Here is a 107,258-nt window from a genome sequence, read left to right as displayed (position 1 = left end):
TCCGTCGGCAGCGGCAGCGGCCATTCTTGCCGGTGACATCGACGTGTTCCCGATGTTCCAGGCGCCTGAGCTGATCAGCCGCTTCAAGAGCGACGACAAGTTGCAGGTTGAAGTGGGCGATACGGCGGGCAAGGTCATCCTGTCGTTGAACAATGCCAAGGCGCCGTTCGACAATGTGAAGGTGCGTCAGGCGCTGGCCTATGCCATCGACAGCAAGGCGCTGATCGAAGGCACCTATTCCGGTTTCGGCACGCCGATCGGTTCGCATTATTCGCCGGTCGATCCGGGCTATGTCGATCTCTCGCAGACCTATCCTTATGATCCGGCCAAGGCGAAGCAACTGCTGGAAGAAGCTGGCGTACCAGAGGGCACGTCGATCACCATCACGCTGCCGCCACCGGCCTATGCGCGGCGTGGCGGCGAGATCATTGCGGCGATGCTGGCCGAGGTCGGCATTCAGGTCAATCTCGTGCCGATCGAGTTTGCGCAGTGGCTGGATCAGGTGTTCAAGCGGTCGGATTTCGACGCGACGATCATCGCCCATACCGAAGCGCGCGATCTCGATATCTATGCCCGCGACAAGTACTACTTCAACTACAATAACCCGGATTATAAGGCGCTCTACAAGTCTTATGCCGAGGCTGGCAGCGACGAGGAACAGCTGGAACTCGTCAAGAAGTTGCAGGAAAAGCTGGCCGCCGACGAGCCGAATGTCTTCCTCTATGCGCTGCCGAAAATCGGCGTCTGGAATAAGAACGTCAAGGGTCTGTGGAAGAACATGCCGATCCCGGCTGACGATCTGACCCAGGCTTACTGGGCCGAATAAAAACCTCCGCCCCGGCGCTTTGGCAACGGGGCGGATATCATAACGAATGCCGTGCGCCCCATAAAGATAAGGGGAGGGCGTATGGTGAGTTGGAATGTGGAAAGCGGATATCCGTCTTTTCAAGGAGGTCGTTTTGCTGGCTTATATATCCGGGCGTTTGGTCTCGCTCTTGCTGACGACGCTTGCGGCTTCCGTCATCGTCTTTCTGTTGATGCAGGTGCTGCCGGGCGACCCGGCAGCGGTCATCCTCGGCATCAATGCGCAGCCTGAAACGCTGGCCGCGCTCCATACGCAGCTCGGCCTCGACCAGCCGATCTGGTGGCGCTATCTCACATGGATCGGCGGTTTTCTTAAAGGCGATTTCGGCACGAGCTATACCTATTCCGTTCCGATCAGCGAACTGCTCGGACCGCGCATCATGGTCACGCTGCCGCTGGCTCTTTTGTCGATGGTTCTGTCGGTCGCGGTTGCCATTCCGGTCGGCGTCTATGCGGCTTCGAAGCGCGGCAAGACTGGTGATGTGCTGTCCATGGGGGTGGCGCAGGTCGGCGTCGCCATCCCGAATTTCTGGCTCGGCCTGCTCCTGATCCTGCTGTTCGCCTTGCAGCTCGGCTGGTTTCCGGCCTCGGGCTTCGCGGGTTGGGAAGGCGGTTTCTGGAACGGCATCCGCTCGCTGTTTCTGCCAGCACTGGCGCTGGCGCTGCCGCTTGCCGCCATTCTGGCCCGCGTGACGCGCTCCGCCGTCATCGAAACGCTGGGTGAGGATTTCGTGCGCACCGCGCGTGCCAAGGGCCTGACGCGCAAGTCCGCGCTCTGGCGTCATGCGGTGCCCAATGCACTGATCCCGGTCGTGACCATCATCGGCCTGCAATTTTCCTTTCTGCTGGCGGGAACCATCATCATCGAAAACGTCTTCAATTTGCCCGGCCTTGGAAGGCTGGTGTTTCAGGCCATCGCGCAGCGCGATCTCGTCACCGTGCAGTCGCTGGTGACGCTGCTTGCCGCTTCCGTGATCGCGGTCAATTTCATCGTCGATCTTGTCTATGGCTTCATCGATCCGCGCCTTTCGACGGGAGGCAGCCGATGAGCGACACGCAAATTCTGCCGAAGCCCGGCATTTTCCGAACGGTGCTTTTGAGCCGCAGCCTGACCATCGGGACGCTGATTACGGTTATCCTCGTTGCGATGGCGCTCATCTCCTTTTTCTGGACGCCCTATTCGCCGACGGCGATGAATTTTCGCGACAAGTTGCAGGGGCCGAGCCTCAATCATCTGTTCGGCACGGATAATTTCGGTCGCGACGTGTTTTCCATGATCATGGTCGGCGCGCGCAATTCCATCGCCGTGTCGATCATTGCCGTGCTTGTCGGTGCCGGGATCGGCATTCCGCTGGGCGCTTTCGCGGCGGCACGCGGCGGCATGGTGGACGGTTTCGTCATGCGCATGACCGATCTGGCTTTCGCCTTTCCCGCGCTGCTTACTGCCGTCATCATCACGGCGGTCTTCGGTCCCGGTGCGGTGAATGCGATGATCGCCATCGGCATTTTCAACATTCCGGTGTTTGCCCGTGTCACGCGCGGCGCGTCGCTGGGGCTGTGGAAACGCGAATATGTGCAGGCGGCCCGTTGCGCAGGGCGTGGCGATGTATCGATCACGCTTTTGCATGTGCTGCCCAATATCAATCATGTGCTGATCGTACAGGCGACGATCCAGTTCGCGCTCGCCATCGTTGCCGAGGCGGGCCTTTCCTATGTCGGTCTTGGCACCCAGCCGCCGATGCCAAGCTGGGGCAAGATGCTCAACGACGCACAGACCTTTATTTATGACGCGCCATGGCTCGCCATTTTCCCCGGCCTCGCCATCACGTTTGCCGTGCTGGGCCTCAACATGCTGGGTGACGGATTGCGCGATGTGCTCGACCCGCGCGTGCGGAGGCAGAGATGACAGCACCCCTTCTTGAAATGGACAATATGTCCGTCGAGCTGCCCTTCGGCACTCGTTCCGCAGATATTGTCTCCGGCATCACGCTGACGCTGAACCGTGGCGAACGCCTCGGTGTCGTTGGTGAATCCGGCAGCGGCAAGTCGATCACCGCGCTTGCCGCCATGGGCCTGCTGCCGGAACGGATGCGTGTGCGCGGCACGTTGCGCTTCGACGGTCAGGACCTTGCCGCCACGCCAGAAGCGGAACTGTGCAAAATGCGCGGACGGCGCATGGCGATGATCTTTCAGGAGCCGATGACGGCGCTCAATCCGGTCAAATCCATCGGCGCGCAGATTGCCGAAGGCCGCCGTCTGCATTTGGGCGAAAGCTGTGCGGATGCGGAGCGTAAAGCACGCGAATTGCTCGACCGTGTTGGCCTGCCTGCGCCGCGCTTCAATCTCGATCTTTATCCGCACCAGCTTTCAGGCGGACAGCGCCAGCGCGTGATGATCGCCATGGCGATCGCCTGCGAGCCGGACCTGCTGATCGCCGATGAGCCGACCACTGCACTTGATGTGACGGTGCAGGCGCAGATCCTTGATCTGATGGATGAACTGATCGACGAAACCGGCACGGCGCTGATGCTGATTACCCACGATCTCGGTGTGGTTTCGGAAATGACCGACCGGATAGCCGTCATGTATGCGGGCCGCATCGTCGAGACCGGACGCACGCAAGCCGTGTTTCAACGCATGGCGCATCCCTATGCACGCGGGCTGTTTGCAGCCTCGCCGCATGGCGCCGCCCTTGTGCGCAGTCACGCGACGGGCAAACGCCAGCGCCTTGCCGCCATTCCCGGCGTGGTGCCCGATCCGCTGACGCGTCCGCCTCATTGCACCTTCGCCGATCGTTGCGCCTTTGTGCAGGATGATTGCCGAAAGGCAATACCGGGTCTCGATTTCATCGCCGAGAATGACGGCATCGTGCATCGTGCCGCCTGCCTGCACCCGCGTGAAGGCGAGGTGGTTTCATGAGCCAGATGATTTTGCAGGTGCGCGAGGTGGTGCGCGAATATCAGCTTCCGCGCGCGTCTTTCTTTTCGAGGCCGGGGTCCTTGCGTGTTCTGCATGGCGTCAATGTCGAGATCGAAGCAGGACAAAGCCTTGGCATCGTTGGCGAAAGCGGTTCCGGCAAATCCACGCTGGCCCGCGCCGTGATGGGGCTGGAACGTCCGCAGTCGGGTCAGATTCTCGTCAACGGGCAGGATATTTACGCTCTCGACCGCGCTGGTCTGCGCGAGGCGCGCAAAGGCTTTCAGGCGATTTTTCAGGACCCCTATGGCTCGCTCGATCCGCGCCATACGGTGAAGCGGATTATTTCCGAGCCGATTGTGTCGCTTGAAAGCGGTACGAGCGCCAAAGATCGCGACGACCGTGTGGCGGAAGTGCTGGAAGCGGTCGGCCTGCCCAAAGCATCGGCGGAAAAATATCCGCATGAGTTTTCCGGCGGGCAGCGCCAGCGCATAGCCATTGCCCGCGCTTTGATCACCAGACCGGCGCTGATCGTGGCCGACGAGCCGGTCTCCGCGCTCGACGTTTCCATTCAGGCGCAGGTGTTGAATCTGATGATGGATTTGCAGGAAAAGTTCGGCCTTTCCTATCTCTTCATCAGCCATGATCTCGGTGTGGTGCGCGCAATTACCGACCGTGTTGCCGTGATCTATCGTGGCAATATCGTCGAGCAGGGACCGACCAATGCGGTGTTCGACAATCCGCAACATGACTACACGCGGGCGCTGGTCGATGCCGTGCCAAAACCTTTTTCCGGTCGCCGCAAGCGCGTGCGGCGATCCGATTCCACACTGAAATTGCCTGAGTGATTTGAGGAAATATCCAATGTCGAATCTTGCCGATTTGTCAGCCGTTGAACTCGTGTCCGCCTATCAGGCGAAGTCGCTTTCGCCGGTCGAAGTCACGGAAGCCGTCATCACCCGCATCGAAGCCTATGAGCCGAAGCTGAACGCGCTTTGGGCCTATGACCCGGATGCTGCGAGGGCGGCGGCCAGAGCTTCCGAAGCGCGCTGGGCGAAGGGTGAACCGGCAGGCCCCATTGATGGTGTGCCGCTGACGATCAAGGAAAACATAGCGACCGAGGGAACAGCGGTTCCGCTTGGCTGCGCGGCGCTGCCGCTGAAGCCTGCCGCCGCTGATGCCCCACCTGCGGCCCGTACCCGTGAGGCTGGCGGCGTGCTGCTCGCCAAGACGACCATGCCCGATCTCGGCATGTTGTCGTCGGGCCTGTCTAGCTTCCACAAACTGGCGCGCAATCCATGGGACCTCGGCACCAATCCGGGCGGTTCAAGCGCCGGTGCAGGCAGTGCCGGTGCCGCTGGTTATGGTCCCTTGCATATCGGCACCGATATTGGCGGCTCTATCCGCCTGCCGGCTGGCTGGTGCGGTCTCGTTGGATTGAAGCCGTCCTTCGGGCGTATTCCGATTGATCCGGCATTTCTCGGACGTGTTGCCGGTCCGATGACCCGCACGGTTGCCGACAGCGCGCTTTACATGTCGGTGCTGTCGCGTCCGGACCGTCGCGACGCCATGAGCCTGCCTTATCAGGACATTGACTGGATGGACCTTGATATCGACGTCAAGGGCCTGAAAATCGGTCTCTGGCTCGATGCCGGTTTCGGCGAGCCGACCGGCGATGAAACCCGAGCCGCGGTGGAAGCAGCCGCGAAAGCTTTCGCCGATGCGGGCGCGATCATCGAGCCGGTTGCGCCGTTCCTCAATCGCACCATGATCGACGGTCTCGACCGCTTCTGGCGCGCGCGCTCCTGGGCCGATGTGAAGAAGATGACGCCGGAAAACCGCGCGAAAATCCTGCCTTACATCTATCAGTGGACCGAAACCGCCGAAGGCTTGAACGGCGAGGAGGTCTATTCCGGCTTCGCGCAGATCGACGCAATGCGCCATGCGGCGCTCGCCGCGTCCAAGGATTTCGACTTCATCATCTCGCCGACTGCTCCAATGCCGACCTATCCGGCGGAATGGGCATCGCCGATCAACGATCCGCAGCGTCCGTTCGAACACATTGCCTTTACAGTCGCCATGAACATGTCGGAACAACCGGCGATCTCGATCAATTGCGGCTATACATTGACGGGCCTGCCGATCGGCCTGCAGATTTTCGGCCAGCGTTTCGATGATCTGGGCGTGTTGCGGATGGCAAAGGCTTATGAAGATATGCGGCCAGCGCAGAAGCCTTGGCCGGTTTTCTAGATTCCGCCTCTGGCTGCCTGCAAATGGCGTCGCTCTGTGCTTCCGGTGCTCATGTACATTAAGTACACTCCGCTCCGGTTCTCGAGCCCCACCATTTTCGGCTACCCATAGACGGAATCATCCGCGTCGCAAGAAAAAGGCCGCGAACGCGGCCTTTTCTATTTACCGGGCCTGAGCGGCGCGCGTTCCTTGTAGCGGTCCACGGCGGTGAGCTTCTGGATCAGCGGCTCGGCGTCGCGCCAGCCGTAAATTTCGGTGCGCAGATAGTCGAGTTCGGCATCGAGTTCGTCTTCGCCGATTTCCGTCCACCAGGATTTTGGGCGACCGTCGCTACCGTCTGACCAGCGATAGCGGCGCTCCTTCAGCTTGTCCTTCATTTCGAAGGGGCTGTTTTCGGCATAGATGCGCAGGCGCGATTTCTGGCTGGCTTGCAGCAGTTCGGCAAAGGGCGTCATATCGCCCGACTGTTCCTTCAGTACTGCGAGCAGCGCCTGACAATCATCCTCGGCGCGGTGCCCATTATGGAAATACCCGCTCTGGCCGATCAGATAGCCAAGCTTGGTGCCTTCGAAACCGCGTGCGGTCCAGTCGATTTCCTTGACAGAACAGGCCCACGGCTTGTTGGCGAAGACCGGTGAGAACCGCTCCAGAAACGGACGGTCGAAACCGGCATTATGCGCGATGATCAGATCGGCATCGGCGATCAATGCTTCCAGCTCCGCCAGCGGGATCGTCTGCCCCTTCACCATCTCATCGGTGATGTTGGTGATACGGGTAATGTCTGCCGGGATCGGCTTTGATGGTTCCTGCAAAGCGCCGAAGGTGGCGCAGACATCGCCAATCGAGCCGTCATCGGCGTAGCAGAAGGCGACGGCGCCGATTTCGATGATTTCTTCCTGCGCGGCATTCAGTCCGGTCGTTTCCGTATCCACGACAACGCCAAGGCGAGGGAAGGCCATTCTGTCGGCATCAGGCACCACAGGCAGAGGATCGAGCCGTTGCAAAATGCGATAACGCCCGCTGTCGTTCAGCTGACGCACCATTTCCGCCTCGTTCAAGGCAGGTGCTTTGCCGATGTCGCGCTTCGGTTTCGCGCGGGCAGGACGCAGCTCCGCCCGTTCTTCCCCAGCCTTCGCAGCGGGAGTAAAAAGGTCGAACTGGTGGCGCATCGAAATTCTCCAAACAGAGCGTCACCGGCCAGATTGAGGCCGGACCCGCTCGAATAGCATGGGCACAGGATGACATTTAGCCTTTTCCAGACCAAGCCTTCATTCGCATTAGTAACAGGTAATAATGGCCGGAAATGGCTTCAAGCGCATGCTGTTTGACTTTCGCGATCAATAACTGGGGATAAACATTATGCGCCTATTTAAGAATAGAATTCAGCTTTTGCGTGGAGGTCATTGTTTGCAATTTTATATTAGCGCTTCCTTTATTTAAATAAGTGAATATTTTATTCTGTAACTATTAATTGTGCTACAAAAGTTAATTTGACTCATATGTGCAATTGCACTTCCAGATGGGCACCACTACTTGTTGAATTATAATTCAATCGATTTTTGGTTCGGCTTCTCGTGAAAATTGTTCCCTCTTTGCTGATCATGCTGTTTGCGGTCGCGATGTCGAGTCTATGGGTGCTCGACAGGCGGCGGACGCATATGCTGCTGTTCGGCCTGAGCTTTGCAGCATTTTCGCTGGGGCATTTCGTACAGATTTCACCGTTTCTGCCCAATCTGCGCCATACATTCCTTTTGGCAATCTTGCTGCAATTTGCGGCTGGCTGGCTGTTCTGTCAGGCGGTAATGGTGCGGCTTGGGCGCGGCTTTCCGCCGAGAACCGCGTCGCTGATCACCATTTCGACGCTGGCGGTCGTCGGCCTCCTTGCATGGTATGGCGCGATCTACAGCTATCTGGTCGTTGCTGCCAATATCGGCCTTGGAACGCTGGCCGCTCTTTTGTGTGTGTATGCCCGGCGTGTGCCGGGCGACCGGTGGGTGGAATCTGCGCTGCGTCTGGTGCTGGTGCTGCTGGCGGCGCATTTCTTCCTGCGCAGTGTCTTCACGATCATCATGCTCGATGATGTGTTGAGTTCCAGGCAATTGCTGTCCTTGCCTTATTGGTCATGGGTGACGGTGGCTGCGTCGATGGGCGGCGTGCTGCTCGGCCTGTTCATTCTGACGGTGGCCGCGCTCGATATCATCGACAAATTGCGCAATGAACGCGATGCCGATCCGTTGACGGGCCTTCTCAACCGGCGTGGCATGGAACAATGCGCAAAGCGCGCGCTGGCGCAGGCTCCGCTGGACGCGACCCATGCGGTCATCATTGCCGATATCGATCATTTCAAGGCGATCAACGACCAGTTGGGCCATGCGACCGGTGACCGGGTGCTGGTCGAGTTTGCACATCTGCTGCAGTCGCTGGTCGGAAAGGACGCGCTTGTCAGTCGTGTCGGCGGCGAGGAATTCGTTCTGCTGGTCGCGGGCAGCGCCCAATATTGCGAACGCTTCGCCAAGCGACTTTGCAACCGGGTTGCCCGTCATGACTTTGCGGCGCTGCCCAGTGGTCGTCATGTGACATGCAGTTTCGGTGTCGCCATGCTGCGTCGCGACGAAACCTTATGGCAAACGGTGTCCCGGGCCGATCTTGCCTTGATGCGCGGCAAGCATCGCGGGCGCAATCGCACGGTGACCGAGGGCAAGGAATTCCCCGAAATTTCGGACGATACGCCGCCCCCTTATCGCCTGACGGGTTGATGCGGCGTTCCTCTCGGCGAGAGGAATTATCAGACGGACGCCGTTCGTAAAGACTTTGGTTACCATAATTCGCCATGCTGGAAGCGACCATTGCGGTCACTGCTTTGCTTCGGCCACTGCTTTGCCATGTCCTGTTCGCTTTTTTGCCGAACTGCCATGCGAGGCGAGGGCCCGAAAGTGGGGCCGCGAAGTCGAATTCCAGTCGGGTTAGTATCATGGCGTGTGTGACAGAAGTGTATGGCTATGCGGCTCCGCGTAGCAGCCGTATCAGCGTTCCGTTCAGTTTGCGCGGTTTTGCGCGCTTGACGGCTTTTGCCGTTACAGGGCTTTTCGCCGGTGGCTGGATGCTGACCACGCTCGGCGCGCTTGAAACGGTCATCCCGGCATTTGCACCTGTCGCGCCGGTCATGCGGCGCGCGCCCGGGGCCATGCCGCAGGCGCTCGCCCTTGTCGATCAGACCCGAACGCCATCGCACAAGATGCGCGAGAGCTTCATCAAGGCCTATACGGCGGATGGCGCCTATTCCAATCTCGACTGGCGCCGTAACAAGGTGACAGACGACCACCCAATCATTGCCGATATCGGTCCGGATTCGGTCATCGAACCAAAATCCGTAGACGTCGCATCGGTGGTCGAACCGCGCGCCGACCGGGTTAAACTGCCCGAGCCGGTTGCAGTTGCTTCAGCCGCCACGGCCATGGATAAAACGGGCGACACGGCGGCGAAACCCGCCACAGCAGCGGCTGTCGCGCTTGGCTACGCCAGCGCGCCGCAAACGCCTGCCGCTCTTGTCGCGCTGGCCCAGATCCAACCGCAGAACCCGTCCGGTATTTTGCCTCTGTCGCAGGCCGAAGAAGCCGATGCAGAGGGAAGCGCCACGCCCAATCTGCCGGTCGGCAAGGCGATACCGTTGCCGCAATCCGCGCCTGACCAGAAAACGAACATGGCGGCTGACGACGATACCGATAGCGATATGTTCGTGCCGGATGATGTGCCTTTGCCGGGTGCCAAGCCTGCGCTGCGCGCCTCGCGCATGCGTCCGAAGACGCAGCTTGCCTACGCGCCCGAAAGCGGCCTGACGGACAGTCCTGAGCCGGGCCTCTTCAGCCCATTGCTCAATCAGGCTGCGCGCAGCCGCGTGGCGATCTACGATATTTCTGCTGCAACCGTCTATTTGCCGAGCGGGGAAAAGCTCGAAGCCCATTCCGGCATCGGTCGCATGCGTGACAACCCCAGCTATGTGAACCAGAAGAACCGCGGCCCGACGCCGCCGCACAGCTACAATCTGCGCATGCGCGAGGCGCTGTTCCACGGCGTTGAAGCGATCCGCCTGACGCCCGCTGACGGCAACAACCGCTACAATCGTGACGGGCTTCTGGCGCATACATTCATGCTGGGACGCAACGGCGATTCCAATGGCTGCGTGGTGTTCCGGGATTATCCGCGCTTCCTGCGCGCCTTCAAACGCGGCGAGTTCAACAAGCTGGTCGTGGTGCCCCGCATGTCGTCATCCAAGCCGGCGCGCATTGCGTCGCTTTTCTGATCGAAACAGATCTGCGCAAAGAATTTCCGGCATCGGCTGACTACACGAAAAATTGCCCCCAACAATATTGCAGGGGCAGCGGGAACTGATAGACATCCCGCGTTGCAATTCTTCGGAGACATCTTTCAGTGAAGCTCTATTACAAAGCCGGTGCCTGCTCGCTCGCACCGCATATCGTTCTCAGCGAAACCGGCCTGCCTTACACGTTTGAAGCCGTGGACCTGAAAACCAAGGTCACCGCCAGCGGCGCCGATTTTCTGGCGGTCAATCCGCGTGGCGCGGTTCCGGCGCTGGAGATCGAGCCGGGCGTGGTGATCACCCAGAACGCCGCTATCCTGCAATATATCGGCGATCATTCGGATGTCGCAGCGTTCAAACCTGCCTATGGTACGATGGAACGCGCACGCTTGCAGGAAGCACTCGGCTTCTGCGGCGATCTGCATTCGGCCTTCGGCGGCTTGTTTGCACCGAACCTGACGGAAGACGCCAAGGCAGGCGTTCTTGCCAATATCGCGCGCCGCATGGGCCAGTTTGAAGCCATGCTGGTGGATGATCGTAGCTATTGGCTGGGCGAAGAACTGACCCAGGCTGACGTTTATGCGTCGGTCGTCCTTGGCTGGGGCTTTGTGATGCAGGTCGATCTCAGCGCCTATCCGAAGGCGCTCGCCCTGCGTGAACGCGTCATGGCGCGTCCTGCAGCGCAGAAAGCGCTGAAGGAAGAAGGTCTGATCTGATCCTTCGCAGCCGGAGCCGTTATGGCTCCGGCTGTTCTGCTTCTATTGCTACGCTTTTCGCTCAAGGCTTTGAGCCCTCGCATCGACCGGCTGCTTATTGCCCGGCCTGCAAAAGCCATTCTTTTCATTGCGATTTTCTGGATGTGTCGGCCTCCCTTTGCGCATGCTTGGGGAGGTATGTTTTTTGCTATTTGGAGCGCAGTTAATTTCCGATTTTATAATTATAAAATGTATAAATTTCTAATTTATTATTTATATAATCGTAATATTGAATATATAAGTGCAATTTCATTAAATATATGAGCATAAAATTGCGATTTATTATAAATATAAGCGTATTCTGCGTTGTACGAATCTTCAACATTAGATATGGATTTGGTATGATCTGTAAGTATTCTGCATTTTATTTGCGGAATTGCTAAATTTATTTGTTGGATTATTCGCCATGGGCCGGGGGGCTGTAGGGGCGCATTTAGGGGCAATGATGTCGGTCATTTCAAAAGATCTGGTGCGGGTGCTGGGCTCAACAGCCGTGGCTCTCATTCTGACGAGCACAGTGGCTGCGGCGACGAGCGTTGTGGTAAACGGCGCAGCCTACCGTTATGCCGGGGGCAGTACGGCTAACCTGGACGGCTCGGGCGCGACCTATGAAGTGGCGACGACCAATAATGGGCGCGCATGGGGCGTGCTTGTCTCGACCGCAGCCGGATCAGCTTCGACGCTGAACGTGTCGAACATCAACGTCATCACTTCGGGACCGAAAGCACATGGCATTCAGGTCGGTGCGAAGGGAAGCAACGCGAATGGCATGGATCATTCGCTCATTCATCTGCTCGGCGGGGTAGCTGTCACAGCTGACGGCGTCGGTTCCTATGGATTGCATGCGATTGATGGCGGCACGATTGACGGCTCAGTTCAGATCACGACGACGGGCGCCAGCGGCTTTGGCGCGTTCGCAGAAAGCTGGTCGACGATAAATCTATCGCACTCGGCAATCAACACGTCCGGCCAGAAGGCATTCGGCCTTATCGCAAATAATGACATGGGCACTGTCGCCGGGCAGATTTCCGGCGATGCACTCAGCATCACGACCGCTGGAGCCAATGCATCCGGCGCTTATGTCGATGGCGGCGGTCAGGTTCTGCTGACACACAGCAATATTACGACAAGCGGCGCTACTGCGCACGGCGTCGAAGCCTTGTCGGGTGGCGCCGTCACGTTGAACGGCGGTTCGATCACCACTTCGGGCAGCAACGCAAGGGGCATTCAGGTCGACAATGCGACGGTCATCGCCAATGATGTGGCAATCGTGACCAACAACGCGGCCCGCTTTTCCGAAGGCGTCCAGTCGCACAACAATGCGAGCGTGACGCTCAACGGCGGTTCAATCACGACCCATGGTCTGCGCAATTACGGTCTGCTTGCCAGCAATGGCGGCTCGATTACGTCAAGCGCTGATATCACGACCTTAGGCAACAATGCCCATGCCGTGCAGGCGGGCGCATTCGGCACCAACCACCCGGGTTACGCTTATGACGGAACCACGTCCGGCACGGTCTCTCTGACTGGCGGCACCATCCGCACCGAGGCCAGCAGTTTCGCTGTCGGCCTGCATACCGTCGATGAGGGGCTGATCGATGCCGAGAATATCGCCGTCGAAACCGTTGGCGCATCGAGCTTTGGCGCCTTCGCCGAATCCGCTTCCACGATCAGGCTTTCCGCTTCAACCATCCAGACGACCGGCGATCAGGCCCATGGGCTTCTGGCCAATAATGATCAGGGAACGGTAGGCGGCTCGATTTCGGCCACCAGTACGCAGATTGTGACTTCCGGTGCTGGTGCTGCCGGGGCCTTGGCGCAGGCGGGCGGTTCGATTTCGCTGATGGGTGGCAGTGTCACCGCACAGGGCGAGGCAGCGTCCGCTCTGGCTATTTCAGGCTCGGGCACGATCGTCGCCGAAGGCGCGGTTCTTAAAACTGCGCAGGGACCGACAATTGGCGTTGTTCTGGCCAGCGCTGACGATGTAGCGCAAATTCGCCTCCGCAGTGGAACCGTTGCGACAGAGAATAATGGCGTCTTGTTGCAGGTGGATCGTTCCAATGGAGCGGGTTCCGGCGGCATTGTCGATATCGAACTCGATGCAGGCTCCGTCAGCACGGGCGATATTATCGACACGCAGGCTAAAACCGGGGCAGGAAACACCGTTCTGACTCTGCAGAATGGCGCAGACTGGAAGGGCCAAATTCAGGGGATCACGCATATCGAGGCGAAACGCGGCAGCAGTCTGGTTTTCGCGGGGCAATCGGTGATCGAAGGAAACCTTTCCGGCGTCCAGAGCAATTTCGATTTTGGGGATGAAGGCGATTTCATCGGCGGCAATGTCCTGCTTGCGGAGGGCTCTGCAACCCGTGGCGGCACGATTGCGATACCGATTACCGTGAGTGGCGATGTCAGTGTCGATCCTACATCCACTCTTGGCGGCAACTGGCATATAGCCGGAGGTCTGGCCAGCTCAGGCACGATCACGCCCGGCAATTCCGTCGGCATCGTGTCGGTCGATGGCGACCTGACGCTGGCATCGTCTTCGGTCTATGCGGCGGAAATCGACGCGCAGGGCGGATCTGATCTGATCAAGGTGGGCGGAACCGCCAATCTGGCGGGTGCGGTGACCGTATCTACGCTCGGTGGCTATCAGCTGAACCGGCCTTACACGATCCTGACCGCAGGCAATCTTGCAGGCACGACATTCAGCAGCGTTTCCTGGACCGGATCGACTGATTTCATCGCGCCAAGCCTCAGCTATGATGCGAATAATGTTCTCCTGACCATCGGGCGCAATGCAGTTTCGCTTGCAAGTGTTGCGCAGACAGACAATCAGCGGGCTGTCGCTGGTGCAATCGACAGTCTGAGGCTGGGCAATCCGGTTGCGAATTCTGTCGCCTTTCTGGGTGCTGCGGGGGCAAGGCAGGCTTTCGACCAACTGTCCGGTGATGGATATGCGTCCACTAAGACAGGCTTGATCGAGACATCGCATTTGGCGGCGGATGCGATAAACAATCGCTTGCGCTCGGCATTTGCCAGTGTCGGAGCGAAGGACGTTCCGGCACTTTCTTATGCGAAAACAAAAGAACCGTCCCGTGCGTCTGCCGCAATTGATGCGGTCAGCGATGGCGCATCCCTGGGGCAATATGGGTTCTGGGCGACAGGCTTCGGCTCCTGGGTTGAGCAGGATGGAGATGCCAATGCTGCCGGTGTCTCTACGTCGACAGGAGGCTTCATCTCCGGTCTCGATGTTGGGCTGGGAGAGGGCTGGCGCCTTGGTTTCGCGGGCGGTTACAGCCGGGCGGATATCGATCTCAAGGAGCGACATGCGGCTGCGACGAGTGACAATTGGCATCTCGGCATCTATGGCGGCAACCAGTGGGGCCCGCTGGGACTGCGCGCCGGGCTGATCCAGACATGGCATAGCCTCGATGCATCGCGGTCGGTTGCATTTACCGGTCTCTCCAACTCGCTGGAGGCCGATTATGATGCGCGCACGCTCCAAGCTTTCGGCGAGGTCGGATATCGGATCGACACGACCGCCGCATCCTTCGAACCGTTCGCCAATCTCGCGCATATCAGATTGCGCACGGACGCTTTCACAGAAACGGGTGGCGCTGCGGCATTGAATGTCGAAAGCGAAACGACCAACACGACCTTTACGACTCTCGGCCTGCGGGCGGAGGCTCCACTGTTGCTTGGATCAACATCCGTTAATCTGAAGGGTTCGCTCGGCTGGCGCCATGCCTATGGCGACATCATACCGGCCTCAACGCAGGCCTTCGCGGGCGGTGATGCCTTCAGTGTGGCAGGTGCGCCGATTGCCAAGGATACGGCTTTGCTGGAAGCAGGGCTTGATTTCGATGTGACGCGGGCCTCGACGCTCGGTCTCAGCTATATCGGCCAGTATGGCAGCGGTGCCAGGCAAAACGGGTTCAAGGCCTCGTTCAATATTAAGTTCTGACCTGGCCCGGTCTGCAACATGACGTAGTAAAGCCAAACTCACGTGCGGTTCCCAGCTTATCGAGCGGGAGCCGCACGGGCGACTGACAGCGGATGTAACGCGTATTTCGGTTCCCCAAGTGAGAAAGCCTGCGCTATTTCAGGGGCTGTACCTTATATGTCAGGCTGCCCGGCGTCACTTCCTCGATCTTGATGGTAAGATCACGGATCTCAATACTTGACTGGGCGACAGGGAATTCCATTGTCTGCCCGCTCGCTGGGTGCTGCAGGTCGTGGCCGGAATAGCCGCGAATTTCGAACTGCATTTTGTCTTTTCGATCCCTATGAACAGGATGTCGTAAATAGTGCCGCTTTCATTGGCGTCATAATCCTGAGCGCGAGGAAGGTCGGTTCCTTTGCTATAGGCGCGCGGCGGTACGATTGGGTCGCCGGACAGGATGAATTGCGTCCGGCCGAAGCCGTCCGTTGCGGGTGCTGGCTGTTCGTCGACGTTTTCGGTTTGCGCTACGACAGCTCCGTCCGCCGCTTGCGCAATGCTCTCAGTCGCGGAACTGTAAAAGCCGAAGGACAAGCAGGCGAGGCCTGTCAAAATCGCTCGTCTCACAAGATGCATTCGGTTTTCCGACTCCGTTTGAGCCCCATCACGTTGTTTCATGTCACGCTCTGCCATTTTTGCCACGAGCATTCCAGCTGAAAAGCATCCCAATTTCACATGAAACAAGCCGCCTGCGCATCGTCGCGAATGGGCGGCAAGCGCCATACATGGTTCGGTGATGGCGACCTGAACGTGATAGCGAAGAAGGGGGGATAATACTGGCGGAGAGAGAGGGATTCGAACCCTCGATACGGTTTCCCGTATACACGCGTTCCAGGCGTGCGCCTTCAACCACTCGGCCACCTCTCCGTCTGCCTTGCTGTCGGGGAAAACCGCGTTAACGGCGAAATCTGACTGCAAACGAGATACCGCATTTCGTCTGGCGCTGGTTATTCGCCAACATGCGGTAGCGGCGCGCAATATAGCCAGAATACGCATATGTTCAATAGCTCTTTGCAAGTTTTTGCGCCAAATCGGCAGGAGTTATGCTGGTAGTCTCAATCCTCTCATAACTAACTGTTTTTAAATGATAAATTTATGTGTATAATTTAGAGGCACAATGGCTCGAGGCGTAATGGCTTCCTTCCGTGAGGATTTGGCGGTATGAAAAGGCCAGGTCAACGACGTCGGGATGTGCCCGACGCGCTTGAATATGTGCCTGAATGTCTGGGGCAGGGAATCGTGATCCGGTTTGTGTTGCGTAGTTTCGCGGTTGTTTTTCTGGCATTGGCGGTGATCTTCGCCATTCTCGATGGCGCCCGTTCGGTCGGCGCGTCGAAGCTGGTGGCCAAACCGCTGCTTTCCATGTGGTCGCGTAACGCGCCGGAAACGCTGGCCGATGCAGAAACGCTCGTGACGCACTATATAGGAGCTACATTCTGGAACACGGTCTGTGTTCCTTTGCTCGGGCAGCCGGGATGGCTCTTCTTCGGCGTGCTCGCTTTGTTGTTCTATGTGATCGGTCATCGGCGCGGACGCCCCCTGGGGCGCTTCACGGCCTGACAGTCAATCCCACTACAGGGCCACAGGAGGTAGAAATCTATGAGTTTCCTCGACAGCTATCGCAAGAAAGTACAGATGCCCTCCACGGATGAGGCTTTGCCGGGCCGCGCAACAGCCATTCCTACATCCGCGACGCATTTCGTCTCCGGCCATCCGTTGAAAGGCCCATGGCCTGACGGCCTCAAGCAGATCATGTTCGGGATGGGCTGCTTCTGGGGCGCGGAACGGCTGTTTTGGCAGGTGCCGGGCGTCTATGTGACGGCGGCAGGCTATGCGGGCGGCATCACGCCAAACCCGACCTATGAAGAAACCTGCACCGGATTGACCGGCCATGCCGAAGTGGTGCTGGTGGTCTATGATCCGAAAGTCGTGAGCCTTGATGAGCTGCTGACCCTGTTCTGGGAAGAGCATGATCCGACGCAGGGCATGCGACAGGGCAATGATATCGGCACGACCTATCGGTCGGTGATCTACACTTTCGATGACGCGGATCGGGCGGCGGTTGAAAAAAGCCGTGATGCTTATGCAAAGGCGCTGGCAGCGCGCGGTCTGGGCCCGATCACCACGCAAATCGAAGATGCGCCGGTGTTCTACTATGCCGAGGATTATCACCAGCAATATCTGGCGAAGAATCCGAACGGATATTGTGGCCTGCGCGGCACTGGCGTGAGCTGCCCAATTCCGCTGGCACAGTAAAACGGTCTCAAAAAAAATCGCGCGATCCTATCGCGCGATTTTCTTGTTCAGGATCAGCATGTCGGCATAGTCGCCGTCGAGCTGTTCGTAATCCTCCCAGCCGATCTGCCGGTAGAGGTCAGGCTTGTTCGTATAAAGAAAGGCCTCGCCGTGACCAAGCTCTGCCGCGGCCTTCTCGATGGCCCGGACAAGGCTCTTGGCGATGCCCCGACCACGATAGGCGGGCGAAACGAAAACGCTCGCCACCCATGGCTTCAAATGGGGATGCGTCTCCAGATCATTGTCGATCAGCAGTGCAAATCCGGCCAGTTCTCCATCTGATAGCGCTGCGCGCGCGATCTGCCCATCGTTGGTTCGCACGAGATCGTGGAAGCCGGCGATGGTCTGTTCCAGCGTTCCGCCGTTGAATTCGCCCCATTCGCCAAAGTTCCATGTCGCGCAGGCAGCTATGAGGTCGGGGCGGTCGGCGAGGTCGATTATCTGATGCATGATCTTACCAATGCGGAGGTTTGGTGACCGGCACGTCAGGCGCGGTCTGTTCTTCCAGTTCCAGAAAACGGTCGGTCAAAGCGCTGAGCTTCTTGGAAAGCTGGTCGATGAGCTTCCACTGCTCGGCCAGCACGGACGACAGTTCGTCGATGGTCTTTTCCTGTTCGGCGACGCGAATTTCGAGCTCGGTCAGGCGTTGGTCCGCAGTCATGGTCGGTTCCGTTTCGATAAGAATCTCAAGCGCGCATCCTATCAGAGAAACAGGTTACTGCGTGAGGATGAGCGCGCCATTTGCTACTTCATAATGGCGCAGGCGCTTGAGAAAACTCATGCCGAGCAGAATGCCGGACAGCGCTTCGTCGCGCAGCACGATCACTTCGACATTTTCCACGCGAATGCGTCCGATTTCCACGCTGTTGAGCATAGCGCGCGCTGCCGATGTTTCGCCATTGGCGGTTGAAACGCGATAGCGGAAATCGTCGGGCCGCAGCGAAAGCCCAATGCGTCGGGCGGTGCTGGCATTGATCGCAACCGAGCTTGCCCCTGTATCGATCATCCCGCGCAGGTTCTGGCCATTGAAGCGGATATCGGTGATGAAATGCCCGCGACTGTCCGGCGCAATCTGCGCACGGCGTCCGCTATAGGCGGATGGGTTCTGTTGGGATGATGGGGAGGGTTTTGCCGTCGCGGCTTGCTCGACCGTTGCCGACTGGAATTTCTCGAAGAGAACCGGAAAGGCCGTGGCCAATCCCGCCAGCATCAGAACAATAAAGAAAATCCGCGCCATGCTCACCCCGTTCTGAAGGCAAAGTATCCGGCGCGGATTACTGTCTGGTTACGTTTTAGTCTATTTCGTGCCGTACATGCGGTCGCCCGCGTCGCCGAGGCCCGGAACGATATAGCCCTTTTCGTCAAGGCGCTCATCGATGGAAGCGGTGTAGACATCCACATCCGGATGCGCCTTGGTGAAGCGTTCGATGCCTTCGGGTGCGGCCAGCAGGCACAGGAAGCGGATATTGGTCGCGCCGCGTTCCTTCAGCTTGTCGATGGCGGCAATGGCCGAATTGGCGGTAGCGAGCATCGGATCGACCACGATAATGAGGCGATTGACGATATCTTCCGGCGCTTTGAAGTAATATTCGACCGGCTGCAGCGTGTCGTGATCGCGATAGAGGCCGATATGGGCGACGCGGGCTGCGGGCACCAGATCGAGCATACCTTCCAGAAGGCCATTGCCCGCGCGCAGGATCGAAGCGAAGACCAGCTTCTTGCCTTCGAGGATCGGCGCTTCCATCGGCATAAGCGGGGTCTCGATCTCCATGGTGGTGAGTTCGAGATCGCGCGTCACTTCGTAGCAAAGCAGAAGCGAGATTTCTTTCAGAAGCCGCCGGAAGCTGGCCGTGGAAGTCTCGCGCTTGCGCATGATGGTAAGCTTGTGCTGGACAAGCGGATGGCTGACGACTGTAACGCCCATGATCTTTCCACTTTTTCTTCTTATCGTTTTGAACTTTAGCGGCAGATTGCGCCGGAGAAAACGCGTGGCAAGCGCACACGCACAGTTTTATGTCTCTTTGGCCATTTTTCAACGCCAACGCAAGCTGCGATCACAAAAGGGGTAGTGGGAAAACGTCTGTGCTTGTATCGTCCGGCACAAGCTTTATATGCATAACCGAAATTGTTTTCGTCAGACTATTCAAAAAGCAGGATGAGCTATGAGCCAGCAAAACGGCAATGCGGACCGCGTGGGCGCACAAGGTGGCATGGAACACTCGTTCGGCTTCAAGTCGGTGGACGAAAACGAAAAGCAAACCCTGGTCAATGACGTTTTCCACAAGGTCGCCAACAAATACGACGTGATGAACGATCTCATGTCGGCAGGCATGCACCGCGTCTGGAAAGATGCGATGATCGCCTGGCTGGCGCCGTCGAAGCGTCCGGGCTGGACCTCGCTCGACGTGGCTGGCGGCACCGGCGATATCGCCTTTCGCATTGTCGAGGCTTCGGGCCGTCAGGCGCATGTGACCATTCTCGACATCAATGGCTCGATGCTGGGTGTCGGTCGTGAGCGCGCGATCAAGAAGGGCCTTGCCGAAAATCTTGAATTCGTTGAAGCCAATGCCGAGGAACTGCCTTTCGAGAATAACAGTTTCGACGCCTATACGATTGCCTTTGGCATTCGCAACGTACCCCATATCGACAAGGCGCTGTCAGAAGCCTATCGCGTGCTGAAGCCGGGCGGGCGTTTTCTGTGCCTCGAATTTTCCGAGGTCGAATTGCCGATCCTCGACAAGGTCTATGACCAGTGGTCGTTCCAGGCCATACCGCGCATCGGCAAGATGATTACCGGCGATGCTGATTCCTACAGCTATCTGGTCGAATCGATCCGCAAATTCCCCAAGCAGCAGGATTTCGCCGCCATGATCGAGACCGCCGGTTTCGAGCGTGTGAGCTATCGCAATTTCACCGGTGGCATTGCGGCGCTTCATTCGGGCTGGAAGCTGTGATTGTGCCTGTCATGAATTCGGGCTGGGGCGCTGGGGCGGGCATTATCGCATGAGTAATCTTTCCGCCGCTTTCCGGTTGGCGCGGGCCGGATGGATTTTGACACGCGAAGGCGTGATCAGTGCGCTGCCGGTCGAAGGATTGTCCGGTCTTCCGGCTTTCGGCCACAAGATTGCAGGCATGCTGGCGCGTCCGCGCGCGCGGCACATGCAGCGCTCCGAGCGCATGTCGCGGGCGATGAACAAGCTTGGCCCATCCTATGTGAAGCTTGGCCAGTTTCTGGCCACACGCCCGGATATTGTCGGGCGCGATGTGGCTGCCGATCTGGAGCTTTTGCAGGATCGTCTCGATTATTTTCCGCAAGCCGACGCGATTGCCGGTATCGAAGGTTCGCTCGGTCGCAAGATCGACGATCTTTACCTGCATTTCGACGCGCCGATAGCGGCGGCCTCGATGGCGCAGGTGCATCCTGCCGAAGTCATGAGAGACGGCAAGCCGAAGAAGGTTGCGGTCAAGGTTATCCGCCCCGGCGTTCGCCAGCGTTTCGCCCGCGATCTCGAAGGCTTTTATATGGTCGCGCGCATGCAGGAGCGCCATGTGCCCTTCACGCGCCGCCTGCGTCCGGTACAGGTGGTCGAGACATTGCAGCAGACCACCCGCATCGAGATGGATCTGCGACTGGAAGCGGCAGCGCTTTCCGAAATTGCCGAAAACATCAAGGGCGATGAAGGTTTCCGCGTTCCGCAGGTGGACTGGGAACGGACCGGTCGCGATGTGCTGACGCTCGAATGGATCGACGGCACCAAGATGTCGGATGTTTCGGCGCTGGCCGCTGCGGGCTTCGATCTGAAGAAGCTTGCCGAAACGCTGATCCAGTCTTTCCTGCGCCACACGCTGCGCGACGGCTTTTTCCATGCTGACATGCATCCCGGCAATCTGTTTGTCGATCCGCAGGGCATCATCGTCGCGGTCGATTTCGGCATCACCGGACGGCTCAACAAACAGCAGCGGCGCTTCCTGGCAGAAATTCTCTATGGCTTTATTACACGCGATTATATGCGCGTGGCGGAAGTGCATTTCGAAGCAGGCTACGTGCCGCATACGCACGACGTGGCGAGTTTTGCGCAGGCCATTCGCGCCATTGGCGAGCCGATCCACGGCCAGCCGGCGGAAACCATTTCGATGGCCAAGCTTTTGACGCTGCTGTTCGAAGTGACCGAGCTTTTCGACATGGAGACCCGGCCCGAGCTTCTGATGCTCCAGAAAACCATGGTTGTGGTTGAAGGTGTGTCGCGCACGCTCGATCCGCATTTCAACATGTGGAAAGCAGCGGAACCGGTTGTCGGTGACTGGATTCGCAAAAATCTCGGGCCGCAGGGCATGTTGCTCGATGCGAAGGACAGCGCTTATTCCCTGCTGCATTTTACCCGCAAAACGCCGGAGCTGGTGGCGCGTGTGGAGCGCGTTTCGGTTGCGCTGGACGATATGGCCACCAATGGCTTGCGCTTCGATGCAGCCACGGCGGAAGCCATCGGTCGCGCCGAAGCCAAGCATTCGCGTTGGGGCCGCATCGCGCAAATAGTGATTGCAATTGCGCTCGCTGCGATCGCGATTAAGTATGTTTTGGGTTGAACAGGAACCGTTTTCTTTGGGCTTGACCTTGCGGAATATTTCTTCAGGGGCAAGGTTGCTGATCGTCAAGCGAACCTTTAAAAGCATCAGCTTCCTTTTTAAAATCTAGACTGACGACGGGTATGAACTTTTTGTACATGCTGCAATAATCCGCCTGAAACCTCAAAGCTGTGCGCCGACCGGCGTCGCTACCGAATATATAGAAGAATGCCGTTATTGGCAGAGTTCTAGCTTCAGCTTCGGTCCAGTTGCTCATGATTAGTTCATTCCAATATGGAGATTTAGTCTCCTTTTGGACATTGATTGATGCTTCGAACCCTTCCTTTTTGTCTGCAATAAAAGAGCAGCTTTCTCGAAGTTGTGGCTGGGGCTCTCGATTTTTTAGGTATTTCTGGATGAATTCATCGGATGTAGCGACGGAGACTTTTGGACACGAGGCGAAGTCGTTTTCCTTGTAATCAGTGCCAGAGAGCCCGCATCCGTGTGAAGACGATGGATGGAAATCGGTGTTTACTGTATCTGCGTCGAAAGGATAAAGACAATAGTAATCGAGCACCGATGAGTTAAACTGATCGTATATGAAGCCAGCCGGGTTATACAGCTTTGAGGTAGGTATATCATATCTCAAATAAGAGAAGGATACGGCTTTTCGTGGATCGTTTTGAGATGGAATCCATACGTGAGTCTCCTGCGCCTCCTGTCCGTGGACCATGACACCTGAGCATTTAATGGCGGATTCTTTAAGAAAATTTGCGGCCGCCTCGCAAATTTCTACTTGCCCATAGTATAGTTTGTTGAGTAATTCTACAGAACTATTTAAACTAATGGGGATAGTGTTGGGAATAGCATCATTAGTTGCTGTGAATAGAGTCACTAAAATAAAGTATATTTTGATAACTCTCATATTTTTTCTCCTTGATGCTAGAGATTTTAGCTAATAAAATCACGCAGTCACCTGACATATAAAGCAGCGCGATCTCACGCACTTTGACAGTGTGTATAAAGACGATTCTTGGTGACTGAGTACGTGAAGTATGATTTCATTGATTGCACTTGCAATAAGCCGGTGCAATCAAATGGCCAGTATCACTATTCGCAATCTCGACAATGCCGCCAAAGAAAAGCTGCGTGTGCGCGCCGCGCGCAATGGGCGTTCCATGGAAGAGGAAGCGCGGCTTCTTCTGACCGCGCTGGAAGAACCCGCGCAGGTTACGCCGCCTCAGTCCGGTGCGATCACAGGCGCGTCACTCACTGGCAAGCGCGTTCTGCTGATTATCGCTGGCGGTATTGCCGCTTATAAGACGCCCGACCTGATCCGTCGTTTGCGTGAGCGCGGTGCACAGGTTCGCCCATTGATGACGGCTGCCGCACAGCAATTCGTGACACCGCTGACCATTGGCGCGGTTTCCACCGACCATGTCTTCACCGATCTGTTCGCCCGAGAGGATGAGCAGGATGTCGGGCATATCCGACTGGCGCGCGATGCCGATCTGATCGTGGTTGCGCCAGCAACCGCCGATCTGATGGCCAAGATGGCGAATGGTCTGGCCGACGATTTGGCCAGCGCCGTTCTGCTGGCGCGCAAGGTTCCGGTTCTGATTGCGCCTGCCATGAACCCGGCCATGTGGGACAATCCGGCGACCCGGCGCAATCGTCTGACACTGGAAAAAGACGGCGTGCATTTCATCGGCCCCGAGAAGGGCGAGATGGCCGAGAGCGGCGAGGCGGGAACGGGCCGTATGAGCGAGCCGCTCGCCATCGTCGCGGCAGTGGAAACGCTGCTCGCACCGCGTGCACGACCACTGGCTGGAAAATCCATCGTCATGACCTCCGGCCCGACGCATGAGCCGATTGATCCGGTGCGCTATATCGCCAACCGCTCGTCGGGCAAGCAGGGCCATGCCATCGCCGCCGCTTTGGCGCGGCTGGGTGCAACGGTGCATCTGGTGTCTGGTCCGGTCACCATTCCCGATCCCGAAGGCGTTAACGTCATTCATGTCGAGACGGCGCGTGAAATGCAGGCGGCTGTGGAGCGGCATCTGCCCGCCGACGCGGCGATCATGGTGGCTGCTGTCGCCGATTGGCGCACGGCCAATGAAGCGGGACAGAAGATCAAGAAAAAGCCCGGCGAAAGCGCTCCGACGCTCGCCATGGTCGAGAACCCCGACATTCTGGCCGGTGTCGGCCATAGCGAAAAGCGCCCGGGTCTCGTGGTCGGCTTTGCGGCGGAAACGCAGGACGTGGCAGACAATGCGCGAGCCAAGCTTGAGAAAAAGGGCGCGGATTGGATCGTCGCCAACGATGTGTCCTATGGCTCGGATGGCAGCAGCGTCATGGGCGGCGACCATAACCGCGTACGAATTCTAAGCCGCTCCGGCATCGAGGACTGGCCGGAAATGAGCAAAAACGAGGTGGCCGAAAAGCTGGCGGAAAAGATTGCGCAACGCTTGTTGGAAAAGGAGCACTGACGCTTAGAAGAACTCGTCCAGTAAGCGGTAATAGGCGATCTTTGCTTCGTCGATGGCTTCTGCGCTATAAAGGTCGAGGAAAGGCTTCACCCATTCGTTGCCAAGATTATAGCGGATGCTCCAGCAGGCGAGTCCCAGATCCTGATGACGGTCTGCAAGGCCGAGCCTGCCGCAGTCGATAAAGCCGGTGAATGTGCCGTCGCTGGCCATGAAATTGGGCAGGCAGGCGTCGCCATGGGTGACCACAACATCTTCCTGCGACGGTTTCAGGCGGTGCAGTTCGGAGAACAGGCCTTCCGCGGTGCGGCCTTCACGCTCGGTATCGAAATCATCTTCATCGACCGCGCCCGCTTCAACGCGCTTGCGTGCATCTTTAATGCGATGTTCCAACCGGTGGTCGAATGGACAGGCGGCAGGGTTAACGCTGTGCAGCGCCTTCAAGGCTGTAGCGAGAATGGAGACGATGCGGTCAGGCGTAAGAGTGCCGACAGACGAAGCGAGATTCGATCCGGCAAGGCGCGTCATCAGGAGAAAATGGCGGTCGGCCATCCTCTCGTAAGCGACGACGCTGGGGCAGGGCAGCCCTTGGGCTGAAAGCCATTCAAGCCGGGCGCGCTCATCGGCCAGTTCGCTGACCGTGCTTGCCGGTTCGATTTTCAGAACAAGCGGTTCGTGCGCATCATGATCGAGCAGCAGGACATTGGCGCTCGAGCGGCCAAGCTCATCCTGCTGGCTGCTATAACCTGCAAGCCGATGCAGCAAGGCATCAGGCAAATCGAGAGCAGCCAGAACAGGATCGGTCATAGCAACTTACCGCATCATGCCTTGTCGCGGACCTGATAGTCCTTGATGGTTGCGAAACGGATATCCTTCCAGCGCTCGGCCTCGTAATTGAGCGAGAAGCCGTTCTGCGCCAGGAAAACCGGATCATTGTCGAGGTCATGCGCGATATCGGCGCGATGCGAGGTGATGAAGCGCTGCAATTCAGCCGGGTCGTCGGCGGAAATCCACCGGCAGACCGAGAAGCGCGACATTTCAAAGCCGACCGGAAGCGAATATTCCACTTTCAAACGTTCGGTCAGAACGTCGATCTGGAGCGCGCCGACGACACCGACAATGGCCGGAGAGCCGTCATCGGGCACGAAAAGCTGCACGACGCCTTCTTCGGCCATCTGCTGTAACGCTTCGCGCAGCTTCTTGGCCTTCATCGCATCGTCCAGACGCACGCGGCGCAGGATTTCCGGTGCGAAGTTCGGTACGCCACGGAACAGGATATCCTCACCCTCGGTCAGCGTATCGCCGATGCGCAGCGTGCCGTGGTTCGGTATGCCGACCACATCGCCCGCAAAGGCTTCGTCGGCGATCTGGCGCGAACGCGCGAAGAAGAATTGCGGTGCAGACAGGCTCATCTGTTTGCCGGTGCGCACCAGCTTGGCCTTCATGCCGCGCGACAGTTTTCCGGAGCAAACGCGCAGGAAGGCGATGCGGTCGCGGTGGTTCGGGTCCATATTGGCCTGAATCTTGAACACGAAGCCGGTCATCTTGTCTTCGGTGGAACCGACCATGCGCGTGTCGGCCTGCTGGTCGCGGGGCGCGGGGCCGAAATCGCAGAAGGCTTCGATCAGATCGCGCACGCCGTAATTCTTCAGCGCGGAGCCGAAATAAACCGGCGTCATATGGCCTTCGCGGAAGGAAGCGAGGTCGAACGGACGGCAAACGCCCCGTGCCAGTTCGATATTTTCCAGCCAGGCTTCGCGTTCGTTCTCAGGCAGCAAAGCGGCTGCGACTTCCGGGCCGCTGACCTTGGTTGGCTGCTCTTCATTATCCTGACGACGCATCGTGTCGTTATGCAGGTCGAAAGTGCCTGCAAAGCTCTTGCCCGAGCCGATAGGCCAGGTGATCGGCGCCGTGTCGAGCGCCAGCTTTTCTTCGATCTCGTCCAGGATTTCGAGTGGATCGCGTGCTTCGCGGTCCATCTTGTTGACGAAGGTGACGATCGGAATATCGCGCATGCGGCAGACTTCGAACAGTTTCAGCGTGCGCGGCTCGATACCCTTGGCGGCGTCGATGACCATGACGGCGCTGTCGACGGCTGTCAGCGTGCGGTAGGTGTCGTCTGCGAAGTCTTCGTGGCCCGGCGTATCGAGCAGGTTGAAGATGCAGTCCTTGTATTCGAAGGTCATCACCGAGGTGACGACCGAAATGCCACGGTCGCGTTCGATGTTCATCCAGTCCGAACGGGTCTGGATACGGTCCTTCTTGGCCTTCACTTCACCGGCAAGCTGGATGGCGCCGCCAAACAGCAGCAGCTTTTCGGTCAGCGTGGTCTTACCGGCGTCCGGGTGCGCGATGATCGCGAATGTGCGGCGCTTGGAAACGGGATTGTCAGCAGGCATGAAGAAACTCGTGATGGCGAAATGTTGGGCCGCGCAAAGGCGCGCCGCGAAGATGTTGCGCTGCATCTAGCAGTCATTGGGCAAAATCTCAACAAGCGCCGTGCCGCTCATCGGGCCTGAAATGAAAAAGCGGCGCTGAACACGCCGCTTTAAGGAAAATGCTGCGCTTGATTAGCGGCTTTTGATGCCGAGGCCGAAGGCGATGTAGGTCCAGCCCTGGAAAATCAGATCGATGGCCAGGAAAAGGCCAAGGATGAACAGGCTGTTGACCGGCCATTGGATGGCGATGATGAGGCCGAGCAGCGCGGTTATGACACCACCGGCCACGATCCAGCCCCAGCCCGATGCCGGTTTCGACTTGAAGCCCATCCAGACGCGGAAAAGGCCGGAGCCGAGAAGGGCAGCCGCCAGCAGGAATGTCAGGACGCCTGCCGCCAATATGGGATTGATGAAGGTGACGACACCCGCCGCAGCATAAAGCAGGCCGCTCAGGAGCCAGAAGAAAAACCGCCCCCACGTTTTCACGCCGAAAGCATGGATGATTTCGATCACACCAGCGATCAGCATCATCATGCCGACATAGTAGACCGAAACAACTGTGGCCAGCACCAGATTGCCGAAGGCGATGCCGCCCAGAATGAGAAGCGCCACGCCCAGCGCGACGAACCAGCCCCACTTGGACGTCAGCTCTGTCGGCAGCACGGGATTGTCGAAATCTTTGTTCGTCGTTGCCATCGAATAACCCTCTTGTCCCTCGAATTGTCGTGACCCAATTTTCGTAACCCACGCAACAATATAAGGCAGATGGAGCTTTTGACCAGCTTTGGCTGCGTGAGGCCGCCGCGCCAGCCTTTTGCGCGCTTGAACCGACGACCGAGACCGGGAAAAACGGCGATATCTCTTTGTTTTTGCGCATAAACTAATTCGCTGCAGTTGTACTTTTTTGGCCCGTTGGGCTCTATCTCTTTGCCGTTACACCTGTTTTAATCTCTATCGGCTACATATTTCTGGAACTTGACGCGGGGGCGCTGCCGGTTTCCCGGTACTCAATTGTTGTTGGAAAAGTCTGTTCGATGTTCGATCTGATTTCCCATTACTGGCCGCATATTCTGGCTGTTCTGTCGATCGTGCTCGGCGCAATAGCCGCCATTCATGCGACCATGACCAAGGACGAGGTGCGCACTGCACTCGGCTGGGTCGGCGTGATCGTGCTGTCGCCCATCGTGGGGGCGGTGGTCTATGCCATAGCGGGCGTCAACCGGATCAGGCGCTCGACGCTCACGCAGCAGCGCGCGCTGGGGCATATTGCGCTTTATCACCTCTCGCATTTCGACACGACCAACGACCTCGTGCGCGCCGCATTCGGGCGGCAGTTCGGCGCGATGAAAATTTTGGGCGACGCCGTCAGCCTTTATGATTTCACCAGCGGCAATCGCATTGAAATGCTGGAAACCGGCGACGAAGCCTATGCGGCCATGCTGGAAGCCATCGGTAAGGCAGAGCGCAGCATCTTGCTGGAAACCTATATTTTTGACCGTGACGCCATTGGCATCCGGTTTGCCGAGGCGCTGGGCGAGGCCGTCAAGCGCGGCGTGGAAGTGCGGGTGCTGATCGATGCGGTTGGCGCACGTTATTCCATCCCGAGCATTGTCAGCCTGCTCAAGGAAAATGGCGTGACAGTGGATGTCTTCAACGGCAACATCATCATCGGCCTGCGCCTACCTTATGCCAATTTACGCACCCACCGCAAAATCCTCGTCGTCGACGGGCGATATGGCTTTACCGGCGGCATGAATATCCGTGCCGGTTTTGTGCGGGCGATTGCTGGCGATGCGGTGGCCATCGACACGCATTTCCGGCTGGAAGGACCGGCCATTGCCGACCTTTTTCACATCGCATCCGAGGACTGGCGATTTGCAACGGGTGAATTGCTGACCGGCGACGCCTGGCGCATTGCCCCGCCGGAAAATCCGCCCGGCACCGGCACGTTGGTGCGTGTGGTCGGCTCCGGTCCCGACAAGAATGTGGAAACCAACCATCGCATGATGATGGGCGCTTTCTCGATAGCCGAGCAGCATATCCTCATCATGTCGCCCTATCTGTTGCCCGACCGCGAACTGATCAGCGCGCTGGTCACGGCGGCGCGGCGGGGCGTGTCGGTGGATATCGTCGTGCCGGGGGTCAATAATCTCAAACTGGTGGACCGCGCCATGCGCGCCCAGTTCGACCAGCTTTTGAAGGATGGCTGCCGCATCTGGCGTGCAGGCGGCGCGTTCAACCATTCCAAGCTGATGACCATCGATGGCGCATGGTCCTATGTCGGTTCCTCGAATATCGATCCGCGCTCGCTGCGGCTCAACTTCGAGATCGATCTGGAAATTCTGGATCGCGATGTGGCGCGTCAGGTGGAAGAGCGGATCGGGAAGGTCATCGAGGAGAGCCGTCAGGTCAATCTGACAGGTCTCAACAACCGCCCGTTTCTGGTGCGTCTCATCGACCGGATTATCTGGCTCGGTTCGCCTTATCTATGAGCCGGTCCTGCTTGCGGGTATCTCCGGATAGAGATTGTGCAGAAGATCTATTTATTTTCACGCATTTCCAGACGCAAAACCGTTTCACACTTTTGCTGGAAATGCTCTATCGCCGTCTTCAGGTCGAGATGCGCCTTGATCGGCAGATGGTCGGAGGCCATACGCGCCAGCGGCGTGTTGTGAACTTCCACCGAGGTCACGAGATTATGCGGCGCGCCCATCACGCGGTCGAGCGCGAAGACCGGGAAGCGTGACGGAAAACTCGGCACTGCCGTCGCCACATGGTTGAAGGTCGGCATCAGCGCGGCCAGCGAAGAGCGCTTGCCGATACGCCATTCATTCAGATCGCCGATCAACAGCGTCGGCAGCGTGTCGGCTTCCTGCAAGGCGGTGAGAATGCTTTCCGCTTGTTGCTCGCGGGAGCGTTTCAGGAGGCCCAGATGCGCGGCAATGACGCGCAGCGGACCGGCGGGAAATTCCAGATCGGCGACGAGCGCGCCGCGCGGCTCCACGCCGGGCAGTTTCAGCTGCTGCACATTGCGCACAATGCCTTCGCGGAACAAAAGCACATTGCCGTGCCAGCCATGCCCCTTGGGCATCGTTGCATTGATGGGGACAGGAATGAGGCCGTGGCGGCGCTCCAGAAGGCCGAGGTCGAGCAGACCGGACCGCTCACCGAAACGCTTGTCGGCTTCCTGCAACGCTATAACATCCGCGTCGATTTCGCTGATCACGTCGGCGGTGCGCTGCGGATTGAACTGTTTGTCGATGCCGATGCATTTGTGAACATTATAGGATGCAATGACAATATCACCGCCAGTGATATTGGCGTTGAGAGGCCTGAAGCCCGGCCTGTTGCGGATCGCCGTCAGGATCGACTTCGATATCCGGTTTGCTTCCTTTTTCTTCTGCACCCTTTTCACCCGTAAGGTCGTCAGTTCAAGATGAATATTTCAAATTTATACTCTTCTATATAGATAGTTTGCTATGCGATTTGAACAGAGCCGCCACGCACAATTGAGTGTTTGGGGCGAAAGTTCAGCGGGCAATGAAGCGAACCAGCCAGTCGGTCAGGCCGCGATAGGGCGGCTTGATGAGATCGCTCGGGGCGGGCGCATATTTCGTCAATATAGGCATGACCTTGGAAAAGGTCAGGAAGCCGTCATAACCGTGATACTGGCCCATGCCGCTGGCCCCCACGCCGCCGAAGGGCAGGTTGCTGCAGGCAAAATGATACAGCGTATCGTTGATGCAGACCCCGCCAGCGACCACATGGGCGAGGATGGTCTCGATCTCTGCGGTGTTCTCGCTGAAGCAATAAAGCGCCAGCGGGCGGTCATGGCCCAGCACATAGGCAATGGCGTCATCGGTCGAGCGATAGCTGATGACAGGCAGCAGCGGTCCGAAAATCTCTTCCGCCATGGCGCTGGTCACTTGCGGCTCAAGAATGAGCGTCGGCGTCATCAGGCGCGTTTCGGTGGAGGGCGCGAGCAGCTCGACGATGCCCTCGCTTTTGTCCTTCGCATCGGCCAGCAGGCCGGATAACCGCTGCAACTGCGCATCGTTGATGATGGTGGTGCGGTCCTGACCGGCGGATGCGCCGCCATAGCGGGCCAGCATTTCGGCTTTGAGCAAGGCAATGAATTCATCGCGCTTGCTGTGGTGGATCAGCAAATAATCCGGCGCGATACAGGTTTGCCCGGCATTGAAAAACTTGCCGTTTGCGATGGCGCGCGCCGCCCGCACCAGATTGGCGTTTTCGCTGATGATGGCGGGAGATTTGCCGCCAAGTTCCAGCGTTACCGGCGTCAGATTGGCAGCTGCCGCTGCCATGATCTTGCGCCCCACGGCGGTGGAGCCGGTGAAGAACAGATGGTCGAAAGGCAGGCTGGCAAAGCGGGCGGAAAGCGCTGCATCGCCTTGCACCACGGCAACGCGATTGTCCGGAAAGACCGTGCTGATGAGCTTTTGCAGGAAGGCTGCCGTCTGTGGCGTGTGTTCAGATGGTTTGAGCAGGACATGGTTGCCTGCCGCAATGGCCGCCACCAGCGGCGCGAGCGCCAGATTGACCGGATAGTTCCACGGCGCGATGACGCCCACGACACCCAGCGGCACGAAGCGGACTTCGGCTTTCGCGGGCCATAATTTCCAGCCCGCCTTGCGGCGCTTTGGCTTCATCCAGCTCTTGAGATGGTGCAGCGCGTCATCGATTTCGGCAAAAACCACGCTGGCTTCGCCAAGCAGGGTTTCATGGGCAGAGCGGTTTCCGAAATCGGCGCTGATCGCCTTCGCCATATCGTCGAGCTGTGCGGCCAGGCCAGCACGCAGGCGCTTGAGGTCATCGATGCGTTGCTCATAGGGCGGGCGATGATCCAGCCATGCCTGACGCAGACGTGCGAAAACCGCGTCGAGATCATCGCTCATGGGTGAAATCCTCGGTCGAGCGGGCGAACAGGAATTGCGCCACATAATAGGTGGCGAGCACCCATAGCCCGCTCAGCGGAATATCGAAGCGGAACCGGTCATAGGCGAGAAGCGTGTCGCTGACCATGAAGAACAAGCCGCCCCATGCCGCGAGCCAGGCGGCGTAATGTTGTGGTGTTTCTGGTTCGGTGCCGCTTGCGCGGCTGAAAGCCTGCGCGGCCATCAGACCCAATGCGGCGGCATAGATGATGACGGGGATTTTCATGGTCCCCGGCAGGGCCGTCCAAAGACCGGTGATCAGCGCAACTGCCGCAAACGCGAAGACGACGAAGGCGCCCTTGTTCTGCGCAAAGCGGCTATGGCGCGACAGGGCGTAAATATAGGCGCAATGGGTGATGAGAAAGCAGATCAGCCCAGCCATGAAATAATCACCCGGCAGCATCAGGAAAAAATCGCCAAGCGCTGCGAGGGCAAGGCCGAAAGCCACGGCAAGGCCATAGGATTTCGAGCGCGGCTTGCCGGAACAGAGCACCGCCGCCAGCAGAAGCAGCGTTGCGGTCGGCTTGGTGAGATAATGCAGCCAGCGCCAGAACGAAGTTTCGCCAGGATAGCTCAGCAGACTGCCTGCGATGGCGCAGACCGCGCAAAACAGGAAAAGACCATAGAGCGTCCGATTCCGCCCGAATTCCAGCAGGCCTTTATGCCGCATCTCAACTCCCCCGTTTATGATGCCGGTTTTTTATTCTTGTGTTGCCGCCGCTTCGCGCCGCCTTTTGCGACCCATGCGCTCGGCCCGGGTGGAAAGCTCCGTATTGCCCTCGAGATCGGTTTGCAGGATCAAGCCTTCCTGCTTCAGCCACCGGATAATCTCGCCGAATGCGCGGTCGTAATCGGGCTGTTCCATGGCGAACCTCTTGACCATTCTACCGGGACGGGCGATACCAATTTTATTGCTAACTAATTGTTTTTACGCATATCAAACACAAAACCATTTCACACTTTTGCTGGAAATGCGTTCCGTTGCAAGGCGGAAAATGTCAGCGTCATGAACGCTTCAAATCTTGCCGCTATCAGATAGGCTTCCTGTTTCTGACCCGACCAAGGTGCGTTTGATGAAGTCTCCGCTTTTTGTTGCAGCATTTTGCGCCGCTGTTTCCCTGACGTCAGCGGCTTTCGCGCAGGATTTCAAAAAGCCAGTGCTGCTGGGCGAGATCGTGCTGCCAACCGGCCTGCAAATTAAAGGCGTTGAGTTCGGCGGCGTATCCGGCCTCGACTATGATGCGGCGCAGGATATCTATTACGCCATTTCCGACGACCGTTCCGAGAAGGCTCCCGCGCGGTTCTATACGCTCAGGATCGTCGCCGACGAAAAGGGACTGCACAGCGTCGATATCCTTTCTACCGTCACGCTGTTGAATGCCGATGGCAAGCCGTTTGCGAACAAGGATGTCGATCCGGAATCCATTCGCTATCATGCGGGCACCGGCACGCTGTTCTGGACCAGCGAGGGCGACCGCAACGGCAAACCGGCCGTGCGGGAATCGCGCATCGATGGCAGTCTGATCCGTGAGTTTGCCTTGCCCGATTATTACATCCCGAATGGCGACGGCACACGCGGTATTCGCAATAACCTGTCCTTTGAAAGCCTGACCTTTTCGCCGGATGGCAAGACGCTGCTCGTCGGGCTGGAAAATGCGCTGCTTCAGGATGGTGACAAGGCAACGCTGGAAAAAGGCAGTCGCGCCCGCATACTCGCCTTCGATATTCTGTCCGGCGGGGTGAAGGCGGAATATGCCTATGATACCGGGCCGATCTTCACCAAGGCGACCAAACTGCCCTATTGGAACGACAACGGCATGTCGGAATTTCTCGCCTGGGGCGACGATCTGTTGACGGTCGAGCGCTCTTACGCGCATGGCGTGGGCAATGAGATTAATTTCTACCGCGCGCGCTTTGCCGGTGCGACGGACGTGAGCGGCATGGCGACGCTCAAGGATGTTTCGCTAACGCCGATGGCCAGGGAAGCTGTGCTGCGGCTGGGCGAAGGTGATTTCGGCCTAGACATCGATAATATCGAGTCGGTCAGTTGGGGGCCGACAATCGGCGGACATAAAACGGTGGTCATCGCTTCCGATAATAATTTCAACCCGGAACAGTTTACTCAGTTTGTGATGTTTCAGCTTAATGCAGAAGCAAATTGAACGCAGGTTCAAGTATAAATGAATTAAGTAAACATGGTAATTCTTCTAAATAAATCCTCGTCGGTCAGATATGGGTTTATACAGCCGTAAGATGTTCAAAACATTGTGTTTTGTCAGAATTACAATCCGGTAGCGAAAAAGTGACATCAGATTGTCGTCAAATCGATTATATATTCCAGCTTCGCTTTTCATATTCACCATTCATGAGGGAATACATGCTGTCACAAGCCAAGGTAGACCAACTCGGAATCACGATCGATGTGTATCAGAAAGCGGCGAAGCAGTGGGTTGCTTCCGGCATTTATGAAGGCCACCACATCGTCGTCGAAAACCAGACACAGGGTACCGCCGTCAGCGCATGGCGTGACCGGGCGCTTTCCGTTTCGGATAGCGGCACCGCATAATTTTTTTTGAGTTCGTTAGCAGGGTGGCCAAACGGATCGTTTGCCGCCAATTTCTTTTCAAAGCCGGGCTGTTACGGTCGATTTTCAGATGACTGCAACAGCCGTTACAATCAAATTTCTCGGGGCTACCCCCCGCGTTCCTCGAAACCTTCGGCATTACCTTCGTCCACCTTGTGACGCAGATATTGCTTAAGCCGGTTGATATCGTCGCTCTGCCAGTTTTCTGCGCCGGTGATGTCACGCCAGGCTTCCAGATAATGCTCCGGGGCATAGACATGTCCATGCCCCATGGGCGCGCTGTCGGCAAATGCCATGTCGACCACCAGTTGCAGCGCGGTCACGATCGGATACCAGCGTAAATCGGCTGATACATCGGGACCGCGCGGCTCTTTCATCCAGTCCGGCTCGCGATAGAACATGCTGCTGTTGAAGAACACGATGGCATCGCTGGCATATTGCAGATAGATCGTGCGCATCACGCCCCATTCGTTGCCATTGCCGGGCGCTTCGCCATTCTGGTTCATGAAGCGCACGAAGGCGCCGTCGCGCACCACCGGCAGCCATTCCGGCGTATCGGGATTGCGGCTGCGCGTCAGCGAACGCCACAGCGCGCTGGGGAAGGGCGGGCCGCTCCACAGGGCGCCGTTCAGGGGCGCATCCAGTATTTCAAACAGCGATACCGAGCTTTGCGAATTGAAAGCGCCGAGGCTCAGACCATGCAGATAAATCTTCGGTCGTTTGTCGGCAGGCAGGCTTTTCCAGTAATCATAGACCGTTTCGAACAGCGCGCGCGCCGACTCCGCGCCATATTCCGGCTGAAACAGCAGCGATAGCGGGCTGTTCAGATAGGAATATTGCACGGCGATGCTGGCCACGTCGCCGTCGCGCAGATATTCCAGCCCGATCATGGCGGAGGGATCGACCCAGCCCGTACCGGTCGGCACGATGATCACCAGCGCAGAGCGGTCAAAGCCGCCCTGCCGCTTGAGTTCCTCCAGCGCCTGTCTGGCCCTTTCCTCTGGCGTACGACTGACATTGAGCCCGGCATAAACGCGGATCGGGTCCATGGCCGCGCGCCCGGTAAAGGCGGAAATCTCGGCGGCGGTGGGCGCTGAGGCGATATATTCACGTCCGGCACGGCCAAGATCCTCCCAGCGGATCAGCGAGGCGGCGCTGCCTGTCTTGCCGGGGGAGGAGGGTTGCACTCGGTCCGGCTCCATCAGGGCGTCATAGCGCTTGAAGGACGCATCGAGCGATTTGAACGCCGTATTGATCAGCACGCCGTTGGCGACGGTCCAGATCAGAAAAGCCGTCACCGAGGCCGCAATGACGTTTGCAACGCGCCTTGGCATGATGCGGCGCATCTTCGACGAGATATAGCGCCCAATGCGAATGAGAATGCGGGCAATGACCAGCAGCACCAGAAAGACAGCGATGGCAATCGCGGTCAGGGTTGCGGGATAGGCGGAGGGCACCGGCGGCATGTCCATCGCGGTGCGGATCGAATTTTGCCAGCCAGCGGATGAGCGAAGGGCGATCAGCGCCACGGCGAGGCAGACAATGCCGACGCCGATTTTCAGGATGGCGCGTTTGCGGCCCTTGATCTCCGGCAGTTCGAGATAGCGCCACAGCGCGCCGAAAAGCACGCCGATGCCATAGCCGATGGCGAAGACCAGCCCACACAGCGCGCCCTGAATGACATAGGTTCGGGGAATGAGGCTCGGCGTCAGCGCCGCTGCAAAGAACAATGTGCCGAACGCCAGTCCCGTGGCGCTGAAGGAACTGGTGGCGCGAAAGAGGGCGAGGACTAAGGCGCGCATCGACACTTGCTCCAACGGAATTGCTTAGTCTTTGGATATAGTTCGCACAGGACGGAGTAAAGGCCGTTAGCAGGATTGCCGGTCGCACGGCAATCTCCGCGAGACAAATCAACTGAGCAGGATTACCAATTGCAGGGGGCTGCTTTGCGGCGGTCCTTCGTTCTTCATGGTCAGGGTGTCCGCGATTATGTCCAGGCTTTTCAGAAGCTAAAGGTCGCGGGGACGTGACGCTGCGCGCTTGCTAACGCCCCGACCGCCAAGGATCATGAAGTGGACCGCCACGCGGTGGTCCACTGTTCTTTATGGCCGGGGGGCCTGTCGCGTATAAAACAGGTTCACCGAACCAAAGGCTGCGGGGGCCATCACACAGTTGGCTTTTCCACTCCCCGGTCACCAAGGATCACGCGCAGGCTCAGCGCTTGCTTCCTGCGCAAAACTGCTGCTGAATATTACTTCATTCTAAAACAGAGATATCGTATGGTTGCTGTGGTTAGCCAGCCATCGATTTCGCTTGTTTAACAGTGCGTTGCGATCATCCGGCACAAGCCTGTCGCGTGACAGATTTTGCGTGTGACAAGCTGTCAAAAATCCTCTACGCCTAAGGGTGGACCGCTACGCGGCGGTCTGGGGTGTCGCAACCTCTACTGATTGGCTGGTGTCGCCAAAAGATGCCGAACCTTCGTTCTTTATGATCGGGGTGCCTGTTGCTATGTACAGGTTCACCCGAGCTAAAGGCGCAGGGCCGTATCAGTACGGTTGCGAACACCCCGATCACCAGAGATCGAAGGGCACAACGCGGGGGCGTACCGCGAGAGTGCACCGGGGTGGAGGCCGATCGTGACGAAAATGCTCAGTTTCTATGCAATCACCGATGACAAGATGACGGAATGGGATGACGTGTTCTTTGTGGACTTGGCAGACGCCGAAGCTGCAATACAGAGGACACTGAAAGAAGTCGAAGAACAGCTCGTCTTCTGGCCCCGTCCTATACGATGTCCTACGGTGCTTTACCTTGAGCGGGTCAGCGTTCCGTTCACCGAGGAAACGCTGTTTGCCTTGCTGAATGACAAGGGGCCGCCCAGCGTTTTTGCAGAGCGGGAAGTCCTCAACATGTATTACACGAACGGAGAAACTTGGCTGGGGTCGGGCTTCTGTTCGTAAATTGAATCAGCAGGAGCGCCAGTCGGTCCTGCTGTTTTCCTGCCAGCCGCATTTGTGCAGCAGCGGCGTGTCGTCGGTGAAGCTCGGCCAGCCGACGCACAGATAAAGGCTGAAACGCCAGTTTGCCGGCACGGCGAAAAGCCTTTCCATGGCCAGCGGATCGAGTATCGACACCATGCCGACACCAAGGCCCAGCGACCGGGCGGCGAGGTTGAGGTTTTGCACGGCCATCGCCGTGCTTTGCTCCAGCGTGGAAGCCATCGACTGTCGCCCGAGGCCGTGCCCTTCCGCCGGATCCGTTTCCGTGAAAATGGCGAGCTGCAACGGGGCGATGGCAAGCCCCTCCAGTTTCAGGTCACGATAGGCCTCGGCGCGTGCGCCGTCGTAAATCTGTGCTGCTTTGCGGTTGGCCTGCCTGAAGGCATCGTGGACCGCCTGCCGCTTCTCAAGGCTTTCTACGGCGAAGACGCGCCAGGGCCGCGCATTGCCGACAGAGGGTGCATAATCCATCGCCTGCCGCAGCGTTTGAACCATCGCTCCGTCTATCGGATCGCTGCGAAAATGACGAACATCCCGCCGCCATTTCAGAAGCTCGAAAAAGGTGTCGCGATCAGCGTCGGTGAATTGCATATCTGTCTTCCTGAAGCTCAGGCCGGGGTTTGGACGCTTGGGAATGCGACGGGCCCAGAAAGCAAAAAAGCCCGCTTGCGCGGGCTTTTTGGGATGCTTCTGGACCTTGGTAGTGGTCCGAAGACTTGGAAATGGTGCCCAGAAGAGGACTCGAACCTCCACGCCCTTGCGAGCGCCAGCACCTGAAGCTGGTGCGTCTACCAATTCCGCCATCTGGGCGACGAGGACCCATCTAAGGGGTCGGCTTGCCTCTGTCAATCGCGTTTTCGAAATAATGTCAGCTTTTTTTCAAGCTGTCCGTTTTCCATGTTGAAAACGCTATCGGGCGCGGTGTCGCGCCCGATAAATTTGCCGCCAACTGCATGTCAGGCTTCCAGAATTTCCTTCGAGGCCACAGTCGAATCAGCATTGAGCCGGTAAATGATCGGCACGCCGGTATTCAGTTCCTGCTTGAGAATCTGTTCCGGGGTCAGTCCGTCGAGCGCCATGATGAGCGCGCGCAGCGAATTGCCGTGCGCGGCGACCAGAACGCTTTCACCGCGCAGCACATGCGGCTGGATCTGATGCAGATAATAAGGCCAGACGCGCGCGCCCGTATCCTTCAGGCTTTCGCCGCCCGGAGGAGGCACGTCATAGGAACGGCGCCAGACATGAACCTGCTCTTCGCCCCACTTGGCGCGGGCATCGTCCTTGTTGAGACCGGACAGATCGCCATAGTCGCGCTCGTTCAGCGCCTGATCGCGGATCGTTTCAAGGCCGGACTGGCCCAGCTCATCCAGAATGTGCTGGCAGGTGGTCTGCGCGCGGGTCAGCACTGACGTATAGGCGATATCGAATTTGAGACCTGCGGCCTTGAGGCGCTGGCCAGCGGCCTTGGCTTCGGCATGGCCCTGTTCGGTCAGGCCCGGATCGCGCCAGCCGGTGAAAAGATTCTTCAGGTTCCATTCGCTTTGGCCATGGCGAACCAGGACGAGAGTACGAGACATAGGCAAGGCTCCGTTGGTGGGTAAATCAAAGCGCATCCCGAAAAGTGTGAAACGGTTTTCGGAAAAGATGCGCGTTCAAACAAAATAGTAGAGCGCCGATCTGATGCAATCAGATCGAAACGCGCTCTAGTCACTCAGCCCGAGCACGTCGAGCATGGAATAGAGGCCGGGCTTTTTGCCATAAGCCCAGAGTGCGGCCTTGACGGCGCCGCGTGCAAAGATGGTGCGGTCTTCGGCATGGTGCGACAGCACAATGCGTTCGCCGGGGCCAGCGAGAATCACCGAATGGTCGCCGATCACCGAGCCGCCGCGCAGCGTGGCGAAGCCGATGGTGCCTTCCGTGCGCGGGCCGGTATAGCCGTCACGCGCCCGCACGCTGTTGTCTTCAAGGCTGATGCCGCGGCCTTCGGCGGCCGCTTGGCCAAGAAGCAGGGCAGTGCCGCTTGGTGCATCCACCTTGTGCTTGTGGTGCATTTCGAGAACTTCGATGTCGAAATCTTCCGGTCCCAGCGCCTTTGCGGCCTTCTGCACCATGACGGAAAGCAGATTGACGCCAAGGCTCATATTGCCCGACTTGACGATGGTTGCATGGCGGGCGGCGGCGCGGAATTTCTCGTCGTCTTCTGCCGAGCATCCCGTGGTGCCGATGACATGGACGATGCGGGCCTGTGCCGCGAGCCCGGCAAAGGCCACGCTCGCGGCAGGGCTGGTGAAGTCGAGTACCCCTTGCGCCTGGGCAAAGACCGGCAGCGGATCGTCGGTAATCTTCACGCCAAGCGCGCCGACACCGGCCACTTCACCGGCATCCTTGCCGATCAGCGGCGAGCCGGGGCGCTCGATAGCGCCCGCAAGCTTTGCGCCGTCTATCGACTGGATCGTCCGGATAAGGGTTTGGCCCATGCGGCCACCGGCGCCGACGACGACGAGGCCCATTTCGCTGTTTCGGCTATCCGGTTCACCGGTCATTTTGTCCTCCTGTGCCCGCAGGCACATCATCCGCAGTCAGTTCTTCGATTGTCGGTTCGGTCATACTGTCGGCGCTGCCGCTCTGCAATTGATAGAAGCGGGCATAGACGCCGTTCGGTATGGCGATCAGCTGTTCATGACGGCCTTCTTCCACCACGCGCCCCGCTTCCATGACCACGATACGGTCGGCATTGACGACCGTGGACAGGCGATGGGCGATGACGATGGTGGTGCGGCCCTTCATGATCGTTTCCAGCGCCTGCTGGACGCGCTTTTCCGATTCGTTGTCGAGTGCGGATGTTGCTTCATCGAGCAGCAGCACCGGCGCCTTGCGCACGATGGCGCGCGCAATCGAAATGCGCTGCCGCTGGCCGCCGGAAAGCGTTGCGCCGTTTTCGCCAATCGGTGTGTCGTAGCCCTGCGGCTGTTGCAGGATGAAATCATGCGCATGGGCAAGCTTGGCCGCCTTGACGATTTCATCATCGGTCGCATCCGGGCGTCCATAGCGGATATTGTCGGCAATGGTGCCTTCGAACAGATAGGGCTGTTGCGAGACATAGGCCACGGCGTGGCGCAGCGAGCGCTTGGTGACCTTGGAAATATCCTGCCCGTCGAACAGGATCGTTCCCTTGTCGAGATCGTAGAACCGCTGCACGAGATTGATGAGCGTTGACTTGCCCGCACCCGATGCGCCGATGATCGCCGTGGTTTGCCCTGCCTTGGCGGTGAAGCTGACACCATGCAGAACCGGCGCAAGCTCGCTATAGGAGAAATGCAGGTTTTCGAACTGGATTTCGCCGGGGCCGGGGTTCAGCGGCACCGCATCGGCGGCATCGCGCTGGTGCGGCTTGATATCCAGCACTTCATAGATCATGCGGGCATTGACCAGCGCCTTTTCCAGCCCGACCTGAAGGCGGGCAAGACGGCGGGCCGGGTCATAGGCCAGCAACATGGCGGTGATGAAGGCAAAGGTTGCGCCGGGCGGCTGTTGTTCGAGGATGGCGCGATAGCCGCTATAGGCCAGAACGCCGGATACGGCGATACCAGCCAGTATTTCGGAAATCGGTGTGGTGCGTTCGGACACCTTGGCGATCTTGTTGCTGCGTCCTTCCGACAGGTCGATCAGATTGCCGATCTTCGCGCGCAGCTGATCTTCCATCGTGAAAGCCTTCACGACGGCAATGCCCTGCACGGATTCCTGCATGGCGCCGAGAAGATGCGAATTGAGGTGCACCAGATCGCGCGTCACCGAGCGGATGCGGCGCGAAATATAGGCGACCGCCAGAATGAGCGGTGGGCCGATCAGGAAGATCGCAACCGACAGCATCGGGTCCATATAGAACATCATCGCGATCAGGCCGATCAGCGAGATGAAATCGCGCGCAATCGACGAAATCGTCATGTTCAGAAGGTCGCGGATGCCGGACACATTCTGGTTGATCTGCGCCGCCAGATGGCCGGAGCGGGTGTCGTTATAGAAGTCGAGACCGAGCTTCATCAGATGGTCGAAGATGCGCTTTTGATAGCGCGCGACCAGATTATTGCCGATCTTGGCAAGCTCGACGGCCTGCACATAGCCAGACAGACCGCGCAGGATGAAGATCGCCAGAAGCGTGCCACAGATGACCCAGATCAGCGGCAGGTTCTGCTCATAGAAGATCTTGTCGATCATCGGCTTCATCATATAGGCAAGCGCGGCGTTCGATCCGCCGACGATCAAAGATGCGATGATGGCGATGATATAGTTTTTCTTATATTCACCGATGTTTTCCGACATCATGCGCCGGATTACGCGGGTCGCTTCGCCCGTGTCGATTTTCTTCTTTTTCTTTTTGAATAGGCTCACGTGCAAAAGCGCTTCATTCCTGAGCTCGGTATGTCCGAGACTGCCGTTGAAAATGCGTTGGTATTAAAACCAAAAACGCGGCGGTGAAAAGGCCGAAAGCCAATTCCCCGACGCGTTTCTATAGCTTTAAGTCGCGTAATTATCCATCCCTGCTATCTGATCCAAAAGTCGCCATGGCGGTCTGCAAATGGCAATTTCTGCGCTTACCTAGGCTCACGTACCTAAAAGTACGCTCCGCTCCGGTTCTCGAAATCACCATTTTCGCCACGGCCTGCCGCTTTTTGATTCAGACACCCTGATCCTCTTGCTGGCAGAACTTAGCCGATGCGCCAGCGCCGCCCGTCCGTCGAGACTTCGAAGCGCGATGGTGCGCAGGCGAAAGCCGACAAGCCGCTCAGCGCCGCCAGCGGATAGGTGATCACGCGGACCGGAATGTCGTGCATGATAGCCTGATGCGGCGCCTTGTCTTCAAAGGCCGCGCGGAAACCGCCAGCCCGCAAGGCTGGAATAATGCGCTGCGGAATGCCGCCCGACAGGTAAACGCCGCCATGCGCCATGAAGACAAGCGCCATGTCGCCCGCCACACGGCCAAGATAGGTCGCAAACAGGTCGAGCGTTTCGCTGGCTTGCGCATTGCTACCATCGAGACCGGCAGAGGTGATGTCGGCGGGCGTTTCCAGCGTCGGTGTCACACCGTCGGCGGTGCAGATTGCCACATAGAGATTGTGCAGGCCGCGTCCGCTCAAAATCTGCTCGGCGGAAACGCGCCCGTCGATCTGCTCAATATGCGGGAAAATCTGATAGTCGCGTTCGCTGCGCGGGCCGACATCGACATGGCCGCCTTCACCCGGAACCGGCACCCAGGCCTTGCGGGTGCGCACCAGACCGGCCACACCGAGGCCAGTGCCCGGTCCGAGTACGACGCGGGTTGCAACCACCTCGTCGGGCTTGCCGCCGATCTGTTCCATATGGTGACCTTCGAGCGACACCACGGCCAGCGCCTGCGCCTCGAAATCGTTGAGCACGGTCACATCCTTGAAGCCGAGATTGGCGATCAGCTTCTTCGGGCGCACAACCCAATCGCAATTGGTGAGGTCGATTTCATCGCCTTCGACGGGCCCGGCAATGGCCAGAATGACCGAGCGCGGCTGCAGCGACGTCTGGTCGAGAATAGCCGTCTGAATGGCTTCATCGATGGTCGCATAATCCGCCGTCTGAAGAACCGGAAATTCCTTCGGGTCGGAGTTAGCATCGACAAGGATCGCAAAGCGGGCATTGGTGCCGCCGATATCGCCGACAAGGACTGGAAACTGAAAACTCTGTTCGGCGTCGATCATGGCCTGCATTCTCTCTCCCTGTCGTTTCTTGTGGCCCTTGGGAGCTTACCAAAGGCTGTTATTTCTTCGCTCGTATCAGTCCAAAGCCTTGATCAGCTTTTCCGCCGTGGCCGGGTTCAACGCCATCGGAATGTCGTAGACGCTGCCAAGCCGCGTCAGCGCCTTGACATCCACATCATGCGGAAGCGGCGACAGCGGGTCGATGAAGAAGATCAGCACTTCAACGGTGCCTTCGGCTATCATCGCGCCGATCTGCTGATCGCCGCCGAGCGGGCCGCTTTTGACGCGCTGGATCGTCAGCGAAGGGCAGGCTTCAAGGATCAGCCCGCCGGTCGTGCCCGTGGCGACGATATCGAAACGCGACAGCGCCTTTTCATGCGCGCGCGCAAAGGCGACCATGTCGTCTTTCTTCAAATCGTGGGCGATCAATGCGATGCGCAGGCGCTCTGTCATGAAGTTGATAACCTTGTCATCTGGCTCTAAATCGTTTTAAACCTATAGCTGAGCCATAGGTCGGTGAAAAGAGGGCTTAGAGAAAATGCCCCGCCGTCAAGCGTCGGGGCATGATAGTTGTTTACTGCACCCCATAGGTCACTTCGGCGACCGAATTGGGAGCCGGACCATCCAGCACAGCGGCACATGCCTTTGGAAGATCGGATACCATGACGGGGCGGGGCTTCTTCGGCGGTTCCTTCGATGGCTTGGCTGGCTTCCACGGCTCATCTGTAAACCACCATGCAAGTGACTTGTCGCAACCGTCGCCAGCGGCCACCTTGGGCTGCGACTTGCATTGCGGCGAGCCGGGCTGGCAGGTCAGGCGCACATGGAAATGGTAGAAGTGCCCCCAATAGGGGCGAACCTTGCCAAGCCAGCTTCGGTCGCCGGTCACCGTATCGCAAAGCTGCTTCTTGATGCCGGGATGCACGAAGATGCGTTCGACTTCCGGATAGCTCGCGGCATGTTTGATCAGCGCCGTGCGGGCAGGGGTCCATTTCTTTTGATCGACGTAAAGCGAATCCCCTTTCAGCATCGACACAGCGGAAACGCTTTCGCGTTCCGCATCGGTGAAGCGCTTCTTAGGCATCGGCGTCAGCCAGATATCGGCGTCGAGGCCGACCTGATGCGAGGCATGACCCGTCAGCATCGGGCCGCCGCGCGGCTGCGAAATATCGCCGACAAGCAGTCCCGGCCAGCCATCCTTGGCAGCATCGCGGGAGAGTTTTTCCAGAAGACCGATCATACGCGGATGGCCCCAGCGGCGATTGCGTGACAGGCGCATCACCTGCCAGTTCGGGCCGTCTGTCGGCAGCGCGACAGCGCCCGCAAGGCAGCCCTTGGCATAAAAGCCGATCGATTGTGGCGATTGCGCCAGCACGGGCAGCTTTTCCGCACCGAATGCCTGCTTGGCGGGCCTATCATCCGCCATGGCCACGGGCACGAAATCGGGCGCGATCATCGCCGCCAACGAGGCGACGAGGACAAATTTCTTCAGTTTGTTTGCGATCATGGGGCAATTCCATGGTTTGCCAAAGGGTGCTGCGATTGCGAATCAAACAGCGAAACTGCGGGCATTATGCTGTGTGAAATGCTGGCCAGCAATGCCGGTCGGCGGTTTGTGACAACCGACCGGCTTTTCGATCAGCTCCGTTGCAACCTTGCAAGCATGGTCAGGACCACAAGGGGCATGACGGTGCAGAACGCGATCAGCGGCCATGCCGTGTCGCCGGGCAGCAAAATGACGAGGACCGTTCCCGCCAGACTGACCATCAGGCTCTGTATGCAGAAGTAAAGCGCGACAGCCATGCCCGCACTGTCGTCAAAGGCCGCCAAAGCGCCGTTTGCTGTCATGGATGCTGTCAAAACAATGCCGATGGCCGCCAGCCACATCGGCGCTATCAGGCTGGCGAAGGATGGCTGCAGCAGCTGTTCCGTGAGGAGCAAAGCCAGCGCGCTGGCAAGGAGCACGACCATGCCCAGCGCCACGCTTTTGCGCACACCCCATTTCCGCGTGTGACGCGACAGGAGGCGCGTGGCGGCAATCATGACAAGGGCAACGCTTGCAAATGCCAGGCTGAATTCCGTTTCTCCGTAGCCGCCTCTTTCGATCAGAATGCGCGGCGCGGTGGAGAAGAAAACGAAGAAGGTGCCCATCGCGGTGCCGAAACCCAGCGTGTAGGTCCAGAACGGGAAATCCTTCAATATTTTCAAGGTATTTGTATTGTTCGCGCCAGTGCATTCAGGGCGCGTTTCGGGCCAGTGGCGGTAGGCCCGTCCTGTTGCGATAAGGCCAAGTAGACCGAGTGTCGTGAAGATCGCGCGCCAGCCGAAACCGCTGGCGATCAGTGCACCAGCGATTGGGCCAATCGCCGGAACGAAGGACAGCATGGCACTGAAAAGGCCGTAGATCGTCGCGCCTTCCGGGCGGTTGGCATAGACGTCGCGCACCGTGGCAAAAGTTGCGACAAGTGCTGCCGACGCGCCGACAGACTGGGTGAACCGCAAGGCGACGAAAAGCGTGGCGCTATCGGTCGCTGCCAGCGCGAAGGAAGAAAGCGCAAAGACGACCCCGCCGCCAAGCAGCACCGGCTTGCGCCCGATGCGGTCCGACAATGGGCCGAAGATGAGTTGCCCGACGCACAGCATCACCATGTAGAGACTGAGTGTCAGTTGCACCATGGAAGGCGTCGTTTGCAGAATTGCGGGTATGGAGGGCACCACCGGCAGGTAGATATCCATGGCCAGCGAGGCAAGAATGTCGAAGGGAGCCATCAGCGCAAGCGCGAATGGCAAGGTGAAGCTCCAGGATGGAGTTTTCTGAGGATCAAATGGCATGACAAAGCATCCGCTCGAAGACAATCGGGCGGCAATCTGCCTGCAATGGAAGAAATTGGTCCGGGACAGATGCCGCAACAGGTTGGAAAAGCTGTTGCGGCTTATTTATCTGCTGACTTGCTGTTACCCATCGTTCTTGTCCCGGTTTGAAATTTGTATCAGCGCTTTTACCCGAAGGTGCGCGCGCATGCAATCAGCGCCAGTTTTCGTCGCGCCACATGGCCGAAAAGGCGGTTCTGTAGTCGGGATAAGCGAAGGAATAGCCCAGCGCTTCAATACGCTTATTGGAGACGCGCTTGTTCTCACCATAGAAGGAGCGCGCCATCGGTGTCAGTTCTGCTTCTTCGAACGCCACTTCCGGCGGCGGCGTGACGCCCATCAGCTCCGCTGCATAGGCAACGACATCCTGCGGCGGCGATGGCTCATTGTCGGTAATGTTGAAAATACCGCCCGTATCGGTGCCCGCGAGAAAGCGCAAAGCGCCCGCAATGTCTTCCACATGGATGCGGTTGAAAACCTGATCCTGCTTGACGAGACGTCGCGCCGTGCCGCGCTCCAGATTGACGAAAGCATTGCGACCGGGACCGTAAATGCCCGACAGCCGCAGAATAGCCAGCGGCGTTCCATGCCGCTCGCTCAATTCTGTCCAGGCCTGCTCCGCCTCGACGCGTTCTAGGCTGCGGCGCGAAACCGGCTTGCAGGGTGTGGTTTCATCCACCCAAGCGCCCTTGTGATCGCCATAAACGCCGACGGTGGAGAGATAGCCGATCCAGCGAATCGTATTGTCTGGGCGGCGCAGCGCTTCTTCGACCCATGCGAGCGTCGGGTCGCCCGCTTCGCCGGGCGCAACCGAGACCACCACATGGGTTGCCTTGGCAAGCCGTTCCAGAAGGTCGGGCGAGGGCGTTTCACCATCGAACAAGACCGGCGCAATGCCGGATTTCTCAAGGATCGGGAATTTCTGTTCATGACGGGTGGTTCCGTCGATGCGCTCTATTTCTCCCGTCATCCGCTTGGCAAAGGCTTGCGCCGAATATCCGGCCCCGAACAGGAAAATGCGCATATCAGACTGTCTCCGTATTCCACTCTTCCTGCACCGTAGCATCCTCCTCCGTGGAGGCCAGACGTTTTTGCAAGGCATCGACATGGCCCGGCTCGGCCAGTTGCTTCAAGGCCCAGACTGCCGCCCCGCGTACGACAGGTGCGGCATCGCCAAGCAGCGCTTCGATCTGTGGCAAAAGCGTTGTATCGCCGGAATTGCCCGCCGCGATCAGCACATTGCGGATGAAGCGGTCGCGCCCGATCCGCTTGACCGGCGAGCCGGAAAAAAGCGCGCGAAACGCCGGATCGTCGAGCGCCAGCAGGTCGCTGAGACGGGGCGCTTTCAGATCGTCGCGCGCCTTCAGCTTCATTTCGCTGGTTGCCTGCGCAAATTTGTTCCACGGGCAGACCGAAAGGCAGTCGTCGCAACCATAGATGCGGTTGCCCATCACCTTGCGGAACTCCGCCGGAATAGGCCCCTTGTTCTCGATGGTGAGATAGGAAATGCAGCGGCCTGCATTGATGCGATAGGGTGCTGGAAAGGCCCTGGTCGGGCAGGCGTCGAGACAAGCGCGGCAGGAGCCGCAATGATCCCGGTCTGGCTCATCTGGCGGGATTTCCGCCGTGGTGAAGATCGAGCCGAGAAACAGCCATGACCCCAGTTCGCGGCTGACCAGATTGGTGTGCTTGCCCTGCCAGCCAAGGCCTGCGGCTTCCGCCAGCGGCTTTTCCATGACGGGCGCAGTATCGACGAAGACTTTGACGTCCTGCCCGGCCCGCGCGGCGAAGCGGCTTGCCACATGCTTCAGCTTGCCCTTGATGATGTCGTGATAATCGCGGTTCTGCGCATAGACCGATATGGCCGCACGATCTTTCTGGTCGAGGATAGCCAGCGGGTCGGTGTCCGGCCCGTAATTCATGGCCAGCATCATGATGGAACGGACTTCGGGCCACAGCACGCCGGGATTGGCGCGGCGCTCTTCGGTCTCTTCCATCCAGAGCATATCCGCGTGATGGCCGTCGGCAATATATTGCCGCAGGCGTTCAGGCGCCTGCGGGATAGCAGCGGGCGTGGTGAAGGCGACGGCGTCGAACCCCACGGCTTTGGCTTCTTCGATGAGGAAGCGCTTCAGTTTTTCTGTTTTCGAATTAGAAGTCGAGATCGCCATAATGGGCCACCGGGGCAAGCCCGCGCACGCGATCAGACAGAAGCGGGCGGAAAGCGGGACGCGACTTCATGCGCGCATACCAGTCGCGCGCCGCGCGCGTTTCGCCCCATTCGATTTCGCCGAGATAATCCAGCACGGAAACTGCCGCTGCCGCCGCCATATCGGCATAGCTTGGATGCGCGCCTGCCAGCCAGTCGCGGGTTGCGGCCAGCCAGTCGATATATTTCATATGCTGGCGGATATTGGTGCGGGCTGCGCGGATCGCGGTCGAATCCGGTGCGCTGCCGCCCATTTCAGCCGCCATCTGCAATTTATAAACGCGCTCGCGGGTGATGTGGCGCGTGACTTCGTTTTCGAATTTCAGCAGGAACCAGTCTACCAGACGGCGCACTTCGGCGCGCTCCATCGGGCTTTCCGGCAGAAGGCGACGGTTGCGCTTCAATGCGCCGCGTGTCTCATCGAGATATTCGGCAATCACCGTTGCGCCCACGACCGGCAGGTCGTTTTCCGCCAGCAGCACCGGTAAAGTGGCGGCAGGGTTCAGCGCCAGGAATTCCTTGCGGCGCGACCACGGCCTTTCCTCGATCAGTTCCGCTTCCACGCCATATTCGCCGAGGATAAGCCGCACATAACGCGAGCCTGAAGACATGGGATGATGAAACAGCGTAAGCATGATCGACGCGGTACTCTCGACTGACACAGCTTGAATTGAACGTCCGGAGATTGGCATGGCGTTTGCGCATGCAGCAGGCTATTTCTGCTGCCAAGCGATTCGGCGCCGCCTCAACGGAATATAAAGTCTATAAGACCTATGTTTGCGGGAGACAAGCAATCGCTGGACGTGCTCGTTTTCACCTCAACACCCGCAATCGCGGGCCAGTTCAGATGCCTCCATTGTGCTCATCATTCTAAGGTACTGACTTCATGGATATTTTTAATCTGCTGGAAGCCGCGTTTCTCGGTCTGATCGAAGGTTTGACCGAATTTATCCCGGTTTCCTCCACGGGGCATTTGTTGCTGGTCGGGCATTTTCTGGGCTTTGAATCCACAGGAAAGACGTTCGAGGTGCTGATCCAGCTCGGCGCTATTCTAGCCATTCTGACCGTTTATTCGGCGAAATTGCTCAAGCTTCTGGCGGATTTTCCGCGGGACGCGCGCACGCGGCGTTTTGTTTTCGGTATCCTGATCGCCTTCCTGCCCGCCGCTGTCATTGGCGCGCTGGCGCATGGCTTCATCAAAAGTGTGCTTTTCGAAACGCCGATGCTGGTCTGCATCATGCTGATCCTCGGCGGTCTGATCCTTCTCTGGGTAGATCAGCTCAATTTGCGCCCGCGCTATCATGATGTGATGGATTATCCGCTGCCGATGTGTCTCGCCATCGGTTTTATCCAGTGCCTCGCCATGATCCCCGGCGTATCGCGTTCGGGTTCCACGATTGTCGGCTCGCTGCTGCTCGGCGCCGACAAGCGCTCGGCTGCTGAATTCTCGTTCTTCCTCGCCATGCCCACCATGGCCGGTGCCTTCGCCTATGATCTTTACAAGAGCCGCGACATGCTCACGGTCAATGATGGCGCGTTGATCGGCGTCGGCTTTGTGATGGCCTTCATTTCGGGCGTGTTCGTCGTGCGCTACCTGCTCGATTATGTCTCGCGTCACGGTTTCAAGCTCTTCGCCTGGTGGCGTCTGATTGTCGGTTCGGCGGGGCTAGCTGCCCTTCTGATCTGGGGGTAAAACACAGACAGGGCGCAGAATTCTGCGCCCCGTTTTTGTCCGGTTAGGAGCCCGCATTAGGATTCGGTGCAGGGGTGGTGATATAGCATTTTTCAAATTCCCAGAATCCTTCGCCCCAATGATCGATCACGCATTTAAAGTGGCAGTAAGGGGCTAGAGGAGTACGCAGCATACAAGCTGAGCTTGCCTGAATTCCGGAAATAAGCACGCCGAAAGACAGCATAGAAACGGTAACAAATTTATTCATATAAAATATACTTTCAAAAATAAATTAACTTACATCCTCATATTGAATCGAAAATTCCATTCTGAAAATCGCAATATTTTGCAGAAATAATTTATATAAAGACCGAGTTGTTGCGAAACTCGCATAAAAAAAGCCGCCGGTATTTATACGGCGGCATTTTTTCATGAATGATTTTGGTCGGACTGGTTAGCCGACTTCTCTCACGCAAAACCGGTCTTGGTATACTGACCGGCCACGCGATAGCGCCAGAGATAGGCGGGCAGAATGGCGTCGACGCCTTCCGGGGTAATGCCCATGCCCTGCAATGTACGACCTTCCTTGATGGCGGCTTGCGAAACCACATTGTCGGATTTCAACAGCCGTATCTGATCCTTGGTGATCGGCGGATTCGGCAGCACGCTGAGAACGGTCGCCTGAAGACCGGCGGCCCACCATGGCAGCGAAATGAGAACGCGTTTGCGGTCGATGACGCGCAGCATGTCCTTCATCCAGTTCTTGAACGGTTGCACATCCGGGCCGCCGAGTTCGTAGATGCCGCCCGGCATCAGCTTGCCATCGACAGCACGCGCAACGGCTTCCGCCACATCGCCGACATAGACCGGCTGGAGCTTCGTTTCACCACCACCTATGACCGGCAGGAAGGGCGAGAAGCGCGCCATATTGGCGAAGCGGTTGAAGAAGCGGTCTTCGTGACCGAAAATGATCGAGGGACGCAGGATAACGCTTTCCGGCAGCACGGAAAGCACGGCGTTTTCGCCTTCAGCCTTGGTGCGCGCATAGTCCGAAGCCGAGTTTACATCGGCAGCGAGCGACGAAATGTGGGTCATCGGAATACCGGCGGCCTTGGCGGCTTCGGCGATGTTCTTCGCGCCCAGCACCTGAACCGTGTTGAAACGCTGGCGACCGCCTTCCGCCAGAATGCCGACGAGGTTCACGACATGGTCGGAACCCTTGACGACCAGATCGACCGAAGCGCGATGGCGGACATTGGCCTGCGCCATCTGGATCTGCCCGACATTGCCGAGCGGCGCCATGTAATAAGCCACTTCGGGCTTGCGCACGGCAACGCGCACACGATAGCCACGCTTGGTGAGACTTGCTACGACCGCGCGTCCGACAAAGCCGGAGCCGCCGAAAACGGTGACCAGTTTCGGCCTGTTGTGGACTTCGTTCGGTTCGGTCTTCATCCTAAACTCCTGCATGAAAGCCAGTTGCGCCGCTTGTGAGCAGCAGCCGCAATGTGTCTGTATTGCCGGTGATTTATCGCCTTTTTGCCACAAGGCAAAGGGGACTTGTTGTCACGATCATGATAGCAGGGCTTTTTCCCGCAATTAAAGCGCAATAGAGCTTTGAGATTCCGCTGCTTGCTGTTAAATCGCGCGCATGAGCACACCACTTGACCATATTCGCAATTTTTCGATCGTCGCCCATATCGATCATGGCAAATCGACGCTGGCCGACCGCCTCATTCAGTTGACGGGCGGTCTGGATACGCGCGAGATGAAGGATCAGGTTCTCGACTCGATGGATATCGAGCGCGAGCGCGGCATCACCATCAAGGCGCAGACCGTTCGTCTCAGCTATAAGGCGAAGAACGGCGAAGATTATGTGCTGAACCTGATCGACACCCCCGGACATGTCGACTTCGCCTATGAAGTCTCGCGTTCGCTGGCGGCATGCGAGGGTTCGCTTCTGGTGGTCGACGCTTCCCAGGGCGTGGAAGCGCAGACACTGGCCAATGTCTACCAGGCCATCGACAACAACCATGAAATCGTGGTCGTGCTAAACAAGATCGATCTGCCCGCTGCCGAGCCTGAGCGCGTCAAGGAGCAGATCGAGGAAGTCATCGGCATCGATGCGTCGCAGGCCGTGCATATTTCCGCCAAGACCGGCCTCGGCATCGAAGATGTGCTGGAAGCCATTGTCACCCAGCTTCCAGCGCCGAACGAAGGCGATCGCAATGCGCCGCTCAAGGCGATGCTGGTCGACAGCTGGTACGATTCCTATCTCGGCGTCATCGTTCTGGTGCGCGTCATCGACGGCGTGCTGAAAAAGGGCCAGACCATCCGCATGATGGGCACGGGCGCGAAATATCCGGTGGAACGCACCGGTGTCTTCACGCCGAAAATGGTGCAGATGGACGAACTTGGCCCCGGCGAGCTTGGCTTCATCACCGCTTCCATCAAGGAAGTGGCCGATACGCGCGTCGGCGATACGATCACCGAGGATCGCCGCCCGACCGAGAAAATGCTGCCCGGCTTCAAGCCTGCGCAGCCGGTGGTGTTCTGCGGCCTGTTCCCGGTCGATGCGGCGGATTTCGAAGATCTGCGCGGCGCCATGGGCAAGCTGCGCCTCAACGATGCTTCGTTCTCGTTCGAAATGGAAACCTCTGCAGCGCTCGGTTTCGGCTTCCGTTGCGGTTTCCTCGGCCTGTTGCATCTCGAAATCATTCAGGAACGTCTTGAGCGCGAGTTCAATCTCGACCTCATCACGACCGCGCCTTCGGTTGTCTATCGGCTGAACATGATCGACGGGTCGCAGAAGGAATTGCACAACCCCGCCGACATGCCGGATGTGGTGAAAATTTCGGCCATCGAAGAGCCGTGGATCAAGGCAACCATCATGACACCGGATGATTATCTCGGCGCGATCATGAAGCTCTGTCAGGAACGCCGCGGCATTCAGGTGGACCTCACCTATGTCGGCCCGCGCGCCATGATCACCTACGAACTGCCGCTCAATGAAGTGGTGTTCGATTTCTACGACCGCTTGAAGTCGATCTCGAAGGGTTATGCTTCGTTCGACTATAATCTCTCGGAATATCGCGAGGGCGATCTGGTCAAGATGTCGATCCTCGTCAACGAAGAGCCGGTCGATGCGCTGTCGATGCTGGTGCACCGTTCGGCTGCGGAAAAGCGTGGCCGCGCGCTTTGCGAGAAGCTGAAAGAGCTGATCCCGCAGCACATGTTCAAGATTCCGATCCAGGCTGCGATTGGCGGCCGCATCGTGGCGCGTGAGACCATCTCGGCGCTGCGCAAGGACGTGACGGCCAAGTGCTACGGCGGCGACGTGACGCGTAAGCGCAAACTTCTGGAAAAGCAGAAGGAAGGCAAGAAGCGCATGCGCCAGTTCGGCAAGGTCGAAATCCCGCAGGAGGCCTTCATTCAGGCGCTCAAGATGGGCGATGATTGATTTTTTCCCTATCACAAACAGGGACGAGTTTGCTGAATGTTGTTTTAGATTGGGCGCTTCTGGCGCCTTTTCTTTTGAGCTGTGATGATGCCAATCTCGTCCTCATCCTGAGGAGCCTCCTGAACTTGTGAAGGAGGCGTCTCGAAGGACGAGGGCGACAGCGCTCCCCCTCAGCCCTTCGAGACGGTTCCCTTCGCTTCGCTCAGGGTACCTCCTCAGGATGAGGGGGGAGGGAGCGTGACATAGCTTCATCTTCGCTTTGACAGTTCCGGCAAGCCCTCATAATCCAGCGCAATTAATGCTTCTTTCTTTGCCCGTGACCAACCTTTGATCTGTTGTTCGCGTGCAATGGCGTCCAAGATCCGGTCATAGGTTTCCGTGAAAACAAGCTCGACGGGCCTCCGCTTCTTTGTGTACCCGTCATAAATACCCTCATTATGCTCCCATAACCGAGCTTCGATGTGCTGCTTGGTGAGCCCGGTATAATAAGATCCATCCGCGCAACGCAGAATGTAGATTGTTACTTCCATGACTTGCCCCCGCGCGTCTTGGGAAGCTAAATGTTGCTGCAAATTTGACTGTCGAACAAGCCACAGCGACCGGCTACAGGATCGCTCGCGCTCGGAAAGTTGAAATCAATGTCTGTAAATCCCCGCGTCTCCATCACCTACTGCACCCAATGCAATTGGCTGTTGCGCGCTGCTTGGATGGCGCAGGAGCTGTTGCAGACTTTCGGGCAGGATCTGGCGGAAGTCGCATTGCGTCCGGGCACTGGCGGGGTTTTTGAAATCCGGGTGCTGATGCCCGATGGCAACGAGGAACTCATCTGGGAACGCAAGCGCGATGGTGGCTTTCCGCAAGCCAAGGTTCTGAAACAGCGCGTGCGCGATCTCGTCTGGCCGGAACGCGATCTCGGTCATTCAGATCGGCCAGTTAATTCGTGAGGGGATTTTTACCCGATCCTTCGATGAACTCAGGATGAGGTGTCGCTTTGCTCCGCACCTCAGGATGAGGGCGGCGGCGGCACCTCTATTGTAAGCTTCCCTCGTCCTTCGAGACGGTGCTTCGCACCTCCTCAGGATGAGGGAAAACACGGTCAGTCCTCATCCACCACGCGCAGGCGCATTTGGGTGGGCGCGCTTTCCGCTGGTCTCGCTTGGGGCCGTGGCGTTTCCTCGGCTGGCTTTTCGCCGAATTCCAGCGCTTCGATCTTCGCGCCGCGCCGGGTAACCTTGTTGGACGACACCAGAATATCGTCAATATCCTTGTTGGCCTGCACAAAGTGGGTTTGCAACTTGCGCACACGCTCGTCCAAACGGCCAACATCTTCCATCAGGCGGATCACTTCGCCCTGAATGACATGCGCCTGTTCGCGCATGCGGGCGTCTTTCAGGATGGCCTGAATAACCTGAATGGACAGCATCAGCAGCGATGGCGAGACGATCACGATCCGCGCCCGGTGCGCACGCTGGATAAGCGCTTCGAAATGCTCGTGAATATCGGCAAAGATCGACTCTGACGGCACAAACAGAAACGCCGTGTCCTGCGTTTCGCCGGTAATCAGATATTTGTCGGAAACATCCTTGATATGGATTTCCATGTCACGGCGGAACTGCGCGACGGCAGCTTTGCGGGCGTCCGGATGTTCCGTTTCGCGCATGGCGTTCCATGCTTCGAGCGGGAATTTGGCGTCGATCACCAGCGACGGCGCTTTATTGGGCATGCGCACGAGGCAATCGGGGCGGGTGCCGTTGGACAGCGTCGCCTGAAATTCATAAGCGCCTTGCGGCAGGCCGTCAGCGATGATCGCTTCCATGCGTGACTGGCCGAATGCGCCGCGCGTTTGCTTGTTGGCGAGGATTGCCTGCAATTGCACCACTTGTCCGGCGAGCGACTGGATGTTGTTCTGCGCCGTGTCGATCACGGCCAGACGCTCCTGCAACTTGGCAAGATTTTCATGGGTCGAGCGCGTCTGCTCGGTCATGGTCTGGCCGATGCGATGCGTCATGCCATCGAGCCTTTCGCGGATCGACTGGTTCAATTCCGCCTGCCGCGAGCCGAAAACCTCCGCCATGGTCTGCATGCGGCCCTGCATCTCAGCCTGTGCTTTGAGAATCTCCGCCATGCGATATTCGGCATCGCGGGCGCGGTCTTCGGCCTGCGCTTCGGCAACGGCGCGCAGGCGTGCAGAGCGCGACGCCGTGATCAGGAAAATGACGAGGCAAAGCACGAGCACCACGATGCCAGCCAGAAGAATATCTCCCAGCGTGAGCGATGTGGCACCAAGCTGCAAAAGCGGCTCATTCAGGAGGTTCTGGTTTTCCATGCGACAAGCTTAGCTGATTCGTACTGCCTTGAAGAGATCAAAACGAGAACATTTTGCAAAGCACAATTGACGATTCTGTCTCAAGCGATTACGTGAAGCGCATGTCAGTAAAACCGCTTGTCATCCTTCCCGATCCTGTGTTGCGCCTGGTTTCCAAGCCAGTGGAGCGCTTTGACGATCAGCTGCGCAAATTTGCCGGCGATATGTTCGACACCATGTATGACGCGCCGGGCATCGGCCTTGCCGCCATTCAGGTGGGCGAGCCGATCCGTATGCTCGTCATCGACCTTGCCAAGGAAGGCGAGGAAAAAGCGCCGCATGTCTTCATCAATCCCGAGATTGTCGGTGTGACGGATGAAGTCAGCACCTATGAAGAAGGCTGCCTGTCCATTCCGGATTATTATGCGGAAGTGGAACGGCCAGCCGCCATTCAGGTCAAATATTTCGATGCCGATGGCAAGCCACATGCGATGGAAGCCGATGGGCTGATGGCCACCTGCCTGCAGCACGAGATCGATCATCTCAATGGCGTGCTTTTCATTGATCATATTTCAAAGCTGAAGCGCGATATGGTCATCAAAAAATTCAAGAAGCTCGCCAGCCAGCGGGCGTCGAAGAAGGTTCTTTAATGCGTATCGTCTTCATGGGCACGCCGGATTTTTCCGTGCCGATCCTGACCGCTATTATCGGGCAGAGCTATGATGTGGTCGCGGTCTATTCGCAGCCACCGCGTCCGGCAGGGCGCAGAGGGCTGGAGCTGACCAAGTCGCCTGTCCATGAAAAGGCCGAGCAGTTCGGCATTCCCGTCTTCACGCCGAAGAGCCTCAAGGGCGCGGAAGAACAGGACGTCTTTGCGAGCCTTGAAGCCGATGTCGCCATCGTTGTGGCCTATGGGCTGTTGCTGCCGAAGGCCATTCTCGATGCGCCGCGGCTCGGCTGCTATAACGGCCATGCCTCGCTTCTGCCGCGCTGGCGCGGTGCAGCGCCCATCCAGCGGGCCATCATGTCGGGCGATAGCGAAACCGGCATGATGATCATGAAGATGGACGAGGGGCTCGATACGGGCCCGGTCGCCATGGCCGAAAAGGTGGCGATCACGCCGGATATGACGGCGGGCGAATTGCATGATCGCCTGAGCATGATCGGCGCCGATCTGATGGTGCGGGCGCTGGGCGCGCTTGAACGCGAAAGTCTGGCGCTACAGCCACAGGCCGAAGAGGGCGTCACCTATGCCGCCAAGATCGACAAGGCAGAAGCGCGCATTGACTGGTCGAAGTCGGCGCAGGATGTTCACAATGCCATTCGCGGCCTTGCACCTTTTCCCGGTGCGTGGTGCGAGATGGAAATCAACGGTGCTGTCGAGCGGGTCAAACTTCAGCGTTCGACGCTGGCCGAAGGTTCCGGTGCGCCGGGTACGGTGCTGGACGACCGGCTGACAATTGCCTGTGGCGAGGGCGCGGTGCGGCTCGTCACTTTGCAGCGCTCGGGCGGCAAGTCTTTGCCTGCGCAGGAATTCCTGCGCGGCGCGACGGTTACGAAGGTTTTGTAGGCCCGTGCCGCGCTACAGACTTCTGGTCGAATATGACGGCACGCCCTATGCGGGCTGGCAGCGTCAGGAAAACGGCCACACGGTTCAGGGTGCTATCGAGCAGGCGTTCAAGAAATTCTGCGGTGAAGATCTGGCGCTAAGTGCTGCGGGCCGCACCGATGCAGGCGTTCACGCGACGGCGCAGGTTGCGCATGTTGATCTCACGAAGGATTGGGGCGCGGGCAAGGTGCGCGATGCGGTCAATGCGCATCTGGTCATGGCCAATGAGCGCGTAAGCATCCTCAATGTCGAGAAGACGACCGACAGTTTCGATGCGCGTTTTTCGGCGCAGGGACGACATTATCTCTATCGCTTCCACAATCGTCGTGCCCCGCTGGCCGTCGATTATCAGCGCGCCTGGTGGGTGCAAAAACGCCTCGACCACGAGGCGATGCATGAAGCAGCGCAGCTGCTTCTGGGCGAGCATGATTTCACCACCTTTCGCGCTACGCAATGTCAGGCCAAAAGCCCGGTCAAGACGCTTGATCGGCTCGACATCACACGCCATGGCGAGATCATCGAAATGCGCGTTTCGGCGCGCTCTTTCCTGCATAATCAGGTGCGATCCTTCGCAGGCAGCCTGATGGAAGTGGGCGTCGGTCGCTGGACGGCGGATGATTTGCAGGCGGCGCTTGAAGCAAGAGACCGCAAGGCTTGCGGACAGGTCGCGCCACCTTACGGTCTCTATCTGATCGGCGTCGATTACGCTTTTCCGTTTTAGGGGCGTTACGTACAAATAGTATTGATATTCGAAGAGTATTAATTGAAGTAGAAATCAATCTCGGCTGAGAAAATACCGTCATCGACAATTATGCCATTTTTGCCAGAAGGAGTGATAAATCCGTCGGCGCTAAACTGCCAATTAAATGTAAGGTTCGGATCTGGTATCCCACCCGTATCAGCTAAAATGACGCCGATATTCTTTATTTCTACATTTTCGTCTGGTGGCAAATCCGCGTAGTTTCTGGTCGATGGATCAAATTTTACTATCATTTGGTTTACAGCGTGGTCCAATGTTATCGTGCTTTTTATTGCAGTGTGCTTTGTTCCCAAGAAGAATACGTCATATATATACGGACGAGTTGAAGTAAGTACTATTCCAGCCAGCAAGAGTTCACCAGGTTGTACGACTGCGCGATTCCCTTCAGAAATCTGCCCATTTCCTTCATCATCATACAAACACGAAATGAACCAGGAGCCACTATCTGGATCCCAAGTCAAAGTTGGTGCCAGCATGGTCATGCTATCATAAGCTCTAAGTTCGATTCCTAAACGTAATTCAGACTTGTTTTGTGATTGGGTCGGGACAGATGGAACGATCCAGGATGCTTGGTACCATTGAACGCGAGCGAACTGGTCAGAATACTGGCCGATATCTGAAAAAGCGTAGTAACTACCCACAGTTTTGTGATGCATTTTATATACCTTAAAAATATAATTTTGAATTTTATCAACTGCAAAATACTATAAATACTTTAAAAAAGAACTGTTTTATCTAACAGTTTATCTATACTGACTTTTAATAAGCGTGCGGGTCGAAACCGATGCCGAAAATCTGCTGAAGCAGCACGGTAAGGAACAGCGACCCGAAGAAGACGCAGGCGAAGAATGGCGCGACAAACGCGTGCTGGCGTTGTAGCGCCACATGGGTCAGCCGATAGCTCAGCACAATCGAAGCGCCGAACATGATCAGCGCGAACAGCGTCGCCACATCGAAGCGCCCGGGAAAAAACAGCTGTAACAGCGTGATCGGCGCAAAGACCCAAGCCAGCAACGCGCTGCCCCAGTTGGTGGCGATCACATAGGCTGCATAGCGTTTGACGATACCGATCCGCTTGGCCAGCATGCCGATGATGGCCAGTGGTACCACCCACGCCGCCACATCGACGAAGGCGGCCCGCAGCACGATGGCAAAGCGGATGCCCGCTTCCTCGCGTCCGGCGGTGAGGTCGGCGGCATAGGCCACCCAGCTGGCAAAAAGCGGCGGCAGAGCCACCGCTATTGCGAAAAACGAAGACCAGAACCCCTCGGCGGTTATATCGAGATAATCGAGACCGTCGCGGCGACCGAGCATCATTTTCCAGACGCCCCGAAAATATCTGAAAATATCGTCCAGGCTCGGCATGAAGAACCTTATTTACCCAAAGAAGTCAGCGATGAAGCGCTCATAAATCTGTGTCAGTCCTTCGAGGTCGGCAAGGGCCACACGTTCATCGACCATATGCATGGTCTGGCCCACAAGGCCGAACTCCACCACCGGGCAATAATCTTTGATGAAGCGCGCATCGGACGTGCCGCCGGACGTCGACAGTTCCGGTCGCTTGCCAGTCACGGCCTCGACGGAAGCAGTCAGCGTGCTGATCAGCTTTTCATCGCGGGTCAGGAACACATGGCTCGGGCTTTCGCGCCATGTCAGTTCATAGCTGATCGGCGTGTCGCGGCCCGGACGCAGGCGATTGTTGCGCGCTGCCTGTGCGAGGCGCGCGCTGATCTCGGCCTGCAGGCTTTCTGCGGTCCATGTGTCGTTGAAACGGATATTGAACGAAGCCGTTGCCTTGTTCGGAATGACATTGGTGGCCTTGTTGCCAACATCAATGGTGGTGACTTCCAGATTGCTGGCCTGAAAATCCGCCGTGCCCTCATCGAAGGCTGGGTAAAGCAGGCTGTCCACCAGCGTGGTGATGCCGCGCACCGGATTTTCCGCCAGATGCGGATAGGCCGCATGGCCCTGCACGCCCTGAACGGTGATCGTGCCGGAAAGCGAACCGCGACGACCGATCTTGATCATATCGCCAAGCGTGTTGGGATTGGTCGGTTCGCCGACGATGGATGCGTCCCAGCTTTCGCCGCGTTGCTTTGCCCAGTCGAGCAGTTTCACCGTTCCATTGACCGCCGGGCCTTCTTCGTCACCGGTGATCAGGAAGGAGACGCTGCCCTTGAGGTTGCCGTGCTTTTCGATATGGCGTGCCACAGCGGCAACGAAACAGGCAACGCCGCCTTTCATGTCTACAGCGCCGCGCCCATACATGATGCCGTCTTCGATGGCGGCTGAGAAGGGCGGGTGCTTCCAGTCGCTTTCATCGCCGGGCGGCACCACATCCGTATGACCGGCAAACATCAGATGCGGTCCGTTGCCGGATTTGCGCGCATAGAGATTTTCGATGTCGGGCGTGCCCTCTTCGCTGAAGACGGGGCGTTCGACGGAAAAGCCCAATGGCTTCAGCATCGCTTCGAGCGCCGTCAGCGCGCCGCCTTCGGCAGGCGTTACGGATGGGCAGCGGATCAGGGCGGCAAGATTTTCGGCGGGATTGACTGAAAGGCTCATGATGTCGGCTTCTTACTCAAGAATCGTCTGTTGTGTGAGACTAGATCGGGATGCGTCCGGATGGAACCACAAACCTTGGCTCTGACCATGGCAGAAAACTCACTCTTCACGCGCTTTTCCAACCTGGTTGCAATTCGGGAACGAAATTTCCTTGACCGGATGGCCCCTGTCATCGTTAGTTAAAAAAGAGTTGATAACGAGACCCGGGAAACGGGCCGGTCAGCGGGAACTTTTTCAAAATGGGAAACTGTGTATGCGTTTAATCACCACAACTGTAGCAGGCATGATGGCGCTCTTCGGAGCAACGATGGTTCCAGCCAAGGCTGCACAGTGGAGTGAAGCGGGCGGACTAACAAGCATCCCTTACGGACACAAAGACTATTGCGGGCGCAATCCACGCGATTGCCGCAGCCATAGTGTATTGCCGCCGATGCAGCTGACACCGCAGCGCCTGAAACTTTTGCAAAGCGTAAGCAGCTCCGTCAATCACCGTATCAAGCCGGTTTCCGATCAGGATAATTACGGCAAGCGCGACTACTGGACCATGCCGGTCAACGGCAAGGGTGATTGCGAGGATTATGTTCTGATGAAGCGCGCGCAGCTGATGGCGCGCGGCATCAGTGCCTCGCAGCTTCTGATTACCATGGTGCAGGGTAGCGAGGCGCATATCGTGCTGACCGCCCGCACCGATCATGGCGATTATATTCTCGACAATATGCGTGATGAGGTTCTGCCGCTCGAGAAGACGTCCTATCGTTATATCAAGATGCAGTCGCCTTCCAATTCCGGCCAGTGGGTTTCCATCGCCGGACGGTCGGTTGCCGTTGCCAATAATTGAACGTTGCCGGAGAGCTCGCTGAGCCTCTCGCAATTAGAGCCGTCGCTGAAGCCGCATCTTTGATGCGGCTTTTTGTTTGCGGGGTTTGCGGTGGATCGAGGCGTCTTTTTACCGGACCCGTTGAAGATTGGGAGCATTCGCACGAACCGGTCTGATGCGGCAGGATAAGGCCTTGCTCCATTAAAAATTGCTCATTGTTCACGTTTATTATACAATAAGCTCAAACACACTGTTCGAGATTGGTGAACAAATTAAGGGCTGTAACACGGCCGTGATGGAGAAATCGTAATCAATCATTTTGTTTTTAATTATTTTTTTTGTATTAATTGCAACGATTGTGGCAGGCGATGTGCACAAATCTGTGAAGTTTTTAAAATTTTCGTGACTGGAACTTTTCCCCATTGTTACCCATTTGGGATGTATCGGAACGACGAATTCATACGCCGCTCCATTTTGTTAGGAGATAGAAAATGAAGAAGCTTGTTCTTACCACTGCTGCCCTTGCCCTGAGTGCCGGTGCTGCTTTCGCTGAAAACCCACGCGTAGGCGAACCTGAAAATCTCTATGCAAATGACCGTACCCCGGTCGCATCGCAGTCCGTTGATTATACCGCGCCCGCAGCGATCAGCGCTCCGGTTTATCGCGATGGTTCTGCCAATCGTTTTGGCGATGCGAACCAGGGCTAATGGCTCTCCGGAGCTATAGCCTGCCCGGTTCTGATGGAGCGGGATATTTCCAAACACCCGCTTTGCATGTCGTCCCAAAGGTGTCGCCGGTGCAGGTTTTGAAGATCTGCCGGACACCGGAAGGGAAAGCCGCGAAGGCTTAGTCCAACTTGAAAGTCCCTGTTGCCTGAAACAAGGCTTCGAACGGCCAGATGCCGATGATGGGACAACATGATGCGAAGGAATAGGAAAATGAAAAAACTCGCTCTTGCCGCCCTTGCTGTCGCTCTAAGCGCTGGTGCAGCCTATGCCGAAAATCCTTATGTCGGCATGCCGGAGTCCCAGGTTATACAGGAGAAGGCCTTCAAGACCCCGAATACGGGTCCGCTCTTCGGCACGAAGGGTGATGTCGATTACACCGCAACGGCGACCATTCGCCAGTCGACCCCGGTTTATCATGATGGTTCGGCCAACCGCTTCGGTGATGCTTCGCCTTCCAGTTATGAAAATTAATGCCCTGGTAGCTTAGCAATCTCCCCGGAGGATGGCTGCGAGGCCTCCCCGGACCACGGCCCGGACCAGAGGCTTTGCGCCATCCGAAGGGGCGACCCATCTTGAAGCGCAAATGCTCGAATGAAAAAGGCGAAGCGCCAGCTTCGCCTTTTTTATAGGTGATGGCGAATTATAAGAAACTTCTTATTGTTCATATTTATAATACAATGTTCAATGCGCAAGGTTTGGGCTGTCGAGGGTGCTTCACAGAAGTGTGATCGCATAGTTCTTTTATAAATATATAAAATAGTTAGATAATTTTTTGCGTCAGGAATTTCAGCAACAAATTTCTAGCATTTCTCAGTTACCAATATCGCATTTTTGTGACTGGAATTTCTTCTAATTGTGTCTCATTTGGGCGACAGCGGAGTGATTGCGGGAAGCGCTGCGCTCTTTTGAACTGTCCCTGTCAGCCTGCGAAGGGCTGCGGCTGAATGCCGGTAACGGGACAAATTGTAAGGAGTACGAGTATGAAGAAACTAGTCTTTGCTTCCCTCGCTGTCGCTTTTAGCGCGGGGGCTGCTTATGCGGAAAACCCGTATGTGGGAATGCCGCAAGACCATATTGCTCAGGAGAAGGCTTTCAAAGCGCCTTCTGCCGGACCAGTTTTCGGCATCGGTCGCAATGTTGATAACACTGCAACGGCGACCATCCGCCGTGGATCGTCAACTCAAAGAGACGGTTCAGCCAATCGGTTCGGAGATGCTTCTCCGTCCAGCCATCGCAAATAAGCTGGCCGATGATCTTGGAGCGTTGCGGCCAAATTACAAAGGCTGCACGATAATGAAAAAGGCGAAGCACGAGCTTCGCCTTTTTGCTTTGTATTAGTCGCGCATCAGTCGCGCAGCAATTCATTGATCGAGGTCTTCGAGCGGGTCTTTTCATCGACGCGCTTGACGATCACGGCGCAATAGAGGCTGGGGCCCCAGTTTTCACCGGGTACGTTCTTGCCGGGCATGGTGCCGGCGACGACGACCGAATAAGGCGGGACTTCGCCATAGAAGACTTCGCCTGTGGCGCGATCGACGATCTTGGTCGATTTGCCGATGAAGACGCCCATGCCGAGCACCGAGCCTTCACGCACGATGCAGCCTTCCACGACTTCCGAACGTGCGCCGATGAAGCAATTGTCTTCGATGATGGTCGGTCCGGCCTGCATCGGTTCCAGAACGCCGCCAATGCCGACGCCGCCGGAGAGATGCACATTCTTGCCGATCTGCGCACAGGAGCCGACGGTTGCCCAGGTGTCGACCATGGTGCCTTCATCGACATAAGCGCCGAGATTGACGAAAGATGGCATCAGGATGGCGTTCGGCGCTATATAGGCCGAGTGGCGTACGATGCAGTTCGGCACGGCGCGGAAACCGGCCTTTTCGAATTCATTCGCAGTCCAGCCGTCGAACTTGGACGGCACCTTGTCCCACCAGGATGACTGGCCGGGGCCGCCCTTGATGACTTCCATCGGATTGAGACGGAAGGAGAGCAATACTGCTTTCTTCAGCCATTGGTTGACTTGCCAGTTGCCGTCCGCCTGTTTTTCTGCGACACGGGCCTCGCCGCGATCGAGCAGGATAAGCGACTGTTCAACGGCATCGCGGATTTCGCCACGGGTTGCCGTGCTGATACCGTCGCGCTCGTCAAAAGCCTTGTCGATGGTCTTTTCGAGGGAGGCGAGGTCTGGCTTGGTCATGGGGTGCAGTCTCCGTGAATGGGCAGCGGATGGCAAGCCGGTAGGTGATCCGGCCGATTGTCATGAAAGTGATTAAGCGAAGGCGCCAAATGGGTCAATCATGATCACGGCGCAATTGCGCGCTCTTGATCTCATTCTCGAACAATGTCCGACATGTTTGAGACAGATTAAACATTTGGCCTGAGAATGAGTTTGGTAACAGGTTTTAAGGAGCAGGTGAGAAGCATGAACCCGATGGAGAAGTCTGGCTGGACGCCTTTCCCGAATTCCGAGGAAGCGATCAAGCAGGCAAAAACCGTACCGCAAACGCCCCAGACGGAAGCGCCTGCCTATCGCCTTGCTTTCACGGACGACGATTTTTTGACGCGCCGTGACCTGCGCCCGGTGCGCCTGCAACTTGAACTGCTCAAGCCGGAGCTGATCCTTGCCGACCGCGGCATCAAATCGACGGTGGTGATGTTCGGCGGCGCGCGCATCCCAGAGCCGGGCGGCGAGGCATGGGCGGCGAAGAACGAGGTGCAGAAGAAGAATCTCGAAGCCAATTCTCATTATTACGAGGAAGCGCGTAAATTCGCGCGGATTTGCTCAGAATATTCGGCCACGACCTATTATCGCGAATTCATCGTGGTGACGGGCGGCGGACCGGGCGTGATGGAAGCAGGCAATCGCGGTGCCGCCGATGTCGGTGCACCGACCATCGGCCTCAATATCGTGCTGCCGCATGAACAGGCGCCGAACCCCTATGTGACGCCGGAGCTATGCTTCAACTTCCATTATTTCGCGATCCGCAAGATGCATTTCCTGATGCGCGCAAAGGCGATCTGCGTGTTTCCGGGCGGTTTCGGCACAATGGACGAGTTGTTTGAAGCGATGACGCTGATCCAGACCAACCGTATGGAGCGCATGCCGCTGATCCTGTTCGGCAAGGAGTTCTGGACCAAGGCGATCAATATCGAATTTCTGGCCGAGCAGGGTACAATCTCGCCCGCCGATATCGAGCTTCTGAATTTCGTCGAAACGGCGGATGAAGCCTGGGATCAGATCAAGGATTTTTACAAGCTCTGATCGAAGGTTAGACAGAGTTTTAAGGCAAATAGAAGGCCCGATCTGTTTTCAGGTTGGGCCTTTTTGTAATGAAAGAATGCTGCCGTAGATGTGTATATTATTTAAAAGTAATTATAAATAATTATAAATAATAATCATATGTTCTAATATGGAACAATTGATATTGCCGGAGTTAAAAATAAATTTATAATAAAAATACATGGTTTTGTGAGGGGTATCATGTATTCTAATATTATAATTAAAGGATCTATTCCCGTAACATATCCTATTTGTATTTAAGAGGTCGCAATGGAAGCGATCCTTAAGAATGTTTCCGGGTTGCTGCTCGGGATGATGGTCTTTGTTTGCCCGGCGCATGCCGCTGATGTGAAACAATCGGGTCTGCCGCTTGATTTCGGTGCGCTTGCTGGCGATGCCTTCGCCACTGCCGTGTCTGCGAATGGGGCGGTCATAGCGGGCAGGGCGCAGACATCCGGTGGCATTTCGGCGGTATCGTGGGCCGGGGGGATCGCCACGCCGACCGTCCTTTCTGTGACGGGCGGCAGCAATTCCGTCGTCAATGCCGTCTCGGCGGATGGCACATTCATTATCGGGCGGGCGACGATTGGCGCTGCGCAACACGCTGTGTCGTGGGCGGATGGCGCGACAATGGCCACCGACCTTGGAACGCTGGGGGGCGATTTTTCAGATGCTGTTGCCTTGTCCGCTGACGGCAGCATCATTATCGGCAATTCCACAAAGTCGGATGGCAAGAACCGGGCAGTGAAGTGGACGAACGGTGCAACATCTCCAGTCGATCTTGGAACGCTCAACAACAACACATCCTTTGCCAAGGCCGTTTCCGCCGATGGTTTGGTGATTGTCGGTTATGCGGAATATGCGCCCAATGTTTCTCATGCCGTGTCCTGGATGAACGGGGCGCTGACGCCGACCGATTTGGGAACGCTTGGTGGTGCAACGTCGACCGCAAATGTTGTATCCGCGAACGGGCGCGTCATTGCAGGGCAGTCGGAGACGAGCAACGGAGAACTCCACGCCGCGACTTGGACTGACGGTGCCTTGTCGCCGTCTGATCTCGGCACGCTTGGCGGCTACTATTCTGATGTTCTCACCCTGTCAGCTGACGGTTCCGTGCTTGCGGGCGTATCCAACAATGAGTTCGGCGAATTCCGTGCGGTATCCTGGCGGACCGGCGCGACCACGCCGACCGATCTTGGCACGCTCGGCGGGTATTCATCCGACGTTGCGTCTATCTCGGCTGACGGTTCAATCATCGTCGGGTCTTCGACCACAAGGGAGGGCAATTCCCACGCGGTTTACTGGGCGAATGGCGCCACCGTACCAACCGATCTCGGCACACTTGGCGGTGTGTCGTCGACGGCCATGGCCATGTCGGCTGATGGCACGGTCGTGGTGGGCACCTCGACGCTGGCATCCGGAGTGTCGCATGCGGCAGTCTGGAAACTGCTGATTTCGTCTCCGCCAGTGACGACACCGAAGCCCGATCCCGACCCGGGCGAGACAGGGCCGCCGCCTGTTACCGGAACGCCAAGACCGGGGCCCGGTTCGGGCGGAACCGAGCCTGAAACCCCAGGGTCGGAAACCGGGTCCGGTTCTCAGCCGGGATCGCCACCCGATGGGCAAAATCCTCCGCCACCTGTTACCGAAACGCCTGCACCGGCGCCCGGTTCGGGCGGAACAGAACCGCAGGTCCCGGGGACAGAAACCGGGTCGCCGCCGATACAATCGGTCGCCGTTGATGTGACCAACACGGCGAAAACTGTTGCTGCGCTGGCCGGGGATACATTTTCGGTGATGGAATCGCAGCGTGGAAAACTGGGGCGCTTGCAACGCTCTTGCGACGTCGCAAAGGCGGGGGAGAGCTGCTACTCGCTGTCAGCGGATATCGGGCGTTCGGGCGAGACCACCGATGCGCTTGACTGGATTTCCATGGCGCATGCCTTTACCGATAATTTTCTGGCGGGCATCACCGTGGCGCATTCTTTTTGGCGCGATATGCCGGATAGTTTCGACCGGGATAATGACAATATTGGCGGCGGTTTCTATGCCCGCTGGCGTGCGCCGACGACGACGGGCCACTGGTATCTGCAAGGTTCGGTTGCCGCCAGTCGCTACGATGTCGAGCGCACGCGGCAGATGCTGGATTATACCGAGGCTGGCATGGGCGAGAGCACGATCAAAGGCTGGGGTGCGTCGCTGGAAGCCGGGCGCTCGCATGAACTCTCCAGCGGTGCCGTCTTCGGCTATTATGCCGGACTGCGTTACAGCGATCTGAAGATGGACGGTTATACGGAAACCAACGCTTATTTCCCGTTCACCTATTCGGCTGTGAAGTCGCGCCGCACTGCGGTCTATCTCGGGGCAAACTATGCCATGCCGTTAAGCGACAAGGTGCGGTGGCTGATCAATGCAGAGATCGAACAAGACATCGCGCATGATGATCTGAGCGTGACGGCAAGTGCCGATTATATCGGGGCGCTCAGCTTCGATGCGGATGTGGCGCATACGCGTGGCAGCCTGTCGACCACTTTATCCTATGCGTTCAGCGAGGTTTTGAGTGTGGGCGTGACGCCTTATCTCGCGCGCACCGTAAACCGGGATATGGCCTATGGTGCGAGCATCGATGTTACAGGCAGATTCTAACCGGGAGGCAGGGGCTATGCTTCCGCCTGTTCCGGAACGGGAGACCGGGCGTCCTCCTCTCCCTGATAGGGGCGAGGGCGATGAACCAGCGTAACCAGCACCACCGAGATGATCATCAGAAGATACCATGAGCCGAGCTTGCCGAGCGAAACCGGCACCCAGCCATTGTGCTGGTTGGGGTAGAGCCAGGCCTTCGACCATGTGCCGATATTTTCCGCAAACCAGATGAACAGCGAGGTCAGCAGGAAGGCGACGAGCAGAGGCATTTTGTGCCGAAAACGAAACACGCGATAATGCATGCTGGTGCGCCAGAACAAGGCGAATGTCAGCGCAAACAGCGGCCAGCGAATATCCCAGATGAAATGATGGGCGAAGAAATTGACGTAGATCGCGGCTGCCAGCACCAGCGTTGTCCAGAGCGGCGGATAATGGTTCAGTCTGATATCGAAGATACGGTTGATGCGCGCCATATAGGAGCCGACCGCCGCATACATGAAGCCTGAAAACAGCGGTACGCCGCCAATACGGAAGAAGTTTTCTTCAGGATAGACCCATGAACCCGCATGGGTCTTGAACACTTCCATCGCCGTGCCGACAACGTGGAAAATCAGGATGACCTTGGCTTCCTCCCACGCCTCCAGCTTGAAGACGAGCATGGCAAGCTGGATGGCGACAGCGGAAAGGAACAGAAAGTCATAGCGGGTGACGATATTGGCGATACCGCCGATGCCGCTTTCCGGCCAAAGCCAGCGGGTGAGGATGATAAGGCCGAGCATGGCACCGCCGAACAGGCATGCCCATGCCTGTTTCAGCCCGAAGACCAGAAATTCGATCAGCCCATCGGTCAGGCGATTGCGCGGCAGCCGGTCGAGGACGCGGTGGGCCGCCGCATCGATTGATTTTTCGAGGCCGGTAAAATGCCTATCTGCCTGCAATAATTTGTTCCAGAAATTGGGTCAGGTTATCCGTCACATAATCGACCTGATCGGTAAATTCCGGGTCGCTTTCCCATATTTCCGAGAAGGTCGGCTCAAAATTATTCGGCACCACCAGGACGGTTTTCATGCCAAGCGCTTTCGGCACGACGAGATTGCGTGCCAGATCTTCAAACATCACGGCCTTGCTGGCATCGATGCCGAAAGCGCCGAGGAAGCGGTCATAGGTGACGCGTTCGGGTTTTGGCATCAGCCCGGCAGCAACAATGTCGAAGATATCGTCGAAATTATCCAGAATGCCGAGCTGGCGTGCAGCGCGTTCGGCGTGGCCGCGATCGCCATTGGTGAAGATGAAGCGACGGCCCGGCAGCGACTTGATCGCTTCGCCGAGCGCCGGATCGGGCTTCAGCCAGCTATAGTCGATATCGTGAACCTTTTGCAGAAAGTCGTCCGGGTCGATCTGGTGGCATTCCATCAGGCCTTTCAGCGTGGTGCCATAGTCGAGATAGAACTGTTTCTGGATGCGGCGAGCTTCCTCGCGTGGCAATTGCAGCAGGTTTTCGACATAGCTCGTCATCTTCACGTCGATCTGCGAGAATAGATTGGCGGCGTGGGGATAGAGCGTGTTGTCGAGGTCGAACACCCAGTCAGTGACGTGCTCAAAGGCTGGGGTGAAGGCCGAAGGATTGGAACTATTGGTCATGGGTCTTTATGGCACGATGAGCGTGCCGGCACCATGTTCGGTGAAGAGTTCCAGCAGGACGGAATGCGGCGTCTTGCCATTCAGGATGACAACACCTTCCACGCCACGGCGGATTGCTTCGATGCAGGTTTCGACCTTCGGGATCATGCCGCCGGAAATCGTGCCGTCCTTGATGAGCGCCTGCGCATCGGCAACGGAGAGTTCCTTGATCAGCTTCTTGTCCTTGTCCAGCACGCCGGGAACGTCGGTCAGGAACAGAAGACGGGTTGCGGCCAGCGCGCCTGCGATAGCGCCTGCAAAAGTGTCGGCATTGATGTTGTAGGTGTGGCCGTCACGGCCCGGAGCGACCGGTGCGATGACCGGGATCATCTCGGAACGCGCCAGAAGGTCGAGCAGGGTGCGGTCGACTTCCGCCGGCTCGCCAACAAAGCCCAGATCAAGCACCTTTTCGATGTTGGAATCGGGGTCGATAACGGTCTTGTGCGCCTTCTGCGCGAAGACCATGTTACCGTCCTTGCCGCACAGGCCGATGGCCCATTCGCCTTCGGCATTGATCAGAGCGACGATTTCCTTGTTGATGGAACCGGCCAGAACCATTTCCACCACTTCGACGGTCTTTTCGTCGGTGACGCGCAGGCCGCCCTCAAAACGGGATTCGATGCCAAGCTTGGTCAGCATGGCCTGAATCTGCGGGCCGCCGCCATGCACCACAATCGGGTTGATGCCCGATTGCTTCAAAAGCGCAATATCGCGGGCAAAGGCCTTGCCGAGCTCCGGATTGCCCATGGCGTGGCCGCCATATTTCACGACGACATGCTTGTTCTCGTAGCGCTGCATATAGGGCAGGGCGGCGGAGAGGAGTTGTGCTTGCATTTCGGGATTATCAAGGGTCGTCATCGCGGGCTCCATGGCTGGCGACAGGGCAGAAGAGGCAGGCTTTTCTAGACCGGTTTTGATTCAAATGGAATCCGCGAAAACGGTCTCGCTGCTTATTTTTCACGAATAGTTTGCTGGAAACGGCTTCTTATGTATGTGCCTATGTTCTATGCAAAATATGATTTTATAGTTTCACGGTTCCATGAAGAAAGTTGTTTCGATGCGCCGGTTTATTTTGACCGTTGTGGGGTCACTCCTTGCCCTCAATGCCGCCCAGAATATTGCGATGGCGGCATCCTCCACGCAAACCGTGGTCTTTGTTAGACACGGCGAAAAGCCGGAAAACGGGTTGGGCCAGTTGAACTGCCGTGGCCTGAATCGCGCGCTGAAACTGCCCGCGATCATCGCAAAACAGTTCGGCAAACCGGCTGCGATTTTCGCGCCCAATCCGTCGGAGGAGAAGGACGACAAGGGCGGAACCTATGCCTATGTGCGTCCGCTCGCCACGGTCGAACCGACCGCGATATCGCTTGGCCTGCCGGTGGATACGCGCTTCGGTTTCGAAGATATCGACAAGCTGGAAGAAGCGCTGGAAGCGCCTGCCTATCGCAATGCAACTGTTCTGGTTGGCTGGGAGCATAAGCAGATCGTCAAGCTGGTGCGCGACATCGTCAAGGAGAACGGTGGCGACAAGCATAGCGTGCCCAAATGGTCGGGCGACGATTTCGACAGTATTTATGTGCTGCGCATTACCCGCGACGGGGCAAAGACCGACGTGCAGTTCGAGCGCCGCAATCAGGGACTGAACGACCTGCCGGAAACCTGTCCTCTCTGAGGACAGGTCAGGCTGAAATCATGACTCTTTGATCACCAGAGCCACAGCTGCACGCAAATCGTCGAGGCCGAGGCCCTTTTCCGACGAGGTGGCGATAATGCCCGGAAAGCAGGCTGCACGACGGAAGGTGAGCTTGTGCGTATCCGCCATCAGGCGCGGCACGCCTGCCGGTTTGATCTTGTCGATCTTGGTCAGCACAATCTGATAGGACACGGCGGCCTTGTCGAGAAGGTCAAGCACTTCGGCGTCGTTCTTCTTAATGCCGTGGCGCGCATCGATCAGCACATAGACGCGCTTCAGTGTGGTACGTCCGCGCAGATAGTCGAAAACGAGTCGCGTCCAGGCATCGACATGGGCTTTTGGCGCTTCGGCAAAACCGTAGCCCGGCATATCCACGAGGGCGAGCGGCGGCAGGTCGCCGTTTTCGCCGGAATAACCGTCCGGCACGAAATAGTTCAGTTCCTGCGTGCGGCCCGGCGTATTGGACGTGCGCGCAAGGCCCTTCTTGTTGACCAGAGCATTGATCAGCGATGACTTGCCGACATTGGAGCGTCCCGCAAAGGCGATCTCCACCGGACCTTCCGGCGGCAGGAATTGCATCGACGGCACGCCACGGATGAAGATCCATGACTTCTTGAACAGCGCACGGCCTTGCTCGACCAGTGCCGCCTGCGCCGCGCGGGTCGCATCTGCCGCTGCCTGAGCCGCATTGATTGCCGCCTGCTTCTTATCCTGCTCGCTCAATGTTCTTATCCTGGTCGCTTTATTCTGTCAGTGACACGCATCAATGGTATGGGCCGCATTGTCAACATGACGGCATAAAAAACCCCGCCTAAGCGGGGTTTTTCAGATTTTACTTTTTGGCCTCTTTCGGCTTTCGCTTGAAGAGGTCCCTCAGATTGTCCCAAAGCTCGATCTTGACGCCCTGACGCTTCATGATGATGCCCTGCTGGGTGATCGAGAGCAGGTTGTTCCATGCCCAGTAGATCACGAGACCAGCCGGGAACGAAGCCAGCATGAAGGTGAAGATAATCGGCATCCAGGTGAAGATCGCAGCCTGCGTCGGGTCTGGCGGCGTCGGGTTCATGCGCATCTGCAGGAACATTGTGATGCCCATCAGCAGCGGCCAGACGCCGATCATCAGGAAGTGCGGTACTGCGAAAGGCAGAAGGCCGAACAGGTTGAAGAGCGATGTCGGATCGGGCGCTGCAAGATCCTGAATCCAGCCAAAGAACGGCGCATGGCGCATTTCGATGGTGACGTAGAGAACCTTATACAAGGCGAAGAACACCGGAATCTGCACCAGCACCGGCCAGCAGCCTGCAAGCGGATTGATCTTCTCTTCCTTGTAGAGCCGCATCATTTCCTGCTGCTGCTTCATCTTGTCGTCCGCGTATTTCTCGCGGATTTCCGTCATCTTCGGCTGAACCAGCTTCATGCGCGCCATCGACTTGTACGACTTGTTGGCGAGCGGGAAGAACAGGCCCTTGAGCAGAACGGTGACAACCAGAATGGCGACGCCGAAATTGCCCGAGAACTTGTAGATCCAGTCGATGAGGTAGAACATCGGCTTGGTGATGAAGTAGAACCAGCCCCAGTCGATCAGCAGTTCGAACTGCTTGATGCTGAGCTGCTTTTCGTAAGCCTGAATCTGCGTGACGACCTTTGCACCGGCGAAGACCTGGTTCTTCAGCGAATGCGACTGGCCGGCCTCAATGGTCATCGGCGCGCCGAGGAAATCGGTCTGGTAGCGCGGGCGATCATTGGTGAAGTGCGAGAAGCGGCCGGTGAACTTTTCGTCCTGCGGCGGTACGAGCGTTGCAGCCCAATACTTGTCGGTGATGCCGAGCCAGCCGCCCATGACGTCCTTGAACGAGATGTCCTTGTCGTCTTCGACCTTGGAATATTTGATTTCCTGTAGGCCGTCCTGACCCATAACGCCGATCAGGCCTTCATGCAGAACATAGGTAGCGCTGGCATGTTCCGGCTGGTTGAAGCGGGTTACGCGGCCATAAGAGGCCAGCGAAATCGGTGCGCCGGTATTGTTTGTGATCGTGTCGTCAACGGAGAACATATAGGCGTCGTCAACCGAGATGACGCGCTTGAAGGTGATGTTCTTCTCGTTGGTATAGCTCAGCGTGACCGGCGTGGATGGAGTCAGCTTGTTGTTGCCTTCCACGGACCAGACCGTGTTCGGACCCGGAACCGGGCCGGTCGTGTCATTGCCGGTGAAGCCGAGCTCAACGAAATAGCCCTGCTTCAGCGCCGATGGCGCGAGCAGTTCGATATTCGGAGAATTGTTGTCGACGGTTTCGTGATAATTTTTGAGGAAGAGATCGTCGAGACGCGCGCCGGTCAGGTTGATCGAACCGCGCAGCGAAGGCGTGTCGATCTGAACGCGCTCAGTCTGAGCGATTGCGGCTTCGCGGGTCAGCGTGCCGCCTGCGGCTGCCACATCACCATGGCCGGGAATTGTGCCCGAAGCGGCTGGCGCCTGTGGCGTATCGCCCGCACCGTTGCCTGCCTGGCCACCCTGGGCTGCCTGCTGGGCCTGCCGCTGCTGCTCCTCAATGCGTGCCTGCTCCCGCTGGGCTTCCGTTTTCGGACCCAGATAAAACACTTGCCACAGCGTCAGTATGAGGATGGACAGGGCAATGGTGATGAAGAAATTGCGTTTATTTTCCATTGACGGGTCCTGATTCCGGTCTTTCCGTTCGGCGTTTCCCTTCGCCTTTCCGCTCGCCCTTCGCCTTGATGCGGCGGGTGAGTTCATCGGTCAGTCGCGAAAAGGGCGCAGTGAGAGCTTGCTCGCGCGCTACGATCACATAGTCGGTCGAAGGCGCCATGTCACGCCCTGCGTGACAACGTACCGCTTCTCTCAGCCTGCGGCGGATGCGATTTCGTATCACGGCGTTGCCGTTCTTCTTGGTGACGGTGAAGCCGGCGCGGGGCTTGTCGCCAATTTTGGCGGCTGCCGATTCCTCTTCCGTCCGCACGCGGACTTCGAGAAGAAACAGCGGGCCACGCCGCTTTTCACCGTTCCTTAAAGCCAAAAACTCCGCTCTCTTACGAAGGCGGAGTATTTGTTTCGGCTTTTTCATGTCTTTGTTCACCGCGCTTGGCCCTGCTGTTATTCAGGCTCTGGCGGCCTGCAAATGGCTGCTTTCTGCGCTTCCGGTGCTCATGTACCTTAAAGTACACTCCGCTCCGGTTCTCGCAAGCCGCCATTTTCGTCTCGCCATAGCCAGAATCTCAACAGGCCCGGATTGCGCGGGCAAAGATTAAGCGGAAAGCCGCTTACGGCCGCGCGAACGGCGAGCGGCGAGAACCTTGCGGCCGCCGGTGGTAGCCATGCGTGCACGGAAACCGTGACGACGCTTGCGGACGATCTTGGATGGCTGATAAGTGCGCTTCATTTTTTTAATACCGCGGTGTGCGGCCCTTCTTAATTCTGTTTTTCAGTGGAACATGATCTGGTCCGAGACCGGTTACCCTTATTCGGGATCATGCTCTATTGAACAGGAGCTGGTTCTTTTCCCTGCGGCGGACAGCATAAACCATCCGTAGACCCGCGCGGGCGAACGTGACGCGGCTTATAGGGGGAGGGGCCTCAAGAGTCAATCCGCAGATGCGATCAAAGCTGTGCTTCGATAGAAGCTTTGTCGATGATCGACCAGACCCCTTTAATCAGTCCCTTCTCGAAGGTGTAAAAGACGTTTTCGGCGAAGCTGATCCTGCGGCCATTGACCGGCAAGCCGAGAAAGACGCCAACGGGCGTGCAATCGAAAGCCAGACGGGCTGCGACTGTCGGTGGTTCGCAGACCAGCAGGTCTATACTGAATTGGAGATCGGGGATCGCCTTGAAATCCTGCTCCAGCATGGCGCGATAGCCCGCCAGTCCGAAAGCTCTGCCATTATGCGAGACCGCCTGATGGACAAAGTGGCCGAGATTTTCCCAGTCCTGTCCGTTCAGGCAGGCGATGTAATCGCGGTAGATGTCGGCAAGCGGCTTCTCCATGGTCGGTCCTCCTGTTTTCGAATTTAAGCGATCACGCATGGCAACGCCATTGCCAAACGGCACTTGGGCTTCCATAAGAGAGCGCACATTTTTTCCAATGCGGAACACTTTCCGCAGCAGCATTCAGAGGAGTTCACCATGAGCATCCGTCGCATCGGAGTTGGTCCACGCATGAGCCAGGCCGTGGTCCACGGCAACACCGTTTATCTCGCCGGTCAGGTGGGTGAGCCCGGCGCCAGCGTGACCGATCAGACCAAGGCCGTTCTGGCCGAAGTGGACCGCCTGCTCAAGGAAGCCGGTTCGGACAAGTCGAAGATTCTTCAGGCGATCATCTGGCTCGCCGACATGAAGGATTTCGCCGAAATGAACGCTGTCTGGGATGCCTGGGTCGATCCGGCCAACACGCCAGCTCGTGCAACCGGTGAAGCAGCCCTTGCAACGCCGGACTACAAGGTCGAAATCATCATCACCGCTGCGATCTGATCCCAGCGCGAATGCTTGAGAAAGCCCCGCTGCGAAGCGGGGTTTTTTATTCGCGGATGCGTTGCGAAAAACCGTCGCGTCCGCCTGCCTGCGCTTTTGCGTCGATGGATGCGCGCTGGCGTACGTCTTCCAGTGAGCCGCCATTCTCGATCCAGCCATTGTCGAAAAGATAGCCGGGCAGATAGCCTGACAGCAGAATGCGATAGTCGAACGGGAATGTTGGATCGAGCAGCCGCGCCATGTCGAAGATCATGGTCGTGCAGTTGGTGGTCAGCGTGTTGTAGAATTCCGCCTTTGCGGCCAGCTGGTTGCCGCGCTCGACATAGGACAGGAACAATTGTCTGGCCGGGCCGGGCGGCAGTTTTACCTGATAGCGGTAGACGTCTTCCTTGCGGATATTGGTGCGCAGATAGATGATGTCCCGTTCCTCGGCGGCGATCATCGCCAGCTCGAATTCTCGGAAAAAGCCGCCAATAGACGAGAAGACCTCATGATGCTCGCGGCGGATTTCGCCGGAGAAGACCACATGACGCCCATCCGCAAAGCCGAATGAAAGCAGCGTGTGAGCGATGGCCGGGCTCGACCAGTAGGACAGGTAGATATCAACCGAAGTGATCTTGCTGAGATCGTAGGTTTCGTCTTTCCAATTTTCGGTAAAGTCTTCCGTCGTGCGCCATTCGAAATCGCGAACATTGGTGAGCGTGACGATATCGCCATCCACCTTGCCGGTAACGATGCGCGCGACGTCCGGCGCCCACATGCGGTCGAGGGAAGGGCGGATGGTCGTCCACCAGCCGAGGATGATGAGCGCGAGGAGGCAGAAGAACAGCCGTTTGCGCCAGCAGGAGAAGCGCCTTTCCCCGGCTATGGTCCAGAGGGTGAAGAGCAACCACAGCGCGATGATCGCCTGGCGAACAACGCTGCCGAAGGGCAACTGATACCACATCGCCAAACTCGCCCAGATCGCAAAGATAAGAGCGAAAAGGATGAAGATAAACTTGCCTGCGATGCGAACGGGCGCCGATTTCAAAATAGACGTCATGGGCCTCAGTGCTCGCCAGTTGTGGTAATCAATGTGGAATTGGCGGCGATACTGACATGATTTGCGGCGCAATGTCATTGCTTATCCAAAAAATGGATAAATTTAGTTCAGTACATTGGAATCTGTAAAAAGAAGCTCTTCTATTAGCCGTTACTTCTTTAAGGCGACAGCCTCTCCACGCGGGCGCGGCGCGGATGTCTTTCGATTGCGCCTGTAGGGACGCACCAGCCGCCACAGCAGCAGCGCTGCGACGATAGCGGCATAGATGATCGGCTCTGCGGGCCAGCTTTTCACGGATAGGATGAAATGGATCGCACCGCCTGCAATGGCGACATAGACGAGCTTGTGCAGGCTGGTCCAGCGGCGTCCGAGCCGACGGATCGACCAGTTGTTGGATGTCAGCGCCAAAGGCACCAGCAGCACGAGACTGATCATGCCGATGGTGATGAAAGGGCGGCGGAGAATATCGGCGACGATAACCGGAAAATTCAGCGCCTGATCGAGCACCATATAGGTCGCGAAATGCATAAGCGCATAATAGAAGGCGAGAAGACCGAGCGCCCGGCGATAGCGCAGCAGGCTGATGCCGGTCAGGTCGCGGATCGGGGTGACGAGCAATGTCAGGATCAGCAAGCGCAGCGCCCAGAGACCGAGCGTATGTTCGAACGTCTTGACCGGATCGGCGCCAAGGCCGCCGGTCGCGCCGAGATAGAAGGTCCAGACAGCCGGAACAAACCCCGCCGCATACAGCAACCAGACCTTCCAGCCATCAGTCTGGCGACGCGTCGGCTTTTTCGCGCCCCCTTCGGTTGCACCCATTCTCTCGGCTGCCATGTCAGTAATTCGCCTTCAGGTCCATGCCGGTATAAAGCGACGCGACTTCGTCCGCATAGCCGTTGAAGGGCAGGGTCGGGCGGCGGCTGGAAGCGAAGAAACTGTCCTCACCGATGCGCCGTTCTGTCGCCTGGCTCCAGCGGGGATGATCGACCGCCGGGTTCACATTGGCATAGAAACCATATTCATTGGCGGCCTGCTGCTGCCACGAGGTGGGCGGCTGCTTCTCGACAAAGGAGATACGGGTAATGGCCTTGATGCCTTTGAAACCATATTTCCACGGCACTACGAGCCGGATCGGCGCGCCATTGGCGTTGGGAAGCGTCTCGCCGTATAGGCCGACCGCCAGGATGGTCAGCGGATGCCGGGCTTCGTCCAGTCGCAACCCTTCGACATAGGGCCAGTCCAGCACCTGAAACAGCCCCTTCTGGCCGGGCATTTCCTCCGGGCGCACGACACCGGTGAAGGCGATATATTTGGCAGAGCCGAGCGGCTCCACCTGTGACAGCAGGCTTGCCAGCGGAAAGCCGATCCACGGGATTACCATCGACCACGCCTCGACACAGCGCATACGATAGATGCGCTCTTCCAGCGGCATCTTGTCGATCAACTCGCGCATGTCGAATTCTTTCGGCTGCTTCACCAGCCCATCGATGGTCAGCTTCCAGGGCAGCGGCTTGTAATCGCTGGAATTGGCGGCGGGGTCACTCTTGTCGGTGCCGAATTCATAGAAATTATTGTAGCTGGTGACATCGGCCTTCGGGGTCAGCTTTTCATCGACCTTATAGGCGGATGCGACAGCCTTGAGCGGATCTGCAAATGCCGACGACGCAAAGCCTGCGGTAGCAAGCGCGCCGAGGCCCGCCATAAACTGCCGGCGATGCAGATAGAGGTTCTTCGGTGTCACGGCATCATAAGTGAGACGGGCATGCGAAAGGCGGCTGAATTTAAAGCTGCTCATGGGCGTTGATCTCTTTCTCCCGCATAATAGCTGATTTTCTCGCCAAACACGTCAAAAGCAAGGAGTTTTCATCGCTTCGGTGTGGCTCACGCTTTAGTGATGGCGAATAAGCCTCACAATGAAGATGTAACAGAATTGTAACAGGTCGTAATTTTTCGTGCATTTCGCCACATTCCTGCTAAATCTCTGCTGTTAAGAGAGTTCCATTCGCCGCGAAGGCCGTGCTCAATCGCCTTGTTGAGGGGCCACTTTCAAACCTTCGTTAACGTCTCGTTGGCTATGTAGAGATCATGGTAAAGAAGATGTTTATTGCCGCTTTGGCGGCTGCGCTTATGGTATCGACCGGCTCGGCTTTTGCTGAGGGGCAGCCTGTGGCTGTTTCCACGAAAGGTCAGGGCAAGGCACTGAGCGGTATTGCCGCTTCAATGAAAGAAGAAGAAGGCGCCCCGAAGCTCGGTGAAGGCGTCACCATGCGCGAGAAGAAGATGGATACGGAAATTACGCCGGAACAGAATTTCTCCCGCAGCAGGCAGTTCATCCACCGCTTCTATACGCCGGAAAAAGCATCCAACGAACTGGTTATCCTGCTGCACGGTTCGGGCGGCAATGAAACCAGCCTTGTTCCTCTGGCGTCGAAAATCTGGCCGCGCGCCACGCTGCTCGGCATTCGCGGTCGTGTCATGCAGGACGGCGGCACGCGCTGGTACAAGCGCATCACGCCGGTCAAGTTCGACCAGAAGGATATCAAGCTCGAAGCCAATGCTTTCGTGACGTTCCTGACGCGGCTTGCCGACGACAAGGACCTCGATCTTACGCACGCGACTTTCGTGGGCTATTCGAACGGCGCCAATCTCCTGGCGGCAACCATGATGCTGCATCCTGATCTGGTGAAACGTGCCGTGCTGATGCGCTCGATGCCGGTGCTGGACAATGCGCCGGTTGCCAATCTGAGCAAGACGCGCGTGCTGACGATCACCGGCGAGGAAGACAAGCTCTACTCACCCTTTGCGCCCGCGCTTTCCGCGCTTCTGCGCTCCAGCGGCGCGCGCGTCGATGCGCGCACGATTGATGCCGATCACATGCTCGGCGACAAGGATGCCGCCGCAATCAGCCAGTGGGTCGCGTCGCTCGGACCAGACGGTGCGCCTGCGGTGTCGATGAGGAGACCGTGAGTTAGGGGAGTAGGCGAATAAGGGAATAGGGGAGTATGTTGGGCGAGAAGCGCCTGACACTCTTTTAAAATCTATTCCCCTACTGCCTTACTCCCTTATTCCCCTAATCCCTTAAAGAGACGACGCCACAATCCCCCACTTCCGAACCGAAAGCGAGGCGGTGGCCCTGATCGTCCCAGCCCATGCTGGAGATGGCGCCCTTGCCGGGGCGGCGCAGCAGAACTTCCTTTTGATCGGCAAAACGAACCAGCATGATCATGCCGTCATTATAACCAATGGCGACGATATCCTCGACCGGATGGCAGGCAACCGCCGTTACCATGCTGTCGCCGCGCAGGCCAAGCTCAAGCGGGGCCTTACCCATCGGGCCGTCCTTGCCCGCAAAAGGCCAGACGATGGCCGCAGGCGCGCCGGATGTTGCAAGCCACTTGGCCTTCACGCTCCACGACCAGTCCTTCACCTTTGCCGGATAGCCGGTCATGCGCATGTGCTTGGCGTCTTCCAGACGCCAGCCATGCAAGGCATTTTCCTGCATCGAGGTGATGAGAAAGCGGCCATCGGGCGAGAAAATGACGCCGATATGCGCGCCTTTCCATTCCAGTTCGACGGGCTTGGCGGCGGTGCCGGTCCAGATTAGAGTCGCCCCGTTGTAGCGGGCAATCGCAAGCCGCTGGCCCTTCGGCGCAAAGGCAATGCCTTCGACGCTGCGTTCCTGCGTGTATTCCTGCACTTTGCCGTCAGAGTTGCGCACCCATGCCGAACGGCCCGATGCAAAGCCGACCGTACCGCCGGGACCGGCTGCAACAGCCGTCATCCATTTGCGCGGGACCTTGGCGAGTTCGGTCACCGTGCCGCTGGCATCGGTGCGGCAGACGCGACCGTCTTCGCCGCCGGTGATGAGCGACTTGCCGTCAACGGCAACCACAGCGCTCAACAGTCCGTCATGGGCCGTCGAACTCTGGTTGCCGTTATCCAGCCGATGGATCGTCCCATCGGCCATGGCAAAGAAAGGAACGTCGCCGATGAAGCGCGCATGAAGACAATGACCTTCGAGGTCAAACGGGGCAACTGTAGGCATCAGTGTCCAGTATTTCTTATTTGACTTGGCAGTTTTCGAAACCGGCTTTCAATTCAGCCGGGTCGAGTTCGCGTCCGATGAAGACAAGACGGCTTTCCCGCTTTTCTTCCGGCTTCCATGCGCGCTGGTGATCGCCTTCGATGATCATGTGAACGCCCTGAACCACATAGCGGTCAGGATCTTCCTTGAAAGCGATGATGCCCTTGAGGCGCAGAATGTTCGGCCCCTGCGTCTGGGTGATGTTCTGAATCCACGGGAAGAATTTCGCCGGATCGATATCACCGGCCCGCAGCGAAACAGACTTAACCGTCACATCGTGGATCGGCGAGGCATGATCGTGGTGGTGATGATCGTGGTCACAGTCCGGGCCGCAGACATGATCGTGGTCATGGTGATGATGATCATGGTCGTGATCATGCGCATGGTGGTGGTGCCCGTGGTGGTCATGATGATGGTGGTCATGCCCGTGATCGTGGTCGCAATCCGGACCACAGACATGATCGGGATGATCATGGTCGAGGAAATGCGGATCGTTTTCCAAAACGCGCTTCAGGTCGAAGGCGCCACGGTCCAGAACGCGCTCAAGCGGGATCGAGGCGCGCTCGGTGCGATGGATGATGGCGTGCGGGTTGATGGCGCGAACCGTTGCTTCGATGGTGGCCAGTTCCTGCGGCGTCACCAGATCGGTCTTGTTGATCAGCACCACATCGGCAAAGGCAATCTGGTCTTCAGCTTCGCGGCTGTCCTTGAGGCGCAGCGGCAGATGCTTGGCATCCACGAGGGCGACAACGGCGTCGAGGCCAGTCTTGGCGCGCACATCGTCATCCATGAAGAAAGTCTGCGCGACCGGAACCGGATCGGCAAGGCCGGTGGTTTCCACGACGATGGCGTCGAAACGGCCCGGACGGCGCATCAGACCTTCCACCACGCGGATCAGGTCGCCGCGCACGGTGCAGCAGATGCAGCCATTGTTCATTTCGTAGATTTCTTCATCCGACTCGACGATCAGGTCGTTGTCGATGCCGATCTCGCCGAATTCATTGACGATAACGGCATAACGCTTGCCGTGATTCTCAGTCAGAATGCGGTTGAGAAGGGTGGTTTTTCCCGAGCCCAGATAGCCGGTCAGAACGGTAACGGGAATGCGGCCAGCTTCAGTGGTCGCCTCTGCTGTGGTTTGGGCTTCAGCCTGGCTCATGATCATGCCTCTAGACGTTGCGGCCCCGGATCGGTCGGTGCGCAAAGGCGCATGCCGGGACTTCGGATCGGACATTTCATATAAGGGAACGACGACAGTAATGCCATATGCAATGCTATATTATTACATATGCCCCTTCACATTCGCGCCATCGGTATGAACCCTAGGATTTGAACCGCACCAGATCGAAGCGATGGACATCGCGCAGCAGTTCGACAAAGCCGGATACGGCATTGGCGATCAGCTTTTCGCCTGCTTCCGCCGTTGCTGCGGCAGCGTTGCCTGCAACGCCTTCCGGGTTGAGATCGTGCATCTTCCAGCCAAATGCGTGCGGACCATAGGCGCGCAGGAACTTGAATTCCTCGGCGTAGCGTGACTGGGCGTTGCTGAAATTGCGTGCTTTCGACATATCCACCAGATCGGGCCGCAGCGCCAGCATCACCGAGGTTTCGATAAAGCCGCCATGAATATCGAGCGCCTTTTCTTCCGGCGTGATCAGGCCGTCCGGCAGGCCGAAGCGGGTCCAGCTGGTCGCGACTGCGAGCATGCCGAGCCGGACGCGCAATTCGGTCGCCACGATGGTCATCAATGGCGAGTTGCCGCCATGGGCGTTCAGCATCACCAGCTTGCGGATGCCGCCCGCATGCAGGTTTTCGCCGATGCCGATCCACTGGTTGACCGCTTCCGAAAAGGCGAGGCTCTGTGTGCCTTCGGTATCCATGTGTTCGATGGAATAGCCGACCGGCTGCACCGGCAGGAAATTGACGTTCAGACCAGCCGGTATCGCCTCGCCAACCCGCGCGGCAATGCCTTCCGCGATGATCGTGTCCGTCTCGAACGGCAGGTGAGGGCCATGCTGTTCGTGTGCGCCAAGGGGCAGGACGACAATCATATCGCTGTTCTGATCGCGCAGTTCCGTCATATTTTCCTCACTGTTTTTTCTGGTGGTCGAACCTAACGTCGGTTCGCCGGGGGGGCAACCCAAGCGGTAAAAACACCGCCCCTCACTTCAGCGAAATGTTTTTAACCTTGTTGTTTCATAAGTCGGACAATATTTTACGCTATAAACATCTCCGGCAATGTCGATCGAGCGACAGAATGAAGTCGCAACAAAGGGTGAGGTGGCGATGAACAAGGACAATAAAGCGGTTGTACTTTATCGGCTGCAATCCGTGGCGCGTCTTTCAAGAACAGTTCTGGCCACACGGCTTCTGGAACAGGGACTTTATGCCGGACAGGATGCGGTCATGCTGCAACTGGCCGCTGAAGACGGTCTCACACCCGGCGTGCTTGCGCAGCGGCTTGGCGTGCGCCCGCCAACCATCACCAAGACGATTGCCCGCCTGCAAGGGCAGGGTTTCGTTGCCAAGCGTGCATCCGATACCGACCAGCGCCAGTCGCATGTTTATCTGACGCAGGCGGGACTTGAGACGATCAAGGCCATCGAGAAATCCATTCGCAAGACCGACAAGGACATGCTGAAGGGCCTCGACAAGAAAGAGCGCAAGACGTTCCTGAAAATGCTGGGTCGTATGGAAGGCAATCTGGCGCTGCGCGGTCTGTCGCGTGTGGCGGAAGAACCGTCCGCCGATGCCATTGACGACGACGAAGCTGAATAAGCGGCGGCGGTTTCAGCTTGATGCCAAAAATACTTTCAATTCAATAATTGCAATGGCATAACCGTTTTAATGATGACGCCCTTGTGACATGTGACGCGGGGCTTTCGTAGCATGGACCGTTGGGGGAGGCGACTTGGCCCAGAAAATCAAGCTTTCGACCATCGCTGATGCGCTGGGTGTTTCGACGGCTACCGTTTCGCTTGCGCTGCGCGACAGTCCGCTTGTTGCCGACCAGACCCGTGAGAAGATCAAGGAACATGCCCGCGCCATCGGTTATATCTACAACCGCAGGGCAGCGAGCCTGCGCACGTCGCGGTCGGGGATTGTCGGTGTCGTGGTGCACGACATCATGAACCCGTTTTTCGCGGAAATTCTGAAATCCATCGAATCGGAACTCGACCGGTCCCGCCAGACCTTCATTTTGTCCAACCATTACGACCAGCTGGAAAAGCAGCGCACCTTCATGGACACGCTTTTGCAGCTTGGCGCCGACGGGGTGATCATGTCGCCCGCCATCGGTACGCCGCCGGAAGATATCCAGATCGCCGAGGATAACGGCCTGCCGGTCGTATTTATCGCGCGCAGCGTCGAGGGCGTGCATGCGCCCGTGTTTCGGGGCGACGATGCTTATGGCGTCGGCCTTGCCACCAATCACCTGATTTCGCTTGGTCACAAGCGCATCGCAATGATCGGCGGCACTGACCAGACCTCGACCGGTCGCGACCGTTATCGCGGTTATGTTCAGGCGATGGAGAAGGCCGGGCTTGAAGTGCGCGACGACTGGCGCATCGCGGGTCCGCGCACCAAACAGGGCGGGTTTGAAGTCGCGCCGCAGTTCCTTGCCTTGAAGGACAAGCCGACGGCTGCCGTGTGCTGGAACGACCTGACCGCAATCGGCCTGATGAATGGCATCGCGCGCGCCGGGCTTGTGCCGGGCGACGACATATCGGTCACCGGCTATGACGATCTGGAAGAGGCGGCGATTGCAACGCCTGCGCTTACGACCGTCTGGAACGGCCAGCGCGAGGTCGGACGCCGCGCCGCCCGCGCTTTGCTCGATCAGCTGAACGGTGTCGAGGTTGCCTCGACGCAGGAACTCATCAAGCCGGAACTGCATATAAGGCAATCGACGTCCAAGCCCAAACAGCCCTGATTTCCACGCTCCGGGTCCGGTTCAAGCTGACCGGCTACCGGTCTCCCACGAACTGCGAAATGCCCAGAGGAATATTGTCATGACCAAGCGCGACGCAACCGTTCTGGTGCTCGGTAACTTCAACGATTATGCCGTCGAACGCCTGTCGGGTGAGTTTTCGGTACGCCGCATCCCGCGCGGCGACGCGGCGCTCGTTGATGCGGCCTGGGCTGGCGATGTGCAGGGCATTGCCAGCATGTCCACCGTGGATGCCGCGCTCATCGACGCTTTGCCCAATCTGAAGATCATCGGCAATTTCGGCGTCGGTTATGATGCCGTCGATGCCAAACATGCCGCCACCCGCAACGTGATGGTCACCAACACGCCGGACGTACTGACCGACGAAGTGGCCGACACGGCGCTCGGCCTTTTGATCGATACGGTGCGCGAATTGTCGAAGTCGCAGGAATTCCTGCGTGCGGGCCGCTGGGAAAAGGAAGGCCGCTATCCGCTGTCGAAGCTTTCGCTGCGCGGACGCAAGGTCGGCATTTTCGGCCTTGGCCGTATCGGCAAGGCGGTCGCCCATCGTGTGGAAGCGTTTGGCCTGCCGGTTTCCTACCATAACCGCCGCAAGGCGGAAGGTGTCGCTTACGATTATTATCCAAGCCTGCTTGAGCTGGCCAAGGCGGTCGACACGCTTATTCTGGTTGCGCCGGGTGGTGCGGAAACGGCCAAGGCGGTCAATGCTGACGTGCTGCAAGCACTCGGTTCCGATGGCGTTCTGATCAATGTCGGTCGCGGCTCGCTGGTCGATGAAGACGCGCTGGCCAAGGCTTTGAATGACGGCACGATTGCGGCTGCGGGACTGGATGTTTTCTCCAACGAACCATCCGTGCCGCAGGGCCTGCTCGATGCGCCCAACACGGTTTTGCTGCCGCATATCGCATCCGCATCGCACAAGACCCGTCAGGCCATGGCCGATCTGGTGATCGATAATCTCATTGCGTGGTTCGATACCGGCAAGGCGATCACGCCGGTGCCGGAGACGGAATCCGTTAAGGGAGTAGGGGAGTAGGGCAGTAAGGGAGTAGGGGAGTATGTGAAGAAAGTGCTTGATAGACGCCTCGGCGTCACGCACCCTATTCCCCTATTCCCCTATTCCCCTATTCCCCTATTCCCCTATTCCCCTATTCCCCTATGCTCCCGCACCGCCTCGCCAAACGCCTCGAATATCTTCCGCGAGGGGGCATCGGACTGGACCCAATATTCCGGGTGCCATTGGACGCCGACGACAAAACCCTTGGCGTCCTTGACGGAGACGGCTTCCACGGTGCCGTCTTCGGCCACGGCTTCCACTTCAAGGCGCGGCGCAAGCCGGTCGATGGCCTGACGGTGCACCGAGTTCACCTTTACGCTGTCTTCTTTCAAAATTGCGCCAAGGCATGAATCCGGCTTGATCCGGATCGGGTGCTGGATCGCGAAACGCTCGGCCTGGCTTTCGGATTGCGGCGCACGGTGATCCATCCGGCCCTGCAATTCCTGAATTTCGGTGGCCAGCGTGCCACCCAGCGCCACATTCAATTCCTGAATGCCGCGGCAGATCGCCAGTACCGGCACGCCTTTTTCAATGGCCGCGCGGATCAGTGGCAGCGAGGTCGCGTCACGCGCATCGTCATAGGGTTCGAATGCCGCACTCGGTTCGACACCGTAAAGGGCAGGGTTGACGTTGGATTTCGAGCCGGTGATCAGCACGCCATCCACCGCGTCGAGAATGGCGTCGAGATCCATCTTGTCGCCGAAGCTTGGCACCAGAAGCGGCGTCACTTGCGCGACATCGATGGCCGCAGCCAGATATTGATCCGGCGCTGCATGCCAGGTGTAATTCTCGAAAGGTTTGACGTCAGTCGGTACGGCAATGAGGGGGCGGGACTTCGACATAGCACTCAAATCCATGAATTTGGCTCTCAGCCTTCTGCAATAGAGCACATCCTCAAAACTGTGAAACAGTTTTCGGATAAGATGTGCGTGAATGAAGGCTTCTGCAATTGGCAGGAAGTGTCGTCTTTTCATCACGCTCGCGCGGCTTTTGTGTATTGTCTTGATTTGAAGCGTTTTTTGCCTCTATGCACGGGTTAAATGCCGTTATGAATGTCCTGGAGCGGTTCCGGTTAAGACGATTTGTGGAACCGCTCTATCTATTTGTTTTTGAGCATTATCCTACGCATCGAAGCGGGATAAGAAATCAGTCCAGCGAATTGATTTCCCCGCGCAGACGCTACGCACTTTTGCTGGAAATGCTCTAATCGGGGTGAAAATGGATTGGCAGTTGAGGGGATGCATGACTGACGATCAGCTTTTTTCCGTCCGGGGCAAGGTCATTGCCGTGACGGGAGGTTCCTCGGGTCTGGGCCTGCGCATGGTGCAGGTGCTGGCGGGCCATGGAGCAAAAGTGATCTCCATTTCGCGCACGCATGCCGGTGAAAGCCTGTGTCCGTCGGGCGGCGAAGTTTTGGAAATCATGGCTGATGTAACCCATCCTGACGAAATCATACGCGCCTTCGATGAAGCCGAGCAGCGTTTCGGGCCGATTACGACCCTGTTCAACAATGCCGGTGTGGCCCATATGGCGCGGGCGCTTGATACCACACGCGATATGCTGGAGCATATTTTCGAGGTCAATGTGGCTGGCGCTTTCTTCGTGGCGCAGGAAGCCGCGCGCCGCATGATCGCTCATGGCGCAGGCGGTTGCATTATCAATACGACCAGCATTCTGGGCGACAGGCCGCAGAAGGGTGCGGCGGCTTATTCCATGTCCAAAGCCTGCATTACCCAGATGACGCGCGCGCTCGCGCTTGAATGGGCCGGGCACGATATCCGCGTCAATGCGATCTCTCCGGGCTGGTTTCCGACCCGAATCAACGAGGAACAGCTCAGCGGACCCGCCGCAGGCTACTTCAAAGGGCGTAATCCACTGCGCCGCCTTGGCGAACCGCAGGATCTTGACGGCGTGGTGCTGATGCTGGCCTCGGATGCCAGCCGCTATATGACCGGCACAATCGTCAATGTGGATGGTGGGCACAGTCTCTGAATGTGTCCATCCGAGCTAGCGATTTATCCGGCACTGGCGGGCTTTCATCCGGGTTTCCTCCAGTGCTTGTGAAATCCCGGCGATATTCTCTAGTTTTGCTGTAGATCACCCGTGAAGAGCTGATGCCGGGAAAGGCGAAATACAGCCCGTTTTCGCGCTCTGCTTTCGCGGTCAAATTGTTTGAGGCTCGTCGCTTTAAAAGCTTATGGTTGTATTGCTGTTCTCCAGCTTGCAGATAAGTTGTTCCCGTAAAAATAGTTGGGATACATCTTATGGTGGCGGTGGTAACAGCTTGTGGTTTCATTTCGCGAAAGATATTTTTAAGTCATTAGTGCAATAATCGCCCTCACGATAGGGACACAAGCAAGGACATGTGGCGAAGCCGTAAACCTGACATACCTGCAGACGTGCGGCTTTCTTTCATGCGATCACTTTATGGTAATCGCACTACGCTCTGGTTTGGCTTGCTGGCCCATGTGGTGGCCTGTGTCGTCATTTATGTAAAAACACTCGACTGGCATTTCATCGGCTTTGCCGGGCTTTTTGCTGTGGTCGCTCTCGGTCGTCTCTACGATATGCGGCAGTTCGATCGCGCCAGGCTGACCCAACTCACATCTGCCGATCTCGACCGCTGGGAATTGCGCTATCTCATAGGCGCTTCGCTGGTCTGCGCAACGCTCGGCATGTTGTGCTTCTTCTCGATCTTCGTGCTGCGCGATCCCTTTGCCGAACTGGCGAGCCTGACCATCTTGCTGGCTTCCGTCGTTTCCATCGTCGGGCGCAATTATGCCTCGGCGAAGGCGGTCGTTCTGATGTCGATCTGCACGCTCATTCCGGTTCTGGCCGGGCTCGTGCTTGCGGGGACTCCCTTTCACATCATTATCGGCCTGCTGCTGATCCCGTATTTCCTGTCCAATATCGAGATGGCGAACGGCCTGCGCGAATTTCTCTTCGCTGCCGTCATGGGCAAGCGGCGCCTGTCGATTGTGGCCGGTCGGTTCGATGCCGCGCTCAACAATATGCCGCAGGGCCTTCTCATGCTCGATGGCCAGAGCCGCATTGCGGTCATCAACAACAAGGCCAAGGCGATGCTGCGGATCGCCGAACACACCAAGCTGCACGGGCGCAGGCTGGAAGTGCTGCTGCGCTATTGCGCGCGGGAAGGGCTGTTTCCGCACAATGACATGACCAATGTACGCGCCCGCATGACCGACCTCGTTGCCGGGCGCAAGACACGCGACATTTTTCAACTTTCCGGCGAGCGCTATATAGAATGTATCGGCAACCAGACTGTTGGCGACGGCGCGGTTCTCATGTTCGAGGACGTGACGCAGCGTGTCGAGGCGGAAGCCCGCATTCAGCATATGGCGCGGTTCGATGGTCTGACCGGCCTTCCGAACCGTAATTATTTCGAGACCATGGTGCGCACGCTGCGCGCCCACCAGCCGTCCGACAGTTTTGCCGCTCTGGTCGTCATCGACATCAACCACTTCAAGCATGTCAACGATACGCTTGGCCATCACACGGGCGATGTGTTGTTGCGGCTGTTTGCGGAGCGGCTTTATTCGCTCGACCAGCAGCGCTTTGTGGTGTCACGATTCGGCGGCGACGAGTTCGTGGTGTTTGTGTTCAATCTTCAGACGCAAGCCGAAATTACCAGCGTGATGGATCATATCACCTCGGTCGTGTCCGGCGTTTATGATCTTGATGGCGATCATGTGCATATCGAGATCAGCGCCGGTATCGCGATTGAGAATATCGCAAGCTGCGATGTCGGAAATATGCATATCAATGCCGATCTGGCGCTTTACGAAGCAAAAGGTCATGAAGACCGGCAGTGGGCGGTTTTCGTCGGCGCGATGGATACCAAATATCGCAGCCGCCAGAAGCTCAAGGCCGATCTCCGGCAGGCCATCGGGAATAATGAAATCAAGGTCGTCTATCAGCCCATCGTCAGTGCGCAGTCTCTGCGCATTGTTGCTTGTGAAGCACTGGCGCGCTGGGAGCATCCGGAGCTGGGCAATGTGCCGCCTGCGGAATTCATCCCGCTGGCTGAGGAAATGGGGATTATCACCGATATCACCCGCTTCATGCTGGAACAGGCCTGCATGGATTGCCTGACCTGGGGGGACCGTATCGGTGTTTCCGTCAATCTGTCGGCCATCGACCTGAAAAGCAGCGAGATTGCCCGCGATATCGCCGCCGCCTTGCAGAAATCCGGGTTGCCTGCACACCGTCTCGAAGTCGAGGTGACGGAAAGCGCGATCATTGCCGACCGCAACAAGACATCCATGGTTCTGCAGCGGCTGAAGAATGCGGGCATCAACATTGCGCTCGACGATTTCGGCACGGGCTATTCCAGCCTGAGCTATCTCAACACGCTGCCGCTGACCAAGGTGAAGGTGGACCGTTCCTTTGTGCGCGACATCACCACCGACCGCCGGTCGCTGATGCTATTGCGCGGTGTGACGCAGCTTTCGCACGAGCTTGGTCTCGGCGTGACCGTCGAAGGCGTGGAAACCGAAGAACAGCTGGCGCTGATCCGCGTTGCCGCCGGTGCCGATCTGGTGCAGGGTTATCTTCTCGGCATGCCGCTGCCCGCCGACACGATCGGCTCGATGACGACGAAATCCGTCACATGGCGCGAGGGCGGCCGTACGGTTGCCTGATTTTTTGGGTCGAGGCCGCGCCCCGTGACAATTGCGCGCGACGGATGCGCTGAACTTCGCTTCAAGAATGAAAAACAGGTTGCCGGACCGGTCATCCAATTACGGCAAACACGGCAAAAGGCCCTGAAATGCAGTTTAACGCGCATTTATCATACGGTGGCCCACCAAAAACGCTATTTCAATGTGGCGAATCTGTGGCAATATTATGTCTCAAAAATGGCGCGGCGGGGTATATGCGGTTGAACTTATACCTTTACATGAAGGGAAAGCTGCTTATTCTGCGCGCTGAATTGAAGTGCATGATTTGCATGATTTGGTGGTGCGGAAATCGCTTATATGACTGATTCAGCTGTTTCGGGGGAGAAGCCGCCGCTATCCAATTTTGCGCGACAGCTGCTGCATTTTCTGGATCGTGTCGAGTATAGGCGAATTGTCCATGCGGAGGATCTGGAAGAGATCGGTCGGCTTCGTTATCGCTCCTATCGCACCCGCAATGTGATGGACGAAGCCGAAGTACCGTCCATCATCGATGATATCGACCGGGACAGCCACGCTTTCGTCTATGGCGTGCATGTCGACGGGCAGCTTGTCAGCACATTGCGCATTCATCACATCACGCCCGATCATCGCAAGGGAACGAGCTATGCTCTGTTTCCCGATATTCTCGATCCGCTGCTCAATAGCGGCATGCATTTCGTCGATCCGACCCGCTTTGCCGCCGATCCCGAATTGCTGAGCGAATATCCAGCCATCCCCTATATCACACTGCGCATTGCGGCGATGGCGTCAGAATTTTTCGTGGCAGATCAATGCCTTGCCTCGGTGAAACCTGAGCATATGGCCTTTTACAAGCGCATCTTCGGCACGACGATGATGGCCGATGCGCGCGAACATGCGGGCTATGGCATCAAGGTCGGGCTGGGTGCAGCGCCGATCCGCAATATTCGCGATGCGGTTGCGGTGCGCTTCCCGTTCTTCAAGTCATTACCGCGCGAGCGGCAGGCGATGTTTGCCGATATGCGGGGCGGCTCCGTGCCGCTGACCATCATGGCGACCGCGAAATATACCGGCCTCGGCGCATAAACTGTTCTAAACATTTAAATGTAGCGCATCGCGTGAATTCGATTTACGAACACTGCGGAACCGCTTCATGCGGAGAGAGGGTTGGCTGCGACGAAAAGACTTGCCGTATAGGCCGGGCTTTTGTTGCGGACACGTTGAAGATTGCAGGTGTTTTCGCTTAACATCATGGATGTTGGGTGGAAAATCTGAATGGGTGGAACGAAAATGGCAGAACATCATACGACGGCTCCGGCTGAACTTGGCGCACCGATGGACTATGCTGAGCATGAGAAAACTTATGCCGGTTTCACGGGCCTGGTTAAATGGGGCACGGTGGCGCTCGTCGCCCTTATGATTGCCATGGCGTTCGGCTTTTTCGCTGGTGGTTTCTTTTCCGCGACCATTCTATTTGTCCTAGTCTGCGTCGCCGCCTGGTTCATCCTCTAGCGCATTGACGCGGGCTGGATGACGACATCCGGCCTTGCGAAAATGCAGCAAGATCTAAGAGCGAACCGGGATTAACCCCGCATGATTTGATCGAATGCCTTGGCGTGGGTTACCATGCCGAGGTTTTATGCATGTCTTAGCACTACAGTCGCATTCTTCGCCATGCCGGGCTGCAACCTGCAATTTCCTGCGCACCGATGCTCGCGTACCCAAAAGTACGCTCCGCTCCGGTGCTCGAAAATCACTCGTTTCGCCACGGCCTGACGAATTTGCAACTGTCGTGTCAATATCAGTTCTTATGAAAGAGCCTCATTTGAGAGGCTCGCAATTCTGCCCGACCGCAAGGCCGGATCAAGCCCGGATCAAGACCATGAAAGGGAAACCAGCTTGGCCCAGACGTTATTTATCCCGCTAGAGAGTGACCCCAACGAGACACGCGTTGCGGCATCGGCGGAGACGGTGAAGAAATTCATCGCGCTCGGCTTCGATGTCGTTGTGGAAAAAGGCGCCGGTGAGAAATCGCGCATCCCCGATGCCGAGTTTACGGCAGCCGGCGCCCGCATCGGCACGGCAGCGGATGCCAAAACGGCAGACGTTGTCCTCAAAGTGCGCCGTCCTACGGATACGGAACTCAAAGGGTATAAATCGGGCGCGGCGCTTTTTGCCATGCTGGACCCTTATGGTCATGAAGACGCGGTGGCAGCACTTGCCAAGGCTGGCGTTTCGGCTTTCACGATGGAATTCATGCCGCGCATCACCCGTGCGCAGGTGATGGACGTGCTATCGAGCCAAGCGAACCTTGCCGGTTATCAGGCGGTGATCGACGCGGCGGAAGTCTATGACCGCGCCATGCCGATGATGATGACGGCAGCGGGTACGGTTCCAGCCGCCAAGGTGTTCGTGATGGGGGCAGGCGTTGCGGGTCTTCAGGCCATCGCAACGGCACGACGTCTCGGTGCGGTCGTGACGGCAACCGACGTTCGCCCGGCCGCCAAGGAACAGGTCGCCTCGCTCGGCGCGAAATTCATCGCCGTCGAGGATGATGAGTTCAAGGCTGCCGAAACCTCTGGCGGTTATGCCAAGGAAATGTCGAAGGAATATCAGGCGAAGCAGGCCTCACTCGTCGCCGACCATATCGCCAAGCAGGATATCGTCATCACCACGGCGCTCATTCCGGGCCGTCCGGCCCCGCGTCTGGTGTCCAAGGAAATGGTTGCTTCCATGCGTCCGGGTTCCGTGCTGGTCGATCTCGCGGTCGAGCGCGGCGGCAATGTCGAAGGCGCTGTCGCCGGTCAGATCGCCGAGGTCAATGGCGTCCGGATTGTTGGTCATCTCAACGTTTCGGGCCGCATTGCCGCGAGTGCCTCGCAGCTTTATGCACGCAACCTGATCGCTTTCGTGGAAACGCTGGTCGACAAGGAAACCAAGCTTCTCAAGATCGATCCGGAAGAAGAACTGGTCAAGGCGACGCTTCTGACCCATCAGGGCAAGATCCTGCACCCGGCCTTCGCCAAGGCCGATGCCGCGCCTGCTGCTGTCGCTGAAAAACCGGCTGCAAAGCCGAAAGCCGCACCAAAGCCGAAGGTCGCAAAGGCAGAAGTCGTTGGCGATGCAGCGAAACCTGCTGCACCGAAAGCGGCGAAAAAAGCGCCTGCAAAAGCACCGAAGGCCGCTGCAAAGTCTTCGTCTTCCCCCAAGTCTCCAGTTGATGGAGGAGAGGCATAATGGCCGAAACTAGTCTCGATAAAGCTCTTGAGAGCTTGAACCAGGCCGCGGATGCCGTCCGTCAGGCTGCGGAAAATGCCGGTGGTCTGGGCGATGCTGCGGCGGCTGCCGCGCATGCCGCATCGGGCGGCGCGATCGATCCGTTCGTGTTCCGCTTTGCGATTTTCACCCTGTCGATTTTCGTCGGCTATTACGTGGTCTGGTCGGTTACGCCTGCGCTGCATACGCCGCTGATGGCCGTGACCAACGCCATCTCATCGGTGATCGTGGTGGGCGCGCTTCTGGCGGTTGGCCTTTCTCTTTCGGGCTGGGCAACCGGCTTCGGTTTCATTGCGCTCATTCTGGCGAGCGTCAACATTTTTGGCGGCTTTCTGGTCACCCAGCGCATGCTCGCCATGTACAAGAAAAAAGAAAAGTGAGGCTGAACCATTATGAGCGTTAATCTCGCAGCCTTCCTTTATCTCGTGTCCGGCGTGCTGTTCATTCTGGCGCTGCGCGGCCTGTCGCATCCGACGACCAGCCGTCAGGGCAATATGTACGGCATGATCGGTATGGCGATTTCCATCGTCACCACGCTTCTGCTAGCGCGTCCAAGCTTCGGCGGTCTGGCACTGATCGTCGTCGGCATCGCCATTGGCGGCGGTATCGGTGCCGTCATCGCGCGCCGCATCGCCATGACGGCCATGCCGCAGCTTGTTGCCGCGTTCCACTCGCTGATCGGTCTTGCCGCCGTTCTGGTGGCCGCTGCCGCACTTTACTCGCCGCATTCCTTCGGTATCGGCGAAGTGGGCCAGATCCACGGTCAGGCGCTGATCGAAATGTCGCTGGGCGTCGCCATTGGCGCGATCACCTTCACCGGCTCGATCATCGCCTTCCTCAAGCTTGACGGTCGCATGTCGGGCAAGCCGATCATGCTGCCGGGACGCCATGTCATCAACGCGGCTCTTGCCGCAGCCATCGTGCTGCTGGTTGTTGTGCTGGTGAATACCGAAAGCCATTTCGTGTTCTGGCTGATCGTGCTTCTGTCGCTGGTGTTCGGCGTGCTGATCATCGTGCCAATCGGTGGCGCGGATATGCCGGTCGTGGTCTCCATGCTCAATTCCTATTCGGGCTGGGCAGCGGCAGGCATTGGTTTCACGCTTGGCAACCTGGCGCTGATCATCACCGGCGCGCTGGTCGGCTCTTCGGGCGCGATCCTGTCCTACATCATGTGCAAGGGCATGAACCGTTCGTTCATCTCGGTCATTCTCGGCGGCTTTGGCGGCGATACGTCTGGCGGCCCGGCTGGCGAGGTTGAACAGCGTCCGGTCAAGCAGGGTTCTGCCGACGATGCGGCCTTCATCATGAAGAACGCTTCCAAGGTCATCATCGTGCCGGGCTATGGCATGGCGGTGGCGCAGGCCCAGCACGCGCTGCGTGAAATGGCTGACAAGCTCAAGGCGGAAGGCGTGGAAGTCAAATACGCCATCCATCCCGTGGCTGGTCGTATGCCGGGCCATATGAACGTGCTTCTGGCCGAGGCCAACGTGCCTTACGATGAAGTGTTCGAGCTGGAAGACATCAATTCGGAATTCGCGCAGGCCGATGTGGCTTTCGTGATTGGCGCCAATGACGTCACCAATCCGGCGGCGAAGACCGATCCGAAGTCACCGATCTTCGGCATGCCGATCCTTGATGTCGACAAGGCAGGCACGGTTCTGTTCATCAAGCGCGGCATGGGCTCCGGCTATGCGGGCGTGGAAAACGAACTGTTCTTCCGCGACAACACCATGATGCTCTTCGCCGATGCGAAGAAGATGGTGGAGAGTATTGTGAAGGCGTTGGATCATTAAGAAGGGAATAGGGGAGTAGGGGAATAGGTGAGTATGTTTGACTTGCAAATATACGGACCGTATTGCCTTACTCCCTTACTCCCTTACTCCCTTACTCCCTTACTCCCTTACTCCCTTACTCCCTTACTCCCTTACTCCCTTAACATCGCATCCTGCAAAGCGCGCAGTTCCGCGATCTTCGAGCCGGGCTGCGGGGCAGCATTGGCGTAGGTGATGAGTTCGCCCTTCTTAATGGGCGCGATAACCGAGCCGTTCTGAAGTAGCCCGCAGGGAATGGCCTTTGCCGCACGCGCTTCCGGCGTCGTCATGATCCACGAGCGATAGCAATATTGGCCAATGGCATCGAGACGGTCGCCGGGCTGCAAATCCTTCTTGGCCACGGCGCAGACTTCCGCCACCGGCTTCGGCAGCGGCACCATGTCGGTCTTGCCGTGCAGCACCACGCGCGCCACGGTCAGCGGCACTTCCAGCGAGGTGAGGTGGAAGGGGCGGTGGAAGGTGAAATACGGGCCTTTGCCCATCTTCAAATCTTCCAGACGCTCGACGAGACGGGGATGCTCCATCTTGGCGATCACGAAGACGCCCGGCGATACGCCGCGCCCGATGGAATAATCGACCACGCCGGATTTGTTGAGAACGCCGCCGTCTTCCTTCGGGATCAGGGTGCGATTCAGCTCGTCGATTGCGGCCTTTGGGCCGTGCATGCCCGCAATGTCCGGCACAAGCCCGGTGGCGTTGGCGATGGCCGCCATTTCAACCATGGTCTTGGAACCGTCGACGAATTCGACCAGCAAGCGAACATTCATGTTCCGGCGGTCTGCTTCTTCCTGATAATCGTCGGGGATCGCGTCGAAATTGAGCGGATTGTTCTTGCCCTTGCCAGCGGCCACGACCTTGTGACCCATGGCGGACACGAATTCGATCAGCTCCATGCAGGATGACGGTTCATCTCCAGCGCCCAGCGAATAAATCACGCCCTGCTTGTCGGCCTCGGCCTTGAGATAGGGGCCGATGGTGACATCGGCCTCGACATTCATCATCACGAGATGCTTGCCGTTGCGAATGGCCTTTATGCCGGTTTCAGCGCCCACTTCCGGAATGCCGGTGGCGTCGATGACGACATCAATCAGCGGGTTGGAGAGGATCAGGTCATTGTCACCAGTGACGGCGATCTTGCCGCTCTCGATGGCGCGGGTCATCGCGGCTTCGCTGTTGGCTTCCTGCGCATTGTCTTCATCGCCATAGGCGGTGCGCACGGCCTTGAATGTGTTGGGCAGCCTGCGGGCGGAAAGTGCGCCGACTTCGATGCCCTGCATCCGCGCCACCTGCGTGACGATATCGGTGCCCATTTCGCCAGCGCCAATCAGACCGATGCGGATCGGCTTGCCGGTTTCAGCCCGCGCTGCAAGATCGCGTGCCAGTCCAACCAGTGCCACATTTGTCGTCATGAAACTCTCCGCAAAATGTCAAAGCCACACAGGCGAGATAAATTTGTCACGCTTGTGTTGATATAGGTGCGTAATAGACGAACAGTCTCTATATCAACACCGACAGGCGCGCACCCCCAATCAGCGCGACAAAATATGCATCCCTTTATAGGGCCACTGGAGCCAAAATGAGCAGTGTATCCCCCTTTGATCTTGTGATCTTCGATTGCGACGGCGTTCTCGTCGATAGCGAAGTTCTGTCCTGCCTCGCTTTCGAGCGGGTCTATGCCAGCCACGGCATGGAGCTGCCGCAGGGCACGGTGGCCAAGGGCATCGGCATGAAACAGGCCGATATCATGAAGATGATCGAGGATATGACCGGCCATCGCCTGCCAGATGGCGTCGATGGCGAGTTCTGGCCAGCAACGCGCACACTTTTTGCGGAATCGCTGGAGCCGACCGTGGGTATCGCCAATTTCCTGCGCGAACTGCCGCAGAAGCGTTGCGTGGCATCGTCCTCGCACCCGGAGCGTATTGCGTTCAGTCTGGAGAAGACCGGCATCAGCCATTATTTCGGCGATGCGGTTTATTCGTCCAGCATGGTGAAGCGCGGCAAGCCTGCGCCCGATCTGTTCCTGTTCGCCGCCGACAAGATGGGCGTCGATCCGGCGCGCTGCGTGGTGATCGAGGATTCGCCCTTCGGTGTCGAAGGCGCGATTGCAGCGGGCATGACCGCCTTTGGTTATACAGGCGGCGCGCATACCTATGACGGCCATGCCGAGCGTCTGTCGTCCAAGGGTGCGCATCAGGTTTTCACGCATTGGGATGATATCGCCCGGGAAATTCTGGTTGCTGCCTGAAGTTTATAAGGTAAACAAAGGGCAAATCAGTTCAGCAGGAATAGCCAGCCAATGAAAGACGCAATCACGCTCGACCAGTTGCGCGAAGCAATCGGCACGGAAATCGGATGTTCCGAGTGGCGCGAAGTCACGCAGGAAATGATCAACCAGTTTGCGGATGCAACCGACGATCACCAGTTCATCCATGTCGATCCGGAACGCGCGGCCAAGGAAACGCCTTTTGGCGGCACCATTGCGCATGGCTTTCTGACGCTGTCGCTTTTGTCGACGCTGGCTTATGAAGCGCTGCCGATGCTGGAAGGCGCGACCATGGGCATCAATTACGGCTTCGACAAGCTGCGCTTCCAGTCGCCGGTCAAGACCGGCGCACGGGTGCGCGCGCGCTTCAAGCTGGCCGATGCGGATATTCGCCCATCGGGCCGCGTCGTGAATTATTACGACGTGACGCTTGAAATCGAAAACTCGCTCAAGCCTGCGTTGACGGCCACCTGGCTGACGATAGCCGTCGTGGAGCCGCCGCAAGACTGAGCATCAGGCCGCTTCGCGATATTGCACCGGCAGCCGTCCTTCTTCATCGAGAGGGGCGGCTTTTCCTTTATGCGTGGTCATCAGCTCGCGAAAGAAAAACGGGCCATGCAGGAACATGCCTAGGTAGTAAAAATTCTTCTTCTCGGCGCCGCGCACATAGAGAAGGTGCATCAGGAAGAAGTTGCCCTTGGAGCGCTTGTAGCGGTTTTCGCTGTGCACATTCTTGAAGCGGATGCGATGAATGAGCGGCGGGTTTGCCGTCTTGATCTTCAGGGCGCTGGCCGGGTCTGAACCGTAGAAATGGATGATATCCGTCAGTACCTGAAATTCCGACCACAGGACCGGGCTATCTTGAAGCACGACGCGCACATCCTCGCGCAGCGCTTTCGCCCGTGGATGCAGCGCGATCATCATCAGGCAGGAGCCGACGGCCAGAAGCGATACCGGCTGCCTTATCAGAAGCTCGGGACGCTGGCGCTGAACGGCGGCAAGCGCCTCGACAGCTGGCACGGTGCCGAGACTATGCGCGACGATGATGACCTCGTCGGCCTGACTTTCTTCGATCTTGCGCATCAGCGCGTCAGCGAAGGCCGTCCGACGCTGGTTCAGCTTCGCATTGCGGTCGTGAATGCGGTCATAGGCTGCCGACCAGTCGTCGAGCAGATAGGACATGAAGAACTTGTCGCCGGGCTTGCGCACCAGAAGCGTTGCAAGGAAGGCGGCGAGCGGGGCAGACCAGAGAAGATGCGGTACCGAAAAGCCAACCAGCACCGGCGCAGTGGCGATAAGGGCTGCAACGGCCAAAATGGCAAGCGACAGCAGGAAGGGCCACAGGAAGAACAGCACGAAGCGCCAGCTCGTTGTCAGGTAGCGCCAGAGCGTGCCCGTAAACAGGATGTTCATGAAGGCGAAGAAGCCGGTCAGCATTCTCTTCGGTGTCGAGCGCGCGGCATAATCATCGAAAATATCCGCGGTGCCGAACTGGCAGAACTCGGTCTCCGTACGCCAGCCATTGCCTTGTGTCACGGCCATTGTCGTGCCGCTATCGTTTGGTTCGTCCGTCATGGGCGGCAGCTTCGTCTTGGCGTTCCACAGCCGGTCGAAATCTTTCAACACTTGCGCGTGGCGCACACGGACGGCTTTGGGGTGCAGGCCTTCATAGCCTGTGAACTGGATAACGAGTCGCTTGCGGAGGGACATGAAACAAACAAATGGAATCAGAAAAGGGAAACGCCGCCGAAAGATCGGCAGCGCCGTACAATGTCTCCTTCTGGACGACTAATGAGGCCGAATTACGCGGGAAACAGCGGGTCCATTAGCGCATTCGGCCCGCGCGAACCATAGTGAATTGGTGTAAGGACGGTATTTCCTAACAGCGGTGGGCAAAGTTGCATGTTGAGGTGGACAGCCGGGGCTCTTTCTGGTATTAGCCAGCACCAATTTGCAGCGTTTCCGTTGCGAAGCTTGGGAGCCTTAGGGCGTTGCTCGGCCGGTCAGACCGGCTGAAATCGTTAAAAGACCCCCGAACGGCCTCAGGCTTAACCGAAATTCTAACCGATACGGGAATACACGTGCAGGTACTCGTCCGCGATAATAATGTTGATCAGGCTCTCCGCGCTCTCAAGAAAAAGATGCAGCGCGAAGGTATCTTCCGCGAAATGAAGATGCGCGGCCACTACGAAAAGCCATCTGAAAAGCGCGCTCGCGAAAAGGCAGAAGCCGTTCGTCGCGCTCGCAAGCTCGCTCGCAAGCGTGCGCAGCGTGAAGGCCTCGTTGGCGGCGCCCGCGGCGCTCGCTGATCGACCTCAAAACAGGCGCCGCTTTTGTGGCGCCTTTTTGTTTTCCGGTGTGGCTTAAGGCTGCGCCGGATTTTGCGCGTCTTGATTTCAAAGTTTTTGTTGCCGAAACAACTCGGTTTCATCCTTTTATTAAAGTTTAGCGTCGGCCCCAAAAAAGTTTCTAGACTTTGCCGGGCCAGTTATGTGTAAAAACATATAATTAGGATATTCAGCTTTCGGGCCGGGTATCGAAAGGCGATACAGACTTTTTGCTGCCGCCTTTTCGCTGTCTTTATCTGACAGTTGAAGCGCTCATGCGCCGAAACCGGAGCCGGGGCGGGATGGAGAGAAACGGGTCGTCAATGCCCGGTTCGATGGAACTAAAAGGAACACTGTCGTTGCCAACACGCTTCAAGGTGATGCAATCGTCCGGGACAAAGGTTTCGGGTTTCGAGACATTGGGTGGAAACCCCGCGGCTGGAATCGGTCGTCACGGTTTTTTGATTGCCGCCACGCTGTTGGCTCTGGCTGTGGCCGGTTGCCAAAGCTCGACCACAACGGCGCTGAGCACAGTTGATCGGGCACAGGGTTCGAGCGAGAATATCAGCTCGCTTACGAGTGTGATCCAGTCCAATCCGCGTGATCCCGAAGGCTACAATGTTCGCGGCTCCGCCTATGGCAAGGCCGGGCGCTACAAGGAAGCGATCCGCGATTTCGATCAGGCGATTGCGCTCAATCCGAATTTCTATCAGGCCTATTCCAACCGCGCGCTGGTCTATCGCTATATGGGCGATACCAACAAGGCTGCGCAGGATTACAGCAAGGCGATCCAGCTCAATGGACAATATGACGCCGCCTATATCGGTCGCGGCAATGTCTACCGTCAGGCGGGCCGTCTCGATCAGGCGCTGAGCGATTTCAATCAGGCCATCGCCTTGCAGACGACCGACGGTCGCGCCTATCACAATCGCGGCCTGATCTATCAGGCCAAGGGCCAGCACAAGCAGGCCATCGAGGATTTCTCCAAGGCGATTTCGCTCAACTCCACGGCCCCGGAGCCATATAATGGCCGCGGCCTTTCCTATGTGGCGTTGAACGACTTCGACAATGCTTTCGACGATTTCAACACCGCGATTACGCTGGATCAGGGCGTTGCCGAAAGTTGGGCCAATCAGGCGCTGGTTTATGAGCATCGCGGCGAGAAGGCGAAGGCTGCCAGCTCCTATGCAAAGGCTGTGCAGCTCGATCCGAAATACCAGCCGGCGAAGGACGGTTTGTCACGCACACGCGGATAATTCGCAAAAACATTTCCAAATGAAAGGCGGCGCGTCCCAAAATGGGGTGCGCCGCTTTTCTTTATACAAGCCCGCGATATATTACTGCCTATGTCGCTCTTCGATCACATAGGCTTCAAAGCCAAAGATATTCGCCGCAGCCTTTCATTCTATGAAAGCTGCATGCCAGAGCTTGGGCTGGAAGTTATTGCGCGTTCGGGCAGCGGCTTCTTCGTTAGCGGCGGGGAGAGGGCGCCCGTGCCCTTCCTCTGGATACATGGCGCGGAAGCCGGTGCGGCTACGGACGCTGCCGACACGAAGCCGGGCGACCGTCTGCACCTCATGTTCACGGCTGGAAGTCGCGATGCGGTGGAGGCGTTTCATCGCGTGGCGTTGAACGCTGGTGGCAGCGACAGCGGCGGCCCCGCTTATCAGGGGCCGGAAGAGATGGGCTATTATGCCGCTTTGGTCTTCGACCCCGACGGAAACACGCTGGAAGCGGGTTTCCGTGAGAGGAAGCGATAAGTGAGATTGATTTGATCAGGCGCGCAGGTTGCGCTTGTCGAGGCGGCTGACCAAACGGTCGCCGATCCACTGAATGCCGCAGACCATAATGATCAGGATGATGACGACGGCGATCATGATCTGCGTTTCGAAACGCTGATAGCCGTAACGGATGGCAAGATCGCCCAGACCGCCCGCGCCGATGGCGCCAGCCATGGCCGAAGCGCCCACCAGCGTGATGATCGTCACGGTGAAACCCGCAATGATGCCGGGCAGGGCTTCCGGCACCAGCACTTCGCGCACGATTGTCCAGCGACTTGCACCCATAGAGCGCGCAGCTTCGACCAGACCATTGTCCACCTCGCGCAGCGATACTTCCGCGATGCGCGCATAATAGGGGATGGCCGCAATCGACAGCGGCACGATGGAGGCCCATGTGCCGATCGACGTGCCGACGATGAAGCGGGTCACCGGGATAAGCGCCACCAGAAGAATGATGAACGGCACCGAGCGGAAGCCGTTGATGATCGCGCCCAGAAAGGTGTTGACCGTCAGGTTCTGGGCAAGGCCGCCGCGCTCGGTCAGGATCATGATGAGGGCAAGCGGCAGACCGACGACGAGCGAAATCAGGCTCGAAAAGCCGGTCATGATGATGGTCTCCCAGAAGGAGCGCCAGAGAAGATCAAGCATTGCCTGAGACATAGCCGAGTACCTCCGTGGCGTCTGCATGGGTGTTGAGATAGCCGATAGCGGCTTCGAATTTCGCTTTGTCCTGAGCGGGCAGGCTGATGAAGAGCGTGCCGACGGGCTCACCCTGGATCGTATCCATGCCGCCATGGATCAGCTGCGGCACAAGGCCGGTGGCCGCTGCCACATCGTTGAAGAAAGCGCCGCGCGCAGCTTCGCCTGAAAGCTTGACGCGAAGGATGGCCCGATCTCCCGCCTTGTCGGTCAGGCGCGCGCGCCACGAGGTAGGCAGTTCAGGCGTCAGCACCTGCAACATGCTCTGCGTGACGGGCGAATGCGGATTGGCGAAAACTTTCCAGACCGGACCCTCTTCGGCAATCGCGCCGTGATCGAGCACGATGACGCGGTCGGCGATGCGGCGGATGACCTCCATCTCATGGGTGATGAGCAGGATGGTCAGGCCAAGCTTGGTATTGATGTCCTTCAGCAGCGCCAGAATGGACTGGGTGGTTTCCGGGTCGAGCGCCGAGGTCGCTTCATCGGAGAGCAGAACGGCAGGCTCTGCGGCAAGCGCGCGCGCAATGCCGACACGCTGCTTCTGGCCGCCGGAAAGCTGCGCTGGATAATGGTTCGCTTTGTCGGAGAGGCCGACGAGTTCGAGCAGTTCGGCGACGCGGCGGGCGCGCTCGGCTTTGGGCCTGCCTGCGATCTTTAGCGGCAGTGCGATGTTTTGGGCAACGGTCTTGGCCGAGAGCAAATTGAAATGCTGGAACACCATGCCGATGCGACGGCGCAGCGGGCGCAGTTCGGTTTCGCCGAGGCCGGTGATTTCGCGCCCCTCGATGCGGATCGAACCGGAGTCGGGCTTTTCGAGGCCGTTGACGCAGCGGATCAGCGTGGACTTGCCCGCGCCGCTGCGACCGATAATGCCAAGGATTTCGCCGCGCGCGACGGAGAGCGACACGCCATTGATGGCTGCCGTGTTACCGAACATTCGGCGCACGTCTTTCATATCGACGATGGGCGCTGATGCGGTGGAGGGCGGTTCAATGGTCACGGCGGGGGTCACGGGGGTCACATTCGTTTCTTCTATAGTTTGGTGCGCTGCTGCGAACAGCGGCAAACTGCAATCGGATAAGGCGTCAATGACGGATGATGCCTGTTCAGGCTAAGGCCTGTTCTGGCCAAGCTTGGCCTGTTGCCGATGCTTTTGGGCAATTTTTTTCCATACGTCAATAAAAGCCGCGCCGGAAACACGTTCCGGCGCGGTGTATTGAAAATGAAAAGCTTAGTTCCAGGCCGGGATGCCGGTGCCCTTATAGGCGCGGTCGAGTTCGGCCTTCACAGCGTCGTTCTGGAACGAAGCGACCAGGTTCTTCACCCATTCGGCGTTTTCGTCTTCAGTGCGGACCGCGATGAAGTTGTTGTAAGGATTGTTTTCCTTCGACTCCCAGCCGATGGCTTCTTCCTTCTTCAGATCCGCCTTGGCAGCCCAGTCATTGTTGACGATGGCAGCGTCGAGATCGTCGATGGAACGACCGACCACACCGGCGTCGAGTTCCTTGATCTCAAGCTTCTTCGGGTTTTCGACAATGTCGATCGGGGTGGCGAGAATGCCTGCATCCGGCTTCAGCTTGATCAGGCCCTTTTCTTCGAGAACGCGAAGCGCACGGCCTTCGTTCGACGGATCGTTCGGCACGCCGACGACGGCGCCTTCCTTCAGTTCGTCGAGGCTCTTGTGCTTGCGCGAATAGATGCCGATTGGCCAGACGGCGGTGTAGCCAGCAACGCTGATCTTGTAGCCGTGCTGCTTGATCTGCTCATCGAGATAAGGCTTGTGCTGGAAGGCGTTGGCGTCGATTTCCTTGCGCTCCAGAGCTTCATTCGGCTGGTTATAGTCGTTGAAGGTCACGCGCTCAATATTGAGGCCGTGCTTCTTGCCTTCTTCGGCAACGACTTTCCAGACGTCTTCGTCTTCGCCGCCCATGATGCCGACCTTGATTGTCTTGTCTTCTGCATGGCTCGGAGCCGAGGCAAAGCCTACGGTCAGCGCGGCTGCGGTGAAAAGAAGGGCTTTCAGACCGGCGCGGCGGCTGAAGGCATAACGGGAAAGGGCTGACGACATCTTTGTTTTCCTTAGCTGAACATTTTGGAAAGCCGGTCCCGGATTGCGATCATTAGATGATCATTCTCCCCAGCCCTCCCTGATGCCGATAATTCCCGTTTGCATGGAATTAAACAAGGAAAATTTTTTCTGAAAATCGTGCGGCTGCAAATCTGAAATTGCGTTCACAGGCGAGTGAGCGGATTGCCATTTCCGCTCATTGTTCTCTCAGGAATCTGGTTCTAGAGCGGTTCCGTCAAAGCTGAATCGCTGGAACCGCTCTCGTTATTCGCTTGGGCATTGTCCAGGCGCAAAAACCGCTTCGCACTTTTTGCTGGAAATGCCTATCGATTATCCGCGATAATCATCTGCGCGGCCTTCTCGGCGATCATCAGCGTCGGCGAATTGGTATTGCCGGAGGTGATGGTCGGCATGATGGACGCATCGGCAATGCGGAGACCCGCAATGCCATTGACCCGCAGGCGCGGATCGACAATCGCTTCGCTGTCCTGCCCCATGCGGCAGGTGCCGACGGGGTGGAAAATGGTGGTGCCGATATCGCCTGCCGCCTTTTCCAGTTGTTCCTGCGTTTCGTAAGCAGGACCGGGCTTGAACTCTTCCGGGCGATATTGCCGCAAGGGCGCTTGCGCTACGATATGGCGGGTGAGGCGAATAGCATCGGCAGCAACGCGGCGGTCACTTTCCGCGGCCAGATAATTGGGCCGGATCGCCGGTTGCGCGCGGTGGTCCGGCGACTTGACGTGGATCGAGCCGCGACTGTCGGGGCGCAGATTGCACACGCTGGCCGTGAAGGCGGGGAAGGGGTGAACGTTCTCGCCGAATTTTTCGAGGCTGAGTGGCTGCACATGATATTGCAGATTGGCGGTTTCATAAGACGGGTCCGACCGGGTGAACACGCCAAGCTGGCTCGGTGCCATCGACATGGGGCCGGACTGGCGCAGCAGATATTCCAGCCCGATCATCGCCTTGCCAAAAAGCTTGTTAGCCTTTTCATTGAGGGTCGGGATGCCCGTGACCTTATAGGCACAGCGCAATTGCAGGTGATCCTGCAGGTTTTCGCCGACCTGTTTGCGCTCCAGCGCAACCGGAATGCCTGCCTGTTGCAGCACGTCACCGCGTCCGACGCCCGACAGTTCCAGCACATGCGGGGAGCCGACGGCACCGGCGGCCAGTATCACTTCGCGCCTTGCCTTGACGGTGCGGGTCGCGCCGTTCTGGTCGAAGGTCACGCCATTGGCGCGCATTTCCGCAATCTCGATGCGGCGCACATGCGCGCCGGTTTCGACGCGCAGGTTTTTGCGGTTCAGTGCCGGGCGCAGAAAGGCCTTAGCGGAATTCCAGCGAATGCCGCGCTTCTGGTTGACCTTGAAATAAGACACGCCTTCATTGTCACCGCGATTGAAGTCGTCGGTGGCGGGAATGCCCGCCGCAACGGCGGCATCGCGAAAAGCGTCGAGAATATCCCAATGCAGGCGGGCATTTTCGACGCGCCATTCGCCGCCCGCGCCGTGCAACGCGCTGGCACCGGCGTAATAGTCTTCGGATATCTTGAAGAGAGGCAGCACGTCGTCCCAGCCCCAGCCTTCGCAACCGGCTTGTCGCCACAGATCGTAATCGCGGGCCTGACCGCGCATATAGATCATGCCGTTGATCGACGAGCAGCCGCCCAGCACCTTGCCGCGCGGATAGCCGAGCGCGCGACCGTTCAGGCCGGGTTCGGCTTCCGTGGTGAAGCACCAGTCGGTGCGCGGATTGCCGATACAATAGAGATAGCCGACCGGGATATGAATCCACGCATAATTGTCCTTGCCGCCCGCTTCGAGCAGCAGGACGGAACGGTCCGGGTTCTCGGATAGTCGGTTCGCCAGCGCACAGCCTGCCGTGCCCGCGCCAACCACGATGTAATCGTAGGTGTCGGTCATGATTGTATATCCAGTAAAATGTGGAGCCGCGATCAGCGGATACAGCGACTCATTGAGTAGTGTTTACCCGAACAGTTTCTTTCCCAAACGCGAGGCATAGAACTCTCCGACGATACCTTTACGGAAGAGGATGACGCATGCCATGAAGATGATGCCGGTGACGATTGTGACGGGGAAGTCGGACGTTGCGAGATAGTTCTGCAAGGCGACGACGAAGGCTGCACCGACGATGGGCCCGATCAGCGTGCCGATCCCGCCAAGCAGCGTCATCAGGATCACTTCACCCGACATTTGCCAGCCGACATCGGTGAGCGTTGCAAACTGGAAGACGAGCGCCTTCAGACCGCCTGCAAGGCCCGCAAGA

At 57.7% G+C, this 107,258-nt stretch carries 104 protein-coding genes, 2 tRNA genes and 1 pseudogene; 50 read left to right on the top strand and 57 right to left on the bottom strand.

Annotated elements, in window-relative coordinates:
• The 6 genes from HWD97_RS15630 to HWD97_RS15605 form a co-directional block, all read left to right on the top strand.
• Positions 1-826, top strand: an 826-nt coding sequence (locus tag HWD97_RS15630; RefSeq protein ID WP_371835222.1) for an ABC transporter substrate-binding protein, incomplete at its 5' end; no start/stop codon positions are given.
• A 133-nt stretch (positions 827-959) separates the two neighbouring features.
• Complete coding sequence (locus tag HWD97_RS15625) at positions 960-1,913, top strand: ABC transporter permease (RefSeq protein ID WP_140026192.1); 954 nt, start codon at positions 960-962, stop codon at positions 1,911-1,913.
• The gene (locus HWD97_RS15620) at positions 1,910-2,770 is read left to right on the top strand and encodes an ABC transporter permease (protein ID WP_109369690.1); all 861 of its coding nucleotides are present in this window, start codon (positions 1,910-1,912) and stop codon (positions 2,768-2,770) included. Before HWD97_RS15625 ends, HWD97_RS15620 begins: the two co-directional genes overlap by 4 nt.
• Positions 2,767-3,783, top strand: coding sequence for an ABC transporter ATP-binding protein (locus tag HWD97_RS15615; protein ID WP_171319860.1), 1,017 nt, complete (start codon positions 2,767-2,769; stop codon positions 3,781-3,783). Before HWD97_RS15620 ends, HWD97_RS15615 begins: the two co-directional genes overlap by 4 nt.
• Positions 3,780-4,628 carry an ATP-binding cassette domain-containing protein gene (locus HWD97_RS15610; RefSeq protein WP_171319858.1) on the top strand — a complete coding sequence of 283 codons (849 nt, stop codon included), beginning with the start codon at positions 3,780-3,782 and terminating at the stop codon, positions 4,626-4,628. Before HWD97_RS15615 ends, HWD97_RS15610 begins: the two co-directional genes overlap by 4 nt.
• Before the next feature lie 16 nt (positions 4,629-4,644).
• On the top strand, positions 4,645-6,030 hold the full coding sequence (locus HWD97_RS15605; RefSeq protein ID WP_371835221.1) for an amidase: 1,386 nt from the start codon (positions 4,645-4,647) through the stop codon (positions 6,028-6,030).
• A gap of 158 nt (positions 6,031-6,188) precedes the next feature.
• Here HWD97_RS15605 and HWD97_RS15600 read toward each other — a convergent pair whose 3' ends face one another.
• Positions 6,189-7,199, bottom strand: coding sequence for a 3'-5' exonuclease (locus HWD97_RS15600; RefSeq protein WP_371835220.1), 1,011 nt, complete (start codon positions 7,197-7,199; stop codon positions 6,189-6,191).
• Between the two features lie 450 nt (positions 7,200-7,649).
• Here HWD97_RS15600 and HWD97_RS15595 point away from each other — a divergent pair, with 450 nt between their 5' ends.
• The 5 genes from HWD97_RS15595 (at position 7,650) to HWD97_RS15575 (ending at position 15,070) form a co-directional block, all read left to right on the top strand.
• The gene (locus HWD97_RS15595) at positions 7,650-8,786 is read left to right on the top strand and encodes a diguanylate cyclase domain-containing protein (RefSeq protein ID WP_371835219.1); all 1,137 of its coding nucleotides are present in this window, start codon (positions 7,650-7,652) and stop codon (positions 8,784-8,786) included.
• Positions 8,787-9,001: 215 nt separating this feature from the next.
• A complete protein-coding gene (locus tag HWD97_RS15590) occupies positions 9,002-10,330 on the top strand; it encodes a DUF2778 domain-containing protein (protein ID WP_371835218.1) in 1,329 nt (442 codons plus the stop codon).
• Positions 10,331-10,458: 128 nt separating this feature from the next.
• The gene (gene gst / locus HWD97_RS15585) at positions 10,459-11,064 is read left to right on the top strand and encodes a glutathione transferase (RefSeq protein WP_371835217.1); all 606 of its coding nucleotides are present in this window, start codon (positions 10,459-10,461) and stop codon (positions 11,062-11,064) included.
• Positions 11,065-11,085: 21 nt separating this feature from the next.
• The gene (locus HWD97_RS15580) at positions 11,086-11,367 is read left to right on the top strand and encodes a hypothetical protein (RefSeq protein ID WP_371835216.1); all 282 of its coding nucleotides are present in this window, start codon (positions 11,086-11,088) and stop codon (positions 11,365-11,367) included.
• A 178-nt stretch (positions 11,368-11,545) separates the two neighbouring features.
• Positions 11,546-15,070, top strand: coding sequence for an autotransporter domain-containing protein (locus tag HWD97_RS15575; protein WP_371835215.1), 3,525 nt, complete (start codon positions 11,546-11,548; stop codon positions 15,068-15,070).
• 174 nt (positions 15,071-15,244) lie between these two features.
• On the opposite strand, the gene HWD97_RS15570 is transcribed toward HWD97_RS15575, so the two are convergent.
• Positions 15,245-15,829, bottom strand: coding sequence for a hypothetical protein (locus HWD97_RS15570; protein ID WP_371835214.1), 585 nt, complete (start codon positions 15,827-15,829; stop codon positions 15,245-15,247).
• Positions 15,830-15,883: 54 nt separating this feature from the next.
• Positions 15,884-15,973, bottom strand: a tRNA-Ser gene (locus HWD97_RS15565).
• A gap of 372 nt (positions 15,974-16,345) precedes the next feature.
• Here HWD97_RS15565 and HWD97_RS15560 point away from each other — a divergent pair.
• Together HWD97_RS15560 and msrA are read left to right on the top strand one after the other, a co-directional pair.
• Positions 16,346-16,666, top strand: coding sequence for a hypothetical protein (locus HWD97_RS15560; protein WP_109370300.1), 321 nt, complete (start codon positions 16,346-16,348; stop codon positions 16,664-16,666).
• Between the two features lie 39 nt (positions 16,667-16,705).
• The gene (gene msrA / locus HWD97_RS15555; protein WP_339440709.1) at positions 16,706-17,362 is read left to right on the top strand and encodes a peptide-methionine (S)-S-oxide reductase MsrA; all 657 of its coding nucleotides are present in this window, start codon (positions 16,706-16,708) and stop codon (positions 17,360-17,362) included.
• Positions 17,363-17,389: 27 nt separating this feature from the next.
• Here the strand turns inward: msrA and HWD97_RS15550 are convergent, their stop codons facing one another.
• The 4 genes from HWD97_RS15550 to upp are packed head-to-tail and all read right to left on the bottom strand — an operon-like array spanning position 17,390 to position 19,325.
• Positions 17,390-17,851 (bottom strand): GNAT family N-acetyltransferase, encoded by a 462-nt coding sequence (locus HWD97_RS15550; RefSeq protein ID WP_371835213.1) that lies wholly within the window; start codon positions 17,849-17,851, stop codon positions 17,390-17,392.
• Positions 17,852-17,855: 4 nt separating this feature from the next.
• Positions 17,856-18,062: a SlyX family protein gene (locus HWD97_RS15545; protein ID WP_109369679.1), complete on the bottom strand. Its 207-nt coding sequence runs from the start codon at positions 18,060-18,062 to the stop codon at positions 17,856-17,858.
• A 54-nt stretch (positions 18,063-18,116) separates the two neighbouring features.
• Positions 18,117-18,638 carry a TIGR02281 family clan AA aspartic protease gene (locus HWD97_RS15540; RefSeq protein ID WP_371835212.1) on the bottom strand — a complete coding sequence of 174 codons (522 nt, stop codon included), beginning with the start codon at positions 18,636-18,638 and terminating at the stop codon, positions 18,117-18,119.
• 60 nt (positions 18,639-18,698) lie between these two features.
• On the bottom strand, positions 18,699-19,325 hold the full coding sequence (gene upp / locus HWD97_RS15535; protein WP_109369677.1) for a uracil phosphoribosyltransferase: 627 nt from the start codon (positions 19,323-19,325) through the stop codon (positions 18,699-18,701).
• Positions 19,326-19,563: 238 nt separating this feature from the next.
• Here upp and ubiE point away from each other — a divergent pair, with 238 nt between their 5' ends.
• Both ubiE and ubiB read left to right on the top strand, forming a co-directional pair.
• Complete coding sequence (ubiE, locus tag HWD97_RS15530; RefSeq protein WP_371835211.1) at positions 19,564-20,355, top strand: bifunctional demethylmenaquinone methyltransferase/2-methoxy-6-polyprenyl-1,4-benzoquinol methylase UbiE; 792 nt, start codon at positions 19,564-19,566, stop codon at positions 20,353-20,355.
• 49 nt (positions 20,356-20,404) lie between these two features.
• A complete protein-coding gene (ubiB, locus tag HWD97_RS15525; protein WP_371835210.1) occupies positions 20,405-21,985 on the top strand; it encodes a 2-polyprenylphenol 6-hydroxylase in 1,581 nt (526 codons plus the stop codon).
• Between the two features lie 43 nt (positions 21,986-22,028).
• Here the strand turns inward: ubiB and HWD97_RS15520 are convergent, their stop codons facing one another.
• Positions 22,029-22,889: a hypothetical protein gene (locus HWD97_RS15520; RefSeq protein WP_371835209.1), complete on the bottom strand. Its 861-nt coding sequence runs from the start codon at positions 22,887-22,889 to the stop codon at positions 22,029-22,031.
• Positions 22,890-23,061: 172 nt separating this feature from the next.
• Between HWD97_RS15520 and coaBC the strand changes: the two genes are divergently transcribed.
• The gene (coaBC, locus tag HWD97_RS15515; protein ID WP_371835208.1) at positions 23,062-24,453 is read left to right on the top strand and encodes a bifunctional phosphopantothenoylcysteine decarboxylase/phosphopantothenate--cysteine ligase CoaBC; all 1,392 of its coding nucleotides are present in this window, start codon (positions 23,062-23,064) and stop codon (positions 24,451-24,453) included.
• A 3-nt stretch (positions 24,454-24,456) separates the two neighbouring features.
• Here coaBC and HWD97_RS15510 read toward each other — a convergent pair whose 3' ends face one another.
• The 3 genes from HWD97_RS15510 to HWD97_RS15500 form a co-directional block, all read right to left on the bottom strand.
• Entirely contained in the window at positions 24,457-25,257 is an 801-nt protein-coding gene (locus HWD97_RS15510) for an APH(3')-II family aminoglycoside O-phosphotransferase (RefSeq protein ID WP_371835207.1), read from the bottom strand.
• Positions 25,258-25,271: 14 nt separating this feature from the next.
• Positions 25,272-26,849: a peptide chain release factor 3 gene (locus HWD97_RS15505; RefSeq protein ID WP_371835225.1), complete on the bottom strand. Its 1,578-nt coding sequence runs from the start codon at positions 26,847-26,849 to the stop codon at positions 25,272-25,274.
• Positions 26,850-27,020: 171 nt separating this feature from the next.
• The gene (locus HWD97_RS15500) at positions 27,021-27,584 is read right to left on the bottom strand and encodes an HdeD family acid-resistance protein (RefSeq protein ID WP_140026164.1); all 564 of its coding nucleotides are present in this window, start codon (positions 27,582-27,584) and stop codon (positions 27,021-27,023) included.
• Positions 27,585-27,922: 338 nt separating this feature from the next.
• Between HWD97_RS15500 and cls the strand changes: the two genes are divergently transcribed.
• Complete coding sequence (cls, locus tag HWD97_RS15495; protein WP_371835206.1) at positions 27,923-29,380, top strand: cardiolipin synthase; 1,458 nt, start codon at positions 27,923-27,925, stop codon at positions 29,378-29,380.
• 47 nt (positions 29,381-29,427) lie between these two features.
• Here the strand turns inward: cls and HWD97_RS15490 are convergent, their stop codons facing one another.
• From HWD97_RS15490 to HWD97_RS15475, 4 genes are all read right to left on the bottom strand, one after another.
• The gene (locus HWD97_RS15490) at positions 29,428-30,294 is read right to left on the bottom strand and encodes an endonuclease/exonuclease/phosphatase family protein (RefSeq protein ID WP_140026163.1); all 867 of its coding nucleotides are present in this window, start codon (positions 30,292-30,294) and stop codon (positions 29,428-29,430) included.
• Between the two features lie 124 nt (positions 30,295-30,418).
• Positions 30,419-31,804: a coniferyl aldehyde dehydrogenase gene (locus HWD97_RS15485; RefSeq protein ID WP_371835205.1), complete on the bottom strand. Its 1,386-nt coding sequence runs from the start codon at positions 31,802-31,804 to the stop codon at positions 30,419-30,421.
• Positions 31,794-32,513 (bottom strand): lysoplasmalogenase, encoded by a 720-nt coding sequence (locus tag HWD97_RS15480; RefSeq protein WP_371835204.1) that lies wholly within the window; start codon positions 32,511-32,513, stop codon positions 31,794-31,796. Before HWD97_RS15480 ends, HWD97_RS15485 begins: the two co-directional genes overlap by 11 nt.
• Positions 32,514-32,543: 30 nt before the next feature.
• Complete coding sequence (locus tag HWD97_RS15475; RefSeq protein WP_167836107.1) at positions 32,544-32,708, bottom strand: hypothetical protein; 165 nt, start codon at positions 32,706-32,708, stop codon at positions 32,544-32,546.
• Between the two features lie 208 nt (positions 32,709-32,916).
• On the opposite strand from HWD97_RS15475, the gene HWD97_RS15470 reads away from it, so the two are divergent.
• The gene (locus HWD97_RS15470) at positions 32,917-34,005 is read left to right on the top strand and encodes an esterase-like activity of phytase family protein (RefSeq protein WP_371835203.1); all 1,089 of its coding nucleotides are present in this window, start codon (positions 32,917-32,919) and stop codon (positions 34,003-34,005) included.
• A 215-nt stretch (positions 34,006-34,220) separates the two neighbouring features.
• Positions 34,221-34,409 (top strand): hypothetical protein, encoded by a 189-nt coding sequence (locus HWD97_RS15465; protein ID WP_109369667.1) that lies wholly within the window; start codon positions 34,221-34,223, stop codon positions 34,407-34,409.
• 125 nt (positions 34,410-34,534) lie between these two features.
• Here the strand turns inward: HWD97_RS15465 and HWD97_RS15460 are convergent, their stop codons facing one another.
• Positions 34,535-36,229, bottom strand: coding sequence for an alpha/beta hydrolase (locus tag HWD97_RS15460; RefSeq protein WP_371835202.1), 1,695 nt, complete (start codon positions 36,227-36,229; stop codon positions 34,535-34,537).
• 837 nt (positions 36,230-37,066) lie between these two features.
• On the opposite strand from HWD97_RS15460, the gene HWD97_RS15455 reads away from it, so the two are divergent.
• Positions 37,067-37,390 carry a hypothetical protein gene (locus tag HWD97_RS15455; protein ID WP_371835201.1) on the top strand — a complete coding sequence of 108 codons (324 nt, stop codon included), beginning with the start codon at positions 37,067-37,069 and terminating at the stop codon, positions 37,388-37,390.
• Positions 37,391-37,396: 6 nt separating this feature from the next.
• On the opposite strand, the gene bluB is transcribed toward HWD97_RS15455, so the two are convergent.
• From bluB to HWD97_RS15395, 12 genes are all read right to left on the bottom strand, one after another.
• The gene (gene bluB, locus HWD97_RS15450; RefSeq protein WP_371835200.1) at positions 37,397-38,020 is read right to left on the bottom strand and encodes a 5,6-dimethylbenzimidazole synthase; all 624 of its coding nucleotides are present in this window, start codon (positions 38,018-38,020) and stop codon (positions 37,397-37,399) included.
• Positions 38,021-38,152: 132 nt separating this feature from the next.
• Positions 38,153-38,239: transfer RNA gene (locus HWD97_RS15445), tRNA-Leu, on the bottom strand.
• Between the two features lie 146 nt (positions 38,240-38,385).
• Positions 38,386-39,006: a 2,3-bisphosphoglycerate-dependent phosphoglycerate mutase gene (locus HWD97_RS15440; protein WP_171319625.1), complete on the bottom strand. Its 621-nt coding sequence runs from the start codon at positions 39,004-39,006 to the stop codon at positions 38,386-38,388.
• Positions 39,007-39,132: 126 nt separating this feature from the next.
• Positions 39,133-39,972: a 4-hydroxy-tetrahydrodipicolinate reductase gene (gene dapB / locus HWD97_RS15435; protein WP_371835199.1), complete on the bottom strand. Its 840-nt coding sequence runs from the start codon at positions 39,970-39,972 to the stop codon at positions 39,133-39,135.
• Positions 39,962-41,818 carry an ABC transporter ATP-binding protein gene (locus tag HWD97_RS15430; RefSeq protein ID WP_371835198.1) on the bottom strand — a complete coding sequence of 619 codons (1,857 nt, stop codon included), beginning with the start codon at positions 41,816-41,818 and terminating at the stop codon, positions 39,962-39,964. The genes dapB and HWD97_RS15430 overlap by 11 nt, the downstream gene beginning before the upstream one ends.
• A gap of 317 nt (positions 41,819-42,135) precedes the next feature.
• Positions 42,136-43,164, bottom strand: coding sequence for a glucokinase (locus HWD97_RS15425; RefSeq protein WP_371835197.1), 1,029 nt, complete (start codon positions 43,162-43,164; stop codon positions 42,136-42,138).
• A gap of 66 nt (positions 43,165-43,230) precedes the next feature.
• On the bottom strand, positions 43,231-43,608 hold the full coding sequence (locus HWD97_RS15420; protein WP_109369659.1) for a methylglyoxal synthase: 378 nt from the start codon (positions 43,606-43,608) through the stop codon (positions 43,231-43,233).
• Positions 43,609-43,729: 121 nt separating this feature from the next.
• Positions 43,730-44,662 carry a penicillin-insensitive murein endopeptidase gene (gene mepA, locus HWD97_RS15415; RefSeq protein WP_339440726.1) on the bottom strand — a complete coding sequence of 311 codons (933 nt, stop codon included), beginning with the start codon at positions 44,660-44,662 and terminating at the stop codon, positions 43,730-43,732.
• Between the two features lie 131 nt (positions 44,663-44,793).
• The gene (cml, locus tag HWD97_RS15410; protein ID WP_371835196.1) at positions 44,794-45,987 is read right to left on the bottom strand and encodes a CmlA/FloR family chloramphenicol efflux MFS transporter; all 1,194 of its coding nucleotides are present in this window, start codon (positions 45,985-45,987) and stop codon (positions 44,794-44,796) included.
• A 193-nt stretch (positions 45,988-46,180) separates the two neighbouring features.
• Positions 46,181-47,050, bottom strand: coding sequence for an SDR family oxidoreductase (locus tag HWD97_RS15405; protein WP_140026151.1), 870 nt, complete (start codon positions 47,048-47,050; stop codon positions 46,181-46,183).
• 1 nt (position 47,051) lies between these two features.
• Positions 47,052-48,197 carry a tRNA epoxyqueuosine(34) reductase QueG gene (gene queG / locus HWD97_RS15400; RefSeq protein WP_371835195.1) on the bottom strand — a complete coding sequence of 382 codons (1,146 nt, stop codon included), beginning with the start codon at positions 48,195-48,197 and terminating at the stop codon, positions 47,052-47,054.
• Complete coding sequence (locus HWD97_RS15395) at positions 48,178-48,870, bottom strand: glutathione S-transferase family protein (RefSeq protein WP_140026149.1); 693 nt, start codon at positions 48,868-48,870, stop codon at positions 48,178-48,180. Before HWD97_RS15395 ends, queG begins: the two co-directional genes overlap by 20 nt.
• Before the next feature lie 251 nt (positions 48,871-49,121).
• Here HWD97_RS15395 and HWD97_RS15390 point away from each other — a divergent pair, with 251 nt between their 5' ends.
• Entirely contained in the window at positions 49,122-49,928 is an 807-nt protein-coding gene (locus HWD97_RS15390) for an undecaprenyl-diphosphate phosphatase (RefSeq protein ID WP_109369654.1), read from the top strand.
• Between the two features lie 447 nt (positions 49,929-50,375).
• On the opposite strand, the gene HWD97_RS15385 is transcribed toward HWD97_RS15390, so the two are convergent.
• Positions 50,376-51,362, bottom strand: coding sequence for a complex I NDUFA9 subunit family protein (locus tag HWD97_RS15385; protein ID WP_371835194.1), 987 nt, complete (start codon positions 51,360-51,362; stop codon positions 50,376-50,378).
• 196 nt (positions 51,363-51,558) lie between these two features.
• Between HWD97_RS15385 and lepA the strand changes: the two genes are divergently transcribed.
• Positions 51,559-53,367 (top strand): translation elongation factor 4, encoded by a 1,809-nt coding sequence (gene lepA / locus HWD97_RS15380; RefSeq protein WP_371835193.1) that lies wholly within the window; start codon positions 51,559-51,561, stop codon positions 53,365-53,367.
• Between the two features lie 248 nt (positions 53,368-53,615).
• On the opposite strand, the gene HWD97_RS15375 is transcribed toward lepA, so the two are convergent.
• Positions 53,616-53,897 carry a GIY-YIG nuclease family protein gene (locus tag HWD97_RS15375; protein ID WP_371835192.1) on the bottom strand — a complete coding sequence of 94 codons (282 nt, stop codon included), beginning with the start codon at positions 53,895-53,897 and terminating at the stop codon, positions 53,616-53,618.
• Positions 53,898-54,005: 108 nt separating this feature from the next.
• Between HWD97_RS15375 and HWD97_RS15370 the strand changes: the two genes are divergently transcribed.
• Entirely contained in the window at positions 54,006-54,311 is a 306-nt protein-coding gene (locus HWD97_RS15370; RefSeq protein WP_371835191.1) for a SelT/SelW/SelH family protein, read from the top strand.
• Between the two features lie 152 nt (positions 54,312-54,463).
• Here HWD97_RS15370 and HWD97_RS15365 read toward each other — a convergent pair whose 3' ends face one another.
• Positions 54,464-55,693: a DNA recombination protein RmuC gene (locus tag HWD97_RS15365; RefSeq protein ID WP_371835190.1), complete on the bottom strand. Its 1,230-nt coding sequence runs from the start codon at positions 55,691-55,693 to the stop codon at positions 54,464-54,466.
• A 101-nt stretch (positions 55,694-55,794) separates the two neighbouring features.
• On the opposite strand from HWD97_RS15365, the gene def reads away from it, so the two are divergent.
• The 3 genes from def to truA are packed head-to-tail and all read left to right on the top strand — an operon-like array spanning position 55,795 to position 58,002.
• Positions 55,795-56,322 carry a peptide deformylase gene (gene def, locus HWD97_RS15360; RefSeq protein WP_371835189.1) on the top strand — a complete coding sequence of 176 codons (528 nt, stop codon included), beginning with the start codon at positions 55,795-55,797 and terminating at the stop codon, positions 56,320-56,322.
• Complete coding sequence (gene fmt / locus HWD97_RS15355; protein WP_371835188.1) at positions 56,322-57,242, top strand: methionyl-tRNA formyltransferase; 921 nt, start codon at positions 56,322-56,324, stop codon at positions 57,240-57,242. The genes def and fmt overlap by 1 nt, the downstream gene beginning before the upstream one ends.
• Positions 57,243-57,246: 4 nt before the next feature.
• A complete protein-coding gene (gene truA, locus HWD97_RS15350) occupies positions 57,247-58,002 on the top strand; it encodes a tRNA pseudouridine(38-40) synthase TruA (protein ID WP_371835187.1) in 756 nt (251 codons plus the stop codon).
• A 38-nt stretch (positions 58,003-58,040) separates the two neighbouring features.
• Here the strand turns inward: truA and HWD97_RS15345 are convergent, their stop codons facing one another.
• From HWD97_RS15345 to dapE, 3 genes are all read right to left on the bottom strand, one after another.
• Entirely contained in the window at positions 58,041-58,697 is a 657-nt protein-coding gene (locus tag HWD97_RS15345) for a hypothetical protein (RefSeq protein ID WP_371835186.1), read from the bottom strand.
• Positions 58,698-58,800: 103 nt separating this feature from the next.
• Complete coding sequence (locus tag HWD97_RS15340) at positions 58,801-59,406, bottom strand: hypothetical protein (protein ID WP_140026451.1); 606 nt, start codon at positions 59,404-59,406, stop codon at positions 58,801-58,803.
• Between the two features lie 12 nt (positions 59,407-59,418).
• On the bottom strand, positions 59,419-60,606 hold the full coding sequence (dapE, locus tag HWD97_RS15335) for a succinyl-diaminopimelate desuccinylase (protein ID WP_371835185.1): 1,188 nt from the start codon (positions 60,604-60,606) through the stop codon (positions 59,419-59,421).
• Between the two features lie 286 nt (positions 60,607-60,892).
• Between dapE and HWD97_RS15330 the strand changes: the two genes are divergently transcribed.
• The 4 genes from HWD97_RS15330 to HWD97_RS15315 all read left to right on the top strand — a co-directional run bounded on the left by HWD97_RS15330 (position 60,893) and on the right by HWD97_RS15315 (position 63,392).
• The gene (locus HWD97_RS15330) at positions 60,893-61,444 is read left to right on the top strand and encodes a transglutaminase-like cysteine peptidase (RefSeq protein ID WP_109370293.1); all 552 of its coding nucleotides are present in this window, start codon (positions 60,893-60,895) and stop codon (positions 61,442-61,444) included.
• Between the two features lie 470 nt (positions 61,445-61,914).
• Positions 61,915-62,130, top strand: coding sequence for a hypothetical protein (locus HWD97_RS15325; RefSeq protein WP_371835184.1), 216 nt, complete (start codon positions 61,915-61,917; stop codon positions 62,128-62,130).
• Positions 62,131-62,361: 231 nt separating this feature from the next.
• Positions 62,362-62,622: a hypothetical protein gene (locus HWD97_RS15320; RefSeq protein WP_109369643.1), complete on the top strand. Its 261-nt coding sequence runs from the start codon at positions 62,362-62,364 to the stop codon at positions 62,620-62,622.
• 509 nt (positions 62,623-63,131) lie between these two features.
• Positions 63,132-63,392 (top strand): hypothetical protein, encoded by a 261-nt coding sequence (locus HWD97_RS15315; protein WP_371835183.1) that lies wholly within the window; start codon positions 63,132-63,134, stop codon positions 63,390-63,392.
• 104 nt (positions 63,393-63,496) lie between these two features.
• On the opposite strand, the gene dapD is transcribed toward HWD97_RS15315, so the two are convergent.
• On the bottom strand, positions 63,497-64,351 hold the full coding sequence (gene dapD / locus HWD97_RS15310) for a 2,3,4,5-tetrahydropyridine-2,6-dicarboxylate N-succinyltransferase (protein ID WP_171319596.1): 855 nt from the start codon (positions 64,349-64,351) through the stop codon (positions 63,497-63,499).
• A 225-nt stretch (positions 64,352-64,576) separates the two neighbouring features.
• On the opposite strand from dapD, the gene HWD97_RS15305 reads away from it, so the two are divergent.
• Together HWD97_RS15305 and HWD97_RS15300 are read left to right on the top strand one after the other, a co-directional pair.
• Positions 64,577-65,416, top strand: a complete 840-nt coding sequence (locus tag HWD97_RS15305; RefSeq protein WP_371835182.1) for an LOG family protein — start codon at positions 64,577-64,579, stop codon at positions 65,414-65,416.
• Between the two features lie 288 nt (positions 65,417-65,704).
• Complete coding sequence (locus tag HWD97_RS15300; protein ID WP_371835181.1) at positions 65,705-68,080, top strand: autotransporter domain-containing protein; 2,376 nt, start codon at positions 65,705-65,707, stop codon at positions 68,078-68,080.
• 14 nt (positions 68,081-68,094) lie between these two features.
• Here the strand turns inward: HWD97_RS15300 and HWD97_RS15295 are convergent, their stop codons facing one another.
• From HWD97_RS15295 to argB, 3 genes are read right to left on the bottom strand one after another with little or no spacing between them, the layout of a single operon-like run.
• Positions 68,095-69,015, bottom strand: a complete 921-nt coding sequence (locus HWD97_RS15295; RefSeq protein WP_371835180.1) for a DUF817 domain-containing protein — start codon at positions 69,013-69,015, stop codon at positions 68,095-68,097.
• Positions 69,002-69,718, bottom strand: coding sequence for a pyrimidine 5'-nucleotidase (locus HWD97_RS15290; RefSeq protein ID WP_140026316.1), 717 nt, complete (start codon positions 69,716-69,718; stop codon positions 69,002-69,004). The genes HWD97_RS15295 and HWD97_RS15290 overlap by 14 nt, the downstream gene beginning before the upstream one ends.
• A gap of 6 nt (positions 69,719-69,724) precedes the next feature.
• Positions 69,725-70,615 carry an acetylglutamate kinase gene (gene argB / locus HWD97_RS15285; protein ID WP_109369636.1) on the bottom strand — a complete coding sequence of 297 codons (891 nt, stop codon included), beginning with the start codon at positions 70,613-70,615 and terminating at the stop codon, positions 69,725-69,727.
• 181 nt (positions 70,616-70,796) lie between these two features.
• Between argB and HWD97_RS15280 the strand changes: the two genes are divergently transcribed.
• On the top strand, positions 70,797-71,429 hold the full coding sequence (locus HWD97_RS15280) for a hypothetical protein (protein ID WP_371835179.1): 633 nt from the start codon (positions 70,797-70,799) through the stop codon (positions 71,427-71,429).
• Between the two features lie 18 nt (positions 71,430-71,447).
• On the opposite strand, the gene yihA is transcribed toward HWD97_RS15280, so the two are convergent.
• The 5 genes from yihA to HWD97_RS15255 all read right to left on the bottom strand — a co-directional run bounded on the left by yihA (position 71,448) and on the right by HWD97_RS15255 (position 75,447).
• Positions 71,448-72,092, bottom strand: coding sequence for a ribosome biogenesis GTP-binding protein YihA/YsxC (gene yihA / locus HWD97_RS15275; protein ID WP_235858999.1), 645 nt, complete (start codon positions 72,090-72,092; stop codon positions 71,448-71,450).
• A gap of 190 nt (positions 72,093-72,282) precedes the next feature.
• Positions 72,283-74,115: a membrane protein insertase YidC gene (gene yidC / locus HWD97_RS15270; protein WP_121538858.1), complete on the bottom strand. Its 1,833-nt coding sequence runs from the start codon at positions 74,113-74,115 to the stop codon at positions 72,283-72,285.
• A complete protein-coding gene (rnpA, locus tag HWD97_RS15265; RefSeq protein WP_121538857.1) occupies positions 74,105-74,530 on the bottom strand; it encodes a ribonuclease P protein component in 426 nt (141 codons plus the stop codon). Before rnpA ends, yidC begins: the two co-directional genes overlap by 11 nt.
• Before the next feature lie 180 nt (positions 74,531-74,710).
• Positions 74,711-74,845: a 50S ribosomal protein L34 gene (rpmH, locus tag HWD97_RS15260; RefSeq protein ID WP_006467565.1), complete on the bottom strand. Its 135-nt coding sequence runs from the start codon at positions 74,843-74,845 to the stop codon at positions 74,711-74,713.
• A gap of 218 nt (positions 74,846-75,063) precedes the next feature.
• Positions 75,064-75,447: an ester cyclase gene (locus HWD97_RS15255; protein ID WP_171319590.1), complete on the bottom strand. Its 384-nt coding sequence runs from the start codon at positions 75,445-75,447 to the stop codon at positions 75,064-75,066.
• A gap of 138 nt (positions 75,448-75,585) precedes the next feature.
• Between HWD97_RS15255 and HWD97_RS15250 the strand changes: the two genes are divergently transcribed.
• Positions 75,586-75,930 (top strand): RidA family protein, encoded by a 345-nt coding sequence (locus HWD97_RS15250; protein WP_140026322.1) that lies wholly within the window; start codon positions 75,586-75,588, stop codon positions 75,928-75,930.
• A 46-nt stretch (positions 75,931-75,976) separates the two neighbouring features.
• Here HWD97_RS15250 and HWD97_RS15245 read toward each other — a convergent pair whose 3' ends face one another.
• From HWD97_RS15245 to msrP, 3 genes are all read right to left on the bottom strand, one after another.
• Positions 75,977-76,972, bottom strand: coding sequence for a DUF4105 domain-containing protein (locus HWD97_RS15245; RefSeq protein WP_171319589.1), 996 nt, complete (start codon positions 76,970-76,972; stop codon positions 75,977-75,979).
• Positions 76,973-77,122: 150 nt separating this feature from the next.
• Positions 77,123-77,791 carry a protein-methionine-sulfoxide reductase heme-binding subunit MsrQ gene (msrQ, locus tag HWD97_RS15240; protein ID WP_371835224.1) on the bottom strand — a complete coding sequence of 223 codons (669 nt, stop codon included), beginning with the start codon at positions 77,789-77,791 and terminating at the stop codon, positions 77,123-77,125.
• 16 nt (positions 77,792-77,807) lie between these two features.
• Entirely contained in the window at positions 77,808-78,767 is a 960-nt protein-coding gene (gene msrP / locus HWD97_RS15235; protein ID WP_121538853.1) for a protein-methionine-sulfoxide reductase catalytic subunit MsrP, read from the bottom strand.
• Positions 78,768-79,057: 290 nt separating this feature from the next.
• Here msrP and HWD97_RS15230 point away from each other — a divergent pair, with 290 nt between their 5' ends.
• Complete coding sequence (locus tag HWD97_RS15230; RefSeq protein WP_109369629.1) at positions 79,058-79,939, top strand: alpha/beta hydrolase; 882 nt, start codon at positions 79,058-79,060, stop codon at positions 79,937-79,939.
• Positions 79,940-80,042: 103 nt separating this feature from the next.
• Here the strand turns inward: HWD97_RS15230 and HWD97_RS15225 are convergent, their stop codons facing one another.
• From HWD97_RS15225 to HWD97_RS15215, 3 genes are all read right to left on the bottom strand, one after another.
• Positions 80,043-81,017, bottom strand: a complete 975-nt coding sequence (locus tag HWD97_RS15225; protein ID WP_171319587.1) for a WD40 repeat domain-containing protein — start codon at positions 81,015-81,017, stop codon at positions 80,043-80,045.
• Between the two features lie 16 nt (positions 81,018-81,033).
• Positions 81,034-82,215 (bottom strand): GTP-binding protein, encoded by a 1,182-nt coding sequence (locus HWD97_RS15220; RefSeq protein WP_371835178.1) that lies wholly within the window; start codon positions 82,213-82,215, stop codon positions 81,034-81,036.
• Between the two features lie 163 nt (positions 82,216-82,378).
• Positions 82,379-83,137, bottom strand: a complete 759-nt coding sequence (locus tag HWD97_RS15215) for a creatininase family protein (RefSeq protein WP_339440763.1) — start codon at positions 83,135-83,137, stop codon at positions 82,379-82,381.
• 205 nt (positions 83,138-83,342) lie between these two features.
• On the opposite strand from HWD97_RS15215, the gene HWD97_RS15210 reads away from it, so the two are divergent.
• The 3 genes from HWD97_RS15210 to HWD97_RS15200 all read left to right on the top strand — a co-directional run bounded on the left by HWD97_RS15210 (position 83,343) and on the right by HWD97_RS15200 (position 86,041).
• The gene (locus HWD97_RS15210; RefSeq protein ID WP_140026327.1) at positions 83,343-83,834 is read left to right on the top strand and encodes a MarR family winged helix-turn-helix transcriptional regulator; all 492 of its coding nucleotides are present in this window, start codon (positions 83,343-83,345) and stop codon (positions 83,832-83,834) included.
• A gap of 133 nt (positions 83,835-83,967) precedes the next feature.
• Entirely contained in the window at positions 83,968-84,987 is a 1,020-nt protein-coding gene (locus tag HWD97_RS15205) for a LacI family DNA-binding transcriptional regulator (protein ID WP_109369625.1), read from the top strand.
• Between the two features lie 79 nt (positions 84,988-85,066).
• Complete coding sequence (locus HWD97_RS15200; protein ID WP_339440766.1) at positions 85,067-86,041, top strand: 2-hydroxyacid dehydrogenase; 975 nt, start codon at positions 85,067-85,069, stop codon at positions 86,039-86,041.
• Between the two features lie 104 nt (positions 86,042-86,145).
• On the opposite strand, the gene HWD97_RS15195 is transcribed toward HWD97_RS15200, so the two are convergent.
• The gene (locus HWD97_RS15195) at positions 86,146-86,904 is read right to left on the bottom strand and encodes a gamma-glutamyl-gamma-aminobutyrate hydrolase family protein (protein WP_140026330.1); all 759 of its coding nucleotides are present in this window, start codon (positions 86,902-86,904) and stop codon (positions 86,146-86,148) included.
• A 400-nt stretch (positions 86,905-87,304) separates the two neighbouring features.
• On the opposite strand from HWD97_RS15195, the gene HWD97_RS15190 reads away from it, so the two are divergent.
• From HWD97_RS15190 to HWD97_RS15160, 7 genes are all read left to right on the top strand, one after another.
• The gene (locus tag HWD97_RS15190; protein ID WP_171319585.1) at positions 87,305-88,054 is read left to right on the top strand and encodes an SDR family NAD(P)-dependent oxidoreductase; all 750 of its coding nucleotides are present in this window, start codon (positions 87,305-87,307) and stop codon (positions 88,052-88,054) included.
• 371 nt (positions 88,055-88,425) lie between these two features.
• Entirely contained in the window at positions 88,426-90,723 is a 2,298-nt protein-coding gene (locus HWD97_RS15185) for a putative bifunctional diguanylate cyclase/phosphodiesterase (RefSeq protein ID WP_371835177.1), read from the top strand.
• A 336-nt stretch (positions 90,724-91,059) separates the two neighbouring features.
• Positions 91,060-91,806 (top strand): acetyltransferase, encoded by a 747-nt coding sequence (locus HWD97_RS15180; protein WP_109369619.1) that lies wholly within the window; start codon positions 91,060-91,062, stop codon positions 91,804-91,806.
• 204 nt (positions 91,807-92,010) lie between these two features.
• Positions 92,011-92,232, top strand: a complete 222-nt coding sequence (locus HWD97_RS15175; protein WP_109370289.1) for an aa3-type cytochrome c oxidase subunit IV — start codon at positions 92,011-92,013, stop codon at positions 92,230-92,232.
• Between the two features lie 387 nt (positions 92,233-92,619).
• On the top strand, positions 92,620-93,957 hold the full coding sequence (locus tag HWD97_RS15170) for a Re/Si-specific NAD(P)(+) transhydrogenase subunit alpha (protein WP_371835176.1): 1,338 nt from the start codon (positions 92,620-92,622) through the stop codon (positions 93,955-93,957).
• Entirely contained in the window at positions 93,957-94,376 is a 420-nt protein-coding gene (locus HWD97_RS15165) for a proton-translocating transhydrogenase family protein (protein WP_371835175.1), read from the top strand. Before HWD97_RS15170 ends, HWD97_RS15165 begins: the two co-directional genes overlap by 1 nt.
• Before the next feature lie 12 nt (positions 94,377-94,388).
• Positions 94,389-95,789 (top strand): NAD(P)(+) transhydrogenase (Re/Si-specific) subunit beta, encoded by a 1,401-nt coding sequence (locus tag HWD97_RS15160; RefSeq protein WP_109369617.1) that lies wholly within the window; start codon positions 94,389-94,391, stop codon positions 95,787-95,789.
• 131 nt (positions 95,790-95,920) lie between these two features.
• On the opposite strand, the gene HWD97_RS15155 is transcribed toward HWD97_RS15160, so the two are convergent.
• Positions 95,921-97,237 (bottom strand): 1-deoxy-D-ribulose 5-phosphate reductoisomerase, encoded by a 1,317-nt coding sequence (locus HWD97_RS15155; protein WP_371835174.1) that lies wholly within the window; start codon positions 97,235-97,237, stop codon positions 95,921-95,923.
• Between the two features lie 167 nt (positions 97,238-97,404).
• Between HWD97_RS15155 and HWD97_RS15150 the strand changes: the two genes are divergently transcribed.
• Both HWD97_RS15150 and HWD97_RS15145 read left to right on the top strand, forming a co-directional pair.
• Positions 97,405-98,076 carry an HAD family phosphatase gene (locus HWD97_RS15150; protein ID WP_109369615.1) on the top strand — a complete coding sequence of 224 codons (672 nt, stop codon included), beginning with the start codon at positions 97,405-97,407 and terminating at the stop codon, positions 98,074-98,076.
• A gap of 51 nt (positions 98,077-98,127) precedes the next feature.
• Positions 98,128-98,604, top strand: coding sequence for a MaoC family dehydratase (locus tag HWD97_RS15145; protein ID WP_109369614.1), 477 nt, complete (start codon positions 98,128-98,130; stop codon positions 98,602-98,604).
• Positions 98,605-98,607: 3 nt separating this feature from the next.
• Here HWD97_RS15145 and HWD97_RS15140 read toward each other — a convergent pair whose 3' ends face one another.
• A complete protein-coding gene (locus HWD97_RS15140; protein ID WP_371835173.1) occupies positions 98,608-99,804 on the bottom strand; it encodes an alpha/beta hydrolase in 1,197 nt (398 codons plus the stop codon).
• 371 nt (positions 99,805-100,175) lie between these two features.
• Here HWD97_RS15140 and rpsU point away from each other — a divergent pair, with 371 nt between their 5' ends.
• From rpsU to HWD97_RS15125, 3 genes are all read left to right on the top strand, one after another.
• Complete coding sequence (rpsU, locus tag HWD97_RS15135) at positions 100,176-100,403, top strand: 30S ribosomal protein S21 (RefSeq protein ID WP_078341232.1); 228 nt, start codon at positions 100,176-100,178, stop codon at positions 100,401-100,403.
• A 353-nt stretch (positions 100,404-100,756) separates the two neighbouring features.
• Positions 100,757-101,677, top strand: coding sequence for a tetratricopeptide repeat protein (locus tag HWD97_RS15130; protein WP_109370288.1), 921 nt, complete (start codon positions 100,757-100,759; stop codon positions 101,675-101,677).
• 90 nt (positions 101,678-101,767) lie between these two features.
• Positions 101,768-102,181, top strand: coding sequence for a VOC family protein (locus HWD97_RS15125; RefSeq protein ID WP_371835172.1), 414 nt, complete (start codon positions 101,768-101,770; stop codon positions 102,179-102,181).
• A 15-nt stretch (positions 102,182-102,196) separates the two neighbouring features.
• Here the strand turns inward: HWD97_RS15125 and HWD97_RS15120 are convergent, their stop codons facing one another.
• The 5 genes and pseudogenes from HWD97_RS15120 to HWD97_RS15100 all read right to left on the bottom strand — a co-directional run.
• Entirely contained in the window at positions 102,197-102,862 is a 666-nt protein-coding gene (locus HWD97_RS15120; RefSeq protein WP_339440780.1) for a methionine ABC transporter permease, read from the bottom strand.
• Complete coding sequence (locus HWD97_RS15115) at positions 102,843-103,904, bottom strand: methionine ABC transporter ATP-binding protein (protein WP_371835223.1); 1,062 nt, start codon at positions 103,902-103,904, stop codon at positions 102,843-102,845. The genes HWD97_RS15120 and HWD97_RS15115 overlap by 20 nt, the downstream gene beginning before the upstream one ends.
• A gap of 231 nt (positions 103,905-104,135) precedes the next feature.
• Complete coding sequence (locus HWD97_RS15110) at positions 104,136-104,972, bottom strand: MetQ/NlpA family ABC transporter substrate-binding protein (protein WP_140026338.1); 837 nt, start codon at positions 104,970-104,972, stop codon at positions 104,136-104,138.
• Positions 104,973-105,295: 323 nt separating this feature from the next.
• A complete protein-coding gene (locus HWD97_RS15105) occupies positions 105,296-106,894 on the bottom strand; it encodes a GMC family oxidoreductase (RefSeq protein WP_371835171.1) in 1,599 nt (532 codons plus the stop codon).
• A 63-nt stretch (positions 106,895-106,957) separates the two neighbouring features.
• Positions 106,958-107,258: pseudogene (locus HWD97_RS15100) on the bottom strand (branched-chain amino acid ABC transporter permease); the annotation flags it as partial.

The sequence above is a fragment of the Ochrobactrum sp. C6C9 genome (assembly GCF_022627935.1).
In the GTDB taxonomy this organism is placed as follows: domain Bacteria; phylum Pseudomonadota; class Alphaproteobacteria; order Rhizobiales; family Rhizobiaceae; genus Brucella; species Brucella teleogrylli.
Note: the sequence above shows the minus strand (reverse complement) of the source record. Positions and strands in the feature narration are given on the sequence as shown.

Excerpts from the sequence above, each read along its gene's own strand:
- HWD97_RS15575 (WP_371835215.1), top strand. The coding sequence starts at position 11,546 with ATGATGTCGGTCATTTCAAAAGATCTGGTGCGGGTGCTGGGCTCAACA.
- HWD97_RS15145 (WP_109369614.1), top strand. The coding sequence starts at position 98,128 with ATGAAAGACGCAATCACGCTCGACCAGTTGCGCGAAGCAATCGGCACG.
- cls (WP_371835206.1), top strand. The coding sequence starts at position 27,923 with ATGTTCGATCTGATTTCCCATTACTGGCCGCATATTCTGGCTGTTCTG.
- HWD97_RS15225 (WP_171319587.1), bottom strand. The coding sequence starts at position 81,017 with ATGCCTACAGTTGCCCCGTTTGACCTCGAAGGTCATTGTCTTCATGCG.
- HWD97_RS15480 (WP_371835204.1), bottom strand. The coding sequence starts at position 32,513 with ATGCGGCATAAAGGCCTGCTGGAATTCGGGCGGAATCGGACGCTCTAT.
- HWD97_RS15580 (WP_371835216.1), top strand. The coding sequence starts at position 11,086 with ATGGCTCCGGCTGTTCTGCTTCTATTGCTACGCTTTTCGCTCAAGGCT.
- HWD97_RS15210 (WP_140026327.1), top strand. The coding sequence starts at position 83,343 with ATGAACAAGGACAATAAAGCGGTTGTACTTTATCGGCTGCAATCCGTG.
- HWD97_RS15615 (WP_171319860.1), top strand. The coding sequence starts at position 2,767 with ATGACAGCACCCCTTCTTGAAATGGACAATATGTCCGTCGAGCTGCCC.
- HWD97_RS15330 (WP_109370293.1), top strand. The coding sequence starts at position 60,893 with ATGGCGCTCTTCGGAGCAACGATGGTTCCAGCCAAGGCTGCACAGTGG.
- msrP (WP_121538853.1), bottom strand. The coding sequence starts at position 78,767 with ATGAGCAGCTTTAAATTCAGCCGCCTTTCGCATGCCCGTCTCACTTAT.
- HWD97_RS15510 (WP_371835207.1), bottom strand. The coding sequence starts at position 25,257 with ATGACCGATCCTGTTCTGGCTGCTCTCGATTTGCCTGATGCCTTGCTG.
- msrA (WP_339440709.1), top strand. The coding sequence starts at position 16,706 with ATGAGTTTCCTCGACAGCTATCGCAAGAAAGTACAGATGCCCTCCACG.
- HWD97_RS15190 (WP_171319585.1), top strand. The coding sequence starts at position 87,305 with ATGACTGACGATCAGCTTTTTTCCGTCCGGGGCAAGGTCATTGCCGTG.
- HWD97_RS15230 (WP_109369629.1), top strand. The coding sequence starts at position 79,058 with ATGGTAAAGAAGATGTTTATTGCCGCTTTGGCGGCTGCGCTTATGGTA.
- HWD97_RS15520 (WP_371835209.1), bottom strand. The coding sequence starts at position 22,889 with ATGAGAGTTATCAAAATATACTTTATTTTAGTGACTCTATTCACAGCA.
- HWD97_RS15340 (WP_140026451.1), bottom strand. The coding sequence starts at position 59,406 with ATGCCGAGCCTGGACGATATTTTCAGATATTTTCGGGGCGTCTGGAAA.
- HWD97_RS15460 (WP_371835202.1), bottom strand. The coding sequence starts at position 36,229 with ATGCGCGCCTTAGTCCTCGCCCTCTTTCGCGCCACCAGTTCCTTCAGC.
- HWD97_RS15610 (WP_171319858.1), top strand. The coding sequence starts at position 3,780 with ATGAGCCAGATGATTTTGCAGGTGCGCGAGGTGGTGCGCGAATATCAG.
- HWD97_RS15540 (WP_371835212.1), bottom strand. The coding sequence starts at position 18,638 with ATGGCGCGGATTTTCTTTATTGTTCTGATGCTGGCGGGATTGGCCACG.
- yidC (WP_121538858.1), bottom strand. The coding sequence starts at position 74,115 with ATGGAAAATAAACGCAATTTCTTCATCACCATTGCCCTGTCCATCCTC.
- argB (WP_109369636.1), bottom strand. The coding sequence starts at position 70,615 with ATGACGACCCTTGATAATCCCGAAATGCAAGCACAACTCCTCTCCGCC.
- upp (WP_109369677.1), bottom strand. The coding sequence starts at position 19,325 with ATGGGCGTTACAGTCGTCAGCCATCCGCTTGTCCAGCACAAGCTTACC.
- ubiE (WP_371835211.1), top strand. The coding sequence starts at position 19,564 with ATGAGCCAGCAAAACGGCAATGCGGACCGCGTGGGCGCACAAGGTGGC.
- msrQ (WP_371835224.1), bottom strand. The coding sequence starts at position 77,791 with ATGGGTGCAACCGAAGGGGGCGCGAAAAAGCCGACGCGTCGCCAGACT.
- HWD97_RS15200 (WP_339440766.1), top strand. The coding sequence starts at position 85,067 with ATGACCAAGCGCGACGCAACCGTTCTGGTGCTCGGTAACTTCAACGAT.
- HWD97_RS15110 (WP_140026338.1), bottom strand. The coding sequence starts at position 104,972 with ATGTCGTCAGCCCTTTCCCGTTATGCCTTCAGCCGCCGCGCCGGTCTG.
- HWD97_RS15465 (WP_109369667.1), top strand. The coding sequence starts at position 34,221 with ATGCTGTCACAAGCCAAGGTAGACCAACTCGGAATCACGATCGATGTG.
- HWD97_RS15375 (WP_371835192.1), bottom strand. The coding sequence starts at position 53,897 with ATGGAAGTAACAATCTACATTCTGCGTTGCGCGGATGGATCTTATTAT.
- rnpA (WP_121538857.1), bottom strand. The coding sequence starts at position 74,530 with ATGAAAAAGCCGAAACAAATACTCCGCCTTCGTAAGAGAGCGGAGTTT.
- HWD97_RS15185 (WP_371835177.1), top strand. The coding sequence starts at position 88,426 with ATGTGGCGAAGCCGTAAACCTGACATACCTGCAGACGTGCGGCTTTCT.
- HWD97_RS15155 (WP_371835174.1), bottom strand. The coding sequence starts at position 97,237 with ATGACGACAAATGTGGCACTGGTTGGACTGGCACGCGATCTTGCAGCG.
- lepA (WP_371835193.1), top strand. The coding sequence starts at position 51,559 with ATGAGCACACCACTTGACCATATTCGCAATTTTTCGATCGTCGCCCAT.
- HWD97_RS15165 (WP_371835175.1), top strand. The coding sequence starts at position 93,957 with ATGGCCGAAACTAGTCTCGATAAAGCTCTTGAGAGCTTGAACCAGGCC.
- HWD97_RS15620 (WP_109369690.1), top strand. The coding sequence starts at position 1,910 with ATGAGCGACACGCAAATTCTGCCGAAGCCCGGCATTTTCCGAACGGTG.
- HWD97_RS15220 (WP_371835178.1), bottom strand. The coding sequence starts at position 82,215 with ATGAGCCAGGCTGAAGCCCAAACCACAGCAGAGGCGACCACTGAAGCT.
- coaBC (WP_371835208.1), top strand. The coding sequence starts at position 23,062 with ATGGCCAGTATCACTATTCGCAATCTCGACAATGCCGCCAAAGAAAAG.
- HWD97_RS15160 (WP_109369617.1), top strand. The coding sequence starts at position 94,389 with ATGAGCGTTAATCTCGCAGCCTTCCTTTATCTCGTGTCCGGCGTGCTG.
- HWD97_RS15175 (WP_109370289.1), top strand. The coding sequence starts at position 92,011 with ATGGCAGAACATCATACGACGGCTCCGGCTGAACTTGGCGCACCGATG.
- HWD97_RS15545 (WP_109369679.1), bottom strand. The coding sequence starts at position 18,062 with ATGACTGCGGACCAACGCCTGACCGAGCTCGAAATTCGCGTCGCCGAA.
- fmt (WP_371835188.1), top strand. The coding sequence starts at position 56,322 with ATGCGTATCGTCTTCATGGGCACGCCGGATTTTTCCGTGCCGATCCTG.
- HWD97_RS15125 (WP_371835172.1), top strand. The coding sequence starts at position 101,768 with ATGTCGCTCTTCGATCACATAGGCTTCAAAGCCAAAGATATTCGCCGC.
- dapB (WP_371835199.1), bottom strand. The coding sequence starts at position 39,972 with ATGACCGGTGAACCGGATAGCCGAAACAGCGAAATGGGCCTCGTCGTC.
- HWD97_RS15300 (WP_371835181.1), top strand. The coding sequence starts at position 65,705 with ATGGAAGCGATCCTTAAGAATGTTTCCGGGTTGCTGCTCGGGATGATG.
- HWD97_RS15390 (WP_109369654.1), top strand. The coding sequence starts at position 49,122 with ATGGATATTTTTAATCTGCTGGAAGCCGCGTTTCTCGGTCTGATCGAA.
- HWD97_RS15130 (WP_109370288.1), top strand. The coding sequence starts at position 100,757 with ATGGAACTAAAAGGAACACTGTCGTTGCCAACACGCTTCAAGGTGATG.
- HWD97_RS15105 (WP_371835171.1), bottom strand. The coding sequence starts at position 106,894 with ATGACCGACACCTACGATTACATCGTGGTTGGCGCGGGCACGGCAGGC.
- HWD97_RS15325 (WP_371835184.1), top strand. The coding sequence starts at position 61,915 with ATGAAGAAGCTTGTTCTTACCACTGCTGCCCTTGCCCTGAGTGCCGGT.
- HWD97_RS15500 (WP_140026164.1), bottom strand. The coding sequence starts at position 27,584 with ATGGCAACGACGAACAAAGATTTCGACAATCCCGTGCTGCCGACAGAG.
- HWD97_RS15195 (WP_140026330.1), bottom strand. The coding sequence starts at position 86,904 with ATGTCGAAGTCCCGCCCCCTCATTGCCGTACCGACTGACGTCAAACCT.
- HWD97_RS15150 (WP_109369615.1), top strand. The coding sequence starts at position 97,405 with ATGAGCAGTGTATCCCCCTTTGATCTTGTGATCTTCGATTGCGACGGC.
- cml (WP_371835196.1), bottom strand. The coding sequence starts at position 45,987 with ATGCCATTTGATCCTCAGAAAACTCCATCCTGGAGCTTCACCTTGCCA.
- def (WP_371835189.1), top strand. The coding sequence starts at position 55,795 with ATGTCAGTAAAACCGCTTGTCATCCTTCCCGATCCTGTGTTGCGCCTG.
- HWD97_RS15595 (WP_371835219.1), top strand. The coding sequence starts at position 7,650 with ATGTCGAGTCTATGGGTGCTCGACAGGCGGCGGACGCATATGCTGCTG.
- HWD97_RS15395 (WP_140026149.1), bottom strand. The coding sequence starts at position 48,870 with ATGCTTACGCTGTTTCATCATCCCATGTCTTCAGGCTCGCGTTATGTG.
- HWD97_RS15590 (WP_371835218.1), top strand. The coding sequence starts at position 9,002 with ATGGCGTGTGTGACAGAAGTGTATGGCTATGCGGCTCCGCGTAGCAGC.
- HWD97_RS15385 (WP_371835194.1), bottom strand. The coding sequence starts at position 51,362 with ATGAAGACCGAACCGAACGAAGTCCACAACAGGCCGAAACTGGTCACC.
- bluB (WP_371835200.1), bottom strand. The coding sequence starts at position 38,020 with ATGCAATTCACCGACGCTGATCGCGACACCTTTTTCGAGCTTCTGAAA.
- HWD97_RS15250 (WP_140026322.1), top strand. The coding sequence starts at position 75,586 with ATGAGCATCCGTCGCATCGGAGTTGGTCCACGCATGAGCCAGGCCGTG.
- mepA (WP_339440726.1), bottom strand. The coding sequence starts at position 44,662 with ATGATCGCAAACAAACTGAAGAAATTTGTCCTCGTCGCCTCGTTGGCG.
- HWD97_RS15600 (WP_371835220.1), bottom strand. The coding sequence starts at position 7,199 with ATGCGCCACCAGTTCGACCTTTTTACTCCCGCTGCGAAGGCTGGGGAA.
- HWD97_RS15120 (WP_339440780.1), bottom strand. The coding sequence starts at position 102,862 with ATGTCTCAGGCAATGCTTGATCTTCTCTGGCGCTCCTTCTGGGAGACC.
- HWD97_RS15315 (WP_371835183.1), top strand. The coding sequence starts at position 63,132 with ATGAAGAAACTAGTCTTTGCTTCCCTCGCTGTCGCTTTTAGCGCGGGG.
- HWD97_RS15345 (WP_371835186.1), bottom strand. The coding sequence starts at position 58,697 with ATGCATCACAAAACTGTGGGTAGTTACTACGCTTTTTCAGATATCGGC.
- HWD97_RS15290 (WP_140026316.1), bottom strand. The coding sequence starts at position 69,718 with ATGACCAATAGTTCCAATCCTTCGGCCTTCACCCCAGCCTTTGAGCAC.
- HWD97_RS15475 (WP_167836107.1), bottom strand. The coding sequence starts at position 32,708 with ATGGAACAGCCCGATTACGACCGCGCATTCGGCGAGATTATCCGGTGG.
- HWD97_RS15605 (WP_371835221.1), top strand. The coding sequence starts at position 4,645 with ATGTCGAATCTTGCCGATTTGTCAGCCGTTGAACTCGTGTCCGCCTAT.
- HWD97_RS15485 (WP_371835205.1), bottom strand. The coding sequence starts at position 31,804 with ATGAGCGATGATCTCGACGCGGTTTTCGCACGTCTGCGTCAGGCATGG.
- HWD97_RS15550 (WP_371835213.1), bottom strand. The coding sequence starts at position 17,851 with ATGCATCAGATAATCGACCTCGCCGACCGCCCCGACCTCATAGCTGCC.
- HWD97_RS15320 (WP_109369643.1), top strand. The coding sequence starts at position 62,362 with ATGAAAAAACTCGCTCTTGCCGCCCTTGCTGTCGCTCTAAGCGCTGGT.
- ubiB (WP_371835210.1), top strand. The coding sequence starts at position 20,405 with ATGAGTAATCTTTCCGCCGCTTTCCGGTTGGCGCGGGCCGGATGGATT.
- HWD97_RS15405 (WP_140026151.1), bottom strand. The coding sequence starts at position 47,050 with ATGCGCATTTTCCTGTTCGGGGCCGGATATTCGGCGCAAGCCTTTGCC.
- HWD97_RS15420 (WP_109369659.1), bottom strand. The coding sequence starts at position 43,608 with ATGACAGAGCGCCTGCGCATCGCATTGATCGCCCACGATTTGAAGAAA.
- HWD97_RS15180 (WP_109369619.1), top strand. The coding sequence starts at position 91,060 with ATGACTGATTCAGCTGTTTCGGGGGAGAAGCCGCCGCTATCCAATTTT.
- HWD97_RS15140 (WP_371835173.1), bottom strand. The coding sequence starts at position 99,804 with ATGTCCCTCCGCAAGCGACTCGTTATCCAGTTCACAGGCTATGAAGGC.
- HWD97_RS15245 (WP_171319589.1), bottom strand. The coding sequence starts at position 76,972 with ATGACGTCTATTTTGAAATCGGCGCCCGTTCGCATCGCAGGCAAGTTT.
- HWD97_RS15215 (WP_339440763.1), bottom strand. The coding sequence starts at position 83,137 with ATGACGGAACTGCGCGATCAGAACAGCGATATGATTGTCGTCCTGCCC.
- HWD97_RS15570 (WP_371835214.1), bottom strand. The coding sequence starts at position 15,829 with ATGGCGCTTGCCGCCCATTCGCGACGATGCGCAGGCGGCTTGTTTCAT.
- HWD97_RS15255 (WP_171319590.1), bottom strand. The coding sequence starts at position 75,447 with ATGGAGAAGCCGCTTGCCGACATCTACCGCGATTACATCGCCTGCCTG.
- HWD97_RS15505 (WP_371835225.1), bottom strand. The coding sequence starts at position 26,849 with ATGCCTGCTGACAATCCCGTTTCCAAGCGCCGCACATTCGCGATCATC.
- HWD97_RS15365 (WP_371835190.1), bottom strand. The coding sequence starts at position 55,693 with ATGGAAAACCAGAACCTCCTGAATGAGCCGCTTTTGCAGCTTGGTGCC.
- queG (WP_371835195.1), bottom strand. The coding sequence starts at position 48,197 with ATGGCGATCTCGACTTCTAATTCGAAAACAGAAAAACTGAAGCGCTTC.
- rpmH (WP_006467565.1), bottom strand. The coding sequence starts at position 74,845 with ATGAAGCGCACTTATCAGCCATCCAAGATCGTCCGCAAGCGTCGTCAC.
- dapD (WP_171319596.1), bottom strand. The coding sequence starts at position 64,351 with ATGACCAAGCCAGACCTCGCCTCCCTCGAAAAGACCATCGACAAGGCT.
- HWD97_RS15425 (WP_371835197.1), bottom strand. The coding sequence starts at position 43,164 with ATGCAGGCCATGATCGACGCCGAACAGAGTTTTCAGTTTCCAGTCCTT.
- HWD97_RS15305 (WP_371835182.1), top strand. The coding sequence starts at position 64,577 with ATGAACCCGATGGAGAAGTCTGGCTGGACGCCTTTCCCGAATTCCGAG.
- dapE (WP_371835185.1), bottom strand. The coding sequence starts at position 60,606 with ATGAGCCTTTCAGTCAATCCCGCCGAAAATCTTGCCGCCCTGATCCGC.
- HWD97_RS15370 (WP_371835191.1), top strand. The coding sequence starts at position 54,006 with ATGTCTGTAAATCCCCGCGTCTCCATCACCTACTGCACCCAATGCAAT.
- HWD97_RS15280 (WP_371835179.1), top strand. The coding sequence starts at position 70,797 with ATGAAGAAAGTTGTTTCGATGCGCCGGTTTATTTTGACCGTTGTGGGG.
- HWD97_RS15440 (WP_171319625.1), bottom strand. The coding sequence starts at position 39,006 with ATGTCTCGTACTCTCGTCCTGGTTCGCCATGGCCAAAGCGAATGGAAC.
- HWD97_RS15470 (WP_371835203.1), top strand. The coding sequence starts at position 32,917 with ATGAAGTCTCCGCTTTTTGTTGCAGCATTTTGCGCCGCTGTTTCCCTG.